Here is a 113,857-nt window from a genome sequence, read left to right as displayed (position 1 = left end):
TGGAAGAAGCTCTCGTCCCAGCGGTCCGACGGGACCGGCGCCACGATGTCCCGGCCCTCGAGAAGGACGTCCCAGAAGGTGTCGACATCGCGGACGCCGCCGGGGAAGCGGCATCCGACGCCGACGACAGCGATGTCGTCCTGACGGGGTGCGGGGATTCCCCCGGGTCCTGACTGGCGGCTCTTTCCGGCCTCGCGCCGCGCTGTCGGCTCAGACATTGAACTCCCCCCGTCCGAAAAAATAAGTCGTCACTTAGTGACTTCTGTGGGTTAACATCAGAGGTACGACGAGTGCGCTGGCAAAGGTTGCCCAGGCCGCTTGCGCGAGACTTGAGAGCGGCCCCGTCCCCGCACCCGCGACGTTTACAGGGAGGGCTCTTGAATCCACCCACGCCCCGCGAGCCCGGTGAGCCGGGCGCCGACGGGGAGAAGCTGACGCTGTACTGCCTGGCGCACGCCGGGGGCAGCGCGATGCCGTACAGCCGGTGGAACGCGATCGTTCCGCCGTCGGTGACGGTGACACCGCTGGAACTGCCGGGCCACGGCGCACGCATCCGCGAGCCGCTGATGCGCCGCGCCGATCTCCTGGCCGCCGAACTCGTGCGCACCATGCGCCCGCACCGCGGCGAGAGGTTCGCGCTCTTCGGCCACAGCTTCGGGGCCGTGCTGGCCTACGAGCTCGCACGGCGCCTGGACCAGCTCGGACTGCCGCCCGCCGCTCTGCTGGTCTCCGGCCGCAATGGACCCGGCGAGCCGCTGTCCCACCGGCCGATCCACAAGCTGCCGGACGACGCCTTCATCACGGCGCTGAACCGTTACGGCGGGATGCCGCAGGCGCTGCTCGACCAGCCGGAGCTGCTGCGCATGTACCTTCCGGCGCTGCGCGCGGACCTGGAGATCGTGGAGACCTACACCCGCCCGGCGGGACCGCCGCTCGACGTCCCCCTGGTCGCCTTCGGCGGCCGCCGGGACTCCTTGACCGACCCGGCTGGGCTCGTCGCGTGGGAACGGGAGACCTCACGCGCCTTCGAACTCGCCCTGATCCCGGGTGGCCACTTCTTCCTCGAGGAACCCGACTTCCGCGAGGCGCTGACGTCCCGGCTCTCGCGCCTGGTCGCGGCGGCCCCAGCGGCGGCGGGCTCGGGGGCGGCGGGCTCGGGGACGGCGGGTGCGGGCTCGGTGGCGGAGCCCGCGCGCGCCGCGGACCTGCGGGCACGGCGGGTGGTCGCTTCCTCGAGGGAGTGACATCCGCGAGCCGGAGCGCCGAAAGGAGCGAACGGGCGCGGCGGGCCGTCTCCGGCCCGCCGCGCCCGTTCCGTGTTCTTCCCGGCCGTTCCCCGTTCTCCCCGGCCGTTCCGCGTTCTCCCCGGCCGTTCCGCGTTCTGCCCGGCCGTTCCGCGTTCTGCCCGGCCCGTTCCCGCTTCTTCGCGAACCGTTCCCGTTTCTTCGCGGGGCCCCGCGGCCCGACCTGGGTGCAGCCTCCCGGTCAGCCGTCCTGCCGCCGGGTCAGCCGTCCTGCCGGTCCGGTCGGCCGTCCCGTCCGCCGGTCAGTCGTCCTCGGTGAGGGACTCGGGCAGCGGGCCGACCAGGTACCGCTGGAGCGTCGGCGCCACACACGCCACCACCTGCTCGGCGTCCAGGGACGCTATCGGCCCCAGCTCGACGATGTACCGGGTCAGCGCCAGGCCGATGAGCTGCGAGGCCGCCAGCGCGGCGCGCACCTCCGGGTGCGACTTGCCCGTGCTTCCGGCGATCGGGCCCAGCACCTCCACCGCCACGAAGTCCCGCAGCATCTTCTGCGCCCTGTCGTGCGAGAGCGCGGACCGCAGGATGCTCCGCATCTTGTCGCGCGTCTCAGGCGCCTCCCACAGGCCCATGAAGTAGCGGGCCAGCCGCTCCCCCAGGCCTCGTGTGGCCCGGCGTTTGCCGAGGACCTGCTCGACCATCCGCTCCGGTTCGATGGCGTCGTGGATGGACGCCGCGAAGAGTCCTTCCTTCGACAGGAAGAAGTGGTGGATCAGCGCCGTGTCCACCCCCGCCTCCTGCGCGATCGAACGGATGGAGGCGCCCTCGTAGCCGTACAGCGCGAACTTCGCCCGCGCCGCGGTCAGGATGGCCTGCCGGCTCTCGGTGTTGCCGGGCCTGCGCCCGGTGCGCTTGCGAGCCGTGCGCATCGGAGCACCACCGTCCTCCTCGGCGTCGCCCACCCACGCCCGCGCCTCCGCACGACCAGGAGCAGTCACGGCACCCACCTCCACACAGCACGTTCCTCCGATTACCGATGCCAACGATACGTCGCGACAGGCACGGAAACGGGAGACCCGCGCGTTCCCCGGGCCATGGACCGGACATCCTCCGCCGGGCCCCCGCCGCACGGACCACTGCCGTGGCCTGCGGTATCGCCTCTCCGAGAATCAACTCAGCACCTGGCGAAATAGTAGAGCCAAACTGGACCCCCGCGGGCCACCCCTGGCCTGAGCGATAGCCGAGCGTGTCTCCAGTGCGCCCTCCCAGCATCACCCCAGCAGCCGGGCAGTCCACCGGCGGAGGACGAAATCGACACCCGGGGAGGACCCGTGACGGCCACCAGCCGCGACGAGATCTACACCAAGCTCAACGCGTACATCCAGGAGCAGTTCCTCGACGACAGCGAGATCTCCGAACTGAAGCCGGACACCCCGCTGCTGGAGTGGGGCGTGCTCAACTCCATGAACACGTCCATCCTGCTGACGTACATCAGGACCGAACTCGGGGTGACCATCCCCCCGACCCACATCACCGGCCGGCACTTCTACAGCGTCGAGACCATCACGGACATGGTCTATGAGCTGTCCCTCCAGCCTGCCTGACCCACTGGGCCCCGCCACAGTCCAGCCCGAAGCACCGAACAGCACCAGCAGTCCCAACCGTCCAGAAGTGGAGAGCGTCGTGGACGCAGAGTTCGACATCGGCATCATCGGCGGAGGCCCTGCGGGCTCGACCGCTGCTTCCTACCTGGCCAAAGCGGGCCTGTCGGTCGTCCTGTTCGAGGGCGACACGTTTCCGCGGGACCACGTGGGAGAGTCCCTCGTTCCGGCGACAACTCCTGTCCTGCTCGAGATCGGAGCCATGGACAAGATCGAGGCGGCGAACTTCCCCAAGAAGTTCGGTGCCGCGTGGACCTCGGCGGAGGACCGCAATATCGACCACAACGGGTTCCGCGGCCTGACGCACGACTTCCGCGCCGCTGAGATCCTCTTCAGCGAGCGCGACCAGGAGGGCGTGGACCGCGACTACACGTTCCACGTCGACCGTTCGAAGTTCGACGCGATCCTGCTCAAGCACGCCGAGGAGCTCGGCGCCAAGATCTTCCAGGGCGTGCGCGTCTCCAACGTCGACTTCAGCGGCGAGAACCCGGTGATCCAGGCGAAGGTCGGCAGCCACCAGGTCGACTTCCCCGTGCGCATGGTCGTGGACGCGAGCGGTCGGCAGACCAAGCTCGGCAACCAGCTCAAGTTCAAGATCCCGGACCCGGTGTTCAACCAGTACGCGGTGCACACGTGGTTCGACGGCCTGGACCGCAAGGCCCTGGCGGTCAACAAGGACCAGGCGGACTACATCTTCATCCACTTCCTGCCCGTCTCCGACACCTGGGTCTGGCAGATCCCGATCACCGAGACCATCACATCGATCGGTGTGGTGAGCCAGAAGTCCCGCTTCCAGCAGTACGCGGGTGACCGTGAGAAGTACTTCTGGGACACGGTGGCGAGCCGTCCCGAGCTGATGGACGTGCTGAAGAACGCCGACCAGGTCAAGGGCTTCAAGACCGAGGGCGACTACAGCTACGGCATGTCCCAGGTGGCGGGCGACAAGTTCGTCCTCATCGGCGACGCCGCCCGCTTCGTGGACCCGATCTTCTCCAGCGGTGTCAGCGTCGCGCTCAACAGCGCCCGGATCGCCTCCGCGGACATCATCGCGGCGGCGGAGGCGGGCGACTTCAAGAAGGAGCGCTTCGCGACCTACGAGAAGAAGCTGCGCCGGGGTGTGAGCAACTGGTACGAGTTCATCTCGATCTACTACCGGCTCAACATCCTGTTCACCGCGTTCGTCCAGGACGACCGCTACCGCCTCGACGTCCTGAAGATGCTCCAGGGCGACGTGTACGACGACGAGGAGCCCAAGGCCCTCGCCGCCATGCGGGACATCGTCAAGGCGGTCGAGGAGGACCCGACGCACCTGTGGCACCCGTACCTGGGCGACCTGAAGGCCCCGTCGGCCAAGCCCAGCTTCTAGCAGCCGACGCTGCCGGCTGAGCCCCGGACAGATTTGTGCCCCGGCCCAAAGGCCGGGGCACAACACTGTCCGGGGAATGACGGGTTGGGAGCGGGCCGCCTCCGGCGTTCACGGACGCCGTCGCTCGCGGGCAGGTCCGCGCCCAAAGGCGTGGCAAAGGGGCAGACAGCCATGGCGAAGGGGACCGCCAGGCGTGGCGAAGGGGCCGCCAGGCGCGGCAATGGGACAGACAGGCATGGCGACGGGGGGTCGGCAGGCACGGCGAAGGGCGGGAGGTTCTCTCGCCCCTCCCGCCCTCTCGGGGCTCCGCCCCGCCGGTCTCAGGCGGCGGCTTCGCCCGACTGGCAGGCTTCAGCCACCATTTCGTTCACCGCGTGGACCAGACCCGCGTCGAGCATCGTGGCGGCCGCGGTGTCGTCGGGAGCGCCGAAGCCCGCGTCGAAGACGGCGACGCTGGCACAGTGGCGCATGCCCGGGTGGAACGTGGCGAACGTCCACTCGTCACCGGTTCCCGGCGTTCCGTCCGGGCGCTGGACCCGCACCGGCGCGCCGTCCTCGCCGAAGCCGAACTCCGTGAACTTGAACCGCAGCCCCTGCCCGATCGCCTTGCTGTACGCCTCCTTGAGCGTCCACAGCCGCACGGCACTGCGGTTCCTACGGGCTGCCGGCACCCGCTCCAGCATCTTGATCTCGTACGGGGTGCAGATGTGCTGCTCCGTACCGCCCCTCAGCAGCTGGCGGTCGATCGCCTCCGCGTCCACGCCGATCAGTCCCCGCGTGGTGAGTCCCACCAGCAGGAAGTCACCGGTGTGGCTGAGGCTGATGTCCACCTGGTCGAAGCCGCGCAGATAGGGCCGGCCGAACGCGCTGTAGCCCAGCTCCACACTGTGCGGGGGCGCGTCGATCGCCACCCCCGCGGCGTGCTTGAGCAGGGAGCGCGTCGCCGCGAACCTCGCCTTGATCTTCGGGTGCCGCATCTTCTCGTAGCGGGCCCAGTCACGGCCCAGGACGCGCCGCACCGAGGGGCTGTCGGGGTTCTCCGGCAGCCACTCCCCTATGCGGGCGTGCACCACGGCCCATCCGAGGGTGTCCAGATCCGCCCGGACCTGGTCCCACGGGCCCGCGGGGCCGCGCACATGGATCGGCTCCGCCACCTGCGGCCCCGTCGGGGAGTGCCACTGCGTGCCGGGGAAGAGCGGCTGCGGGCCGCCCCGCCGGGCGCGGGCCCGCTCGTCGGCGAGCCACATGTCGGTCATGCCGCCACCCGGCCGGCAACGTGGCGCAGGTACCCGGCGAGCGCCTCGACGCTCTCCAGGCTGGGCATCATCTCCTGCAGGACGAGCGAGCCGACCTGCGGGATTCTGCGTTCCAGCTCGCCCACGAGGTCCATGTACATCACCGAGTCGAATCCCAGGTCGTCGTAAAGGCGTGCGTCGGTCGTCACTTCACCGGGCAGGCAGTCGCAGACACGGGCCACCGCGTCCACCACGGCCGCCACGAAGCTGTCCCCGGTGGCGGTGCCGCGTGGTACCGCCTCGTCCGGCAGGGCGCCCGCGGTGCCGTCGGCTCCCGTGCCGGGCCCGAACTGCCGCTCGGCGGAGAAGCGGTAGGGCCGCAGCCGCGCGAACGCCCGGTGCTCCAGCGGGTACAGGGCCTCCCAGGAGAGGTTGTGCCCATCGCGGTAGAGGGCCGCGGCCAGTTCGGCGAGACCGCCGTCGGCGGCCTCGGAGTCCGAGCACACCGGCCGCACCCCGACCCCTCGCGCGGAGGGGATCTCCCTTATGTGCTGGGCAAGTCGGGAGCCCGGCCCGAGTTCCAGCACATGGGTGGGCCGCTCCGCCAGCAGGGCCTCGGCCGCCTCGGCGAAGCGGACCGGCGCGATGGCGTGCTGCAGCCAGTAGTCGGTGTCCATGCGGTCGCGTCCCAGCAGCCGCCCGCGAACCGTCGAGACGACGGGTATCAGGGCGGGCGCGAACGCGGCGCCTTCCAGAGCACGCCTCCACTCGCGCATGATGGGCGCCATCAGCGGGGAGTGGTAGGCGTGTTCGACCGCCCGGGCCCTGGTGTGGACGCCTTGCAGCCGCATCCGCTCGCCGACGCGCGCCAGCACCTCGGGGGCCGCGGACAGCACCACTCGGCAGGGCCCCTCGACGGCTGCGAGGTAGACCTCGGGCTCGTCGCGGATCAGCCCCGCCGTCTCCTCCAGCGTGGTGAAGACCTCCAGGAGGCCGCCCGGCGGCAGCTCCTCGACGAGCCTGCCGCGCACACTGACCAGCCGCGCCGCCGTCTCCACGTCCAGCACTCCGGCCAGGCACGCGGCGGCGAACTCACCGCATCCGTAACCGACCAGCATGCCCGGCTCGACACCGAGTTCGGACAGCGCGCGACCGAGCGCGTACTCCACCGCGAACAGGGCGGGCTGCGCGAACGACGGCCGGTGCACGCGGGTGTCGTGCCGCAGCAGCAGATCGCGCACCCGGTGCTCGAAGTAGGGGCGCAGGGCCTCGTCCGCCTCGTCCAGCGCCCTGCGGTACAGCGGCGCGCCCCGGTACAGGCGGGCGGTCATTCCGGGGTACTCGCTGCCCTCGCCCGGCAGGACGTAGGCGACGGCGGGGCTCTGCTCGGGCACACCGGACAGCGAGGCCTCCACCGCGGGGTCGAGCGCCGCCCGCCGCAGGCCGTCCGCGAGCTCGGCGAGGTCCCCGGCGGCCAGGGCGAAGCGGTACGGCAGATCGGTCTTGACCTCGTTGCTGGTCCAGCACAGCCGGGCCGTGCGCGCCCGCGAGCCGGTGACGCCCGCCTGTCCCGCCGCCTCGCCGATGGCCTCGCCGATGGCCTCGGCGTGCTCGGCGAGATTGCGGCTCAGTGCCTGCGCGGTGTCCGCGGAGAAGGTGAACACCCCCATCCCGGCGTCGGTCGTCGGCGGGGGCAGCGGCGAGGGCGGCTCCTGGAGGTCCAGCGGGGCGAGGGACCCCGCGGGCAGCCGCCAGGGTCCGCCGCCGTACAGGGCCAGCGCCGAGTCCGCCACGTCGACCACTCCCCCGCACGGCTCGTCCGAAGGGTCGTCGGTGCTGTCGCGCAGCACGGCGTAGACGGGCCTGCGGTCGGCGAGCGCGTCGTCGAGGCGGCACAGGGCGAGCACCGCGGCGCCGGGCGCCTGCCGGGACCGGCCGCCGTCGGCGGTGCGCAGCTCGGAGAGCCGGGCGCCCGCCACCAGGGCCAGATCGCACTCACGCCCCGCGAGCACGTCGCAGGCGAGGAGCAGGGCGACCGGGGCGGCCTCGCCGTCGGTCCGCACGTCCAGGGACGGCCCGTTCAGGCCCAGTTGGTAGGAGATCCACTGGGCCACCGCGCCGAGTCCGGCCTCCGCGGCCGCCCAGTCACCGGCCGCCGCAAGCCCTTCCGTCGCCTCCACGAACACCCCCGTCCCGGCGATCGAACGCCGCCGGGGTGCGATCGCCGCGTCCTCCAGCGCCCGCCAGGCGCATTGCAGCAGGACCCGCTGGCGGGGGTCCAGTTGCCCCGCGTCGCGGGGCGAGAGGGAGAAGAAGTCGCAGTCGAAAGCCTCGGCGCCGCCCGCCCCGAAGGGCCGCGGCGCCGGGTCCTGGTCGCTGCTCCCCCATGGGAAGCGGTCGACCCCGACCACCGCTATGCCTCCCGCCGCCCCGGCGGAGACCCCGGACAGGCCTGATCTGGGGAAGGTACCGGCCTGCTGCACATCCGCTGCCGGGGCCAGGCGGAGGCCGGCCCGGTTGGCAGAGCCGACAGTGCGCATGGGTGACTCCTTCTCTCGTCCTCCCGTACCGGTCTTGACCGAACGGGGATCGAACCGTCCGTGCACCGGCCGCTTCGCCTGCTCAGCGGGGCGGTCAGCCGGACAGCGGGCTGTTGTAGAGGTCGTAGCTGCGGGGCTCGCCGAACCTCGAGAGGACTTCGGAGACCATGAGGTCCTCGAAGTGGGCGGGCGGTTCGGGGAGCTCCGTGAGTCCGGGGAGCCCGCCGAGCCGTCCTGCTGTACGCGAAAGCGCGGTCACCGCCCAGGCGGGGTCGGCGAGGAAGCCGCCGGGCCGTACCCGGCGCTCCTGCCGCCACACGCCCACGACACTGGCGGCGGCGAGGACGTGCACATACCGGTCGGCCAGCGCCGACGTCTCCGGGCCCGCCAGCCACGCGGGGTCGGTGGTGCGCAGCTCCAGGCAGAGGTCGCGCAGGCTCCGCAGCTCGGCGAGGAACCCCTGGGCGAGCCGGTGGATGACGTCCTCACCGTCGTCGCCGCGCTCGGGGTCGTCCTCGACGGCGGCCACCAGGGAGGCGGCGACGGGGTCGTGGCCGGCGTGGGGCCGCAGCTGTTCCAGATTGAGCGGGGGCAGCCGGCCGTCGGCCTCGAACAGCTCGCCGGGCGCGGGCGCGCCCTGGAACCACGCCGCCCGTGCCAGCAGCGGCATCTGAGGGATGATCGTGGCCTGGCAGGCGGCGGTGCCGGCGTGGCCGAGGGTGATGACCGGCAGGTCGCGCACGTGCTTCTGGAAGATCCCGTACGGGCCGTCCTTGTCGTACAGGGCCGAGCCCAGGATGATCGACAGGTCGTAGACGGTCTCGGTGAGGATCTTCGGCAGCAGGTACTTCACGGCCGCCGCGTAGACACCGCTGCTCTGCCTGGGCAGGAGGCTGGCGGAGCGGGTCGCGGCGAGGGCGAGGCTGTCGCAGAGCAGGATGTCGGCGAAGGCGGCGGCAAGGACCGAGCGGGAGCTGCGGGTGTCCATGCCGGTGCCCGTGTCGCGGCTCTGCCGGCCGGCGAAGCCGACGGCGGTGCGCAGGCAGGTGTCGACGAGCGCGAGGACCATGGACGGCAGCGCGCTGCGGGTGACCTTGAACGAGCGCAGGCTCAGCTCGACTCCCTGTCCGACGCCTCCCACCACGGCCGAGGCGGGCACCGGCAGCCCCGCGTACTGGACACCGCCGAACTGCAGCCCCCGGCAGCCGTTGGTGATGCGCCGGGGCAGGTAGACGGTGTGCCCGGCGGGGGCGAGCTCCTTGTCGACCAGCAGAACCGAATGGCTGCGGCTGCCCTTCGCCTTGTCGGTTCGCGCGTACAGCATGAGGGCTTCGGCGCGCTCGACATTGTTGATGACGTGCTTGTCGCCGTCGAGGAGGAAGCCCGAGCCGCCGCGACGCGCGTGGAACTCATTGCGCACGAAGTCATTGCCGTGCGCGATCTCCTGGTAGGCGACCGTCATGCGGCCGCCGCCGAGCAACAGGTCGGCGGTGAAGCGCCGCTGTTCCTGCGTGCCCGCGAACCAGGCGTTGACCGCGGCCATGAACGACGAGACGCCGTACCCGATGCCGAGGGACGCGTCCCGGCGGAAGACCGGGCGCAGGGCCTGGACCAGCCCCTCGATGCTGTCGAGGCGGCCGCCGAGGGACCGGGGCACGAACTCGGCGTTCAACCCGAACCGCTCGAGCAGCCGCTCTCCCTCGGCGGGCAGTTCGGCCCGTGCGTCGGCCCGCAGGAATGCCTCGTGGCCCAGCGGGTTGTCGGGGTCGGCGGGGTCCCCGAACCGCGATTCCAGAGCGGCCGCCCGCTCGCGGGCGGTGCCTCGGGCGGACAGCCCCGTGACCGAGGTCAGCACCCCGGCGGTTCCTGTCCCCATCGCGGCCATGTCAGCTCCCCCTGTTACCCGCTACGGCTCGGCACCGGGCGGAATGCTCTGCCCTTCGGTGCTGGTACAGGATCGTGAGGGCCTCTAGAGGAGGGGTGGAGCGGTATCGGAGCGCTCGCGGACGCGTTGCCGCAGGTCCCTGGAGGCCCGGCTTCGGGACGATGTACCTGGCCGGTGCGCGGCCCGGGCAGGCGGGCCGCGCACCGGAGTCGGCGGTCTTGACGTCCGTCAGGCGCAGGTCAGCCGGGGGTCGGCCCAGTCGGCGTGGTCGGAATTGTTGCCGTTGCCGCCGTCGGTGACGACGAGTCTGAGCGTGGTGCCTCCCGAGAGGTTCGCGGTGAGCCGTTTGGCGGCGTTGTCGACGGTGAGGAGCCCGCTGTCCGCGACTTTGGTGGAGTCCCGGAATATCTGGAAGACCACGGAGCCCGTGGTGGTCTTCTCGTCGTCGACACCGACATCGACGGTCAGGGTGGAGCAGGCACCGCCGAGGTAGTAGCCGATGTCGCTGGCCGCGTGCACGCCCAGCCCCTTGCTGTACTTGACGCCCTGGATGGTGATGGCCCTGCCGTCGCCGGCGGGCTTCTCACCGTTGCTGGTGTCGGTTTCGAAAGGGCCCCAGCCGCTGGTGGCGCTCGTGGGCGACAGGTCGCTCACCGCCGAGGTACCGCTCGGGGGCGGGGTGTTGCCACCGGTCTTGGAGACCCGGTACATCACCACGCCGTGGGCGGGGACGGAGGCGCTGATGGTGCCCGTGGTGGTGCGGGTGCTCTTGGTCCACAGGTCGCGCAGTGTGTAGCTGGAGCCGCCGGGCAGTCCCACCGCGCTCGCGGTGGTGCTGATCGTGGCCGCGCTGGTGCTCTCGTTGAACAGCACGACCGCGCGGTCGCCGCCGGCGAGCGGCTTGGAGTAGACCGCCTTGCCGCCGCTGCTGGATATCACGGTGCCCTGCTTGCCCAGCGGGTCCTGGTCGACCGCGATGACGTCGGTGTTCCTGAGGATGTCGAACGTCGCCGTGGAGGCCTTGCGCAGATCGGAGCCGATCAGCAGCGGGGCGGCCATGACGGACCAGAGGCTGAAGTGGCTGCGGTACTCGGTGTCGGTCATTCCGCCGTTGCCGACCTCGAGCATGTCGGGGTCGTTCCAGGCGCCGGGTCCCGCGAACTGGGCGAGGACCTGGTTCTTGTGGACCTTGTCCACCATGCTGGACCAGTTGTCGCTGATGTCACCGGTGGTGCGCCACAGATTGCCGGTGTCCTGGGCCCACTCCCAGGGCTTGTTCTGGCCCCATTCGCAGATGCTGTAGACGATCGGGCGTCCGGTGTTCTTCAGCGCGTCGCGCATCTTCCGGTAGCGGGTCTTGGCGTCGACACCCTGGTTGTTGCAGTTGTCGTACTTGAGGTAGTCGACGCCCCAGGAGGCGAAGGTGTCGGCGTCCTGCTGTTCGTGGCCCAGTCCCCCGGGGAATCCGGCGGTGTTGCACGTCTTGGTGCCGGCGCTGGTGTAGATGCCGAACTTCAGGCCCTTGGAGTGCACATAGTCCGCGACGGCCTTGATGCCGTTGGGGAAGCGGACCGGGTCGGGGACGAGATTCCCGGAGGAGTCGCGTGAGGTCTTGGCCCAGCAGTCGTCGAGGTTCACATAGGTGTAGCCCGCGGCCTTGAGGCCCTTGGAGACGAACAGATCGGCGATGCCCTTGACCATCGACTCGTTGAACTCCGCCCGGCAGGCGGTGGAGTTCCAGTTGTTGAAGCCCATGGGCGGGGTGAGCGCGAGGCCGTTGTCGAGGGCCGCGGCGGGCGGCGCGGCCGCGACCTGGACGGCTGCCGCGGTGACCACGGCGGCGCCCGCTCCCGCGACAAGGGACAGTGCGGCGCAGACCCCCGCGAGGCGGGTTCTCAGTTTGGTTCCTTCCTGCTGCACGAGCGACTCCTGCGAGTAGGGCCACGCACGGTCCCGCGACGCGCGACGTGGCAGACCAGAGTCCACGGGTGGTCGGCTGAATCGACTTCAGATTCGATCAGAACCAGACGAAATCCAACGGACCGCACCACATAACACTGCCGAAGCGAGGGCCTGTCAAGGTCCAGACCAATATCCGGCGTTGACTCATGTTCGTTACTGGGGGTTCCGGAATCAGGGTGACCGGGGCGGTGGCTCCGCTGCCGCACGGGCCCTCATCAGCGCGGTGGCCAGCGCCCCCGCGACCCAGGCCACCTCGTCCGGCCCCTGGGCGGTGAGCACCGACTCCAGCACCTCCGGCCTCAGGGGCCAACCCGGACCGCCACCGCGCAATGAGGGCGCCAACCGGGCCAGCAGGGCGGCCTCCTCGGCCGACACGGGGACCTGGTCGCCCACCCGCCCCACATCGCCGAGCAGGCAGGCCCAGACGGCGGCGCGCTCCCAGGGCCCGGGGGCGTCCCGCAGCAACTGCTCGGCCCTGCGGGCCCGCCAGCCCCTCGCCCGGGCGTCCCCCTCCGGCACCCCGCCCGTCGGCGGCGGCGGACCGGCCGCGAACTCACGGAGCTCCGCCGCGAGATACCGCCACACCACCGCGCGGTACCGATTGACGTACCACCGCACGGGACGGAACCGTCCGGCCCGCGCCAGCCGCCCGAAGCGGTGGGCACTCACCCCGAGGATCTCGGCGCCCGCGACCGCCCCGACGTCCGCGATCCGCTCGCGCAGGGCCTCGGGAAAGCCCGGCACGCTCCTGACCCTGAGCACCTCGGCCGGATCCACGCTCCCGTCCGCGCCGCAGCGCACCTCGCCGAGCTCGAGAGCGAGACGCAACTGCCCCTCATCGAGCCCCAACCGCTCCCGCACCTCGGCCCGGCCAACGAACTCCGCCGCACCGCTCTTGACTGCCGCCATGACGGCCTCCCCCGCAAACCATCGCTCCTGTCACTGACAGTCACGACGTTAGCGGGTGGGTCTGACAATGGGTCACAGAGCGTGAGGAGGGGGCATCAAGGGCACCGAGCCGCGCCCCGGCGACGGGCCACGCCACGCTGCCGACTAGCGCCCCCGCGACGACTTTCCGGCAGGTGCCGCAACTCGACCCCGCGCCCGACTCGCCTCAGCGCCCCACTCGACACCTCTCACCCGACTCGACACCTCTCACCCGACTCGGCAGCGCCCCACTCACCCCAGCGCCCCACTCGGCCGGCGCCCGACTCGACCCAGCCCCTGACTCGCCCCCGCACCTGACTGGGCCCAGCGCCCCCACTCACCCCAGCGCCCCACTCGCCCCCGCGCCCCACTCAGCCCCGCGCCCGACTCAACCCCGCGCCAGTGCGTCGAACAGGGTTCTCAGCTCGGCGACCGTCTCCGCCAGCGCCGCGGGCTGGTCCTTGGCCCTCGCGATGGCCAAGGCGCTTTCCCCCAGGGCCCCGTAGAGCAGGAAGGTGAGCGGGTCGACCGGCCGTGCCGGGATGGCGCCGGACTCGACCGCCCTGGCCACTCCCAGCCTGGTCAGCTCCAGGCAGTTGCCGGACAGCTCGCGCATCCCCTCCCAGCCGAGCGCGCCGGGCGCGTCCAGCTGCGTGATGCGCTGGACCTGCGGATCGAGCGACGCCTCCAGGAAGGCCCGGCATCCTTCGAAGACGGCCTCCCACGGCCGTTCGGCCTCCTTGGCGGCCGCCCCCCGCACCACCTCCGACAGATGCTCCTGCTCGCGCTCGTAGACGACACGGAAGACGTCCCGCTTGCTGGAGAAGTGGTGGTACAGCGCGCCCTTGCTCACTCCGGCCCGGTCGCATATGGCCTCGAGCGAGGTCGCGGCGTAGCCGTCCTCGGCGAACAGCGCGCGTGCCGCGCGCACCAGGTCGTCGACCGTGGCGTCCGACCGCTCACGCTGCGTCTGGCGGCTCCTGACTCTGGACACCCGCGCTCCCTCCTGGGTCCCGCACCCCTGTGCGTCCCCCACCCTAGCGATCCTCCAGCGTCCCACTTGACATTAACATACCGCAGGTATGTACTTTACATACTGTCAGTATGTTTTTCCTGCCGGACGGTCCCTCCGTGGCCGCCCCTCCCTCGGCGCCCTCCCGCGCCCTTATCGAGGACCTGACATGACCCAGACCACCCCGTTCTCCACGGCCACCCCGCCACCGCGGCGGGCCGCGTCACCCGCCACCGTCATGCTCATCACCGCGGGCGCCACCTTCATGGCGTTCCTCGACACCACCGTTGTGAACATCGCCTTTCCCGACCTGCGGCGCAGCTTCCCCGACGTGGCCGTCTCCGACCTGTCCTGGGTCGTCAGCAGCTACGCGGTCCTGTTCGCCGCCCTGCTGACGACTGCCGGGCGGCTCGCCGACACCCTCGGCCGCCGCCGGATCTTCCTGATCTCCATATCCGCGTTCACCGTCGCCTCCGCCCTGTGCGCGGCGGCGCCCACCATCGAATTCCTCGTCGCCTCAAGGGCCTTGCAGGGAGCGGCGGCCGCGGGCATGATCCCCGCCGCCCTCGGGCTCCTCCTCGCCGAGGTCCCGGCCGAGCGGCTGGCCTCTGCGGTGGGCGCGTGGGGTGCCTCCGGGTCCCTGGCGACGGCCGCGGGCCCGAGCCTCGGCGGAATACTCGTGGAGGCTTTCGACTGGCGCTCGGTCTTCCTCATCAACATCCCCCTGGGCCTCGTCCTCCTGTGGGGCACGCTCAAGGCGGTGCCCGAGCGGCACACGGGCGGGGGCCGTCTGCCCGACCTGACCGGCACGGGCGCGGTGACCGCCGGCGTCGGCCTCCTGGTGCTGGGCCTGACCAAGGGCAGCGACTGGGGCTGGAGTTCAGCGGGCACGTACGCCTGCGTCCTCACCGGCGCGGCCCTGCTGGCGCTGGCGCTGCTGCGCTCGCGCACCCATGGGGCCCCGGCGGTCGAAACGGCGCTGTGGGGCAACCGCACCTTCGCCGTCGCGAATGTCGCCTCGCTGATGTCCGGCGCCGCGCTGTTCGCCTGGATGCTGGCGGGCCCGCTCTTCCTCACCTCGGTGTGGGGGTACTCCGTCCTGAGCGCGGGCTTCGCGGTCACCCCGGGAGCCTTGGCCTCGGCCGTCGCCGCACTCGCCGTGGGCAGGCGGGCCAAGCCCCACCACCTGCCCTACGTGGTCGCGTTCGGCATGGCCTCGTTCGCGGGCGTCGCGCTCTGGATGTGGGCGGGGCTGGGCGCCGAGCCGAGCTTCGTCACCCGGTGGCTGCCCATGGGCCTGGTCGGCGGAACGGCGTTCGGCGCGACGATGACCGCGTTGTCGACGGCCGCCGCGGCCTCCGTTCCGCCGCGGAAGTTCGCCTCCGGCATCGGCCTGACCACCACCGCCCGGCAGCTCGGCGGAGCACTCGGCGTCGCGGCCATGGCCGCCATCGTCGCCGCCCGCGGGCTCGGCGGCCCGCAGGCCTTCCTGGATGTCTTCCTCTTCTGCGCCCTCGCCTCCGGGGCCGCCGCCGTGGCCGGTCTGGGACTGCGCTGGGCCTCGCGCGGCGGTGGGCATTGACGGCGGGTGACCTGGAATCCTATGTTCGAGCATAGGAATCGCCAAGGAATGTGAACCACGGCACCGGGAGCCCGCGAAATGAGCAGCCACAGCACAGCCGGAGAAGAGTCCGAGCAGGCCCTCAAGACGGCCGCGGGCCTGTCCTACTCCCCCGGCTTCGGCAATGAGCACGTGAGCGAGGCCGTCCCCGGTGCCCTGCCGGTCGGGCGCAACTCACCGCAGCGGGCCCCGCTCGGGCTGTACGCCGAGCAGCTCAGCGGGTCGGCGTTCACCGAGCCGAGGCACGCCAACCGGCGCACCTGGCTGTACCGGGCGCGCCCCTCGGCCGACCACCCGCCGTTCCACCGGATCGGCAACGGGCTGCTGCGAAGCGCCCCGTTCACCGAGGTCGAGCCCGACCCCAACCGCCTGCGCTGGAGCGCCCTGCCGCTGCCCGAGGAGCCGACGGACTTCGTGGACGGCCTCTACACCGTCGGCGGCAACGGCAATGTGCTCGAGCGCAGCGGTATGGGCGTCCATCTGTACCGCGCCGACCGCTCGATGAAGGACCGGTTCTTCTGCGACTCCGACGGTGAACTCCTCGTCGTCCCGGAGCTGGGAGGGCTGCTGCTGCGCACGGAGCTGGGGCCGCTGCGGGTGGAGCCCGGCCACATCGCCCTGATCCCGCGTGGGCTGCGCTTCCTCGTCGAGCTGCTCGACGGGCCCGCCCGCGGGTATGTGTGCGAGAACTACGGGCAGCCCTTCCAGCTCCCGGAGCTGGGGCCGATCGGCGCCAACGGCCTGGCGAACCCACGGGACTTCCTCGCCCCCGTCGCCGCGTACGAAGACCGTGAGGTGCGCGAGCGGCAGGTGGAGGTGGTCAACAAGTTCGGCGGCAACCTGTGGGCGGCCGCCCATGACCACTCCCCGCTCGACGTGGTGGCCTGGCACGGCAACCACGTCCCCTACGTCTACGACCTCACCAGGTTCAACGTCATGGGGTCGATCAGCTTCGACCACCCGGACCCGTCGATCTTCACCGTGCTGACCTCGCCCACCGACACTCCCGGGCTGGCCAATGTGGACTTCGTGGTCTTCGCTCCGCGCTGGCTCGTCGGCGAGGACACCTTCCGGCCCCCGTACTTCCACCGCAATGTGATGAGCGAGTTCATGGGCCTGATCAAGGGGGCCTACGACGCCAAGGCGGAGGGGTTCGTGCCGGGCGGGGCCAGCCTGCACAACATGATGAGCGCGCACGGCCCCGACCGGGAGACGTTCGACCGGGCCAGCGCCGCCGAGCTCGGGCCGCAGAAGGTCGACGACGGCCTCGCCTTCATGTTCGAGACCCGATGGCCCGTCGTCACCACCCGGCACGCGATGGACGCCGGCCACCGCCAGGGCGGTTACGACGAGGTGTGGCAGGGTCTGGAGACCCACTTCCGCCAGTGACCGGCATGAGTTGAGCACGGAGCACGATGACCGGACAGACGTACCAGCCGGATTCGCTGACCCTGAACCGCAGGCTTCCCCTGTGGTACCAGGTGTCGCAGAGCCTGCGCGCCTCCATCCTCGGGCGGCGGCCTGACGACCCGCTGCGGCTGCCGACCGAGGACGAGCTCGCACGGCACTACGGCGTCAGCGTGCTCACCATGCGCCAGGCCCTCAAGCCCCTCGAGGAGGAGGGGCTGATCACCCGGCGCCGCAGACGCGGCACCTTCATCGAGCCGTCGGCCCGTCCCACCGCACCGATACGCCTGCTCGGCTCGATCGACGCCATCGTCGCCCAGCAGTCCAGCGAGGAGGTCACGGTCCTCGAACGGGGGACCGTGGCGGTACCGGCCGAGATCGCCGAGCACTTCCCGGGGCTGGAGCGGGCGGAATCGTTCCGGCGGCTGCGCCGGGACGGAGGCGAGCCGTCGAGCTGGGCGCTGAACCACGTCGTGCCCGAATTGGGCGAGCGCGTGGAGACCGGCGACCTGGAACGCTGGCCGATGACCAAGGTCCTGCGTGACCGGCTCGGTGTGCGGATCAGCCGGATAACCGACACCGTGCAGGCACGTCTGGCCGATCCGGAGACGGCGAGCCTGCTGGGCGTTCCGCTGCTGAGCCCGATCCTGCACTACACGGGTGTCACCTACGACCACCGCGACCGCGTGGTGGACGTGGCCCGGATCCACTACCGGGGGGACCGCTTCTCCTTCTCCGTCACCCTGGAGGCCGGATCCTGATGGGTGAACCCTACAAGGATCTGTACAAGCACATGACTCACGGGTAACTTCGGGCCGCCCACTCGCCGCACCGCGTCCGCCCGCGCACCGCGTCCACTCGCCGTACCGCGTCCACCCGTGCGAGGCATCCACCCGTGCGAGGCGTCCGTGCGAGGCGTCCACCGTCCACGAAAGGCACGAGCGAAGTGCACAAGCCCATCGTCGGCCAAGCCCCGGGACCGGGACTGTGATGGCCGGCCCCCTCGACGGCGTACGCGTGCTGGAGCTCGGCGGCATCGGCCCGGCGCCGTTCTGCGGCATGGTGCTGTCCGATTTCGGCGCCGATGTCATCCGCGTCGACCGGCCCGGCGACCGCAATCCGCTGGCGCACCCGGTCCTGCACCGCGGCCGCCGCTCCGTCGCCATCGATCTGAAGACCCCCGCGGGCGCGGCGGCGGCCCGGCGGATCGCGGAGAGCTGCGACGCGGTGCTCGAGGGGTTCCGGCCCGGTGTGGCCGAGCGCCTGGGGCTGGGACCCGACGAGCTGCGCGCCGCCGCTCCCCGCCTCGTCTATGCCCGGATGACGGGCTGGGGCCAGGACGGCCCACTGGCCCAGACGCCCGGCCACGACATCAACTACCTGGCGCTGTCGGGCGCGCTGGGCACGTTCGGGCCCGCCGGAGGCGATCCGGTCTTCCCGCTCAACCTCGTCGCCGACTTCGGCGGCGGCGGCATGCTGCTCGCCCTCGGCGTCGTCTCCGCGATCCTGCGGGCGCGCACCGGCGGCGAGGGCCAGGTGGTGGACGCCGCCATGGTCGACGGGACGGCACTGCTGCTCTCCATGGCGTTCGGCTTCCTGTCCAACGGGATGTGGACCGACGAGCGCGGCACCAACTTCCTCGACGGCGCCGCCCCCTACTACCGCGTCTACCGCTGCTCCGACGGCCGCCATGTCGCCGTCGGCTGCATCGAGGCCAGGTTCTGGGCCGACCTGCTGCGGGTGCTGGAGCTGGAGGGCGACCCGGACTTCGCCGAGCAGAACGACCGGCAGCGGTGGCCGGTGATGCACCGGCGGCTGGAGAAGGTGTTCGCGGCGCGCCCGCGCGACGAGTGGGCCGGCGTCTTCGAGGGCAGCCAGGCCTGTGTGACGCCCGTGCTGTCGCTGAACGAGGCCGCCGCCCACCCGCACAACACCGCCCGCGGCACCTACCGGCCGGGGCCCACGGGTATCGTCCAGCCCATGCCCGCCCCCCGCTTCGCCGGGACCCCGGCCCCGCCGCCCAGGGCCGCCCCCGCCCCCGGTGAGCACACCGCCGAGGTCCTGGCCGAGGCCGGACTGACCCCCGAGGAGATCGCCGCACTGTGAGCCCCGGCCTGCCGCTTCCCCTGGAGGGCATCACCGTCGTCGCCGTCGAGCAGGCGATCTCGGCCCCCTTCGCCACGCGCCAGCTCGCCGACCTCGGCGCCCGCGTGATCAAGGTGGAGCGGACCGACGGCGGCGACTTCGCCCGCCGCTACGACACCTCCGTGGCCGGGCTCGCCTCGCACTTCGTCTGGGCCAACCGCGGCAAGGAGTCGGTGGCGCTCGACATCAAGGACGAACGCGGCCGGGCGGTCCTCGAGCGGCTGGTCGAGTCCGCCGATGTCTTCGTCCAGAATCTGGTGCCGGGCGCCGCCGCACGCCTCCGCCTAGACGCGTCCTGCCTGTGCGCCCGCCACCCGCGCCTGATCGCCGTGGACATCAGCGGCTACGGCCCCCAGGGCCCCTACCGCGACAAGCGCGCCTACGACATGCTGGTGCAGTGCGAGGCGGGCCTGGTCTCGGTGACGGGCACCCCCGAGCAGCCGGTTAAGGCGGGCATCCCCGCCGCCGACATCTCCGCGGCGATGTACGCCTTCTCCGGGGTCCTGGCGGCCCTGCTGCGCCGTGCGAGCACCGGGCTCGGCGGCCCGGTCGAGGTGTCCATGTTCGACTCGCTGGCCGAGTGGATGGGGCACCCGCTCCACCTCGGCATGGGGACGGGCACCGCGCCGGAGCGCACCGGGGTCGCGCACGCCGTGATCGCCCCCTACAACGCGTACGGCACGGCCGACGGCGGACAGGTGCTGCTGTCGGTGCAGAACGACCGTGAGTGGCGGCGCCTGGCCGAGCAGGTCCTCGGCCGTCCCGACGCGGCCGATGCCCCGTCGTTCGCCACGAATGTCGCCCGCACCCGCAACCGCGACAAGGTCGACGCCCTCGTCGCCGAGGGCCTTGCCCCGCTCACGGCCGAGGAGGCCGTCGCCCGCCTCGACGCCGCGGGGATCGCCAACGCCCGTGTCAATGACGTCACCGAACTCGCGGCCCATCCCCAGCTGAGCGCACGGGAGCGCTGGCGGGAGGTCGGCTCCGAGAACGGCCCGCTGCGCGCGCTCCTGCCGCCGATCTCCCTGCCCGGCAGCGAGCCGGTCATGGGCGCCGTGCCCGCGCTCGGGGAGCACACGGCGGCCGTGCTGCGCGGTCTCGGGCTCGAGGCCGGCGAGATCGAGGCACTGCGGGAGTCGGGCGTCGCCCGCTGAGCGATGTGCCGGCGGAGCGGGCTCGGGGCTTCACAAGCGCACAGGCCCTCGGCCGACGGTTCACGGGTTCGCAAGTCCCGCGCGCTCGCGAGGTCGGGGCTTCACGGGTTCACGGCTTCAGGAGTTCACGAGTTCACGAGTTCACGAGCAGTCGTACCGGTGCTCGTAGCTGCTGGGGCACTGCGGGCACACGAACACGTACACCCCGCCCATGTCCCCCAGGCTCATCCCCGTCCCGGGACCGATGCTCGACTCCACCTCCGGCGAGACCGGACGCCGCCACATCGGCCCCTCTCCGAGCCGGTCCTCCTCCGGCAGCCAGGGGTTGCCGAACGACGGCTCCCGGCTGTGGATCGTCAGCAGGTGCTCCATCTGCCGCCCGCAGCAGCACACCGGCCAGTCGGGCTCCTGGGTCCACCCCGGATAGCCGCCCACCTTGGTCTGCGTGGCGACCGCGGCGTCCCAGTAGGACAGGCCGACAACGTCCTCCAGCTGCTTGCTGCGCTGTTCCACCGAGTCCCGCAGATCCAGGGGAAGGTCCCGGCCGGGGTACTCGGTCGCCCGGGTGGGGTGGACGAAGCACGGACGGGGGACGCACTCCTCGTCGTACTCCCACGGCATGGGCGGCTCCTCCAGCAGGGGACCCATGACGATGTCCCCGGTGCGCTGCCAGCGCAGCACGGGAAGCGGGGCGTGCTGGGGAGGGTGGAGGAGGGGGCACCACAGGACCTGGAGGAGATCGGTGCCCGCGGGCATCGGCAGGTCGGGCACATCGCGGGCGTAGAGCTGGAGTACGGGGGTCAGCGCGACGCCGAACGGGCCCACGGTCTCCACGGGCTGGCGCAGCGGCCTGTAGTGGTCCGCCGCCTCGCAGAACAGCCAGGGCTCGTCGGCGGGCCACAGCAGCGGACCGCCCATGGAGCTGTCGTGCACGCTCGGCGCACCGGCGCGCGGGTAGAGCAGGGTGGTCGGCCTGGCGAGGTCGGCGACCTCGGGGAAGTGCTCGGTCACATGGAACGGCAGGAGCGGAACGGTCCGTGGAGCTGTGCGGTTCACATCGCCCTCCGAAACGGTGCACGGGCAACGAAGACCCACTGCCGGGACGGGTGGGGACGCCGGCGGAGGGGCGGCACAGGGGTCGGTGGGGGCGGCCTTGACCCCGCCTGCCCATCCGTCCTCCGCCCGGCACCGGGCAGTGGAGTCACGTGGGCAAGGAGGGCGGGACGCCCCCGTCGTCATGTGAACATACGGGGCTCCAGGTCAGCGGCGTCCGCCGAACAGGGACCTGCGCAGGCGGCGGAGCGGAGCGAAGAGCGAGACACCCGCGGTACGGCGGGGCGCTGCCCGCTCGGGGTTGCGGGAGGTCAGGTCGAGCATCAGCCCGGCCGCGTCCTCGGTCTCCCCCGCCGACAGGGCGGGCCCGCCGAGGACCGCGAGATGGCGGTCGAGGCGTGCGCCCGAGACGCTGCCACCACAAGTCACCGCCGGAATGCGCGGCCTGGTGCGCGTTTCTATCTGCTTCATCTAACTCCCCACCCGTACGAGGCGCCCACGCGGGCAGGGTAAGCCTATCCACTGACGCGCCTCGAAGTGCAGCCGCATGCGGCGTATTCCCCGTCACGCAACTGTTGTTGACGGTTCGCCCCTGTTCTGTAACAGCACAGGACGGCAGGGGACGTTCCGCTGAACCGGGTCCATACTCGCAGCAGGTCACGCCTCCAGGGAAGCGCGATCGCAAGCGCGGCCGCGGGGGGTGGTCCACCGGGGCGAAGGGGGACTCGCCGATGAACAGCAATCCGAACAGAAGAACCGACCCCGACCGGGGCGACCTGGTCTCCGGCCGCTATCGGCTGGTCGACGAGCTGGGGCGCGGCGGCATGGGTGTCGTGTGGCGCGCCACCGACGAGATCCTGGGCCGGGAAGTGGCGGTCAAGGAGGTCAAGGCACCCGCCGGCCTCGCGACCGACGAGGTGGAGAAGCTGTACGCCAGGCTGGAGCAGGAGGGCCGGGCGGCGGCGCGGGTCGACCATCCCAACGTCATCACGGTCTACGACGTGGCCAACGAGGACGGCCGCCCGTGGATCGTCATGGAGCTGGTGCGCGGGCTCTCCCTCGCGGATGTGATCGAGGCCGAGGGCCCGATGGCTCCGCGGCGGGCCGCCGAGGTGTGCGGGAAGGTGCTGGCGGCGCTGAGGGCCGGGCACGCGGCCGGGGTGCTGCACCGCGATGTGAAACCCGCCAATGTGCTGATCGCCAACGACGGCCGGGTGGTGCTCACCGACTTCGGGATCGCGGTGATCGAGGGCTCCTCCGCCATCACCCGTACGGGCGAGTTGGTGGGTTCGCCGGAATTCCTGGCGCCGGAGCGCGCGCTCGGGCGCAAGCCGGGTCCCGAATCGGATCTGTGGTCGCTCGGCGTCACCTTGTTCTCCGCCGTGGAGGGGCGCTCGCCCTTCCGGCGCACGACCGCGTTGAACACACTTCAGGCCGTGGTGGACGAGGAGCTGCCCGAGCCGGAGCGGGCCGGGCCGCTGGCTCCCGTCCTCGAAGGGCTGCTGCGCAAGGAGCCGCAGGCGCGCACCAGCGCCGAGCGGGTCCAGGCCATGCTGGAGGAGGTGGCCGCGGGCGGGACCCCGAGTGCGGCCGGCTCTCCGGTGGGGGCGGTCGGCTACGCGCAGACGGTCAAGGGCGATCTGCCGCAGTCGACGCAGGCGTCCACGCACCTGTCGGCCGCGGCGGCCGCGCACACGCCCACTGCGGGCTCCACGCAGGCGTCGACCCACAACCCGGCTCCCGTGGTGGCGGCGTTCCAGACGCCGGGTCACCTGCCCACCGTGACCGGCCCCCGTACGGACACGGACGGACCGGGGGGCGGATCCGGCGGTGGCTTCGGTGCCGGTGGGGCCGACGGGCCCGGTGGTCCGGGTGGTTCCGGCGGGCGGCGGGGACGGACCGGGGCGCGGGCAGCGGTGATCGCCGCCGTCGTCGTCCTGGCGCTGGCGGGTGGCGGCATCGGCTGGGCGACCCTGCACAACGGCGGCTCGGGCAATGACACCTCGGCGTCCGGCTCCGTGACCAAGAGCCCCGCGCCGAAGACCAGTAAGGGCGGTGGGAACGGCACGGCCTCGGCCGGCGCGGGCACCGAGGGATCCGGCAAGGGGACACAGACCGGCACCGGCGGCACCCAGCAGCAGGAAACCCACAACGGGACGACCACCACGGGTACGCACGGCGGTCACAGCTCGCCGCCCACGACGCCCGTCGACGTCACGGTGTACGTGAGCGCCGTGCGCGACTCGTACTCGGGGTACTGCCCGCCCCCGGCGGATCAGGCCCCGCACTTCCGGGCGACGTTCACGGTGAGCCGGACTCCGGCGACGGTGAAGTACCGCTGGCGCACGAGCAACGGCGGCAGTTCCGACCCCGGCTGGAAGACCCTGGAATTCGCCGCGTCCGACCCCAAGGAGAAGACCGTGGAGCACACGGAGACCTCCTACCTGCCCGGGGAACTGCACCACGACTGGATCGCGGTCGATGTGCAAAGCCCCAAGGCGGTGCAGTCCAACCATGTCCCGTACTCGGTCGACTGCACGGATTCGACCACCACGGCCGGCAGCACCGAGGGCTCGGGGACCGACAGCGGTTCAGGTTCGGCCAGCGGCACGGAGACCGCCAGTACCGAGGGACCCGGTACCACCGCGGGGGCGGCCGGCACCCCCGGCGGGTCCGAGGCGGCGGCCGACGAGTCGTGAGGACGGCTCCCGGCGGTCCACAAGGGCGCCGGGCGTGCCGGCGCCCGGACACGCGAACGCCCCAGGAGGTGCGAGTGCTCCCGGGGGCGTTCGCCGTGCTGCGGGTCGGTCAGCCCGCGGCCGCGGAGAAGACCGGCAGGTAGCCGCCGGACTGGCCCGAGGCCATGGGGTGGTAGGACTCGGTGATGTTGAACCATTCCACGCTGTGCAGCCACTCGGAGTTCGAGCAGATCTCGTGGCCGGTGAAGGTGCCGCGTACGTCGCCGAAGCTGAACCCGGCGGCGGAGGCGCGCTGGCTGACGACGGAGTCCAGCAGGTCGGCCGCGTTGTTGATGGCCGTCCTCTTGGTCTCGCTCAGCCCCACGATGCAGGAGCCGTTGAGCTTGTAGAGGCGCGGGTAGCCCAGGACGACCACGCGGGCCGAAGGAGCCTTGGACCTGATCGCCGCGTAGGTCTGGTCGAGCTTGGCCGGGAGCTGGGTGTTGACGAAGTTCCGCGCCTCGTTGATACGGGACAGACACGTGCTCTCGGAGCTGATCACACACGTCGTCATGACGTCCGTGAATCCTGCGTCGTTACCGCCGATGCTGACGCTGACCAGCGTCGTCGCCGAATTGAGCGGGCCGAGCTGGTTGTTGAGCACATCGCTCGTCCTCGCCCCGGAGCAGGCGGTGAACGCGAACGATGACGGGCCGTGGGAGTTGGCCCAGAGCTGCGGGTACGCCTTGGTGCTGCGCAGGCAGTCCCCGCTCTCACCGGTGTAGCTGCCCGCACCGACTCCCGCGGAGTAGGAGTCGCCCAGGGCGACGTAGTTGGCGCCGGCCGCACCGGCCGGGTTGGCACCTGTCGCAGTAAGAACCGCGCCCGTGACGAGCGCGGCAGCGGCGGACACGAAACGGGACAACCTCATGGGTTCCTCCAACTTGGTCGTGTACCACCTCTGTTGGTAGCAGCGACCAGGCGTTGGCGGAAGTGTTCATGCCAAGATTTACGCGCGTAACCGACCCAACTTGCCTGATTTTGTTGGGAATTTTTATTGCGACACCATGTCTCGCATATGACATGCACCTACGCCAGGCGTCGACCAGGCGTCGACCACGTCCGCCCCCGCCGCCGGGCCGGCTCCGCGCACCCTCGGCTTCACGCCACACAGCCGCCGCGCACCGGCCATCACCGGCGCGCGGCGGCACCACGTTGTTGACGGCTCCTGGCCCCTGCGTCACATTGAAGTCTGGCTTGAGGCGAATCGGGGGGCCATGTCGCCATGCAGACCTTCATCAGACTCACCTTTCGCGCGGGAACGGAACCGGCTGTAGCACTCACCGGAGCGGCCGCGGGGACCGCGGGGGCGGGGGCACTGCTCGTGCTCCTGGACCTCGCCGAGCCCTTGAGGCCACCGCTGATCCTGTTCTTCCTCCTCACCGCGCCGGGGGCAGCGGCCGCCGCGGCGCTGCGCCGCTTCGACCCGCTCAGCCGGGTGGTCCTGGCCACCGCCGCGGGAATCCTGGTCAATGTGTCGGTGGCTCAGGTGCTCCTGGTGACCCAACTGTGGTCGGTGCGCGCCGCGGTGGTCGCCGTGGCCGCGGTCAGCGCGGCGCTGTACCTGCTGCCCGCGGTCCGTGCGCTGCCGCGTGAGCGGAGCGCGTCCGGGGACAGGAGCGCGGCCGTGGAGAGGAGCGTTTGCGGGAAGGGCCCGGAGCCGGCGTCAATCGTCCATGCGGGGAAAAGGAATGCGGGCTGAGGCGGTTGTGCCCGATCATGGGGCGCATGTCCGCTGTGCAGCCTGAGCCGCGAGGGCTCCATGTGTCCGCGCCCGAGGAATCCGTTCCGCTGCGCGTCTACCTCGACGACGGCGATTCGCCGTACGACGTCGTGGACGCCCTGCTGCTCGGCCGCTTCGCGTCGGGCGACCAGCCGTTCTCGCACTCCGCCTCGCTGGAGAAGGTGAAGAAGGAGGCGACGCTCCTGCCGCCGGACGCCACCGTGCTGCGTTCGGCCCGTGACAAGGACCGCTCGGCGGTCCTCGCCGAGGGTCCGGGCTGGACTCTGGAGGCCTCGCGGTGGCGGGTCGGCGGGGAGGTGACCGTCACCGCCGTCACCGACGAGCTCGCCAAGGAGGTCCTCGAGCAGGCGCTCGAAGGGGCCGCCGACGAGCCGGAGCCCGAGCCGGAGAGCGTCACCATGGGCTTTTGGTACCTCTCCGCCCGCCGTGGCCCCTACCGCACGACACGGACGATCGCCGCCGCCACCTGGCCGGAGATCCGCGGCAACTACTCGGCCAAGGTGGCCGACAGCATGGACAAGCTGATGAAGGTGACCCCGGACGACATCACCGGGCGGCTGATCCTGCTGCACGGCCCGCCCGGCACGGGCAAGACCTCGGCGCTGCGCACCCTCGCCCGGTCCTGGAAGGACTGGTGCCAGGTGGACTGCGTCCTCGACCCCGAGCGCCTGTTCAACGACCCCGGCTACCTCATGGACATCGCCATCGGCGAGGAGGACAGCCATGGCGAGCAGCGCTGGCGGCTCCTTCTGCTGGAGGACTGCGACGAGTTGATCCGGGGCGAGGCCAAGCACGCCACCGGCCAGGCACTCTCCCGCCTGCTCAACCTGACCGACGGGCTGCTCGGCCAGGGCCGCAATGTCCTGGTCGGCATCACCACCAACGAGGAGTTGGAGCGCCTGCATCCGGCCGTCGTCCGCCCCGGCCGCTGCCTGTCGCGGATCGAGGTCAGCCCGCTCACCCGCGCCGAGGCGGTGTCCTGGCTCGGCCACGGCGAGGGCGTGGGCGCGGAGGGAAGCACCCTCGCGGAGCTGTACGCGCTGCGCCGGGGCGGCTCACCGCTTCTGCCGTCGCAGGCGTCCGCCGCCGACGGGCTCTACCTGTAGCCCCGTCCGCCGAAGGGAACGGCGCTACCTGAGCTCGCGGTAGCGACGCCGCCGGGCGGCCAGGCGCTCGCGCGGGTCCTGCTCGCGCAGCGACGCGAGTTCGGTCTCGAGCACACGGCCGAGCCGGGCGAGGAATTCGTCCGGCCGGTCGGCGGCGTCGGGCCGCTCCTCGACGATGCGGTCCACGATGCGGTGGGCCAGCAGGTCCGCCGAGCGCACCCCTTGGCGCTGGGCGACCTCGGCCGCGCGCCCGGTCGTCCGGTAGAGGATGGCCGAGGCGCCCTCGGGCGGCAGCGGGGAGAGCCAGGCATGGCGGGCGGCGATCACGCGGTCGGCCGGTACGAGGGCCAGCGCCCCACCGCCCGCGCCCTGTCCGAGGAGCAGGCACACGGTCGGCGCGGTCAGGGTGACCAGGTCCGCGAGGCAGCGGGCGATCTCACCCGCGAGCCCGCCCTCCTCGGCCTCCTTGGACAGCGCGGCGCCACCGGTGTCGATGACGGAGACCAGGGGGAGGTTCAGCTCGGCCGCGATCCGCATTCCCCGGCGGGCCACCCGCAGTCCCGCCGGGCCCAGTTGCCCGCTGTCGTGGCCGAGCACGACGCAGGGCACGGTACCGAAACGGGCGAGGGCCAGCATGAGCGCGGGGTCGTGCTCCCCCGCGCCCGTACCGCTGAGCGGGATGACACCGCCGGCCGCCGCCTTGAGAAGCGCGCGCAGCCGGGGGCGGTCCTCGCGCCGGGACCGCCGGATGGACTCCTCGGCGGTCGGTGGCTCGGCGCCCGCGTCCGCGCCCGCGCCGCCATCGGCACCAGCACCGCCCTCATCCGTGTCCGCATCAGCACCGGGCCGCGGTCGCGGTCGCGCCGAAACGGCCGTCGGCGCCGACTCGCCGTCGGAAGGCACCGGCAGCGGCTTCCCGTTCAACTCCCCGCACAGCACATCGAGGGCGTCGGCGGCGACCGCGTGCAACTGGTCCTGGGGCAGGACGGCGTCCACGAGCCCGTGCTCGAGCAGGTTCTCCGCGAGCTGGACGCCCGGCGGGAACTCCTCCCCGTACAGCGCCTGGTGCACCCGGGGCCCCAGGAAGCCGATGAGCGCGCCCGGTTCGGCGGCGGTCACATGCCCGAGCGATCCCCACGACGCCAGCACCCCGCCCGTCGTCGGGTGGCGCAGGTAGACCAGGTACGGCAGGCCCTCGGCCTTGTGGTCGGTGATGGCGGCGGCCACCTTGACCATCTGCAGGAAGGCGATCGCGCCCTCCTGCATCCGGGTGCCTCCGGAGGCGGGCGAGGCCAGCAGCGGCAGCCGCTCGCTCGTGGCCCGCTCCACCGCGCGCACCAGGCGCTCCCCCGCGGCGACACCGATCGACCCGGCGAGGAACGCGAACTCGCAGGCGATGACGGCCACTCGGCGTCCCCTGATCGTTCCCTCCCCGGTGACCACCGACTCGTCCAGCCCGGTGGCCTCGCGGGCGCGCAGGATCTCGGCGCGGTAGTCGGGGTCCTCGGGCAGTTCGCCGACCGGTTCGTCCCAGCTCCGCCAGGAGCCCGGGTCGATGGCGGCCTCGATGAGTTCACGTGATCGCGGCACGCTCGCGATGGTAGCCACCGGCCTGGGCCTTAACCGGTCCCGATGCCTTCCTTAACCGCGCCATAAGGATCGGCCCACCGTCGTTGAGCAGGCGATTCGACCTTACCGGCGGGGCTAGCGTGGCGCTCGCCACTCGCAGCCAGCCGCAGGACGACGTGTCAAGGAGATCCCACATGACCGCACGCCGCAAGATCGCCGCTGCCGCCGTCGTCGTCGGCACCCCGCTGATGCTCACCGTTCTCGCCGCCTCGCCCGCGTACGCGCACGGCTCGATGCAGAACCCGGTGAGCCGGATCGCGGGGTGCTTCGCCGAGGGCCCCGAGCATCCCCGGTCGGCGGCCTGCCGCGCGCTGGTCGCCGCGGGCGGGACCCAGCCGCTGTACGACTGGAACGAGGTCAACATCGCCAACGCGGCCGCGCAGCACAAGAAGCTCATCCCGGACGGCAAGCTCTGCTCGGCCAACCGCGACAAGTACAAGGGGCTCGACCTCCCGCGCGCCGACTGGCCCGCCACCAAGGTCAAGGCGGGCTCGTTCACCTTCAGCTACAAGGCGACCGCGCCGCACAAGGGGACGTTCGACCTCTACATCACCAAGGACGGCTACAACCCGTCGAAGCCGCTGAAGTGGTCGGATCTGACGGCGAAGCCGTTCGCCTCCGTCACCAACCCTCAACTGAAGAACGGCGCCTACGTCTTCGGCGGCACCATGCCGAAGAAGAGCGGCCGCCACCTGATCTACGCGATCTGGCAGCGCTCCGACAGCCCCGAGGCGTTCTACTCGTGCTCCGACGTCGTGTTCGGCAAGAGCTCCGGCGCTCCCGCGCCCCAGGCGTCCGCGCCGACGACGACGCAGATGGAGCAGGGCGCGAGCCGGTCCACGGTCGACCACGCCGGCCATGGCGGAGACGGCGCCGGCAGCCACGGCACCGGCGGCCACAACACCGGGGGGCACGGCACCGGTGGTGACGGCAAGGACGCGCGCACCGCGCAGGCGAAGAAGGCCCCGGCCGGGGCCGAGGCGGACAAGAACGCGGCCAACGCCCCGGTGCCCAACGGCGAGTCGGCCACCCCGGTCAGCGACGGGAACCTCGCCCAAACCGGCGGCGGCAGCAGCAGCTCCCTGCCGCTGGCCGTCGCCGGTGCGACGTTCGTCGTGCTGGGCTCCACCGCCCTCGTCCTGTCCCGCCGCCGTGGAGCCGCCGGCGGCAGGTGACGGACGACCGGGGCCCGTCCGCGGTTCGCCGGGCGCGCGTGTCGCGTTCCGCGGACGGGCCCGTCCATGCCCGCGCCCACGCCCACGCCCACGCCGACGGCCGGGGCCGCGGCCGTCGGCGGCTAGGCGGCGTTCTTCGGCGGCCGCCGCAGCAGTGCGGCGGGCGTGACCGCTCCCGCGGCGAAACGGGCGGCGGCCCGGTCGGCGGCCGCCTCGAGACGGCGGATCCGCTCGTCCTCGGGGTCCAACGACAGCTGCCTCGGGGTCGATTCGGCCGCGGTGAGCCCCTCGGCCCGCATGACGAGCCCGCGCAGCCTGGCCCTTTGCAGCCCCAGCGACTCATGGATGCCGTAGACGCACGTCGTGAGCGCCGCGGTGCTGTTGGTCGGATCGCGCGGGGTACGGGAGCGGGTCGTGGTGGAGCGGTCGGCGTAGCGGACGGTGAGCACGACCGTGTGTGCCACCTGGGAGGTGGCGCGCAGCCGGGCTCCGAGCTCGACGGACATGGCGAGCAGTTCCCTGCGCACGGTGTCCCCGTCGATGGTGTCGAGGGGGAAGTCCCGCTCGGCCGTCATGGACTTGGCCGGGGCGTTGGGGGTGACCGGCCTGGGGTCGATGCCCCGGGCGTGGTCGTGCAGCCTGCGTCCCCCGGCTCCGCCGAAGAGGCGCTGGAGCGTGGTGAGCGGGGTGTCGGCGACGTCCCCGATGGTGTGCAGGCCGTGGCGGACCAGTGCCTTCACCGTTGCCGGGCCGACCCCCGGCAGCGCCCCGGGGGACTTCGGCCGCAGGAACGCGGTGACGGCCTCGGGGGTGTCGTCGACGGCCCGGACCGCGTCGGAGGGCCCGCTCTGCGCGGCCATGGTGGCGAGCAGGCGGTTGGAGGCCACGCCGATGGTGCAGGTGACACCGTGCAGGGCGAGGGCGCGGACCCGGATGAGGTCGGCCAGCTCCCTCGGGCCGCGGCCGAAGTAGCGGACGGCGCCGCGCACGTCGAGGAGGGCTGCGTCGGGAGGCAGTGCCTCGACGACCGGGGTGATGCCGCCGAGCAGGTCCAGGAGCTTGGGGTACTCCTCGGGGGTGGTGTGCAGATGGACATGGAGGATGGTCATACCGCTCACCCCGCGCTTCCTGGACTCGAGTGCCAGAGCTTGCGTCCGCCTGCCGCGCCCTCGCCCGCGGGCCGCAGGTCGGCCCAGGGGTGCATCTCAAAGCCGGTGGGCATCGAGATGGTGCGTTCGGGGACGGGGGCGGTGTCCTCGACCGGCCTGGCAAGCAGTTCGCGCACCGCGGGCAGGCCGCCCTCGCGGTGGGCCGCGGCCAGCTCGTTGAGGTTCCAGCACATGGCGCCGACCACGCTGAGGCTGCGCGGGCCGCGCCGTTGCACGGTGCCGCGGATCAGCAGGAGCCAGGAGTGGAAGACGGTGTGCGCGCAGGCGGCGTGGCTGTCGTCGAAGAACGCGCAGTCCACCAGGCCCGTTCCGTCGTCGAGCGTGGTGAAGATGACCCGCTTGCCGGAGCGGATGGGCGGAGTCTGGGTGGCGGCCTTGGCCCCGGCCACCAGCACCTGTTCGCCGTGGGGCACCTCGCGCAGACGGCGGGCCGAGACCGCGCCCAGCTCCTTGAGCAGGGCGTAGTGGTCCCCCATGAGGTGGCGGGAGGCGTCCATGCCGAGGACGGACAGCTCGGCGCTGAGCCGTTCGGCGTCGGTCATCTCGGGCAGTCCGCTGGGCTCGGGAGGTTCGGGCCGCTCGGCGTCGATGGGCAGTTGACCGGAGTTCGCGGCGGCGGCCTGGCGGTGGTGGAGTTCGGCGATCTGCAGGAGCAGGTCGCGGCGGGTCAGGCGCCCGGAGAGGGGGTCGAGGGCGCCGACCTCCACCAGGCGTTCGGCGGGCGGGCGGTGGGGGCGGGCGCGTTGCCAGAAGTCCTGGAGGGAGGAGTACGGCTGCCCGGCGACGATGCGGGCGACCTCGTTCTCGCTGATCCCCTGCACCTCGGACAGGGCCAGGCGAAGGCCGAGCCCTCCGCCGTCGAGGCGTTCGACGCGGTAGTCGGCGTGGGAGCGGTTGATGTCCAGCGGGAGGATGAGGACGCCGTGGCGGCGGGCGTCGGCGAGGAGCACCCGCTTCGGGTACATCCCGGGGTCATGGGTGAGCACCCCGGCGTAGAAGGCGGCCGGGTGGTGGGTCTTGAGCCAGGCGGACTGGTAGGTGGGGACGGCGAACGCGACGGCGTGGGCCTTGCAGAAGCCGTAGGAGCCGAAGGCCTCGAGGATCTCCCAGGCGTGGTCGACGACGTCCTTGCCGTAGCCGCGGGAGGCATTGCGCCGGAACCACTCCTGGGCCTGGCCCTGCAGGGTGGGGCTGGACAGGGCACGGCGGACGTGGTCGGCGACGTCCCGGCCGCAGCCGGTGAGCTCGTGGATGATGTGGATGATCTGCTCGTGGAAGACCACGACGCCGTAGGTCTCCTCGAGGTACTTCTTCAGGTCGGCGTGGGGGTAGCGGACGGGGCGGCGGCCGTGGCGGGACTCGATGAAGGGGCGGACCATGTCGGCCGCCACCGGGCCCGGGCGGAAGAGCGAGATGTCAACGACGAGGTCGTGGAAGGTGCTCGGCTGAAGCCGCCCGATGAGGTCGCGCTGGCCCGGTGACTCGATCTGGAAGCACCCGAGCGTCTCGGAGGTGCGGATCAGCCGGTAGGTGTCGGGGTCGGTCGGGGCCAGTGCGTCGAGTTCGACGCGCTCGCCCGTCTCCCGTTCGACCTCGGCGGTGGCGTGGGCCATCGCGGACTGCATACGGACCCCGAGCACGTCGAGTTTGAGCAGGCCCAGGTCCTCCACGTCGTCCTTGTCGAACTGGGACATGGGGAAGCCCTCACCGCTGGGGACGACGGGGGTGCGGCGCAGGAGGGAGGCGTCGGAGAGCAGGACGCCGCACGGGTGCATGGCGATGCCCCGCGGCAGCGCGTCGAGGCGTTCGACCAGCTCCCACAGCCGCCCGTAGCGGTCCTTGCGGGCGGCCACGTCCCTCAGCTCCGGCAGCTCGGCCAGGGCCGCCCCGGCGTCCCGGGCACGGATGTGAGGAAACGATTTTGCGAGTCGTCCGACCTCCTCGGGATCCAGGCTCAGCGCCGCCCCCACGTCGCGGATGGCGTGCCGCACCCGGTAGGTCTCGGGCATGGCGACGGTCGCCACGCGCTCCTCCCCGAACCGTTCGAAGATCTTCCGGTACACCTCGAGCCGCCGGGCGGACTCCACATCGATGTCGATGTCCGGCAGCGCCTTGCGCTTGCGGGAGAGGAACCGCTCCATGAGAAGGCCGTGCTCGACCGGATTGGCGTTGGCGATGCCGAGCAGGTGGTTGACCAGCGAGCCCGCGCCGGAGCCCCGGGCGGCGACCCGGATACCCATGGCACGCACGTCGTCCACCACCCGGGCGACGGTGAGGAAGTACGTGGCGTAGCCGAGGTCCCCGATGACCCCGAGCTCGTCGTCCAGGCGGTTCCAGATCTCGCGGTCCCCGTCCAGGCGGCGCCGGAGCACCTCGGCGGTGCAGCGCGAGCGAAGCACCCTGACCGCCGTACGGCGGTCGGCCCCGACGAGTTCGGGCTCCGGGAAGTAGGGCTTGCCCAGGCGCAGCTGCGCCGCGCACTCCTCGGCGGTGCGCTCGGTCGCGTCGAGCAGCCGGGCCGCTCCCCCGTGGTCCTGGCCCGCGCCCTCGGCGACGCGTTCGGCGATCCACGCCATCTCGGACGGGCCCTTCAGCCAGCGCTCACCGGTGTCGAGCCGTCGGCGGTCGATGGGAACGAGCCTGCGGGCGGCGTCGAGCACATCGGCGACGGGTCCCTGGTCGGAGTCGGCGTAGCGGACAGCGTTGGCCAGCACGGCGGGCAGGCCGTGCTGAGCCGCGAACCCGGTGGTGCGGGCGGCCAGGCGCAGCGAACCGGGATCCGTGCCCGTGCGGCCGTGGTGGACGGCCTCGAGGCGCAGGGCGTCCTCGAACACCTCGCGCCAGGGAGCGAGCAGCTCCTCGGCGAGGGTCTGGCGGCCGGCCGCCAGCGCACGGACGGGTTCGGAGTCCGGGCCCAGCAGTACGGTCAGGCCGCCGGTCGCGTGGCGCCGCAGGTCCTCCCAGCTCAGCACGGGACGCGGGGCGCCACCGGAGTGGGCGGCCCCGACAAGGCGGCACAGCGCTGCCCAGCCGTCGTCGTCCCGGGCGAGCAGTACGACGCGCGGCCGGCTCTCGTCGATGAAGGCTCCGCCCTTGACGGGGGTACGCCGACGAGGAGCGGTGGCGGCGGCCGCCTTGAACGGGGCGACGGCGAGCTCCACCCCGAGCAGCGGCCGCACCCCGGCCTCCCGGCACGCCTTGGTGAACCGGACGGCCCCGGCGACCCCGTCCCGATCGGTCAGCGCGAGGGCCCCCAGCCCCCGTTCGACGGCACGCTCCACCAGCTGCTCCGGGTGGGAGGCCCCGTACCGGAGTGAGAAACCGGAGGCGACATGAAGATGCGTAAAGCCCGACATGCACCACGCCTCCCGTCCCGACACCCCCCAGCCATTTCGCCCGATTACCTTCCCTACCAGCATAAACACTTCTCGAACATCCGTACGAACACGTTAGCACTGGGCCGGGGGGAGGACCGCGCGAGGCAGCCCGAAAAGGGGGCTGCGCGCCCGGCGGAGCGGCGCGGGGAAAGGGCGGCTGCGCCTGGGCGGAAGGACTGCACCGGGCGACGAGGGAGGGCTACACCCGGGCAGGGAGAAGGCGGCTGCGCCCAGCGGGGAGAAGCCTGCACCCCAGCGGGAAGAGGGGCGGAGAGGAGGACTCGGCCGGCGGAGAGGGCTCGGAGCTGGCCGGCGGACGGGTTGGGTTGGGTCGGCGTCAGGGGCGGGCCGCGGCCGAGCCGCTCGCCTTCCCGCCCCCGGCGAGGAAGGGCGGGAGATTGCCGTCGGCGAAGTCCAGCGTGCGGACGCCGACGGTCCGGTCGGTGAGCGCGCGGGACCGGACCGACGGGTGCGGGGTGCTGTGCGCCAGTGGCCCCGCGCGGGCGTTGAGCAAGGGCGGCTCGGTCCTCGGGAGGCCTACGCCGCCCGCGTTGGCGGCAAGGGAGCGCTGCGCCTGGGCGGGGAGAAGGCGGCTGCGCCCGGCGGGAAAGGGGCCGAACAGGACGGCTCGGCCGACGGAGACGGCGCGGGGAAAGAGCGGCTGCGACCGGGCGGAAAGACCGCACCGGGCGACGAGGGAGGGCTACGCCCGGGCAGGGAGAAGGCGGCTGCGCCCAGCGGGGAGAAGCCTGCACCCCAGCGGGAAGGGGGGCGGAGAGGGCGCTCGGTCGGCGGGGAGGGCGCGGCATTGGCGCGCGGGACGGTGCGGGGAGGGCCGCGACGACGGTGCGGCCGGGGTCGAGCAGGTCGGCCGCGCCGATTCCCTGCGGTCAGTACAAGGGCAAGGGGCTCATCGGGGGCCGGAAGGGGGTCACCGTTCCGTTGGACCAGGGCACGTCGGCCGACCTGGGGGATGTCCGCGGCGCGTTCGGCGAGGGTGGGGTCGCCGAGCGCCGCGATGGCGCCCGCGTAGGCGTCCACGGAAAGCCGCGCCGCCGCGCCCCTTCGACGGCCCGGGCCTTCAGATTCCGACCGTAGGCGATGCAGACATTGACGCCCATGATGTCGGCCGGTTCGTCCTCGCCCCGCTCACGCGGGGACTGGCCGGTTCGCGGCTCACCGGGCGTTCACCGTCTCGGCGAGCGTGCGGAAGATCAGCGCGGTGGACGTGGCACCGGGGTCCTGGTGGCCGACGCTGCGCGCGCCGAGATAGGAGGCGCGGCCCTTGCGGGCCTGCATCGGCGTGGTCTCCCGCATCCCGGTCTCCGCGGCGTCGGCGGCCGCCTCGGCGGCGGCACCGAAGTCGGAGGCCGCCCCGACGCTTCGCTGGAAGGCGGCGAGTGCGGGGGTGTAGGCGTCGATCATCGTCTTGTCGCCGGGTGTCGCGGCGCCGAGCCTCTTGACGCTCTCCAGCCCGGCCGCGAGAGCGGCGACGAACTGTTCCGGGTCCGCGGTGGGGGCGTCCAGCGCCTTTCCCATGGAGCGGAAGACGCTGCCGTACAAGGGGCCGGAGGCGCCGCCGACGCTGGAGACGAGGGTGGTGCCGGTCTTGGTGAGCACATCCCCGACGGAGGCCGGCTCCAGCGCGGCGACGGCGGCGACGGCGGCCGTGAACCCTCGGTGCATATTGCTGCCGTGGTCGGCGTCACCGATGGCCGAGTCCAGTTGGGTGAGGTAGTCCTTCTGCTCGTCGACGGCAACGGCGATGGCCTGCACCCAGGCGCGGGCAAGGGCGATGTCCACGGGGTCTCCTTCATGGGATGGCGCTGGTCGGAAACGGGGGGAGGCGGGCGGATGGGTGGATGGGGGGTCGGCGGAGGCGGCCGGGGCAGTGACGGCCGGGGTGTCTGCGGCCGGGGTGGTGACGGCCGAGCCGGTGGCGGGCGAGGCGGTGGCGGGCGAGGCGAGGCGTCGGCTGCCTCCACCGGTTCTCACATGCCCCAGCGCAGGGCCGGGGTGTTCACGGGGGCGTCCCACAGGGCCAGCATGGCGGCATCGGTCTTGCACACAGTGATGGAAACACCGGCCATGTCGAGGCTGGTGATGTAGTTGCCGACCAGGCTGCGGGCGATGCGCACTCCCTTGCCCGCGAGCGCGGCGGCGACCGCGCCGACACACTCGGCGGCGAGGTGGACGGGCAGCTTGCCCCAGTGGGCGGTCCCGCCGAACAGCTCGGCGACGGGCATGGGGCCGACGCTGCGTACCGGGTTGATGGACGCTCCGGTGGCGGCCGCCACGGGGATGATGACGGCGAACACGGCGGCGAGCAGATTTTGGGGATATGTGCTCTCTTCCATGACCGCGCCCAGCACCCAGGTTGGCGGTTGGGCGTCTCACCTCCTCCGCGCTACGGCGGTTGTGAAGGGGGAGTCGGCCGCCGGGTTCGGTCAGGGAGGCTGCCCGACGGCCGACTCGGGTGCCGGATATACCGGGTACGATGTTCATCATTAATGAACATTGGTCGGAAGCTATGCCCGCGTTTCGGCCCTGTCAAGAGGTTCCGCACGGACAGCAGGCACTCACCTCGCGCAAATCCCGTACGCGGATCCGGGCATGACCGGTGGACCCACCCGCCCGAGGGGGGTCAGACACCCGCTCCCCGGGCGCCGCCCCGAGGAGCTCCCAGATCGCGGGAGAGATTGCGGGCCGTCTCACGGACCGCCACCGCGATGTCCTGGCGGGCGGACTCGGCGAGAAGGCGCTCCACCGGCCCGACGACGCCGATGGCGCCCACGACCTCACCGGAGCGGCCGAAGACGGGGGCGGCGATACCCGCGTCGCCCAGGGCCGACTCCTGGTCCTCCAGCGCGTAGCCGGTCCCGCGGACCTGTTCGAGCTGGCTGTTCAGGACGGCGGCGTCGGTGATGCTCGCACCGGTCAATACCGCGAGGTCGCCGGCGAGCAGCCGCCGGCGCTCGGCCTCCGGGGCGAACGCGGCCACGGCCTTGCCGAGGGCGCAGGTGCTCCACGGGATACTGGCGCCGACCTCGAGGATCTGCACCGCGCCCTCCGGACGGAAGGCGTGGTGCACCACGAGGACGTGGTCGCCGGTGAGCACGCCGACCCACACCGCCTCGCCGGCCCGCGTGGCCAGCAGGTCCGCCCAGGTCAGCGAGCGGGTGCGCAGCTCCTGGGTGTCGAGGTAGGCGTTGCCCAGCCCGACGAGGGCCGGTCCGAGCTGGTACTTGGCACTCTCGCGGTCCTGGACGACCAGCCCCTCCCCCTCGAGGGTGCGCAGCAAAGCGTGCACGGTGGGCTTGGCCACACCGAGGCGGTCGGCCAGCTCGGTCACACCGAGGCGGGGGCCCGAGGTCGAGAGCTCCCGGAGGATCTGGACCGCGCGCTGCACCGACTGAACCATAAATACTCCTGCATTCGGTATTGATGAACGGCGTTCCTAGATCTAATATCCTTGTTCATGACCAGACCTGTCGGCATCGTACTCGTGTCACACAGCGCCGATCTCGCTGCCGGTCTCTGCCAGTTGGTGGGGCAGATCGGCTCGGACAGCGTTCCGGTGACCGTCGCCGGAGGCACCGACGACGGCCGCATCGGCACCAGCTACAACCTCGTGCTGCAAGCCATCTCCAAGGCCGACCGGGGCGGCGGCGTGATCGTCCTGCCCGACCTCGGCAGCGCCGTACTCACCACCCGTACCGTCCTTGAGGACCATCCCCGCTCCGATGTGCTGATCATCGACGCGCCCTTCGTCGAAGGCGCGGTCGCGGCCGTCGTCACCGCGTCGACCGGAGCGGACCTCAAGACGGTCGCCGACGCCGCCAAGGAGGCCCGGCATGCCCTCAAGCTCTGACACCGCCACCAGCACCGACATCGCCGGCCCCGGCACAGCTGTCGCCGGCCCTGCCCCTGCCCCTGCCCCTGCCCCTGTGGGCTCCGCCACCACCGCGGACTCCCGCACGATCGCCGTGGTCCTGCCCGCCCATCTGCACGCGCGCCCGGCCGGCCGTCTGGCGCAAGCCGCGGCCCGCTTCAGCAGCTCCGTCGAGCTCGAGCACGCCGGCCGCACGGTCAACCCGGCCGGGATCCTGGCCGTGATGGGCCTCGGCGCCGTGGCCGGGACAACCGTGACGATCCGGGCCAGCGGCGAGGACGCCGACGATGCGGCCGCCGCCCTGGCCGAGATCCTCGCCACCGCCGAATAGGCCGCCACCGCCGAATGGCCCGCCACCGCCGCGCGGGCAGGACAACGCGTCGCGGGCCGGACAACGCGGAACACCAGCACGCAACAGGACGGGCCCGGGCACCATGGGGGTGCGTCCGGGCCCGTCGGCCCTGTGGGGAGTGCCTGTGAAGCGACCCGGGCTGTGGCCGGCGAAGTGCGCTCAGCCGATCTGGGCACCCTCGGCGCTCAGCGCCTCGGTCACCGGCTGGAAGAAGGTCTCCCCACCGCCCGACGCAGTCGCCGCTGCCACCGGAGTAGTTTCACGGTCACGTTCAGACCCGTCACGGTGCCGTCCTGCACCTGCGTGGTGCCGCCGCCGCGCTTGACCGCCCGGCCGACCGTGGCGTCACCGGCCGAGGCGATCGGCTGCGTACCCGCGCCGCAGAGGCTTACCTCGCTCAGGTGGTCTGTTGAGGAACATGCACAAGGAGTCACACACCCCATTGACCCCGCTCAATCGGACAGTTCGCCGTCTTTCGACTGAGGCGACGGCTCCGGCGACGTGATCCCGGGCGGGACAGGCGGGGGCTCGACGGGGGCCTTCGGAACGGAGGGCGGCACCTCATGGGGCCCAGCCGCGGACGAAGGCGCAGCCGCGGAGGGCGACGAGGACGGCGACGAGGACGAGGAAGAAGCGGAGGAGGACGAGGGCACGGACGACGGGTCGTTCTGCGCCGCTCGCTCGAGGAAGCGCAGCAGCTCGACGGGGAACGGCAGCACCAGCGTGGAGTTCTTCTCCGCCGCGACCGCCACCACCGTCTGGAGCAGCCGCAACTGGAGCGCGGCCGGGGTCTCGGCCATGACCGCCGCGGCCTCCGACAGCTTGTGGGACGCCTGGAGCTCCGCGTCCGCGTTGATGATCCGGGCCCGGCGCTCCCGCTCCGCCTCGGACTGGCGGGCCATCGAGCGCTTCATCGTCTCCGGCAGCGAGACGTCCTTGATCTCCACTCGGTCGACCTGCACTCCCCAGCCCACCGCGGGGCTTTCGATCATCAGCTCGAGACCCTGGTTGAGCTTCTCCCGGTTGGAGAGCAGATCGTCCAGGTCGCTCTTGCCGATGATCGAACGCAGCGAGGTCTGCGCCATCTGCGACACCGCGAAGCGGTAGTCCTCCACCCTGATCACCGCGTCCGCCGGGTCCACGACCTTGAAGTAGACGACCGCGTCCACCCGGACGGTGACATTGTCGCGGGTGATGCCCTCCTGGGCGGGGATCGGCATCGTCACGATCTGCATATTGACCTTGCGGATGCGGTCGACGAACGGGATGACCGTCGTAAAGCCGGGGCCTCTCACCCGGCCCCTCAGCCGCCCCAGGCGTAGCACCACGCCTCTTTCGTACTGCTGTACCACCCGGGCGCTCGCCGCGAATGCCACCAGGCCGCCCGCCAGCACCCCTGCCAAGATCTCGATGAGCATCGGGGCACCCCCTGCTCTCCATACCAGGCTCTACCGCACCAGCCGCCCCAGCAGGGGGATCCACCGGGGCTCGTTTTCCACGGTACCTCTCGCCGAACAGGCGCGAAGGTGCCCCGGACGCCGCTGCTTGGCGTCCGGGGCACCTCCTTTCCCCGCGGAATGTGGATCACGTGGGGGGATCGGTTGTGGATCGGTGGCGGTCCCTCGGCCGGAGCCCGGCCGACACCGAACGAGGGACCGCGGGCGCGGTCAGTACACGCTCACGCCATAGGCTCAGTACACGCTCACGCCATAGGCGGAGAGCGCTTCGGTGACCGGCTGGAAGAAGGTCGTTCCCCCGGAGCTGCAATTGCCGGAGCCACCGGAGGTCAGACCGATGGCGGTGCTGCCGGAGTACAGCGACCCACCGCTGTCGCCGGGCTCGGCGCACACGGTGGTGCGGATCAGGCCCGAGACGATGTCGCCGCCTCCGTAGTTCACGGTCTGGTTCAAGGCGGTCACGGTGCCGCTGTGGATGCCCGTGGTGCTGCCGCGGCGCGTCACCGACTGGCCGACGAAGGCGTTGCCCGCACCGGTGATGTCCACACTGCCGACGGTGCCGGGGTGCGAGATCGCGGTGTTGGCGTACCGGACGATGCCGTAGTCGTTGCCCGGGAAGCTGGAGCCCGCCGTCGGACCGATGTACGTGGTCAGCGACGAGTTGGTGTACCAGTTCGGGAAGCCCTCGGTGCAGTGGCCCGCGGTCAGGAAGTAGTACGTGCTGCCGCTGCGGACGTTGAAGCCGACGGAGCAGCGCCAGCCGGCGTCGGCGTAGATCGGGTCGCCGCCGGACAGGAGCTTGCTGAACCTGCCGGACACGCGGTCAACGGTGACCGCGCCGCCGAATCGTGCGGCGACCTTGTGCAGCTTGGCCATCTGCGCACGGGTGACCCTGGAGTCCGCCGAGACGCGCAGGGTGTTGGTCTTGACGTCCACACCCCAGGCGGTGCCCGCGATGTTCGCGGACTTCTGGATCGCCGAGCCGGCCTTGGCCAGGTCGGCGGAGCTGTGCTTGACGGTTCTCGGGATCGCGCCGGCCGCGCGAACCTGGGAGGCGGCGGAGCCACTGGTGACGTTGACGACCATCTTCTTGGCCGCCGAGTCGAAGTAGCTGCCGGCCGTGCTGTCCGCGCCGAGCCTGGACGCGACAGTGGCGGCCTGATCGGGGGACGCGGCCTTGGCGTCGGTCGCGGCGCTCGCCGTGGGAACCACGAAGGCGCTCACCGCGATCAGGCCCGAGGCCGCGGCGATCAGCCGGGCGTGTCGAGGAATGGCGCGGGTGGCAATGGAGCGTCTGATCTTCACTCAAACCTCCGGTGAGGAAAGGCCGACCGATGGGTGGGCCGACCTGGCAGCCCGATGCCCGGACACCGCCAGTTTCGACGTGCCCCTGACAAAGAGTCGAGGGAAGTATTCAGACAGCACGGGGCGCTGCACAAGGGGGCATTCAGGCCGCGCGCGCAACCCGCGTAGCTAGCCTCCCAGCAGGACACCTTCTGACCTGCTGGGACGCTGCCCGCCGCAGGAACCACCTCTTCCGCGAATGTTCCCCTCCCCGCTCCACCGGCCCCGGGAGGCCCATGGCCGGGCTCTGGGAGGGGGCGTGGGGGCGCATGACGTGCGCCGCGAACGCGGGGGCGGATCGGCGGTCAGGCCCACGTGGCCTCCTTCCGGTCGTCCGGGGCGGCGGCGGTGGGGGCGCACGCGGGCTCGACCAAGCGCTCGGACACGGACTCGGACCCGGACTCGGACACGGGGCGGGCCAAGCCCTCGGACGCGGACTCGGACATACGGCCCGACAGGGACCCGGACATGGACCCGGGCCGAGACTCGGACAGGGACCCCGACTGAGGCTCGGACAGGGTCCCGGACAGGGACTCGGACGCCTGCTCGGCGATCTCGCCGAGCAGGCGCAGCAGCGCGCGGGCCGTGGAGTCGTTCTGGCGGAAGGCCGGGGCATTGGTGCCCGGCCGGGCGAAGGCGGCGAACGAGCGGGCGTTGGTGTGCGCCCCGAGCGCGAAGCGGCGCGGGTGCGCTCTGCCCTGTCCGTCGAGGACCCGGGCGTCCTCGGCCGAGACCGTCAGCAGCCCTGTGCGAATGTTCCGTTCGCCGTCGCGCAGCACCTCCTCCCCGCCCGCGCCGTCCTCGTGGAGTCGGCGCAGCAGCCTGTCGCGGGTCCGGCTGACGGTGGCCGCGGGCAGCCGCGACTCTATGAGCGCGGTCGCCTCGACCTCGCCGGGCAGGCCGGCGCTCCCCGCCCGGAAGACGCCCCGTTCGTGGTCGGTGGTGATCCGCATGTCGGCGCCGACGAAGTTGACGATGCCCGCGCGCGAGAGCGCCAGCATCTGTTCGAGGCGTGGCCCGGGCGGACCGGAGGCCAGGTAGCTGAAGAACCCGTGCCACCACCCGTCGATGTCGCGCAGCCGGGAGCGGGGGGCTATCGCGCCGGACGCGATCAGCCGCGGCAGATTGCCGTACGCCGACAGCAGGGCGAGGAAGGCGCCGAGGTCGGCGCTGTGGCGGGGGTCCGCTCGACGGGCGATGTCCAGCCCGATGTAGGAGCGCACATAGTCCTGGAGCGCTTCCGGCCCGCCGAAGCGCAGCCCTTCCAGCGGCCGGTCCAGGGCCTCCAGGTCGAGCCGGTCGGCGCGGTCCGGAATGCTCGCGGCAACGAGGGCCTGCAGTTCGGCGCTGCCGTGGTCGACGGCCGCGTACTTCTCCTCGAACTGCGGCCAGTTGACCGTTGTCCGCTCCGGGTGGGCGGTGAACAGCCGGTGGTAGTAGCCGTATCCGATCTCCTTCGCGATCAGGGGCCAGATGTCGCGCTGGAAGTCGAGGCGTCCTGGCCGGGCCAGCAGCGCGTCGACGGCGTCGGGGCCGAAGAATCGCGGCAGGGGCGGGCGTTCGCCGGTGAGCGGATATCCGATCTTGGAGTGGTAGGGGACTCCGCGCCGGGAGCCGACGTACAGCACGGGCTCCTGACCGCAGGGGTGGTACCGCAGAGTTCCGCGCGGACCCTCCGTGTAGGTCCCGCCGCGGCCCTCGGTCAGCAGGACCATCAGGTCGACGAAGGCCAGGCCGAAGCCGCGCATGAGGACGGCCTCGCCGGGCCTGATGCCGGACAGGTCGCTGTCGGCGGAGAACTCCGGCGGCAGATAGGTCAGTCCGTGGTCGCGGGCGAAGGCGGCGAGCACCCGCTCCTGTCGGTCCGGCAGGGCGTCGAGGTGGCCGAGGGCGAGGACGGCCACGTCCGCGGTCAGCGGCACCGGCTCGCCGTCGAGCCAGACGGACTGCGTGCCGCGGCGCGGCCCGGTGATCCGCACGGCGTGCTTGCGGTGGACCTCGACGGTGATGTTGGGCGGCAGGGAGTCGGCGGTGTGCTGGAAGACCCAGGTCAGATAGGCGCTCTGCAACCGGCGGGTGGGGAACGTCGAGCCGCTCAGCCCGGCCAACTCGTCCTCGAGGTCGGGCTCGAGGGGGACGCGCAGTTCGCCGGAGCGAACGCGCTCGGCCCACTGCGCCAGCGAGGGCCCGTGCCGGATGGGGCCGTCGCACACCACGGACTCGTCGGTGAACATCGTGACGTCCTCCGCCATCGAGTTCATCCGCAGCAGCGGCGACTGCTCGAGCCGCCAGACCCGGCCGGCTCCCGGCGGGTACGGGTCGACGAGGTGGATGTGCAGACGACGTCCGCCGGACAGCTCGGGGGCGTTGGCCGCGATCCGCTCCAGCAGGCCGGTGGCCCGGGGGCCCGCGCCGACGACGACGAGCGTCGCGGACGCGTTCGGGGATGGGGCGGCCGGGGAAGGCCCGGCCGGGGAAGACACGGTCGGGGAAGACACGGTCGGGGAAGACACGGTCGGGGAAAAGGAAGGGCGCGGGTGCGCGGTCATGGAGAGGGCTCCGTCGTGGGGCGCGACGCATGGCGGATGACGGGAAGAGTCGGGAATTCGAGCAATTCGCCCTCACGCGCTGCCGCGCCCCTCAACGCGACCGGGTGGCAACCGCCTCGGCGCCACCCTGTTCGAAGCTAAAGCGTCAACGACGTCCGTTGTCAAGCCCGTCCAGAATGCGGGCGGTGGAACACCTCGCGGTTGACGCGACCGCGGTTCGCTGTTCAACTGTTCGTATGCGTCCGCAACGGCTGGTCACCCGCGACCACATCGACTTCGGTCGTGTGTGGTCGTGCTCGTGTTGCCGCTGACCCGGTAGCCGCCGTGCGACGACGTCCCCGCCCCTCCTGACGGCATTCCGTCCACGGGGGCGTATTCCACGGGCATTCGAGCTGCCTTCTCCTTGATTCGCCCCGCCTTCACGCGTTTGCCCTTGCCGCACGGCGTTCTCTTCCAGGACGCGTGTTTCGGCCCCATGCGTCCGACCGGGTTCCGGACCGGTGTTTCCGTGTTCCGGCCTTGTTTCCAGTGTTTCGAGAAAGGCACACAGCCATGCCTGTCGAGTTCCTCGGTATTGCCGCGACGAATGACGGCTCCGAGACGGGCCCCCGCTCCGGGGCGTCGTTCGACAAGGAGTACACCTTGCGGCTCGCCCGCGCCCACGAGGACTACGGGTGGGACCGGGTGCTGTTCGCCTACGGCTCCGGGTCGCCCGACCCCGCCCCGGCCGCCGCCTACATCGCCTCGCATCTGGACCGGCTCCAGATCCTGCTGGCGCACCGGCCCAATGTCTCCTACCCGACCTTCGCCGCCAAGACGTTCGCCACGCTGGACCGGATCAGCGACGGGCGGCTGACCGTGCACTTCATCACCGGCGGGAACGACCACGAACAAGCGCGCGAGGGCGACTTCCTCACCAAGGACGAGCGGTACTCACGCACCCGTGAGTACATCTCGGTCGTGAAGAAGATCTGGACCACGCACGAGCCGTTCGACCACGAGGGCGAGCACTACCGGTTCGAGGACTTCGTCAGCGATACCTTCCCGGTGCAGCAGCCGCGCCCGCGGGTGTCGTTCGGCGGCTCGTCCCCCGCCGCCTACGCGGCCGGTGGGGCCGAGGCCGACATCTACTGCCTGTGGGGCGAGCCCCTGGCGCAGACCGCCGAGCAGATCGAGTCGGTGAAGGCGGCGGCGAAGGCGGCCGGGCGCACCGATGTCCCCAGGATCCAGGTGGCGTTCCGGCCGATCATCGCGCCGACGGAGGAGCTGGCGTGGGAGAAGGCGCACCGCACCCTGGCGAGGATCCGCGCCCGCAAGGCCGATGGCACTGCGCTGATCCGCCATCACACGGGCAACCCGGAGAACGCCGGTTCGCAGCGCCTGCTGGCCGTGGCCGCCGAGGGTGAGCGGCACGACCGCGCGCTGTGGACGCCGACGGCCGCCGAGACCGGTGGCGCGGGCAACTCCACCGCCCTGGTCGGCACCCCGGAGACGGTGGCGCGGGCGCTGCTCGACTACTACGACCTCGGCGTGGACATCCTGTCCGCCCGCGGCTACGACCTGCTCGACGACGCCATCGACTTCGGACGCCATGTCATCCCGCTGGTGCGCGAGGAGGTCGCCAAGCGCGACGCCGAGCGGCAGCGCACGGACGGGTGAGCGGGGGATGGGCTTCGAGGTGGTGACGCCGGCGGGTATCGAGGTGTACCGCACCTCCATCGCCGATCCCGCGGCCCGCCCGCTGGTCGAGGAGCTGCACCGCGAGTACAACGAGCGGTACGGCCCCAACGAGGAGGTGTACCGCTACCCGCCCGAGGAGTTCGCCCCGCCCGCGGGGGCGTTCCTGCTCCTGCTGGAGAACGGCGGGCCGGTGGCGGGTGGCGCGTTCCGCCGCTACGACGAGGAGACCGCCGAGGTCAAGCGGATGTGGACGTCCTCCGCGCACCGCCGCAGGGGGCTGGCCCGCCGGGCGCTGCGGGCGTTGGAGGACGAGGCGAGGGCGTACGGCTACCGGCGGATGTATCTGACGACGGGCCCGCGCCAGCCCGAGGCCAGGGGGCTGTACCTGGCGGAGGGCTACTCGCCCCTGTTCGACCTGACGGCGGATCCGGAGACGATCGGCCCGCTGCCGTTCGAGAAGGCCCTGGTCGGGAGGGACGGGCGGAACGGCACTCCCTGACCGGGGCCGACCCGCCGTTCAGCAGCCGCAGTCGCATCCGCAGTCGCAGCAGTCGCATCCATCGCAGCACCCATCGCAGCAGTCGCACCCATCGCAACAGCCGTCGCAGTCGCAGTCGCACTTGTGGCACAGGCCCTCGCGCTTCTCACCGGTCCAGGGATCGTGGAACTCCCCCGAACAGCACACCTGGCAGGTCAGGCAGAGCCCGGCCCACACCGCGCAGCCGGCCACGAGCCCGCGCCTGCGGCCTCCGCGGTGGGGCGGCTCGGGCGGCGGCGCGCCCGGTCCATAGGGATTGCCCGGCGGGTGGGGCGCGCCCGGCGGATGCGGTGCCTGCGGCGGCCCGAAGGCAGCCTTGACGCCCCCGGCTCCCGTGGCACCCCGGGTCGCCGTGCACGCGTGCCCCGTCGTCCCGAACGCCCGGTCCACCGAGCGGCGCAACTCGTGCACGAGCAGGACGTGCGCAAGCTTGCCGTCGGTGAACTCCACGTCCCGAAGGGCGAGTTCGATGCCGTGCAGCGCGTCGTCGCACAGCCTTCTGGCCTCGGCGAGGCCGGTGCCGGTCCCGGCCAGCGGATTCCAGGCGCCCGTCCTGGCGTCCTCCTCCAGGTCCTCCACCGCGTCCAGCAGGTGGGCGAGCCGCCCGAAGAGCCGTCCCGCCTCCTCCAGCGCGGTGACATTGCCGGGGCGGCCGGCGAGCACGGCGGTGTGCCCGAACGCCGCCGACGTCGCCGTCTCGGTCGGCTCGGTCACCTCCAGCAGGGTGCCGCCCGCGGCCTCGATCTCGGGCTGCCGCCGCACCGCCTCGACCAGCACCGCGGTGTCGAAGCCGACATCGGCCCCGGTGGCCGCTCCCTTGCGATCCCAGCGCGCGGCCACCCGGCGGGCCGCCGCGGCGACGGGCCTGCGGGCGAGCAGCCCGTCCCGGTCGGCCACATGGTCACGCACCTTGGCCGAGGCCAGGACCAGCGAGACCGCCGCGGCGAGGCGGGCGCCCTCGCCGCGCGCCACCTCGTGGGAGCGCATCCCGCGCAGCGGGCAGGGCCCCGCCGCACGGCGGCTGTCCGTCGAAGGCGGGGCCTGTGCCTCCGCCAGCACCGAGATGATCAGACCGTCGTAGTTGGTGACGACACGTGCCATCTGGCCGTGGTCGTCACGAAGCGCCAGGCAGAGGCCGCACAAGTGGGCCATCCACGCGGTGGCGAGCTTCTCCGGCAGACGGTGGCGGCACGGCCGAATGATCCCGAACAACACTCCCCCTGTGTCTCGCGCGTTCCACGCTCTTCCGCGATCAGCCCGCCATGGTAACCACTGGCCAAAACTTCACAGCACCCACCCCCTGTGCAGATCGGACAACAACCGCCACCATTGGCCCACTCTGCTCTGCAACTCCCACGGAGGTGGCGTTTGTCGACCCAGGACGAGCAGCGGCTCCACGAGCTCGGGTACGCGCAGGAGCTGCGCAGACGTATGTCGGCCTTCTCCAACTTCGCGGTCTCGTTCACCATCATCTCGGTCCTGTCCGGGTGCCTGACCCTGTACGGCACCGGGATGAACGCCGGCGGCCCCGCCATGATCAGCTGGGGCTGGCCGATCGTCGGTCTGATGACCCTCTTCGTGGGCCTGGCGATGGCGGAGGTCTGCTCGAGCTTCCCCACCGCCGGGGGCCTGTACTACTGGTCGGCCAAGCTGGCGCCGCGCAACGGGCCGGCGTGGAGCTGGTTCACCGGGTGGTTCAACTTCCTCGGCCAGGTCGCCGTCACCGCGGGCATCGACTTCGGCGCGGCCACGTTCATCAATGCCTTCCTCGACCTCCAGTGGGGCTTCTCGGCCACCCCCGGCCACACGGTTCTCGTCTTCGGCTGCGTCCTGCTGCTGCACGCTCTGCTGAACCAGTTCGGTGTGCGGCTGGTCGCCCTGCTGGGCGACATCAGCGTCTGGTGGCACGTCGTCGGCGTGCTCGTCATCGTGGGCGTGCTCGCGGTCAAACCCGCGCACCACCGCTCGGCGGACTTCGTCTTCACCCACTTCGTCAACAACACCGGCTGGGGCTCCACCTTCTATGTCGCCCTGCTGGGCCTGCTCCTCGCCCAGTACACCTTCACCGGTTACGACGCCTCCGCCCATATGACGGAGGAGACGCACGACGCCGCCCGCTCCGGTCCCAAAGGGATCGTGGCGTCCATCGTCGTCTCCCTGGCCGCCGGCTGGATCCTGCTGATCGGCCTGACCTTCGCGATCCAGGACTACGACAAGGAACTCGCCTCGACGACCGGGGTGCCGCCGGTGCAGATCTTCATCGACTCCGCGGGCGTGACCACCGGCAAGCTGCTCCTCCTGATAGCCATCGGCGCGCAGCTGTTCTGCGGGATGTCGTCCGTGACGGCGAACTCGCGCATGATCTACGCGTTCTCCCGTGACGGGGCGCTGCCGCTCTCCTCCTTCTGGCACCGCGTCAATCCGCGTACCCGCACGCCCACCAACGCGATCTGGCTGGCCGCGGGCGGAGCGTTCCTGCTGGGCCTGCCCTACCTGTGGAACGTGACGGCCTACACCGCCGTGACCTCCATCGCCGTCATCGGCCTCTACATCGCCTATGTGCTCCCCACCTTCCTGCGGCTGCGCCAGGGCGACCGCTTCGAGCGCGGCCCCTGGCACCTGGGCCGGTGGAGCCGCCCCATCGGCATCGTGGCGGTGGCCTGGGTCTGCTTCATCAGCGTGCTGTTCATGCTGCCGACGGCGAGCCCGGTGAAGGCGGCGAACTTCAACTACACCCCGTTGGCCGTGCTCGTCGTCCTCGGTTTCGCCGGGGTGTGGTGGGCGGTGTCGGCCAGGAAGTGGTTCACCGGCCCCAAGGTGCAGGGATCGGCCGAGGAACTGGCCGCCCTGGAGCGGGAGCTGGAGTTGCAGGAGTGAACCCTTGGGCCACGTGGCCGTACCCGCAGATGCCTCACGGCACCTGGCGAGGGCTCCGAGGACACCTCGCTACGTCCGGATGCCGTCACATTCACCCCTGGGCGTCCAACGTGACGGACATCTCCTCATCGGCCGAGATCCGCCGCCCGGCACACCCCCTTCCGGCACACGGGAGGGGGGTCGGGGCGACCCGCCGAGCGGTCGTGCGAGACCCGCGAGAAGGTCAACTCGCTTTTCTCGGGGAGGAATTGCGGTGAGGACTTCGTGCGATCACACGTAAAACGTACTTCCTGCCCGTCACCTTCGGTGTGTCATCGAAAGACTGATTGCACGCCAGTATCCAGGGCACCGAGTGCACCAGTACTGTCACGAAACCCCGCCGCTACTACTATCCGCTTGGCGCGATCTCCACATCATGGACGACGATAGGGGTAGCGGACAGCTCGACCGCGCGTGAGAGGAGGCGTCCATGGGTTCGGTGCGTAGGGCGAGTGCCTGGCTGGGACTCGTTGAAGACGGCGATGACGAGCGGTACTACGACGACGAGTACGCCGAGGGTCCGGAGCCCGGTGACTCCTGGGTGACCGACCCCCGGATCCGGGTGGCCTCGGACAGCGCCCAGGAGAACGGGCGGCGGATCGCCACCGTGACCCCGGACGGCTTCCGGGACGCGCGCGGCATCGGCGAGCACTTCCGCGACGGCATCCCGGTGATCATGAACCTGACGGCGCTGGACCCCGCGGACGCCAAGCGCGTCGTGGACTTCGCCGCGGGTCTGGCCTTCGGGCTGCGCGGCTCCATCGAGCGTGTGGCCAGCCGGGTCTTCCTGCTGACCCCGGCGGCGTACCGCGTGATGGACAGCAGCGCCGCCGCGAGGACCAGCGACCGGGGGTTCTTCAACCAGAGCTGATCCGGCCCGGACGGCCGGTCACGCCTCCGATCGATCCCCCGGCCGCGCCGCTCGGCCGACCGGCGCGGCCGCCACCGCGCCTAGCGGAACGCGTCGAGCCCGGTGAGCGCCTTGCCGAGAACGAGTTGGTGCATCTCCGCGGTGCCCTCGTACGTGAGCACCGACTCCAGATTCGTGGCATGGCGCATCACCGGGTACTCCAGCGAGATGCCATTGGCCCCCAGGATCGTCCTGGCGGTCCGGCAGATCTCGATGGCCTCACGGACGTTGTTGAGCTTGCCGAAGCTGATCTGCTCGGGGCGCAGCCTTCCCGCGTCCATACGGCTGCCGAGGTGGTGGGCGAGCAGGATGCCCTTGTGCAGCTCGACGGCCATGTCGGCGAGCTTGGCCTGCGTCAGCTGGAAGCCGCCGATGGGCCTGCCGAACTGCTCCCGGGTGGTGGAGTACTCCAGCGCCGCCTCGAAGCACGACCTGGCGGCGCCCATCGAGCCCCACACGATGCCGTAGCGGGCATGGCTGAGGCAGCTGAGCGGGCCGCGAAGCCCGACGACGCCGGGGAGCACCGCGTCCTCGGGCAGCCGGACGTCGTCCAGCACGAGTTCGCTGGTGACCGACGCGCGCAGGCTCCACTTGTGCTTGATCTCGGGCGCGGAGAAGCCCGGGGAGCCGGTCGGGACGACGAAGCCCCGGATGCCCTCCTCGGTGCGGGCCCAGACGACGGCCACACCGGCCACGGAGCCATTGGTGATCCACATCTTGCGGCCGGTGAGGATCCAGTCGGAGCCGTCCCGCTTGGCGCGGGTGCGCATTCCGGCCGGGTCGGAGCCGTGGTCGGGCTCGGTGAGGCCGAAGCATCCGATGGTCTCGCCCGAGGCCATCGACGGCAGCCACTGCTGCTTCTGCTCCTCCGAGCCGAAGCGGTGGACGGCGTACATCGCGAGCGAGCCCTGCACCGAGACCAGGGAGCGGATACCCGAGTCGGCGGCCTCGAGCTCCAGGCAGGCCAGCCCGTACTGGACAGCACTGGCGCCCGCGCATCCGTAGCCCTCGAGCTGCATGCCCAGGGCGCCGATGGAGCCGAGCTCGCGGGCGAGTTCACGGACCTCGGGGAGCTCGCCGCTCTCGTACCACTGGGCGATGTTCGGGGCCACCCGCGTCTGCGCCCAGCGGCGCACGGTCTCCCGAACGGCGCGGTCCTCGTCGCCGAGCAGGTCGTCGAGGCCCAGCGGGTCACGAGGGTCGAACGGCGGCGGTGGGCTCGTGGTCATGGCTGCTCTCCGCTGTCGGGCAGGGCGGACGTACCGGAGATTGATCACCCGGGTCCCGAGCAGACGGTACGGCCAACACACCCTCGGGTCCAGCCCGCAGGCGCGAGTGAGAGGTTCGTCGCGTCAGCTGCCCGAGCGGGCGGTGGCCAGAACTCGCTCCCCCTCGGCGAGCACGCGCTCCTGGCCGTCCTCGCGCTGCTCGCAGCCGTCGAAGGTGCGCGGCAGGCGAAGGGCGGCGAGCGCGCCGAGCAGGAGCACGCCCGCGCTGACCACCAGGGTGACATGCAGGCCGTGGACGAACGCGGCCCTGGCGGCCTGGCGCAGCGTGGCGCCGGTCGGCCCGCCGAGACCGGAGGCGACCTCGTAGGCCTCGCCGAGGGAGTGCTGAGCGGAGTCTCGGGAGGGCTGCGGGATGCCGGGGGCTCGGCTGACCGCCGGGGCGTAGGCGGCGTTCATGACGCTGCCGAGTATCGCGACACCGAGCCCGGCGCCGAGCTGGTAGGACGTCTCGCCGATGGCCGCGGCTCCGCCCGCCTGTCCGGCGGGGGCATCGCTGAGCATGCCCTCGTACGAAGCGAACAGTGTGGTCTGGATGCCGAAGCCCAGGACGAGGAAACAGCAGGTCAGCAGCGCCGGGCGGTCGTGCTGGCCCATGAGGGTGAGCACAAGGACACCGGCCGCGGTGGAGGCGAAGCCGAGTATGACCATGGTGCGAGGGCCGAGGCGGCGCAGCAGCTTGGAGCCGACCAGGCCGGCGACTATCGCGGAGAACGTCAGCGGCAGCAGCCGCAGGCCCGCCTCCAGGGGGCTCAGCCCGAGCACGAGCTGGAGGTACTGCACGGCGATCAGGGCGAGGCCGACGAGGGCCAGCATCGCGATGACAATGCAGCCGACCGCGGTGCTGAACGCGGGCCGGGAGAACAGCCGCATGTCCACCAGCGGATGCCTGCGGCGGCGCTGGCGGCGGACGAACAGCGAGATCAGGCCGACGCCCGCGAGGAACGGTACGACGGCCTCGGGCGCGGCCACGCCCGTGTCACCTCCGGCCCGCTTGACGCCCAGGACCAGGCAGAGGATGCCCAGGGCGGCGACGAGCGCGCCGAGCACGTCCCACGGCCCCTCGCCGTCGCCCGTCGATTCGGGGAGCAGGTAGCGGCCGACGGGCAGGGAGATCGCCATCAGCGGGATATTGACCAGGAAGACCGAGCCCCACCAGAAGTGCTGGACCAGGAATCCGCCGAGCAGCGGCCCCACGGCCGCGCCGATCGCGGCGACGGCGCTCCAGGCGCCGATGGCGATGGCGCGCTCACGCCGGTCGGGGAAGACATGCCGCAGGATCGACAGGGTCGCGGGCATGATCATGGCGCCGCCGACGCCGAGCAGGGCTCGGGCGCAGATCAGCACTTCGGGTGTCGGGGCGAAGGCGGCCACGGCGGAGGCGAGGGCGAAGAGGGCGTAGCCGAGCAGCAGGATGCGGCGGCGTCCGACGCGGTCGCCGAGGGTGCCGAAGAGGATGAGCAGGGAGGCCGCGACCAGCGGATAGGCGTCGACGATCCACAGCAGTTCCACGGCTCCGGGACGGAGGTCCTCGGAGACGGCGGGTACCGCCACATGGAGGACCGTGGAGTCGAGGGCGACGAGCATGAGGCTGGCGCAGAGCACGACGAGCACGGCCCATCGATTGGTTTCGCGATGCCCGGGGCCGAGCGCCGTCCGTCCGAGGCCGGACGTGGTCGTCCCTGTCATGCACGCACCTCCCGCGCCGTTCCTGTGGGGCCGCTCGTTCTCGTCGTGTCCGGGGCGCGCCTGCCGCGCGGTCCGGCTTCCCGGCGAGATTGGCGATTGACGGGTTAGCGTACGCGAGGTTGCCCGCTGATCGCGTGGCTCACGTCACGTCCGTCAGCGCGTGAGGGTCCCGGTGCCGCTGTACTGGGCCCCGGAGGACGTCTCCGCTTGGTTCGACCGGGCCTCGGACCTGCGCCGCCCCAGCTCGTCGTAGCGGCGGCGGAAGTCGGGCAGGTAGCGGCGGAACGACACCGGGCTCATGGGGCCGTCACCGCGTCCGGAGATGCCGTGCCGCTCCAGGAGGCGCTGAGCCAGCTGCTCGGCCGTGGGGTACTCGCCGTGCTGGTCGCTGAACTCGCAGAACGCCATGAAGTAGACGTCGGCGGCGACCGTCCCGGGGCGGGTGGCGCCCACGCGGTCGTCGGCCGACGCGGGCGGCTGGGACTGCTGGGACTGAGGCGGCTGCGGGGACTGCTGTTGCGGGGACTGCGGCTGCGGGGTGGGCTGGGCGGCCCGCTCCGGCTGGGGCTGCTGCGTGGCTTGGGGCTGCTGCGTTCCTTGGGGCTGCTGCGTGGCTTGGGGCTGCTGCGTTCCTTGGGGCTGCTGCGTTCCTTGGGGCTGCTGGGGCAGGAACTGCTGAGGCTGCGGGTACGGACTCCGATCCTGAAGGTGCTGCTGGGATGTCCGGGGTGCCTGGGCTGCCTGGGGTACCTGCGAGCTCTGAGGGGCGGACTCGGGAAGAGGCTGCTGAGTGGGCACCGCCGCCTCGACGGCGGTCTGCTCCGCCGCCGTCTGCCCCTCTGCCAGCAGCCGCCGGCGCCCTGGCCCGGCGGGGACGGTGACCGGTGCCCGGTGCGGCCGAGCGTCCTCGGTCCGCGGCGCGGGGACGACCGCCTCCCGCGCCTCGATGTCCGCGGCGGCGATCCCGCTGTCCGCGGTCTCGGCCAGCGGCACTCCGTACCGGGCGAGCTTGAGCGGCATCAGCGCCTCGGTCGGCGCCTTGCGCCGCCATGCCTTCCCGTACCTGGCCCGCAGGCGCGCCCGGTAGACCAGCCGGTCTCGCTCGAACTCGATCGCCTCCTCGTAGGAGCGCAGCTCCCACAGCTTCATCCGCCGCCACAGCCGGAACGTGGAGGGGAAGGCGAGCAGCCAGCGGGCCAGCCGCACCGACTCCATGTGCCGGTCGGCGGTGATGTCGGCGATCCGGCCCACCGCGTGCCGCGCGGCCTCGACCGCGGCGATGAACAGCAGCGGGATCACCGCGTGCATGCCCACGCCCAGCGGGTCCGGCCAGGCCGCCGCTCCGTTGAAGGCGACGGTGGCCATGGTGAGCAGCCACGCGGCTTGCCGCAGCAGCGGGAAGGGGATGCGGATCCAGGTCAGCAGCAGGTCGAGCGAGAGCAGGACCACGATGCCCGCGTCTATGCCTATGGGGAAGACGGCGGCGAACCAGCCGAAGCCCTTGCGCTCGGCCAGCTCGCGCACGGCGGAGTAGGAGCCGGCGAAGCCGATGCCCGCGATCAGGACCGCCCCTGCCACCACGATGGCGATCAGCAGGCGATGGGTCCTGGTCAACCGTATCGAGGCCACTGCGGGCGTTCTCCTTGGTCCTGGGCTGCGTGTGGGTCTGCGTCTGGGGCTGGGTCTGCGTCTGCGTCTGGGTCTGCGTCTGGGCGTGGGTCTGACTCTGGGTCTGGGTCCACGTGCGGATCCGACTCCGGCTCCGGGGTGGAGTCCGTGGCGGGTCCGGGCTTGCGTCTTGGGCTTCGGGTCCGGGCGGGGCACTGCGGGGGGCAGCCTTCCATACGACGGTGACAGCCCTGCAACGGCCGGGTCTCTCGTCGTGCACCGCGGGGTGCAACCCGTGGCGTACCGCCGGTGTGCTCGTGGTGCACCGGTGTGTGCGCTCCCGGGCGCTGGGTACCCGAGTGGCGTTCGGACCCGGAGCCTCTTGATCACCGGACCGTGCGTCCCGCACCCGGCGGGTGGACGAAAAACACGGGATTGACGGGAGGAGTCGGGAATGGAAACACCACGGAAAACGCCGATCGGATAAATTTCGGCGACTTCGGAACCGGCTCGTCGCGCATTGCCCGGGCCACCCGTGGTTCATTCACTTCGGCACCCACGGAAAGACCTGGAATGACTCCCTCCACATCACATCAGGATTACAAAGCGCCCCGTTCGGCCGAACCGACCCATCACACGCTGTAACGTCGATTCAGTGCGTACCGAACCGAGGGTCGCCCTCCTGGAGGAGCGATCGACCAAGCGCGGCCACCCGCCGCTGAGCCGAACGCGCAAGTTGCTCATCGGCTCCACCGCGGCGGTCTATGCGGCCGTAGTGGTCGGCGTGCTCACGACCTCATGGCTCGTGAAGCTGGACTGGCAGGTCATGCTGTTCCGGCCCTACAAGCAGTGGCCCCAGTTCCACGCACTGCTCGACGTCGTGGTCGTGCTCGGCCAGCGCGGCCCCACGGCGGTGATCGTCCTCGCCTGGCTGAGCTGGCGCAGCTGGAAGCACCGCGATCTGCGGCCGCTGCTGGTGCTGGGACTCGCCCTGCTCCTGCTCAACATCACGGTCGGCGCGGTGAAGTACGGCCTGGGGCGGCTCGGTCCGCACTACGCCACCACCAGCGGCTCCGCGGAGCTGTTCGCGGGCGGTGACATATTCCCCTCGGGCCATACCGCCAACGCGGTGGTGACCTGGGGGGTTCTCGCGTATCTGGCGACCAAGCACCGCCGTACCGGCGCCGTCATCACGGCCGTCTTCGCCTTCACCGTGGGTATGACGACCATCTACCTCGGCACGCACTGGGTGACCGATGTGATCGCCGGGTGGACGGCAGGGATCCTGATCATGCTCATCCTGCCGCTGCTCGAGCCCTGTGTCGCCTGGGCGGACCTGCGCCTGCGACTGCTCTGGGCCCGTATGCGCAGCCTGCGCGGCACCGCACCGCTGCCCTCGCCGATCGCTGCCCGCGGCCCCGGCCTGGTGGCCCAGCGAGGCGCTCCGGACGACGACTCCGACTACGCCCGGCCCACCGTCGGCGCGGTCACCGCGGTCCGTCCGAGCGCGAGCGGCGCCACGGCCGTCGTCGACACCCGGTTGCACCACCCGGCCCGCGCCCACGCTCCGCGCCACGACCGCTCACCGGCGACACCGCCTCCCGGGACTCGCCGCCCCCGCCCCGACCAGCGGAACTCGCGCACGGCCCCCCTGGGCCCGCGCTGACAAGCGCCCATCAGGGCTGATCAGCCTGCCCAGGCCCGGGTCACCCGGCCGTCCTGGACCAGGAAGTTGATGCGTCCCACCAGGTACTCCATGGTGATGATCGCGTCCGGCGGCAGCGTGCGCACATGCGCCCACCCCTTGGCCGACGCCCTGCGCTGCGCCGCGTCCTCCGCCATGCCGACGTAGGCGTCGAGCGGGTCCTCGGGAAGGTCCGTGGGTGGTGGTATGTGCGCCATGGAAGCCACCGTAGATCCACGGCACCCGGATCGGAAGGCCGGCTGTCCACGGCGGGGCCGTCCGAAGATCGTCACGTTTCTGTCACAGCCTGCGAAGGTGTGTTCATCGTCACCCCGTCACTCGAACGGGCAATTCTTGACGCCCCCGGGACGACGTGAAGACGGCGTGAATAAGCCAGGCTTTACCCCTGGACGTATATAACGAAGTCCCCTCGATCGACCGCCGCTGCATTTCTCTTCACCTTTGGAAAGAGTGACCAATGGGATGGTTCCGGCACTCATCGGCCGGGGTCGCGGGACCCTGGCGATAGCGCCGTAATTCCACCCGGAATCCACGATTCCTCCACACCTTCTCCCCTCCGCTGCTCTCCCCTCCGCTGCTCTCCCCTCCGCTGCTCTCCCCTCCGCTGCTCTCCCCTCCGCTGCTCTCCCCTCCGCTGCCCTCTCCCCCGGTGGGCCGTCTCACCTGTGGACGCCAGTCGGCCGGTCTCCGCCCCCATCCGGTGGCCTGCGGCTCTACTCCTCGCCGAGGGTGGCCAGCTCCTCGTCGGTGAGCAGGCGGGAGCGGATGAGGAAGCGGCTGCCGGTCGGCGCTTCCAGGGAGAAGCCGCTCCCACGGCCGGGAACCGTGTCGATGGTCAGATGCGTATGGCTCCAGTACGCGAACTGATCCTTGGCCATCCACACCGGCACCGGCTCCATGCCGGGCACATCCAGGTCCCCCAGGTGCACATCGGCGTCGCCGGTGAGGAACTCCCCGGCCGGGTAGCACATGGGCGAGCTGCCGTCGCAGCATCCTCCGGACTGATGGAACATCAGCGGCCCGTGGTCGGCCCGCAGCCGCAGCAGCAGTTCGGCCGCCTGATCGGTCAGACCCACTCGGGTGGCTCGACGCGCCTGAGTCATGAGCAACTCCTCGTTGGTGTGGTCATCGGCACCCCCCAGGTCCGCGCGGGGACGTCCGGTATGCGGCGCACGCTACTGCGAGTGGAGCGGTTCGGCCATGGCGCCTGTGTTTGGCACAAATCGAACAGGGCAGCCGCATGGCAGCCCCGAGGGACGATGCCGACACAGGCTCGCGGGTGATCGCGGGAGACAAGCCCATGGCGGATGCAAACGGCGTGATGCGCGAGGCGCTCGGCCAGTTCGAAGAGTTGACGGGACATCGCCCCGAAGCCGTTTCTGCGATGCGGAAGGAAGAGGACGGGTGGTTGTTCCGGGTCGAGGTGATGGAACTTCGCCGCATACCGGACTCGATGAGCCTCCTGGCCACCTACGAGGTCAGGGTCGACAGCGATGGCGGGCTCACGGGCTGGGAGCGCGTGGGGCGTTACGAACGCGGCCGGGCCGACCGGCGCTGAACCGCACTTACCACCGGAGAAGGTGATCGAAGTCATGTCCATAGTCCCCGAGCAGAGCTACGCGGCGGACACACGCAGTGGCGGGGGTGGCAGCAGCTCCCTGTACGACGTGCTGGAACTCGTCCTCGACCGAGGGCTGGTGATCGACGTGTTCGTCCGGGTCTCGCTCGTCGGTATCGAGATCCTCAAGATCGACGCCCGGATCGTGGTGGCCAGCGTGGACACCTATCTGCGCTTCGCCGAGGCGTGCAACCGCCTCGACCTGGAGAGCGGCCCCAACAAGAGCACCGGCCTGCCCGAGCTCGTCGGCGACATGACCGAGAGCGGCGCCCGGGGCAAGACCAAGGGCGCGCTCAGCGGCGCCGCGCAGACCGTCGCGGACTCCTTCCGCGAGGCACGTGAGGGGTCGTCGGACGACAAGGACAAGGAGACGTCCAGGCCGCGGGCCCGTCGCACCAGCACGCGCCGCAAGGAGGAGAGCGAGTGAGCACGTACGTCTACGCCATCGTGCGGGCCGATCACCCCTTCGGGAGTGAGGAGCTGCTCGGCGTCGGCGAACCCGGCGCCCCCGTCCGGCTGCTGACGAAGGGAGCGCTGGCCGCGGCCGTGAGCGACGCGCCGGAAGGACTGCGCGCCAAGCGGCGGGACCTGCTGGCCCACCAGAAGGTCATTGGCACGCTGAGCGATTGCGGTCCCGTCCTGCCGATGCGGTTCGGCAGCCTCTCCCCGCACGACGACGCGGTGCGCATGGTGCTCGCCGAGCGCGGCGGGCAGTACGCGGAGCGGCTGCGCGAGCTCGAGGGCCGGGTGGAGTTCAACGTCAAGGCCACCCACCGCGAGGACATCGTCCTGCGTCGGATCGTCTCCGGCGACCAGCGCATCCGTGAGCTCAACGCCCGTACCCGCGCGGGAGGGGCAAACGCCCAGCAGGAGCGGCTGCGCCTCGGCGAGCTCGTCGCGGCCGGCGTCCGGGAGCAGGAGACCAGGGACAGCGCGCTGATCCGGGAGAGCCTGCGGCCGCTCGCGGAGGCGGACAGCCCGGGCCCCGAGATGGGCGACTGCCTGTGCAACTTCTCGTTCCTCGTGGACTCCTCGGCCGCCGAGGACTTCCGGGCGGCCGTGTCACGGCTGGAGAAGGAGCACGAGCACCTCGAGCTCAGCCTGCACGGGCCGCTGCCGCCCTACAGCTTCGTCGAGTCGGCACAGCAGCGGAGCGCTTAGCCGCCATGGGCCTGATCGGAGAGGTGCTCATGCTTCCCGCCGCCCCCTTCCGGGGGATCGGCTGGGTGCTGCGGCAGGTCGCCGACGCCGCGGAGCAGGAGTACTACGACCCGGCGGTGATCCATCGCGAGCTCAAGCGGCTGGAGCGGGAACTGACCAGCGGCCTCATCGACGAGGCCGAGTTCGACCGGCGCGAGGACGAGCTTCTGGACCGGCTCGAGGCCGCAGGGCGGTGGCAGGCGCGGCACCACCGCCCCCAATGACATCGATCAAGGAGAGAAACGATGAACAACCGGCTGGCACTGGCGCTGGCCGTCGGTGGAGGCTACGTACTCGGTCGCACGAAGAAGGCCAAACTGGCCTTCGGACTGGGCACCATGGTCCTCGGCAAACGGCTCAAGCTGAACCCGCAACAGCTCGCGGGCGTACTGAGCGAGCAGCTCAAGTCCAATCCGGCACTCGCTGAGATCGGCGAACAACTGCGCACCGACCTCAAGGGTGTGGGCAAGGCTGCCACGGGTGCGCTGTTGACCCGGCAGATGAACAACCTCGCCGACTCCCTGCACGGGCGCACGCTCGACGTGCGTGACCGCCTCGGCGTGGGCCGCGGCACGTCGCGGAACGCGGACGAGGAACGCGAGGACGACCGCAAGCCCCACGACGACGCCTACGAGGCACGGGGCGACGAGGAGCCGGACGACGGTGGGTCCAGCGCCCGGTCGTCCCGGGAGCGGCCGAAGCGGCCGGTCGGCAGACGCGCCGAGAAGAAGACGCCCGACAAGCCGGCGCGGAAGGCTCCCGCCAAGAAGGCCGTGGCCAAGAAGACGGCGGCGAAGAAGACAGCGGCGAAGAGGGCCGCGCCCAGCAAGGCCGCCAACCGGCGCCGTCCTTCCGACTCGGGCGGTGGCAGCCGTGGCTGACATCACCAAGAACCCCGCGGTGGACCGGCTGAAGCAGGAGGCGGCGTCGTTCGCCGCCGCGCAGGCCGAGCGGCTTCTGGTGGCGACCGGCCGCAAACTCGGCGAGACGACGGCGAAGCTCAACGACGTGGCCGAGGGCAACAGCCCCGGTCTGGCCAAGATGGCGCTCGAAGGCGGCCGCAAGCTCGCCGACGGCAAGGGCCCGGTCCGCTCCGCCGTCGAGGTGGGCGCCGGGAACCTCAAGGACAAGGTCACGCAGGCGTTCAAGAGCCTCGGCGGCAAGCGCAAGGGCGGTGGCGGAGGAAGCAAGTTCGTCACCATCGTCGAGGACATCCGGGTCGGCGTTCCCGTGCGCGAGGCGTACAACCAGTGGACGCAGTTCCAGGAGTTCAGCACCTTCGCCAAGGGCGTGCAGGGCGTGGAGACCTCGGACGACACCTCGTCCAACTGGCGGATGAAGATCTTCTGGTCCAACCGGAGCTGGAAGGCGAACACCACCGAGCAGATACCCGACGAGCGCATCGCGTGGACGTCGGAGGGCGCCAAGGGCACGTCGAAGGGCGTTGTCACCTTCCACCCGCTCGGCGACAACCTCACCGAGGTGCTGCTGGTCATCCAGTACTACCCGAAGGGCCTGTTCGAGAAGACCGGGAACATCTGGCGTGCCCAGGGCCGCCGCGCCCGGCTCGATCTGAAGCACTTCCGGCGGTTCGTGATGATGCGCGGCGAGGCGACCGGCGGCTGGCGCGGGGAGATCCGCGACGGCGAGGTCGTGCGCGACCACGACGAGGTCGTGGCCGAGGAGGAGGCCCGCGAGCAGGAGCACGAGGACCGCGAGGAGTACGGCGGCGAGGAGCCCGAGGACTACGGCGAGGACGACGCGTACGCGGACGACGAGGCGGCGGAGGACGAGGCGGCGGACGACGGCGACGTCGAGGACGAGCACGGTCCCGAGGACGCCGAGGACGCCGAAGACGACGGGTACGACGACGAGGCCGAGTACGACGAGGCGCCCGAGGACGAGGCCGCTGCGGACGAGGCGGAGGCCGCCGAGGAGGAGATCCCCGAGGACGAGGTGGAGGACGAGTACGACGAGTACGAGGAAGAGCCGGAGCACGAGCGTGAACGCGAGCACGCCTCCCGGTAGGAGGGAAGCAGGACCGTGACGAATCCGACGCCGAGGCCGTTCGGCTCCGTGTCAGAGCGCCTGCCGGACCCGTACGGCAGCGGCGGTGGCGCGAACCTCGCCGACATCCTGGAGAGGGTGCTCGACAAGGGCATCGTCATCGCGGGCGACATCAAGATCAACCTTCTCGACATCGAACTGCTCACCATCAAGCTGCGGCTGCTCGTGGCCTCGGTCGACAAGGCCAGGGAGATGGGCATCGACTGGTGGGAGCACGACCCGGCCCTGTCGTCCGGAGCCGATCGGCACGGCCTCGCCGAGGAGAACCGGGAACTGCGCGCCCGTCTGGCCGCCCTCGAATCGGGACAGCGGGCGCAGGGACAGCAGGCACCGGACCAGTCGGCACACACGCAGTCGGTGCAGCGGGAGGAGACATGAGCTGCTACCTGTACGCCGTGGTCCCCGGACCGGGCAGGCCCTCGGTGGAGGGTCTGCGCGGTGTCGGGGGTGCGACCGTGTCCACCGTCCTCGAAGGCGACCTGGTGGGCGTTGTCAGCGAGGTGCCCGACCACGAGTTCGACGAACGGGCGCTGCGTGCGCAGTTGGAGGACCTGACCCGCCTCGAGGCGATGGCCAGGGCCCACCACGGGGTCGTGGACACGCTCGCCGACCACGCCACCGTGCTCCCGCTGCGCCTGGCCACCGTCTACCGCGACCACCAGCGGGTGCGGGAGGTGCTGCGGGAGCGGCGGGAGGAGTTCGCCGCGGTTCTGGCTTCGGTCGACGGCCGCATGGAGTGGGGGGTCAAGGTCTACGCCGTGCCGTCCGCCCCGGCCACGAGCACCCCGGCCACCAGCACCCCGGCCTCGGCTTCCACCGCCTCCACCTCCTGCGCATCGTCCGCCGGTGAGTCGTCGTCCTCCCGCCCCGTCAGCGGCCGGGCCTATCTGGAACAACGCCTGCGCCTGCGGCGGGAACGGGACAGCGGCCGCCGACGCGCGGAGGAGATGAGCCGCCGGGTGGACGCCGAGCTGCGCGGACTCGCCGAGGACGCGCGCCACCACCGCCCCCAGGACCCGAGGCTGTCCGGTGCGCGGGGCGAGAACGTGCTCAACGCCGCCTACCTCGTGCCTCGCTCCCGTGGTGACGAGTTCTCCGCCAGGGTGCGGGAGTTCGGCGTGGGCGAGAGCGCCGTGCGGGTGGAGCTGACGGGACCCTGGGCGCCGTACTCGTTCGCCGCCGTCGAGAGCGTCGAGGAGAGAGAGCCCAGCCGATGACCGAGCCCGCCCTCGCGAGCCGCGAGATCGCCCTGGTCGACCTCCTCGACCGGCTCCTCGCCGGAGGCGTGGTCATCACGGGCGATCTCACCCTGAGCATCGCGGACGTGGACCTGGTCCGTGTCTCGCTCAATGCCCTGATCACGTCCGTCAAGGCCGACATGGCCACGCCCTGGGACCGGTGACACCCATGAACGAGACCTACCGCCTCCCCCGGCGTCTGGACACCGACCGCGACACCGTCGAGCGGGATCTGATGAAGCTCGTGCTGACCGTCGTGGAGCTGCTGCGGCAGCTGATGGAACGCCAGGCGCTGCGCCGCGTGGACGAGGGGGATCTGAACGAGGACCAGGAGGAGCGGATCGGACTCACGCTGATGCTGCTGGACGAGCGGATGACGGAGCTGCGCGAGCGCTACGGTTTCGAGCCCGAGGACCTCAACCTCGACCTGGGACCGCTCGGCCCCCTGCTCCCCCGGGACTGACACCGCGCGCGACCGGCAGCACGTGCCGGCCTTGCACCACGTGCTGGACGTACACCGCGTGCTGGACGTACACCGCGTGCCGGCCTTGTACCGCGTGCCGGCCTTGTACCGCGTGCAGGCCTTGTACCGCGTGCCGGCCTTGTACCGCGTGCCGCGGGATCGCCCCGCAGCGGTCATGCGTCGGCGAGGAGCCCGGTGCGCAGGTTCTCGCAGGTGCGGCTGATCAGCCGCGACACATGCATCTGGGAGATACCGCAGATGTTCGCGATCTGCGTCTGGGTGAGGTCCTTGAAGAAGCGCAGGTAGAGGATGTGCAGCTCCCGCTCGGGAAGCTCGGCGAGCAGCGGTTTGAGGGCCTCGCGGTTGACGACGAGGTCCATCGTGGGGTCGGAGTCGCCGAGGGTGTCGCCGAGCGAGAAGTCGTCCAGACCGGGCATCGGGGCATCGAGCGAGACCGTGCTGTAGGCGTCGTGCGCCTCCATCCCTGTCTTGACGTCGTCCTCGGACAGCCCGGTGTGCCCGGCGAGCTCGCTGACGGTCGGGCCTCGGCCCTCCAGTTCCTGGAGGAGCTCCACCCGTGCCGACCTGGTCCTGTTGCGCAGCTCCTGCACCCGCCTCGGCACGTGCACACTCCACAGATGGTCACGGAAGTGGCGCTTCAGCTCGCCGACGACGGTGGGGATGGCGAACGACTCGAAGGCGCTGCCGTGGTCGGGGTCGTAGCGGGCGACGGCCTTGACCATGCCCAGGCAGGCCACCTGGACCAGGTCCTCCTGGCTCTCTCCCCGATTGCGAAAGCGCCTGGCCAGCCGCTCGGCGACCGGCATCCAGGCACAGGTGATGGTTCTGCGGAGCTCGTCGCGCTCCGGACCGTCGGGCATCTCGGCGAGCCTTCGGAAGTCGCCCGCCGTGTCGGGCGTGTCGTCGTGGCGGCGCCGCCTCTTCTCGGTGGTAGGCATAGGTCTCCCGGGCCTTTCTGGATTCGGCGGAGCGGGAGTCGCCTGATCACGCACCTCGAGACACAGCAGGCACACGTCCCCGGGCTGCGAGCAGACCACTCCGGCGGACGTGCCTCCTGTCCGAAGCACAGGAGTGCGCCTGCCCCGGACCGTCGAGGCCAAACGGCTCATTCCCGACTCACCCGCACGAATTGCCGCCCGCGCCGCCAGCGGTCGGGATGTCCCGCCCACATCCCCGCTGTGACCTGCGGCGACGACCCCCGGGCCGAGAAAAATCGGATGAGATTCACCCGTGTGCCTCCTACCATGACCGCCGTGCCCGCCGACAGCAGTGACGACCCCGCCCTCGCCTGGATACGGCGCGTTCTGGCCGACTACGGCCTGGAGCCGGACGGCGGCATCGAGCCGGTCCGTGTGCGGCCCTGGTCCACCGTCGGCCGGGTGAGTACCGCGCGGGGCTCGCTGTGGTTCAAGGAGAACGGTCCCGGCTCCCGCTACGAGCCGGCCGTCATGCGCGCCCTCGGCGACTGGGTTCCCGGCCGGGTTCTGACGCCTCTCGCCGTCGACACGACCCGCGGCTGGTCGCTCTGCCCCGACGGCGGCCCCACCTTGCGCGACGAGCCGGGCTCCGGGGCTCCGTTGAAACGGTGGGAGGAAATGCTCGGCCACCATGCCGAGCTGCAGCGCGACCTCGCCGACCGGTCGGCGGAGATGATCGCGCTGGGCCTGCCCGACCAGCCCCCGGAGCTGATGCCGGCCGCCCTGGCCGCACTGCTGGACGACCCGCTGGTGTGGGCGGGCATCCAGCCCGACCGCTATCAGGCGTTGCGCCGCCTCGAGCCCGCGTTCGAACTGTGGTGCACACAGCTCTGCGAGAGCGGTGTTCCGGTGTCGATCCAGCACGACGACCTGCACGACGACAATGTCTTCGCCGACGGGAACCGCTTCTTCGACTGGGGCGACGCGAGCGTGTCGCACCCCTTCGGCACTCTTCTCGTCACCCTGCGCTCCGCCGCGCACATCTTCGGGCTCCCCGCGGGAGATCCGGCGCTGACCCGGCTCAGGGACGCCTATCTGGAGCCGTGGGCGGCCGACCGGGACCGCGCCGGGCTCGTCGAGACGGCGACGATCGCCGTCCGCGTCGCCAAGGTGGGCCGCTCACTGGCATGGCAGCGCGCCCTCCTCGGCGCCGGGCCGGCCGCCCGCGGGGAGTACGGCAACGCCGTGCCGGGCTGGATCGAGGAGCTGCTCGAGCCGGACCCGGTCTGACTCCGCTGCCCCCGCCCCCGGCTGCCCACCCCAGGTGCCCACTCAGCTGCCCCACCCTTCCACTGCCCCACCTCACTGCCCGGCCCCGCCGCCGGAGACCGCTGCCGACACCCGAAGCCGGACCGTTGCCGCATTTGTCGCGCATGTCTATTCCGGACACCCGCTCACGGCGGCCCTACCCTGAGGAGCGCACCGACCGCGAAGGGTGAACGCTCATGGCCACCGGCACGTCGCGCCCGCCCTCCGCCGCGGAGCCCGTGCCCCGCCACCGCCGGGGGACGATCCTGGTCAGCTGGCTGACGACCACGGATCACAAGCGGATCGGCCATCTGTACCTGGTGACCTCGTTCGGCTTCTTCCTCGTCGGCGGAGTGCTCGCCCTTCTGGTGCGGGCGGAACTGGCCCGGCCGGGATTGCAGGTGATGAGCAACGACCAGTACAACCAGGCATTCACCCTGCACGGCACGATCATGCTCCTGCTCTTCGCGACGCCGCTGTTCGCCGGGTTCGCCAACGAGATCATGCCGCTGCAGATCGGCTCGCCCGATGTGGCCTTCCCGCGGCTGAACATGCTCTCGTACTGGCTGTTCCTGCTGGGCGGCCTCATCGTCCTCGCCGGCTACATCACCCCGACCGGCGCCGCGAGCTTCGGCTGGTTCGCCTACGCCCCGCTCAACAGCCGGGTCTTCTCCCCCGGCATCGGCGCCGATCTGTGGATCATGGGACTCGCGTTGACGGGCTTCGGCACGATCCTCGGCGCGGTCAACTTCATCACCACGATCCTGTGCCTGCGGGCGCCGGGAATGACGATGTTCCGGATGCCCATCTTCACCTGGAACGTGCTCTTCACCTCCGTTCTCGTGCTGATGGCCTTCCCCGTGCTGGCCGCCGCGCTGCTCTGCCTGGAGGCGGACCGCAGATACGGCGCTCGTGTCTTCGACGCGGCCAATGGGGGCGCGGTGCTGTGGCAGCACATGTTCTGGTTCTTCGGCCATCCCGAGGTCTACATCATCGCCCTGCCGTTCTTCGGCATCATCACCGAGATCATCCCGGTCTTCAGCCGCAAGCCCGTCTTCGGCTACGCGGGCATGGTGGGGGCCACGATCGCCATCACCGGCCTGTCGGTGGTGGTGTGGGCGCATCACATGTTCGTCACCGGGGCGGTGCTGCTGCCGTTCTTCTCCTTCCTGTCGTTCCTGATCGCCGTGCCGACCGGCATCAAGTTCTTCAACTGGATCGGAACGATGTGGAAGGGCTCGGTGAGCCTGGAGAGCCCGATGCTGTGGGCGGTGGGCTTCCTGGTCACCTTCCTCTTCGGCGGGCTGACCGGGGTGATCCTCGCGTCGCCGCCACTGGACTTCCATGTCTCCGACAGCTACTTCGTGGTCGCCCACTTCCACTACGTGGTGTTCGGCACAGTGGTGTTCGCGATGTTCGGCGGCTTCCACTTCTGGTGGCCGAAGTTCACCGGCCGGATGCTGGACGAGCGGGTGGCCCGAGTGCACTTCTGGACGCTGTTCGTGGGCTTCCACACCACGTTCCTGGTCCAGCACTGGCTCGGCGCCGAGGGCATGCCCCGCCGGTACGCGGACTATCTGGCGTCCGACGGCTTCACCACGCTCAACACCGTCTCCAGCATCGGGGCGTTCCTGCTGGGGCTGTCCACGCTGCCGTTCCTCTACAACGTCTGGAAGACCGCCAGGTACGGGGAGAAGGTCGAGTCGGACGACCCCTGGGGCTTCGGCCGCTCCCTCGAATGGGCGACATCCTGCCCACCGCCGCGGCACAACTTCCTGACACTGCCGCGGATCCGCTCCGACTCCCCCGCGTTCGACCTGCACCACCCCGAGGTGGCCGTGCTCGAGGAGCCCGAGCGGAACGAGCCCCCGGGGGCCGGGGTGCTGGGCGCCCCGCCGGACCTCGGCTCGAAGGAGGAGAGGACCGGAGGGGCGGAACGCACGGACGGACCGGACACGACACCGGACGCACCGGCATGACCGGCCCCACCCGCGCTCCCACGAGTCGCTCACGTCGGTCGCTCGGGCCGGGCCGCTCGGGCCGGGCCGCTCAGGTGGGCCGCTCAGGTGGGCCGCTCAGGTGGAGGGGAGGAACCTGCGGATGCCGCGGGACCTCGCCCGGCGCGCCTTGAAGGCCCTCGCGCCCTTCGAGGCGCCCCACACCCCTCCGGCCGCGACGGCGGCGGAGCCCGCGCCGACCAGCAGCCTGCGAACGCCGATGGCCATGACCAGCCTTCGGGCCCGTGCCTTCACATCGACCTTGGCGGCGAGTCCTTCGACGGTCTCTCCGAGGCCTTCCCGGGTGCGCTCGATGTCCTCGCGCAGTTCGTCGGCGTTCATCGCGTCCCGGGCCTTCTTGGCGCCGGCTCCGTCGACGCTGCCGATCCCGGCCGTGCTCGTGTCTGTACGCCTCACTTGTGCAGCCCTCCCTTGACGGTGTCGATGTCCTGGCGCACGCCCGCGGCGGCTTCGCGCGGCAGGGGCGGCGCGGCCCTGCGGAACCTGCCCCGGCCCATCCGCGCCAGCGCCCCGGCCGCGGCGAGCAGCACCGCGCCCACGATGAGCGCGGCCGCCCAGGCGGGAACGGCGAGCGCGAGGGCGAGGACGAGTCCCGCGACGACGGCGCCCACTCCGTAGAGCGCGGCGGTACCGGCTCCTCCGTAGAGACCGGCGCCGCTCTTGGCGTTGCCCAGGGAATCCAGCATCTCCAGGCGGGCGAGCCGGATCTCGTCGCGGATGAGCGTCGAGGTCTGTTCCGACAGCTGTCTGACCAGGTCGCCGGTGGGCCTTTCCGTTGTCTCCTTGTCGCCATTCATGTGCGGCGCGTACCCGGCCCCCGTCATGTCTAACGTGCTGCCCGCCCGGCCGTTTCCTCCGGTCCCGCACCCCCGGGACGCCCGCGGACGGGCGCAGACTGGAGGGGAAGGCAGCAGGAGGAGCCATGAACCATGCACCGAGCTGGTGGCGGCGGGCCGGTACCGAGCCGTCGAACGCGCGCAGCGCGCTCGGACTGCGGATGCTGCTGTCGGCGATCTTCGCACCCTTGTTCGCCGCCGCCACCGCGGGTTTCATCGTGGCCGCCACGGCGACCGGCGCCACCCATCGGACGCTCGACAGCGTGCTGGCCGGGATCTGCGCGTTCCTGACCCTCGTGGCCATGCTCGACCTGGCGACGGTCAGCGTCCGCCGCCACCGGGAGCACTGACCGCCTCACGGGCTGGAGCGCCTCATGGGCTGGAACGGCACCCGCTGGAGCGTCACCCGCTGGAGCATCGGCTCAAAGGCTCGAGCGTCAGCTCACGGGCTTGGGCGTCTGGCCGGCGCGGGCCCGGGATCCGTCGCGGGTGCGGGAGGAGACCACCTGACGCTCGGGATGCCGGCGCAGATACTCCGCCTCCAGGGCGAGCATGCGCCGGCTGTGCGCCTTGAGGGCGTTGTCGGTTCCGTAGAGCAGGGTCTCGTGCCGGGTCCGGTGGATCTGCTCCAGCTCGCGGATCAGCACCTCGTCGTCGAGGCGTTCCGGGTCGATCCCCTCGGCGGGCGTCCCTTCGGGCACGGCTGCCTCCCTTCCCTCCCGGGCCCTGGACCGACCAGGACACTCGCTCGCCGAGTACCCCGGGAAGGCCCCGGCATTCCTTGCGCCGCGGAGGCATTTGTCCACCGCCAATGGGTACGCGATCCGGACCGCCGGGCCACCGGCGATCCGGTGACGTCTCCCGACGCCGCCGACGCACCGCGAACGAACGCACTACGGGCCACCGGCCGAGGATCCGCCCGGGATCCCCGCCGAGGCCTCCCGTGAAGAGGCGGGGGGCCTCGGGCCCCCGGACCCCGGACCTCGGACCGGTGGACAAACAGAGAGGCAGGACCGGAAATGGAGCGAGGCAGCAGCCGTCTCAGCGTCCACGCCGACGAGGAGATCAAGCACGAGCTTCAGGGCATGCTGCGGTCGGGTCACCCCACCCGCAGCCAGGAGTGGCACGATCCAGAGCCGATCGAGGACGACGACCTCCCTCTGCCCAATCTGGCTCTCGGAACGGCCGGCGCCCGCTCGGAGATCGCCAAGCAGCTGCGGCGGACCGACTTTCCCGCCGACCGGCGCGCCCTGGTGCGCATCCTCACCGAGCGGCATGCCCCGGACCGCTGGATCGAGGCGGTCGAGCGGCTGCCCGAAGGGCGGGTCTTCCAACGCGTCCAGGAGGTCGTCGACGCCCTCGCCAAGGCCTGATCACGCCAGACCCGGTCAGCGACAGCGGGGTGCCGCACACGATCGTGTGCGGCACCCCGCTGTTCCGCGCCGTTCCTCGTGCTCCGGGTTCTCCGGCAGCCGGTCTTCGTACTCCGGCGGCCCGGCGCTACCCGCGGTGGATCACAGGTAACTTCCGCCGTCGGGCATCGACAGTCCTCTCGCGGGCTGGGTGACTTCCGTCTTACTGAGCGTCAAGGACGTCCTGATCCCAGCCCAGAGCCCTTCCAGCCAGCCCACGAGCTGCGCCTGGGCCAGCAGAAGCTCGGAATGGCTCGGCGCCTCGGGATCGGCGAACGGCTCGGCGAGCCTGCCCAGTTCCTCTATCAGCTCGGGGGCGAGAGCCTGCTCGAGCTCGCCGACCGCCCGGCGCAGACTCGCCGTCAGCCACATACGGCCCGCTTCGTCCAGCGGTCTGGCCCGGGCCTCCCCCAGCAGCTCCTTGACCATCTCCTCTATCCGCACCACTCGGTCGGGCTCGGCAACTTGGTCGGTCATGGCCCCGGAGTACCCGGCGACCGACCCGGAAAACTCCCGCTCCGGGCCGCTGGGGCCGGGTCTGTGCCCGCCGGGGTGGGGTGCGCATATCCGAGCCGGTCGCGGGTACTGCGGAGGAAGCCTCGAAGGAGGGCACGACAATGCCACACGCGGTACGCGAAGTGATGACGATGGGCGTGACGGCGGTGCAGCCCCAAGCGTCCTTGGTGGAGGTCGCCCGCCTGATGCGCGACCATGACATCGGCGACGTCGTGGTGGCCCGCGGGGACGACGTCCTGGGGATGGTCACCGACCGGGACATCACGGTGCGGGTGGTGGCGGAGGGGACCGACCCCCAGTCCGTCTCGGCCGGAGCGGTCTTCTCCTCCCCCGCCGTGACGATCTCACCGGAGGACAGCACCTACGACGCGGCGCGGCTGATGCGCAAGCACGCGGTGCGCAGGCTGCCGGTCGTGGCCGACGGCCGCCCGGTGGGCATCGTGACCATCGGTGATCTCGCCCAGACCGAGGAACCGGACTCCCCGCTCGCGGACATCAGCGCCGCGGCCCCCACCCGGTGAGAGCCCCCCACCCGGTGAGAGCCCCGAGCCGCTGAGAACCCCGAGCCGCTGAGAGGCCCCAGTCGTTGAGAGCCGGGCCCGACGCCCCGGACACGGCTCACGGGGCCCGCCCGCGAGCGGGCCCCGTGACGGGGTGGTGGTCTCCGGGGAGCGAGTCGCCTCACTCACCACCGGTACCAGCGTGCTCGACCACCCCCGGTGGTGCTGCGCATCACAAAGCCCAGCAGCCAGACCACGAGTACCGCGATCGCGACCCACCACAGCGCCTTGAGGGCGAAGCCCGCGCCGAAGAGGATGAGCGCCAGCAGCAGAACCAACAGGACAGGAACCATGAGTGTGTACCTCCTTGGTCCCTCGCCTGACCGGGATTCACCCTTCTAAACGACCCTGACGTCCACCGACAGGTCGTTGTCCAGCGTGAAGTAGGGGCGCGCTTCCAGCGCGTCCACGCGGACACCGGGGTAGACGAAGATCTTCTTCTTGTCCGGCACGTCGTCCAGCAGCCGTCCGATCCTGACCACCGAGCCTCCGTGGGACAGGCGGACGCACAGGTCCCAGACCGCCGGGGCGCGGGCGAGTTCACGCAGGTCGAGGGTGAACGAGAAGGCACCGCCGCCACCGCCCCCGCCACCCTCCGCGGTCACTGGCGTCTCGACACGCTCGCGCCCCTTGCTCCCCCTCAGCCGGGCGACGGCGGCGGCCTCGGGCCCCGGATCGGCGCCGAACACGGTGGCGTGCACGGTCAACGAGCTGTCGCCGACCCGGATCTCCCCCGCCTCCGCGTGCACGGGCCGCAGCCATGCCCGGACCGCGAGGTGGCCGGTCTTCGTCGCATAGGGGATGCGCACGGCGATCGGCGAGGCGGACCGGTCGCGCTCGCGCTCCACCAGCGCCCGTACATCGTTGATGCCCGCCCGAACCTGTGCCGGCTCCCCCTCGCCGTCGACCACGAACAGGTCCCAGCGGCCCTCCTCCAGCGCGCCCTCCTCCAGCGTGCCCTCCCCCAGGGCAAGGCTGCGCCGGTCCACGACGGCGAGCCACCGCAGGCCGTCCCCGGCCGGTGCCATCTCCACCTCGTGGCACGGCCGGCGCTCCGGGTCCTTGCCCTTGGGCGGGCGCAGCCGCAGCAGCAGGCGCGGCTCGTGCGCTCCGGGGAGGGTGAGCTCCAGGGCCAGCCCCCCGGCCGTGTCCACGACGCAGTCGGCGCGCGGGCCCTGCCCCGCGGCAGCGGTCGTCCCCGTGGTCGCGGTGACCCCTGTGGTCGTCATGCGCCTGCCTCCTTGCCCCGGACGGTGCCCCGTCGCCGTACCGCCCGGCCGGCGTGCGCCGCGACCCCGGCCGCCGCGTCGATCGCGGTGTAGGCGCCGGTCAGCAGCGTCCCTCGCATCGGCCGCCGCGGACCGTGGCCCGCCTTCCTCGCGGCGACGAGTTCGGTGAACAGCCGCTCGCAGCGCTCGGCGACGGGGGCGGGGTCGAACCGCTGGGAGTTCACCTGCGCGGCGCTGCCCATCCTGCGGCGCAGGCCGTCGTCGCCGATGAGTTCGAGCAGGGCCGAGGCGACGGCATCGGGGTCGCCGGGCGGCACCAGCCTGCCGTCGACCCCGTCCTTGATGATCTCGGGCGGCCCCAGCGGGCAGGCGGTGCTGACCACGGGCAGACCGCAGCGCATGGCCTCCACGATGGTCATGCCGAAGCCCTCGAAGCTGGAGGTCACGGCCGCGATCGAGCCCTTGGTCCACTCCGGCTCGATGGGGGAGGCCCGGCCCATCAGGAAGACATTGTTGTAGAGCCCGAGTTCGTCGACGAGCCGTCGCAGGCGCGGCTCCTCCTCTCCGCCGCCGTAGATCCGCAGACCCCAGTCGGGACGTTCGGCGGCGACCTTCCCGAAGGCCCGGATGAGCAGGTCGTAGCGCTTGACCTTGGCCAGCCGCCCGGCGGCGACGACGAGCCTGCCATGGCCGTCGGCGGGCGCGACGGCGGGCTCGGGCACGCTGTTGGGCAGCGCCTCGATCCGCACCCCCGGCAGGCGCATCCCGCGCCGGTAGCACTCGGCGTCGGCCTCGGTCACGGTGGTCAGCGCGTCGAGCCGGGGGTAGACCCGGCGCAGGCCGCGCCGCAGTGCCTTGGGGTGGGTGTCGAGGGTGAGATGCTCCTGGCCGACGCGCACGGCGCGGTAGGTCCCCTGGAGCGCGAGGTGGACATTGAGGCCCGGGCGGGTGCCGACGATCACGTCGGCGTCGGCGGTCCTCAGATACCCGGCTACACGCTCGTCGGTGAGTTCGCTGTACTGGCGGTACCGGGACTCGGCGGCGGGGAAGACCTTGGCGGGCAGCTGGTGGCGCGGGTCGTCGCTCTCGGTCCGAAGGTCCACCAGATGGCGCAGCCGCACCCGCGGATCGAGGTCGAACGTGGGCAGCTCGCGGTGCCGCAGCACGGAGACGATCTCGATGTCGTGCCGCTCGGCGAGGGCCTGGGCGAGGTTGAACGTGGTGCGGATCGTCCCACCGATCCCGTAGCCGTTGTGCATGAGGAAAGCGATGCGCATCCTGCCCCGTTCCACGTGTCGGCCGCCGTGTGCCGCCGTAGGCGTTGGTAAGACGGCCGGAACGTCGAAGTGGTTGTTCGTTGTCGGGAATTGATCGTGGGTCATCCTCGGTGAGGGCAGTCGCACGCCGGTGCGCGGCGGCCGGACGTCGTTCAGGGCCGGTACGGCAGCTGCGGCACCTGGAAGCAGTTGCGGTCCATGTCCGCCGCCTGGGTGACCCAGCCCTTGGCATCCTCCCAGCGGGCCACGTCCAGGCATGTCCGGCGGGACGTCGGCGGGGTGGGAGAAACGACGAAGTCGGTGGGCACGAGCAGCCCATGAGCGTCGTACGGGTGGTCACGCCCGAGATACCGCTCTACACACGAACGAGTGAGGTGCGCACCGCACGAAGCCATGGCGTCGGTGAGTTGGAGAGCGGCGGCCCACCCCTCGAGCTGCCACTGGGACAGCGGTCCCGAGACCTGGCCCCCGGCCTTGGCGTAGGCGTCCATGCCGGCGCGGAAGGCACGTACTTCGGGGTGGCCGGTGTCCTCGTAGTTGCGGCTGGAGGAGGTGGCCCACAGGGAGTTGCGGCAGGTGGGTGAGCCCCGGTAGTCGTCCGGGACCGAGGCCGACCAGTTCTGCACATTGGTGACCTTGGCGGCCACCCGTACGCCCGCCGCGTCCATCGCCCGGCACAGCTGGGAGTTGCCGTGGATGTCCATGGCGTCGAAGACCACGTCGACCCCCTTGGCCCGCAGATCGGCCGCCACCGCCTGGAAGTTGGGCAGCGCGAAGTCGACCTGCTCGTCCACCACCCGGTAGCCCTCCCGTTTCAGCCCCCGGCGGACCTGGTCGGCGTAGCGGGCGGAGTCCGCCTGGTTGTACGAGACGACGGCGGCTGTGCGGGCGTGCAGGCGCTCCTTGAAGTACCGGTAGACCTCGGTGCCGGCGTAGAGCGTGCCACCCCAGCCCGGGGTGCCGTCGCGGGGGGCGTCACTGCCGTAGATGCCGTACAGGTGCGGATAGGTGTCGTAGGCGGTGCCGATGGGCTGGCCGCCGACGTCGGGGACGCCCTTGGCGCTGGTGTAGGCGGCGCCCGCGTAGTCCAGGACGCTGCCCGCGGTGAAGGCGAAGACCTTGTCCCGGTCGATGAGGCCGTGCACGCATTGGTTGTTGCCGACGCCGCTGCCTCCGTCGTCGCACGTGACCACGTCGACCTTGCGGCCGTGGACGCCTCCCGCGCGGTTGAGCGCGGCGAAGAAGGCACGGGCGCCGTCGCGCGGTCCGGTGAAGGCGCCGCCGCCGACCGGGCTGGTGGCACTGGTGACGATGCCGATCTTGACCCGGTCCGGGGTGACCCCGGTGTCGGAGGCGGTGTTGCCGTCCACGGCGCCCGGGGTCCCCGACGGTCGGGCGGTGAAGTCGCTCTCGGGCAGCCTGCTGCCGCACCCGGTGGCCACCGCGCACACCAGCGCGAGCACGGCCGCCGCGGCGGCGGCCGCTCTGCCCGGTCCGGCCGAACGCACAGCGGTCACCCCGGTGCGCACGCGGCGGTCAGCAGCCCGGAACGGCGGTGCCGCCGGTGTCCATGCTGACCAGGGCGCAGATGGTCTTGACGGAGACCTTCCACGTGCCGTTGTCGAGCACCGAGACGCCGGTCGCGTTGGGGACGGCGGTCTGCCCCTTCAGCGTCAGCGAGTAGGTGACGTCGGCCTGCGTCGGCGAGGTGAAGGTGACATCGGAGACCTGCGCTCCGACCTCACGGGTCCTCGGGTCGTGCGCGAACCCCTGGAGCAGCAGCTGGAGCTGGTTGCCGTGCTCGAGGAGCTTGGTCTTCTCGTTCAGCGGGGTGTCGGGCGAGAAGAACTTCTCCCAATTGGCCTTCACCTCGGCCCGGGCGGCCTTCTCGTCGGCCGGCCCCGTGCTCTGCCCGGACTGCGAGGCGGCCGGGCTGGACGGCTCGCTCGCCGTGGACGAGGGGCTCGGCTTGGCCCCTCCGCCGCCGTTGTCGCTGCATCCGGAGACCGCCAGAACCAGTGCGGTGGCCACCGCCGCGACGGCTCCGAAGGCACTTCGGGTGCCTGGGCGTCCGGTACGGACTGTGCGGACCATGTGCCTCACCGTCCCCTCAAAGGCATTATTGCTGCTAATGGCCTGACATGCCCAGATCGGCGAGAGTCGCGAGGTGAACGGATGGCCGGAACGCAGGACGGCGCGGGCACCCGCGACCGGCTCAGGCGTGCCGCCGCCGACTACGGGGGCTGGATCGCCGTGGCCGTGGGCGCCGTCCTGTGTGTGCTGGGCTGGTACGGGGTGTCGGGCGAGCGGTTCGCCGAGCGGCAGATCCCCTTCCTGGCCTCCGCGACGATCCCGGGAGCCGCGCTGATCGTGGCGGGCGCGGTGCTGCTGGCGGGGCGGCCGGACCCGGGCACGGCCGCCCGGGTGGAGCAGTTGCACCGGCTGCTGGTCAAGGCCTCCCCCGGCACCGGCGAAGCACCGGGGGAGGCCGAAGCACCGGGGGAGGCCGAAGCACCGAAGACCACCGAGGCGTCGACGTCCGGCCGACCGGTCCCGGAGGCCGAGCGGGATGGCGGGACCGGGGGCGTCAGACTGGCCGTGCCCGGCGGCACGGTCCACCACCGCCCCGGCTGCCCGCTGGTGGAGGGCAGGCCCGAGGCCCGCGAGGTGGACGAGGACGAGATCCGCGACCGCGCCCTGGCGCCCTGCCCGATGTGCGGCTGACATGGCCTCGCTCACCGTCGATCTGGCGCTCGCGGGCATCGCCGTGGGCAGCGCCGCCGCCCTGACCGGCATCGGGCTGATCGTCACCTACCGGGCCACCGGCGTTCTCAACCTCGCGCACGGCGCCATCGCCATGGTCACCGCCTACCTGCTGCGCCAGCTCGTCGTCGTCTGGCACTGGCCGACGGGGGCCGCCGCCGCGCTGTGCCTGCTGGTCGTGGCGCCGGGAATCGGTGTCGTGCTGGACCTGCTGGTCTTCCGGCCGCTGGCCGCGCGGGGAGCGGGCACGGCCGAGACCCTGGTGGCGACGCTGGGCGTGTTCGTCCTGCTGGTCGGCGCCGCCTTCCTGGCCTGGGGCGGGGACGCCAGGGCCGACGTGCCCTCCCTGGTGTCCGCGCGACCGGTGACGCTGCCCGGCGGACTGTCGGTGCGCCTGGACACGCTGGTGCAGTTCGGGGCGGTCGCGGTGGTGGCGCTCGCGGTGGCCGCGGTGACCCGGTGGACGAGGATCGGCGACGAGCTGCGGGCCGTTGTCGACAACCGACGCCTGGCCGTGCTCAGGGGTATCGACGCGGACCGGGTGGCCGCGGTGGGCTGGGCGTTCGGCTCGTTCACCGCCGGGCTCGCCGGGGTGCTGCTTGCCCCCTACCTTCGGCTCGACCCGTACGGGCTGTCCCTGCTCGTGCTGGAGACGATGGCGGTGGCGGTCGGCGCGGGGATGCGCAGCCTGCCCGCCGCGGTCTTCACCGCGCTCGTCGTGGGGGTCGCCCAGAGCGAGCTCACCGCCCTGCATCCGACGGCGGCCGCGCAGCCGCTGGTGCAGGCGGTCGGGGCCAATCTGTTCGTCGTGGCGCTGCTGGTGTCGGTGTTCGTGCTGCCGAGGATCGGCGGCGTGGGCGCCGAACGGGCGGCGGCCGCGCTGACCCGGGGGCGGCGCACGACCTCCCCCGTCGGCTGGGCGGCGTGCGCGGTGGTACTCCTGCTCCCGCTCGGCCTGCGGGCCATGGATCTGTACGCGGCGCTCCAGGTGCCCGCGCTGGCGATCGTGCTGCTGTCGATCGTCGTCGTCACCGGCTACGGCGGCCAGATCTCGCTCGGCCAGGCGGGTTACGCGGGGCTCGGCGCCCTGTTCGCGGCCATGCTGTCGTCGGGCACCTTCTTCGGTCTGCCCCCGCTGGACGAGTTCGCCGCCCTGCCGCTCGCCGTCCTCCTCGTGGCGCCGCTGGGCCTGCTGACCGGCTGGCCGGCGATCCGCCGCCGGGGTCTGGCGCTGGCCCTGACCACGTTCGCGCTGGGTGTGGCGGTCAGCAGGTTCGTCTTCGCACAGCCGTTCTTCACTTCTGGACTGGTGCTGAACCGGCCCCGAGGGCTGAGCGGTGACCGCGCGTTCTACGTCTTCGAGCTGGCCCTGCTGACGGCGGCCCTGCTGGTGGTGCGCAATCTGCACCGGGGGCGGCTCGGGCGCGCCCTGGCGGCGATGCGCGACCACGAGCAGGGGGCCGCGGCGGCCGGGGTGCCGGTGCCCCGGCTGAAGCTGTTCGCGTTCGCCGTCGGGGCGGCGTCGGCGGCGCTCGGCGGAGCGCTGCTGGGCATGGCCGGGCGGGCCTTCGACCCGGCGGACTTCGACCCGGTGCGCGGACTGCTGTGGTTCGCCGCCGTGGTGGTCATGGGCGCCGACAGCGCCCTCGGGGCGGTGCTCGCGGCCGGACTTCTCGTGGGGCTGGACACGGGCACCCATGAGGGCGTCTCGGCCTTGGTGGTCGGTGTGCTCGCGGTGCTGCTGGGGCGCTTCCCCGGCGGCCTGGTCAACACCGTGCTGACGCGTCGGGAGGAGCGCGGCGCTCCACGTGCCGGCCCCCTCGTAGCGCCGGACGCCGTCCTCACGGCCGAGGGCCGGCGGGTGCGCGACCGGGTCCGTTCCGCCTCGGGGCGCGGGCCGTGACCGCGCCACTGGCCGCCCGGGGCATCACCCACCGGTACGGCGGCTTCACCGCCGTGGACGGGGTGGATCTCAGCGTGCCCGCAGGACGGGTGACCGCCCTCGTCGGGCACAACGGAGCGGGCAAGTCCACGCTGTTCGACTGCCTGTGCGGCACGGTCCGGCCGACCTCCGGGCGGGTCTTCCTCGCCGGACGCGACGTCACCCGCCTTCCCGACCACGCCCGTGCCCGGCTGGGCCTGGCCCGTACCTTCCAGCAGCTCGCCGTCTTCCCCGGACTGACGGTGGAGGAGAACGTCCGCGTCGGCGCCGAGCAGCGCCGCGGGCTCACGGCCCCCGGACTCGCCGCAGGCCTGATCGGCCTGCCGCAGCCGGGACGCTCGTCCGCCCGCGCCGCCACGCGAGCGGCCCTGCGCCTGCTCGACCTGGGCGCGAGCCACCGGCTTCGGGCCGCCGATCTGCCCACCGGCACCCTGCGCAGGGTGGAGCTGGCCCGGGTCCTGGCCTCCTCGCCCACAGTGCTCCTGCTGGACGAGCCCGCCGCGGGCCTGGACCAGGACGAGGCCGAGGCACTGGGGAGGGTGCTGCGCGCCCTGGCCGCCGACGGGATGGCGCTCCTGCTCGTGGAGCACGATCTGGACCTCGTCCAGCGGGTGGCCGACACCGTCCACGAGATGGCGGGCGGGCGCCTGCTCGGGCCGGGCGGGGCCGAGGAGCGGGAGGGTGGGGGTGAGGTGCGATGAGTGTGGAGATCGAGCTGCGTGGAGCCCGGGTGCGGTACGGCCCGCTGGAGGCGCTGCACGGGGTGGACCTCGCCATGCCCTCGGGGCGGCTGACGGTCCTTCTGGGGCGCAACGGCTCCGGGCGCAGCACCGCTCTGCACGCCCTGGCGGGGATCGTTCCCCTCTCCGGGGGACGGGTGCTGTGGCGGGGCGAGGACGTCACGGGGCTCGACGCGTTCCGCCGGGCACGGCGCGGGCTCGCGCTCGTACCGGAACAGCGGGCGGTCTTCGGCTCTCTGACGGTGGAGGAGCACTTCGCGCTCGTCACCGGGGACGTCGGCGGCCGCACGCCCGCGTTCGAGGCCTTTCCGGCCCTGCGGGGGCTGCTGAAGCGGCGGGTGGGGACGCTGTCGGGCGGTGAGCAGCGGATGGTGGCGGTGTCGCTGGCGCTGCTGAGCGGTGCCGGTGTGCTGCTGCTCGACGAGCCGGGGCAGGGCCTGGCTCCGGCCGCGGCGGCGCGGATGCACCAGGTGCTCGCCGAACAGGCCGCCGACGGAGGCCGGACGGTGGTTGTCGCTGAGCAGCAACTGCGGGGGGCTCTGCGGGGCGCGGCCGTCGTCCATGTGCTGCGCCGCGGCAGTGTGGCGTTCACCGGGGAGCCGGCGGAGCCGGGGTTCACCCGTCGAACCCGTTGGTGAGCCGCTGGGGACGCTCTAGAAGAGCCGCAACTGGGTCCCGGGGTGGATCAGGTCGGGGTTGTCGCCGACGACGTCCTTGTTGAGCACGTAAAGGTGCTGCCAGCCGCCCTTGACGTGGTGCCGTTCGGCGATCCTGCTCAGGGACTCGCCGGGCTCGACCATGTGCATGTGCGCGGCCTCGGCCGCACCCATGGCGGTGGCGGAGGGGCGGGCGCCGATGTGGGCGCGCAGGCCGGGGTTCGCGGTGGACCGCCGCTGCTCGGCCCGGGGGGCGGCCGCCTGCTCACCGCGCGGCTCGGGGGTCTCCGCGGTCTTGGCCCTCGACGAGCAGACCGGCCACGCGCGCCAGCCCTGAGTGCGCTGCACCTTCTTGGCCACTTCGATCTGCTGCTCCCTCGTGGCGAGGTCCGCGCGCGGGGCGTATCTGAGCCCGCCGTAGGCCCGCCAGGTCGGCTGCCCGAACTGCAGCCCCCCGTAGTAGTTGTTCCCGCTGTTGGTCGTCCAGTTCCCGCTGCTCTCGCACTCGGCGATGCGGTCCCAGACCTTCCTGCCGGTGCTCTCGGCCTCCCCCGAGTCGGCCTGAGCCGGCTGCTGGCTCATTAGCAGAGCGGCGGAGACAGCGGCGCCAAGGATCGGCACGGTAGTCCGTTTGTTACAAAAAATGTGTTTTGCCATGACGTGACGCTATGCATGTCATTCCATGGCGATCACTGGATGGCGGGGCGGCACGCCGTGAACTCCCCTCGAACGGCGGACCCCGCCGTCCGGACACCTGGCCGTGTCTGAAGCGCGGGAAGGGCCGTTGTTCATTCGGAGCCGGGAGACGCCCGGCGCCGGAAGATACCCAGGAGCCTTCCCGTGCCGCTCATGCTCGAGGTCAGCGACGAGGTACGCGCCGAGATCGGAGACGAGGAGGCGGACCGCCTCCTCGCGGGGGAGAACGCCCCGGAGTCCTACGACTGCACGTCCTGCCGTACCCCTGGCGACATCGCCCAGGAGCGGACGAGCACCGTGCTCTTCGTCGGTGAGGAGACCGCGGTGCTCGCCTTCGCCCACGCCACCTGCATCCCCTCCCAGGTGGTGTCGGTCACCGAGGAGCAGCTGCTCGGCGCGGTGCAGAGCATCACCCGGGGCGAGGTCTCGGACGGGGTCCACTCCGCCCCCGCGCACGACGACGAGCCCGCCCAGCCCGCCGTCCTCGGCATCACCTGCGGCCTGGTGCTCTGCCAGGGCAGCGGCCATCCCGCCCTGGTGGTGGAGCCGACCGGGCCGATCACCCGTCCCGGCAGCCAGGGGACCCGCGACGAGTTCCTGACGCTGCTGATCGAACAGGGCTTCCTGCCGGTCAACGACGTCGAGCGGCCGCCGTCCCCGCTGCCCGGCTGGTCGGTGCTGCTGGCGATGGGCAAGCTGCACGCGGTGCTGCAGCCCGACGCGTTCGGCGGCCAGACATCGTGGTGGCAGGCCCACCAGCCGCTCCAGGTGACGGAGGCGTGGCGGAACATCGCCAGTCGGCACAACGAGGTGTTCGTCTACGCCGCCCCGTCCGGAATGATCGGCCGCCAGCCGCGCGAGGACCTGCTGCGCGAGGCGCTGGACCGGGCCTCGGCGCAGGGCCTGCTACTGGGCGCGTCACTGAGGCTCGCCGGGACCTGAGCCGGGACCCGACCGCCCGGAAACGGCCTGCCCCTGGGGCCGTTCCGGGCCTCGGCGTGCCCGCGGCCCGCCCCCTGCTTGCCCCTCGCCCGCCCTGGCCTACCCTGATCTGACCTGCCCTGACCTGCCCGCGCCCGCCATCGCCCGCCCTCGCTGGCGGACGCGCGACACGGGCCGCGGTGCCGGGCCCATGGGCGGTCTCCTGCGGCACCGGACATCTCACCCGATATTGCAGGCGTCGGCCCCGTATCTCCGGGCCAGTCCGGATCGTTGGCGCATACGTGCACACCTTCGACCTTTCCTCCCCGGCGCCCTACCACCAGATCCCGGCGATGCGTCCGGCGCGTGAGGCGCCCGACGGGTCCGGCACCACACCGATCTACGACGCGCTCTACTCCGAGTACCGCAGGCTCTTCCGGGCCCTCCCCGGCGACCGCAGCGGTGAGGAGGACCTGAAGTTCACCGGCTTCCAGAACCCCCCGCAGTGGGTCCCCGAGGCCTCCCTGCCCCGGCAGCAGTACGGGCGGCACCGCGGGATCCGTCCCGCGCTGCCGCCCGCTCCGCACGACAACCGCCGCCGGGGGATGTGAACCCCGGCGGTCGCGTCACTTCTTGCGGCCGCGCTTCTCCCTGACCCGGACCGAGATCTGGATCGGGGTGCCCTCGAAGCCGAACTCCTCACGCAGACGGCGCTCGACGAAGCGCCGGTACCCCGCCTCGAGGAAGCCCGAGGCGAACAGGACGAACCGCGGCGGGCGCGTTCCGGCCTGCGTCCCGAACAGGATGCGGGGCTGCTTGCCGCCGCGGATCGGGTGCGGATTCGCGGCGACGAGCTCGCCGAGGAACGCGTTGAGGCGGCCCGTCGGCACCCGGGTCTCCCACCCGGCCAGCGCGTTCTCGATGGCCGGGACGAGCTTGTCCATGTGCCGGCCCGTGCGCGCCGAGACATTGACCCGGGGCGCCCACTTCACCTGGACGAGGTCCTTCTCGATCTCCCGCTCCAGGTAGTAGCGGCGCTCCTCGTCCAGCAGGTCCCACTTGTTGTAGGCGATCACCACGGCCCGCCCGGCCTCGACCGCCATCGAGATGATGCGGGTGTCCTGCTCGGCGAGGCTTTCGCTGGCGTCGATGAGGACGACGGCGACCTCGGCCTTCTCCAGCGCCGCCGCGGTCCGCAGTGAGGCGTAGAAGTCCGCGCCCTCGGTGAGGTGGACCCGGCGGCGGATGCCCGCGGTGTCCACGAACTTCCAGGTCTTGCCGCCGAGTTCGATCATCTCGTCCACAGGGTCGCGGGTGGTGCCCGCCGTGGCGTCCACGACGACGCGCTCCTCGCCCGCGACCTGGTTGAGCAGGCTGGACTTGCCGACGTTGGGGCGGCCGACGAGGGCGACGCGGCGCGGGCCGCCGACCGTGGCGCCGAAGGTCTGCGCGGGCGCCTCGGGCAGCGCCTCGAGGACGGCGTCGAGCATGTCTCCGGTGCCGCGGCCGTGCAGCGCCGAGACCGGGTGCGGCTCGCCGAGGCCCAGGGACCACAGGGCGGTGGCGTCGGCCTCGGAGGAGGGGCCGTCCACCTTGTTGGCGCACAGCACCACCGGCTTGCCCGCGCGGCGCAGCAGCTTGACGACGGCCTCGTCGGTGTCGGTGGCGCCGACGGTGGCGTCCACGACGAACACCACCGCGTCGGCGGCCTCGATGGCGAACTCGGCCTGGGCGGCGACGGAGGCGTCGATGCCCAGCACGTCCTGCTCCCAGCCGCCGGTGTCGACGAGCTTGAAGCGGCGCCCGCTCCAGTGGGCCTCGTAGCTCACCCGGTCCCGGGTGACGCCGGGCCGGTCCTCGACGACGGCCTCGCGGCGGCCGATGATCCGGTTGACCAGCGTCGACTTGCCCACGTTGGGGCGGCCGACGACGGCGAGCACGGGAAGCGGGCCGTGGCCCGCCTCGTCGAGGCCCTCGTTGACCTCGTCGAGGTCGAAGCCCTCCTCGGCGGCGATCTCCATGAACTGCGCGTACTCGTCCTGGCCCAGCTCGCCGTGCTCGCCGGAGCCGGAAGTGTTCTCGTTGTCCATGAAGTCGTCTTCCTCGTCCGAAAAAAACTGCGTGGTTCGGGGTTCAGGCGCGCCCGGTGGCGCGCCTCGCGTTCCCCAGGTGGGCGGTCAGCCGCTCCTGGATGCGCAGCGTGGCCGCGTCCAGCGCCCTGCGGGTGCGGGCGCCGGTGCCGTCCCCCGCCTCGAACGGGTCCCCGAAGACCACGTCGATACGGCTGCGCAGCGGTGGGAGGGTCCTTATGGCCCTTCCGTGCTCGGTGGTGCCGAAGCAGGCCACCGGCACCACGGGCGCGCCGGAGCGCACCGCGAAATAGGCCAGCCCGCCCCGGATGGAGGCGAAGTCGCCCCCGCCCCGGGTGCCCTCGGGGAAGATCCCGAGGACACCGCCGCGTGCCAGCACGCCGAGGGCCGAGGTGACCGCGGTGCGGTCGGTGCCCTGGCGGTCGACGGGCAGCTGCCCGATGCCGCGCAGGAACGGGTCGAGCGGCCCGACGAACGCCTCCTGCTTGACCAGGAAGTGCACCGGGCGCGGCGAGGTGCCGATGAGCATGGGCCCGTCGACGCCGTGGCTGTGGTTGGCGGCCAGGATCACGGGGCCGTGGGAGGGCACCCGCCATGCCCCGAGCACACGCGGCCGCCACAGTCCGTGCATGATGCCGATGCCGATGCGCCGCCCGACCGCGGCTCCTCTGGGCCCCGGGGCGGTCTGCTCGTGGGTCACCCGGTGGTCCGCTCCTTCAGCTTCTCGTCCACCAGGGTCACGATGGCCTCTATGACCTGCTCCAGGCTGAGCTCGGTGGTGTCCACCTCGATGGCGTCGTCGGCCTTGGCCAGCGGGGAGGTCTTGCGCCCGGAGTCGGCGGCGTCACGGCGGACCAGCGCCTCGCGGGTGGCCTCGACGCTCATCTGCCCCGCGCCCGGGACGCCCTTGAGCTCACCGCTGCGGCGGGCGGCGCGCGCCTGGGCGGAGGCGGTCAGGTAGACCTTGAGAGTGGCGTCCGGCAGGACGGTGGTGCCGATGTCGCGGCCCTCGACCACGATGCCGCCGGCGGCGGCGGACTCGGCGCAGGCGGTGCGCTGGAGCTCGACCAGGCGGGCACGCACCTCGGGAACGGCGCTCACCGCGCTGACCGCGGCGGTGACCTCCTGGGTGCGGATCGGCCCCGAGGCGTCCACGCCGTCCACGGTGATCGTCGGGTTCAGCGGGTCGGTACCGGAGACCAGCACCGGCTTGTCGGAGGCGAGGGCGACCGCGGCGGCGTCGTCGACGTCGACCTCGTTGGTCAGCATCCACCAGGTCATCGCCCGGTACTGGGCTCCCGTGTCCAGGAAGCGCAGGCCCAGCTTGGTCGCGACGGCGCGCGAGGTGCTGGACTTGCCCGTGCCCGAGGGACCGTCGATGGCGACGACTACCGCGTCCTGCGGCCGACCGGCGGTTTCCACAGTGAATGACCTCTCTCGTTCGGTCTCATTTGGCCGTCGCCCGCGAGGGTGGGCGCACTGATTCCAAGGTTCAAGGTTACTGGCAATGGGGAGCCCGCTCTCCCGCCCGGCCGGGACGGGCCGGGCGCGGCGGTCCGCGGCCCGCCGGGCGGCCGGCCCGTCGGCGGCTCACCCGGGTGGGCGACGGCCGGTCAGCCGCGCAGGCTCCAGCCGCGTTCGCGCAGCGCCGCCGTGAGCGCGGGGGCCGCGGAGGGGGCGACCATGAGCTGGGCCACACCGGCCTGCTGGCCCGTCGAGTGCTCGATGCGCACGTCCTCGATGTTGATCCCGGCGCGGCCCGCGTCCGCGAAGAGCCGGGCCAGCTCCCCGGGCTGGTCGCCGATGAGGACCGCCACGGTCTCGTAGGCGGTGGGCGCGGAGCCGTGCTTGCCGGGGATTCTCGCCCGGCCCGCGTTGCCCCGGCGCAGCACGTCCTCGATCCCCGCCGACCCGTTGGTCCGCTTGCTCTCGTCGGCCGACTGGAGCGCCCGCAGCGCCTGGACGGTCTCGTCGAGGTCTCCGGCGACCGCGGCGAGCACGTCGGCGACCGGACCGGGGTTGGCGGAGAGGATGTCGATCCACATCGCCGGCTCGGAGGCGGCGATGCGGGTGACGTCGCGGATGCCCTGCCCGGACAGGCGCACGGCGGTGTCGTCCGCGTGCTGGAGCCGGGCGGCGACCATGCTGGCGAGCAGCTGCGGGGTGTGGGAGACGAGCGCGACGGCCCGGTCGTGCTCGTCGGCGTCCATCACCACGGGCACGGCCCGGCACAGGGCGACGAGCTCCAGCGCGAGGTTGAGGGTCGCGGTGTCCGTCTCGGGGGTCGGTGTGAGCACCCACGGCCGTCCCTCGAACAGGTCGGCCGTCGCCGCCAGCGGGCCCGAGCGCTCCTTGCCCGCCATGGGGTGGGTGCCGATGTAGCGGGACAAGTCGCAGCCGAGCCCTTCCAGGTCCCTGCGGGGGCCGCCCTTGACGCTGGCCACGTCCAGGTAGCTGCGGGCCACCCCCTGGGCCTGCGCCTCGGCGACGGTGTGCCCGATGTGCGCGGGCGGGACGGCGACGACGGCCAGCTCCGCCTGCTCCGCCGGCGGCTCGTCCGTACCCGCGCCGAGGGCGGCGGCGGTGCGTGCCGCCGACGGGTCCTGGTCGCGCAGGTGGACGGTGACCCCGCGGGAGGTCAGGGCGAGGGCGGCGGAGGTCCCGATGAGACCTGTGCCGATGACGACGGCGGTACGCATCTCGAGTGCCGTTCCGTGGCTCGTTCGTTGACTGCTGGGGCTGTGCGGGCTGCCGATGGGCCGTTGGCGCGCCGGCGGGGGCTACTGGGCGATGTCCCGGCGCAGCGCGGCGGCGGCGCCGAGGTACACATGGTTGATGTCGCTCTTGCCGCGCGAGGTCTCGACATGGGCGAGGATCCGCACCACCCTGGGCAAGGCCCCGGGAACGTCCAGCTCCTGCGCGCAGATCAGCGGGACGTCGGTGATGCCGAGCTTGCGGGCGCCCACGGCGGGGAAGTCGCTGTGCAGGTCGGGGGTGGCTGTGAACATCACGCTGATCAGGTCGTCCACCGACAGTTCATTGCGTTCGATCATGGCGGTGAGCAGCTCCGAGACCTGCTCGTGCATGTGCTCCGCTTCGTCGCGTTCCAGCTGGACGGCTCCGCGGACCGCTCGTACCGCCACTTCGCCACTCTCCTCGTTCACCGGATGCTCCTGCCCGGGCCAGCCTAGCCAGACCGGCTCATCCGCAAGGCGCGACGCCCACCAGACGAGACAGCCGGCCGACGCGATAGAACTACTCCCATGATCTTCCATCTGGTCCCGCTCGACGACTGGCTGAAGGCACCGGACCGGCCCTACGCTCCCGCCTCGCTCGCCGACGACGGTTTCGTGCACTGCTCTCCGGACGAGGAGACGACGCTGGCGGTCGCCAACGCCTTCTACCGGGATGTGCGGGGCCCGCTGATGGTCCTGCTCATCGACGAGGACGCGCTCGACGCCCGGGTGCGGTGGGAGGCCGCGGACCCGGCGCCGCCGCCCGGGTGCCGAGAGGACACCGAGTTCCCGCATGTGTACGGGCGGATCAACCGGACGGCGGTCGCCGGAATGCTCGAGGTCGAACGGGACGAGGACGGCAACGCGGTGGCGCTCGCCCTGTGGAGCTGACGGCCTGATGGGGGGCCGGGACGCCGTCCGGCCGCCGCCGAGGGCCGCACGAGAGCGGCCTCGACGGGAGCGGTGGCGACGGGCGGACCGAACGAGCGGACCAAGCGGACTAGAGGCCGACCTCGTTCATCAGCATGCCGACCTCGGTGTTGGTCAGGCGGCGCAGCCATCCCGACTTCTGGTCGCCGAGGGCGATGGGGCCGAACCGGGTGCGCACCAGCCGCTCGACCGGGAAGCCGGCCTCGGCGAGCATGCGGCGGACGATGTGCTTGCGGCCCTCGTGCAGGCTCACCTCGACGAGGTAGTTCTTGCCGGTGTTCTGCACGACGCGGAAGCTGTCGGCGCGGGCGAAGCCGTCCTCGAGCTCGATGCCCTCCTTGAGCCGCTTGCCCAGGTCGCGCGGGATCGGGCCGATGACGGCGGCCAGATATGTCTTGATGACGCCGTACCGGGGATGGGTCAGGCGGTGGGCCAGCTCGCCGTGGTTGGTGAGCAGGATGATGCCCTCGGTCTCGGTGTCGAGGCGGCCCACGTGGAACAGCCGGGTCTCCCGGTTGGTCACGTAGTCGCCCAGGCACTGGCGGCCGTCGGGGTCCTCCATCGTGGAGACCACGCCCTCGGGCTTGTTGAGCGCGAAGAACAGGTGGCCCTGCGTCTCGATGGTGAGCCCGTCCACCTTGATCTCGTCACGGTCGGGGTCGACGCGCACGCCCTGCTCGCGCACCCGCTTGCCGTTGACCTCGACGCGGCCGCGCTCGATCAGTTCCTCGCAGGCGCGGCGACTGCCGAGACCCGCCTGGGCGAGGACCTTCTGCAGGCGGACGCCCTCGTCCCCGTCGAAGGTCTTGGGCAGCTTGGGAGCGGCCTTGCCGGGGGCCTGGCGGGCGCGGGCGGTCTCCTCCAGCTGCGCCTCGTAGTCGCGCGGGCGGGCGGGACGCGGCCGTGCGGGCCGTCGGCCGCCGCGGCCCCCGGGACCGCCCGCGCCTCCCGGCGCTCCCTGACCGCGGCCCCCCTGGCCGCCCTGGCTGCCCTGGCTGCCCTGACCTCCCTGACCGGCCGAGCCGCCCTTGGCTCCCGTGCCGCCGCGCCCGCTCTGGCCGCCGCCGGGGGCGCCGTAGCGGCGCTCCTCCGGGCGAGGGGGCCCCGAGCGCTTCTGCTTGTTGCCGTCACGGCCACCCTGGCCGCCCCGGGGGTTCCGGTTGCCGCCACTGTTCCTGCCGCTGCCGCTGCTTCGCATCAATTGTCCGTCGTCGAGTGCCGGTGTTCGCTGTCGTCGGACGCCGCCGCCTCCCGTTCCCGCTCGCCGCCGTCACCGTCGAGGTCGGCCAGCTCGGCGATCGCCGCGGTGAGCGCGGAGCCCTCCTGGGACTCGGCTTCCACGGCATCCGCCTCGGGCAGGAACGGCGCGAGCTCTGGCAGCTCGTCGAGGCCGCGAAGGCCCATCCGTTCCAGGAAGTAGTTCGTCGTCCTGTACAGGATCGCACCTGTCTCGGGTTCGGACCCACTCTCCTCCACCAGACCGCGCTGGAGGAGGGTGCGCATGACGCCGTCGCAGTTGACTCCGCGGACCGCCGAGACCCGTGAACGGCTCACCGGCTGCCGGTACGCGACCACCGCCAAGGTCTCCAGGGCGGCCTGGGTCAGCCGCGCCTGCTGGCCGTCCAGGACGAACTTCTCCACCGCCTCGGCGAAGGCGGGCCGGGTGTAGAACCGCCAGCCTCCCGCGATCAGCCGCAGGTCGAAACCCCGGCCCTGGGTGGTGTATTCGTCCGCGAGCTCGCGCAGGGCGTCGGCGACGAGGCGGCGGGGACGCTCCAGTATCTTCGCCAGGTGCTCCTCCGTCGCGGGCTCGTCCACGACCATGAGCACGGCTTCGAGGGCCGGTTTGAGGTCGAGGGCGGCCATGCCGAGCGGGGCGTCGGTGCCCGGGGCATCCGTGCCCGGGGCGTCCTTGTCCGAGGGGTCCGCGTCCGGGACATCCGCGTCCGGGACATCCTTGTCCGAGGGGTCCGCGTCCGGGACATCCGCGTCCGGGACATCCGTGTCCGGGACGTCCGTTTCGGCGGTGGGGGACTGTTCGGGGTGCCGTGTCATTTCCTGTCCTCGTCGTCCACATCGGGAGCCCGGTCGAACTCGTCGGTCACCACGGGCTGGTGGTCGTCGTCCCCGGTCCATCGCACCAGGAGCTCCCCCAGCGCCTCGTCCTGGTCCAGCGCGACGGCCTTCTCCCGGTACAGCTCGAGCAGGGCCAGGAAGCGGGCCACCACCGTGAGGGTGTCGGGGGCGTCCTCGGTGAGCGCGCCGAAGCTCACCTGCCCGAGGTCGCGCAGCCGCGCCATCACGAGCTCCGCCTGCTCGCGGACGCTCACGAGCGGGGCATGGATGTGCTCGACGTACACCGTGGGCCTGGGCTTGGGGATCATCGCCTTGGCGGCGAGCTTGGCGAACCCCTCGGGACCGATGGAGATGACGACCTCGGGCAGCAGCTCGGCATGGTGCGGTTCGAGGCCGACGGTGCGGGGATGGCGGCTGAGCTCCTCGGCCCAGCGGTCCGCGAAGATCGCGGCGATCTGCTTGTAGGCGCGGTACTGGAGGAGCCTGGCGAACAGGAGGTCACGGGCTTCGAGGAGGGCGAGGTCCTCCTCGTCCTCCACCTCGGCGGAGGGCAGCAGACGGGCGGCCTTGAGATCGAGGAGGGTGGCCGCGACCACGAGGAACTCGGTCGCCTGGTCGAGATCCCAGTCGGGCCCCATGGCCCGGATGAAGGCGATGAACTCGTCGGTGACCTTGGACAGCGCGACCTCGGTGACGTCGAGCTTGTGCTTGGCGATCAGCTGAAGCAGCAGATCGAACGGCCCCTCGAAGTTGTGCAGCCGCACCTTGAACCGGCCGCGGTCGGCGGGAGTGTCCCCGTCCGCCGGGGCATCCCCGGGCGTTTCCGCGCCCACGGCCTGGGAGGGCTCCGGCAGGTCCCCGGGAGGCTCGCCCCCCGGCTGAGAAGGCAGCGGCAGACCGCCGCTCTCGTCCTGGGGCCGAGCGGGCGCCGGAATGGCGGTGATGCCCGGTCTGATGAGGACATCCGCGGACGCCTGCGGTCCTGCGGGCGCCGGCACTGTCGCGGGGCCCGCACTCGCGCCTTCGGCGGACACCTGGCTGCGAACGGACGCCGGAACCGCCGTAGAGACCGGGCCCGCAGCTTCAGCAGACCCGCCAGCCCGAGCGGACGGAGGGACAACCGTGGGCGGCGGGCCCGCAGCCTCAACGGACCCACCCGCCCCAGCGGACGGCGCAACCCCCGCCGAGACCGAACCCGCAGCCTCAACGGACCCACCCGCCCCAGCGGACGGGGGGACAACCGTGAGCGGCGGGCCCGCAGCCTCAACGGACCCACCCGCCCCAGCGGACGGCGCAACCCCCGCCGAGACCGGGCCCGCGGCTTCAGCGGACGGGGGGACGGGCGTGGGCGGCGGGCTCGCGGCTTCGGTGGGGGCCCGGGGTCCTGCGGGCGGGGGAACGGTGCCCCGTGGCTCAGACGCCTCCTCAGGGGGCTGCAATGGCCCCTGTCGGCCCACCCGACCGGCGCCGGTCTCCTCGCCGACCGCGACCGCGCCGCTCCCGGGCTCCGTCCCGGACTCCCCACCCGGCCCTGTTCCGAACTCGTCACCGGGCTCCGTCCCGGCCTGTGTCCCCGCCCGTGTCCCGGCCTGTGTCCCCGCCTGTGCCGGCTCGGGCCGGGGTGCGGCGTCCTGCCGCGGCTGCGCCGCTTCGGCCGGCTCGGGAGCGGGCGCAGGGCGCACGGCGCCGGGGCCGCGGCCCAAGGGGCGGCGGGGTGAGGTGGGAGGGTCGGTCGGCATCGGGGTCCATGGCTCGCCTGGCGGGGTGGCCGACAGCCCGGGAAGGCGGGCCGCCGCCGTCCGCGCAGACTACCTGGCCAGGGCTTCAGCGCCCGCGCAAGCGGCGGACCAGGATGCTCGCGTCGCCGCGCGACTCCAGATCCGCGAGGACCACCGCGACCGCCTCGCGCACGATCCGCCCCCGGTCGACGGCGAGCCCGTGCTCGCCGCGCAGCACCAGCCGGGCGTGCTCGAGGTCCATCAGCTCCTCGGCCGAGACGTACACGGTGATCTTCTCGTCGTGCCGTTCCCGTCCGCTGGGCCTGCGGTTCGCCGCGCGCGGCTTGCGCCTCGCGGGCGCCGCGGACTGACCCGACGCTCCCGGCTGCGCCGAAGCGGAGCCGGAAGCGGACGCCCCCTCGTTCCCGCGGTGCGCCTCAGCGCCCTCGTCCGCCTCCGCGCGCCCGGAGTGCTCCGAAGCCGTGTCGCGGTCCTGGTGCTGCTCCGCCGACGTGTCCGCCCCGGCCTCCTGCGCCGCCGTGGAGTCGGACTCCCCCGCCGGAGCGGGCACCGGGCGCAGCCGGTCACCGGCCGTCTGGCCGTCGCCGTTGTGCTGGCGCGGCGTTGCCTGCAGCGCCATGCCCCCGGTGGTCCGGAACAGCTCGTCCGCCCCCGGGAGACTCACTCGGCGTGGCACCGGGCGAGCACCTCCCTGGCGAGCTGGCGGTAGGCGGCCGCGCCCACGGAGTTGGAGGCGTAGGTCGTGATGGGCTCGCCCGCGACGGTGGTCTCGGGGAAGCGCACGGTCCGGCCGATGACGGTGTGGAAGACATGGTCGTCGAACGCCTCGACGACACGGGCGAGCACCTCGCGGCTGTGCACGGTGCGCGAGTCGTACATCGTGGCGAGGATGCCGTCGAGTTGGAGCTCGGGGTTGAGCCGCTCGCGGACCTTCTCGATCGTCTCGGTGAGCAGCGCGACGCCGCGCAGGGCGAAGAACTCGCACTCCAGCGGAACGATCACGGTGTGGGCCGCGGTCAGCGCGTTGACGGTCAGCAGGCCGAGCGACGGCTGGCAGTCGATGACGATGTAGTCGTAGTCCTGCATCAGCGGCTTGAGAGCGCGCTGGAGCGTCGACTCGCGGGCCACCTCGCTGACGAGTTGGACCTCGGCCGCCGACAAGTCGATATTGCTGGGGAGCAGGTCCATCCCCGGCACCGCCGTCTTCAGCAGTACCTCGTCGGCCGCCAACCCGCGCTCCATCAGCAGGTTGTAGACGGTGATGTCCAATTCCATGGGATTGACGCCCAGTCCGACGGACAGCGCGCCCTGCGGGTCGAAGTCGACGAGCAGCACACGGCGGCCGTATTCGGCGAGCGCGGCACCGAGGTTGATGGTCGAGGTGGTCTTGCCGACCCCGCCCTTCTGGTTGCACATCGCGATGATCTTCGCCGGGCCGTGGTCGGTGACCGGCCCGGGGATCGGGAAGTAGGGCAGGGGGCGACCGGTGGGTCCGACGCGCTCGCGGCGCTGCCGGGCGGCGTCGGGCGCGAGTGTGGCCGCGTACTCGGGGTCGGGCTCGTACTCGGCGTCGGGGTCGTACAGCTGGCCCTCTTGCAGGTCGGTCTCGAATCCGATGAAACGGTCGGATTCCTGCTGGTCGTTGCGGCCCGCGGGCCCGTGGTGCGTACCCTCGTCGCCGGACCCCTGCTGCGCCGCGAACGTGCGGACCGCGACCGAACCGACTGCCTGCAGTCCTGGTTGACCACCCCCGGGAGCAAATGTCGACTCATTCACAAGTCGTCTTACCTCCTTGGTGACCAGGAAATTTCTAGATTGGTCAGCGAGACACCATGCCGACGGTGGCCGACTCTATGGCGTGTCGGGCATCCGCAGCAACACAATCCACCGGACACGGCACCATGTGTCGGCAACCGAACACCCCGCTGTCAAGGGCACAAGAACCCCATCCCCGATGATTCACCGGAGTGCGAATCGGTGAAAGCGTAACGTTTTTCGCGAGTTGACCACACGTCAGACACGGCTCGGCGCCCCATCTCCACGGAAGGGGCGCCGAGCCGGGCGATGTTGTCGACCAGTCGATGTCGCGGTGACGATCAGTCGATCAGGCGAGCAGGTCGGCCAGTTCGGTGAGCTCGAGGCCGTGCGCTTCGGCGACGGGACCGTAGACGATGGCGCCCTCGTGCGTGTGCAGGCCCCTGGCGAGCGCCGGGTCGCGGCGCAGCGCCTCGCGCCAGCCGAGGTTGGCCAGTTCCACGATGTAGGGGAGCGTGGCGTTGGTCAGCGCGTAGGTGGAGGTGTTCGGCACCGCCCCGGGCATGTTGGCCACGCAGTAGAAGACGGTGTCGTGCACCTCGAACGTCGGCTCGGCGTGCGTGGTGGGACGCGAGTCCTCGAAGCAACCGCCCTGGTCGATGGCGATGTCGACGAGCACGGCGCCCGGCTTCATCCGGGAGACCAGCTCGTTGGTGACGAGCTTGGGGGCCTTGGCGCCGGGGATGAGCACCGCGCCGACGACCAGGTCGGCGTCGAGGACGGCCTTCTCCAGCTCGAAGGCGTTGGAGACGATCGTCTTGATCTTCGTACCGAAGATCTTGTCGGCCTCGCGCAGCTTGTTGATGTCCTTGTCGAGCAGGGTCACGTGGAAGCCCATGCCGATGGCGATCTGCGCGGCGTTCCAGCCCGAGACACCGCCGCCGATGACGACGGCCTTGCCGGGGGCGACACCGGGCACACCGCCGGGCAGCACTCCGCGGCCGCCGGCCGAGCGCATCAGGTGGTAGGCGCCGACCTGCGGGGCGAGGCGCCCGGCGACCTCGGACATCGGGGCGAGCAGCGGGAGCGCCCGGTTGGGGAGCTCGACCGTCTCGTACGCGATGGAGGTGGTGCCGGACTCCAGGAGGGCGTCGGTGCACTCGCGGGAGGCGGCCAGGTGCAGGTAGGTGAAGAGGGTCTGGTCCTTGCGGAGGCGGTGGTACTCCTCCGCGATGGGCTCCTTGACCTTCAGCACCAGGTCCGCGGTCTGCCAGACGTCGTCCGCGGTGGGCAGGATCGTCGCGCCCGCGGCGACGAACTCCCCGTTAGGGATGGAGGAGCCGACCCCGGCGTTGTCCTCGATGAAGACCTCGTGGCCGTTGCGAACGAGTTCGTTGACACCCGCGGGGGTGATGGCCACACGGAACTCGTTGTTCTTGACCTCGCGGGGGATGCCGACCTTCACAACGATCACGGTCCTTGCATGAGGGTTTTGGGACGGCAGGGGGCACGCACGAGTACGCCGCTGCCGGACGCGATGTCCGCGACACAAACGAGTGTAATGAAGGCCGAGTGAGAGTCCAGCCTTACAAACTAAATATTTCCTGGGAGACGATTGGCTGATTCGTAGGTTGCTATCGCAGGGGCGGGTGGCGGAGGTCAGCCAGAGAGCAGGCGCTCGGCCTCCGCCCGCTGGACCCGCGCCCCGGCGGGATCGCCGAGCCGGTCCAGGGTGTCCGCCATGCGCAGGAGCACGGCCGCCTCGAGCCGTACGTCCTGGCAGTGGCGGGCCCACCTCAGTGCCTCGCGGCACATCCGCAAGGACTCCTCCGGGTACCCCGCGTATTCCAATACGCGCGCGAGCTCGGTGAACGCTCGAGCCTGGGACGGGATGTCGTTCACCCTGCGGTGCAGGGCGGCCGCTGTGCGCCACTCCCGGGCCGCGTCCGGCCACTGGCGCAGACGGACGCAGGCGCTGCCGAGGCAGCCGTGCAGCCTGGCCTGGTCGGCGAGGTCGCCGCGGCTCTCCCGGACCGCCAGGGCCCTGCCGTACCAGTCGGCGGCGCGCTGCGGGTCGCCCAGGTCGCGGTGGACGTCGCCGATGGACTCCAGCGCCCGGCCCGCCGCGGCCTGGTCGTCGTCGAGGCGGGCGGCGGCCAGCGCGTCCCGGTAGCGGTCCAGGGCCTCGTGGCGGCGTCCGGCCGCCGCGTCGAGGTCGGCCAGGTTGATCAGCGCGGCGGCGCGCTCGCGGTGGCGGCCGTTGCGGGTGGCGATGTCGAGGACGAGTCCGTGCAGGTGGTACTGCTCGGCCGCGCCCGCGCGCCCGGTCGGCGCACCCTCGGTCGGGGTGTCCCGCGGCAGGGCGCCCCCCGGCAGGGACAGGACGCGCACCAGGGCGGCGATCAGTCTGCGGGCCAGGGTGTCCAGCCCGCCGTCGTCCACGGCGGTGCGGGCGGCGGCCATCAGCGAGGGCAGACGCCGCTCCAGCCACAGCGCGGCCGCCTGCGGTGACGCGAACCTCAGCTCCTTGGGCGGCTCCTCCCCACGCCCGTGCTCCCCGCGCCCGTCGCCGCCACGCCCGTCGCCGCCGCCCCCGTCCGCACCGCGCCGCCCGTCCCCGGCGCCGCTCGTCCGCTCACGCTCCCCGCCGCCCCGCTCCCCGCCGCCTCGCTCACCATTGCCCCGCTCCCCGTTGCCCCGCTGCGGCTCCAGAGCCGTCAGGCACGCCCCGAGGAGCCGGACCGTGCGCTCCAGCATGCGGGCGAGGGCGAGCTGGATCTCCCCCGGTTGGTCGTTGGCCTCCATCGCCCGGCGCAGCAGGGGATCGAGGCATCCCGGCACCCGGTACTCCCCCTCGGTGCCCTCCTGGCGGGCCAGCAGCCCCCGCTCGGCGAGGTCCGCCAGCACCGACCCGGCGGCGGCCGGCGAGCAGCCCGCGAGGGAGGAGGCCACATGCGCGTCCACGACGGCGGCCGGGGCCAGCACGAGCAGCCGCAGGAGGCGGGCCACGGCGGGCGGCAGATCGCCGTTGACGAGCTGGAAGGCACGGGCGAGCGGCACGCGGGGGCCGGGGTCCTCCACCGCCGACGAGCGCAGCCGGGCCGCCGCGTCGGCGACGGAGGTCTTGGGGCGGGCGGCGAGCCAGCCGCCGACGAGGCGGAGCGCCGTCGGGTGGCTGCCGCACTCCTCCCCCAGCTCCTCGGCGGCGCGCGGATCGCACACGATCCGGGTGGAGCCGATGGCGTGGGTGAGCATCGCGGTCGCCGAGGCCGGGTCCAGCCCGCCCAGCACGCAGGGGCGGGCGTCGGCCACGCCGGTCAGCGGCCCCTGCGAGGTGGCCACGACCAGAGCGCCGGGCCCGTCGGGGAGCAGTGCGAGCAACTGGTCGGACTCGGCGACGTCGTCGAGGACGAGCAGGACCCGGCGCCCGGACAGCGCCGCACGGGCCGCCGCGGCCAGGTGGGCGGGGTCGGCGTCGCGGTCCGCCCGCTCCCCGAAGGCGGCCAGCAGATCGAGGGCGACCCGGGCCGGGTGCGCGGCCTCGGCCTCGGGACCGGTGAGCCGGGCGAAGAAGGAGCCGTCGGGGTAGCGGTCGGCCAGCTGGTGGGCGAGGTGCAGGGCCAGCGCGGTCCGGCCCGAGCCGGGGCGCCCGGCGATCAGGAGCACCCGGCTGCCGCGGGCGGGGGCGCCGCCCCTGGCGAGGCCCGGGCGGTCGATCTCGGCGTGCAGCACCTTCAACTCGTCGCGCCGCCCGACGAACGGCGTCGGCGCGGACGGCAGCCCCCCGACCGGAACGGCAGGGGCCGAAGCGGCGGGGGGACGGCCGGACGGCTTCCGGTGATCGGAGCGCGCCGGGGCGGGCTCCACCGGCTCGTTCACAGCAAGCGCCTGATCAGCCACGGGCACACTCCCGAAACACCAACACCACGCAGGCGGGGCCCGCTTCCGTCGTGAGCGGGGTGATCCGAGCCTAGTTCACCCCGCTCGACCTGGAGGGGAGGCGCAGGCGTACCCGTGTTCTCCGCCGGACCTCGCGGAACCGGCGCCCGGGAACCCGGGGTCAGCCCTCGTACCGGGAACCCGGGCTGAGTCCTCGTACCGGGAAACCGGAGTCAGCCCTCGTAGGGGCGCGCGGGCCACGGCGCGTCGGCGGGTCGCAGCGCGTCGATGCCGTCACCGGTCAGCGCGGCATGCGTGGCCAGGACCCCGACGACCAGGCAGGCGTTGTGCAGGTCGCCCGCCAGCACCCCCCGCACGAGGTCCTCCAGCGGCACCCGGGTGATCTCCATGTCCGCCTCCTCGTGGGAGACCTCGAAGCGCTCGCCCTCCACCTCGGAGATCCCCTGGGCGAGGAAGACCCGCACGGCCTCGTCGGTGCCGCCGGGCGAGGTGAAGATGTCGGCGAGGACCCGCCAGTCCCGGGCCTCGCAGTGCGCCTCCTCGTACAGCTCCCGCTTCGCGGCGTTCAGCGGGTGCTCGCCGGGGACGTCGAGGAGCCCGGCGGGGATCTCCCACAGCCGGTGCCGCACGGGGTGGCGGTACTGCGAGATCACGACGACCCGCCCCTCCTCGTCCAGCGCGACGACGGCGACGGAGCCGGGGTGCGTCTGGTAGTCGCGGCGGGCGGTCGAACCGTCGGGCATGGTCACCACGTCCGTGCGGACGCCGGTGACATTGCCGGTGAAGGGGACGGCCGTCTCGGTGACCGGCCACTGCTCGGGGGTGTCGTGCGGGATGGTGCTGCCCATGTGCTTGTCGGTCCTCCGCGTAGCGTGCACGAACGAAACAGCCGGGACGGGACAGCCGGGGCGGACCCTGGAGCCCGCCCCGGAGGAACCTGTCCGCCGGTGGTGGCTCAGGCCTCGGCGCTCGGCCGCTCCACGCCCTGCCTGCGGCGCACGGCCGCGGCGGCGAGTCCGGCGAACAGCGGGTGCGGGCGTGTGGGGCGCGACCGCAGCTCCGGGTGGGCCTGGGTGGCGACGAAGTACGGGTGGACGTCGCGGGGGTACTCCACGAACTCCACGAGCTTGCCGTCGGGCGAGGTGCCCGAGAAGACGATGCCGGCCTTCTTCTCCAGCTCGCCGCGGTAGGCGTTGTTGACCTCGTAGCGGTGGCGGTGCCGCTCGTCGATGTAGGCCTCGCCGCCGTACATCTCGCGCACGATCGAGCCCTCGGCCAGCTTGGCCGGGTACAGGCCCAGGCGCATGGTGCCGCCGAGGTCCCCCTCACCGGCGACGATGTCGAGCTGCTCGGCCATCGTGGAGATGACCGGGTGTGCGGTGGCGGGGTCGAACTCGGTGGAGTTGGCGTCCTCGATACCCGCCAGCACCCGGGCCGCCTCGATGACGATGCACTGCAGGCCAAGGCACAGGCCCAGCAGCGGCACCTTGTTCTCGCGGGCGTGGGTGATGGCCCTGACCTTGCCCTCGATGCCCCGCTCGCCGAAGCCGCCGGGGATGCAGATCGCGTCGACGTCGCCGAGCTGCTCCGCCGCCCCCTCGGGGGTGCGGCAGTCGTCGGAGGTGACCCACTTGATGTCGACCTTGGCGTTGTTGGCGAAACCGCCGGCGCGCAGGGCCTCGGTCACCGACAGGTAGGCGTCGGGCAGGTCGATGTACTTGCCGACGAGCGCGACCTTCACTTCGTGCTCGGGCTGGTGGACGCGCTTGAGCAGGTCGTCCCACTGGGTCCAGTCGACGTCGCGGAACGGCAGGTCCAGGCGGCGCACCACATAGGCGTCCAGGCCCTCGCCGTGCAGGACCTTGGGGATGTCGTAGATGGACTTGGCGTCGATCGCGGCGACGACGGCGTCCTCGTCCACGTCGCACATCAGCGAGATCTTGCGCTTGATGGACGCCGGGACCTCGCGGTCGGCGCGCAGCACGATCGCGTCCGGCTGGATGCCGATGTTGCGCAGCGCGGCCACGGAGTGCTGGGTGGGCTTGGTCTTCAGCTCGCCCGAGGGGCCGATGTAGGGCAGCAGCGAGACATGGACGAAGAAGACATTGTCCCGGCCGACCTCGTGGCGGACCTGCCGCACGGCCTCGAGGAAGGGCAGTGACTCGATGTCGCCGACGGTGCCGCCGACCTCGGTGATCACCACGTCCACGTCGTCGGTGGCCATACGGCGGATCCGGGACTTGATCTCATTGGTGATGTGAGGGATGACCTGCACGGTGTCGCCGAGGTACTCGCCGCGCCGCTCCTTGGCGATTACCGTGGAGTACACCTGGCCGGTGGTCACGTTGGCGGAGCCGTCGAGGTCGACGTCCAGGAAGCGCTCGTAGTGGCCGACATCCAGGTCGGTCTCGGCGCCGTCGTTGGTGACGAACACCTCACCGTGCTGGAACGGGTTCATGGTGCCTGGGTCGACGTTGAGGTACGGGTCGAGCTTCTGCATGGTCACCCGCAGGCCCCGTGCCTTGAGCAGCGCGCCCAGGCTGGAGGCGGTGAGCCCCTTGCCGAGCGAGGAGGCGACACCCCCGGTGACGAAGAGGTGCTTGGTCGTCATGGATTTCGGCGGCAGTGCCAAGAGGGGGCTCCCGTGGTCGCGATTGAGGCGGGACGGTCCATGCCCTCCGGGGAGGGGCGCGCCGTCGTTGCGGGCAGTGGTGCATCCCACCGGTCCACGGGCTACCAGGGTATCAGCGACAGGGGGCCGACGCGGCCGATGACGCCCTGCGAGGGGTGCGGGACAGGGTGTGCAGCGGACCCCGGCGTGCTCCACGCAAAGAGAGCACTCGCACACGTGCTGTGACCTCGCGGTGTGTTCCACGCCGCACCGCGACAGCAGTCGAGCAGATCACTAGCGGGCGTCGTATTCTGCTCGGACACATCGCTGCGAGCCGGCCGGCAAGGCACCACTCAGCCCGCTCCCGCAGCCCCGGCACCGCTCGACCGCGCACGACCCGCGGCGGGTACGGTCCGAGGGATTCGGGGCACCGGAGCAGTGGCTCGTCGAGCACGACAACGCTCGGGGTCCCGGCCGCCAGCCCGGCACTTCCGAGTGTCGCCGGGAATACGCAACCACGGGCCCACCGCTGGGCCACCGTTCGACTGGAGATGCAGTGGCCGGGCGCATCGAGGATTACGCACTCATCGGGGACATGCAGACAGCAGCGCTGGTCTGCCGCGACGGCACGGTCGACTGGCTGTGCCTGCCTCGATTCGACTCCCACGCGGTCTTCGCGGGACTGCTCGGCACCGAGCAGCACGGCTTCTGGCGCCTCGGGCCCGCCTTTTTGGGCAGCGAGCAGCCGCCGGCCGCCACCCGCCGCCGCTACCGCGGCGACTCACTCGTGCTCGAGTCCGAGTGGGACACCCCTCGGGGCACGGTACGGGTGATCGACTTCATGCCGCCGCGCGACGGCGCCCCCCAGCTGATCCGCATCGTGGAGGGAGTCAGCGGGCGGGTTCCGATGCGCTCCGCCCTGCGGATGCGCTTCTCGTACGGCTGGGTCGTGCCGTGGGTGCGCAAGACCGACGAGGGCCGCACGGTTGCCGTCGCCGGTCCGGACTCGGTCTGGCTGGACACCGAGGCCGAGACCTACGGCAAGGACCTGACGACGTACTCGGACTTCACCGTCAGCCCCGGTGAGCGGGTGTCGTTCACCATCAGCTGGGAGCACTCGCACCGCGCCGAGCCGCCGCTGCCCGAGCCCGAGGAGTCGCTGGAGTCCACCGAGCGGTTCTGGGAGGAGTGGGCCGCGCAGTGCACGTACCACGGCCCCTACCGCGACGCCGTCGTACGGTCGTTGATCACCCTCAAGGGACTGACGTACGGGCCCACGGGGGGCATCGTCGCCGCGCCCACCACCTCCCTGCCCGAGGACATCGGCGGGGTGCGCAACTGGGACTACCGGTTCACCTGGCTGCGGGACGCGGCCATCACCCTGTCCTCCCTGCTGCGCACCGGCTACCGCGACGAGGCGGGCGCGTGGCGGGAGTGGCTGCTGCGGGCGGTCGCGGGCGACCCGGAGAATCTGCAGATCATGTACGGGATCGCGGGTGAACGCGAGCTGGGCGAGACCGAGTTGACCTGGCTGCCCGGCTACGAGAACTCCTCTCCCGTGCGCGTCGGCAACGGGGCCGCCCACCAGCTCCAGCTCGACGTCTACGGCGAGGTCACCGAGGCGCTGCACCTGGGCAATATGACCGGCCTGGCCCGAAACGACTACGCGAGCCTGCTCCAGATGAAGCTGATCAGCTACCTGGAGAACCACTGGTACGAGCCGGACGAGGGCATCTGGGAGGTGCGCGGCCCGCGCCGCCACTTCGTCCACTCCAAGGTCATGGCGTGGGTCGCGGTGGACCGTACGGTCAAGATGCTCGAGCAGACCCCGCTGGACGGTCCGGTCGACCGCTGGCGCGACCTGCGCGACGAGATCCACCGGGATGTGTGCGAGAAGGGCTACGACCCCGAGCGCAACACCTTCACTCAGTTCTACGGCTCCAAGGAACTCGACGCCTCGCTGCTCCTCATCCCCCAGGTCGGGTTCCTGCCCCCGGACGACAAGCGGGTCATCGGCACCATCGAGGCGATCCAGCGCGAGCTCAGCACCGTGGACGGATTCGTGCTGCGCTATCCGACGCAGGGCGAGGACGCGGGTGTGGACGGGCTGCCGGGCGACGAGGGCGCCTTCCTGGCCTGCTCGTTCTGGCTCGCCGACGACCTGGCGATGATCGGGCGCGTGGACGAGGCCCGCAGGCTCTTCGAGAAGCTGCTGGCACTGCGCAACGACGTGGGGCTGCTCGCCGAGGAGTGGGACCCTCGTCTCCAGCGCCAGGTGGGCAACTTCCCGCAGGCGTTCAGCCATGTCCCGCTGATCGACACCGCGCTGCGCCTGACCGCCTCCGGGGCGTACGGGGGCTAGGCGCTCGGGCGGCGGCCTAGCGGGCGGGGACGTGCGGCAGCGCGAGCTCGTCGTAGATGCTGAGGACCTGGGCGACGGTGTCGTCCTCGTCCGGCCATGTGGCGGCCTGGGCGATCCCCTGCTCCGCCAGGGCGGCCCGGCGGGCGGGGTCGGCGAGCAGCCCGGCGACTGCCTGCCCGAGGGCCTCCGCGTCGCCGTAGGGCACGAGCACGGCGGCGTCGCCGACCAGCTCGGGGATCCCGCCCACCGCGGTGGCCACCAGCGGCACTCCGGTACGCAGCGCCTCCTGGGCGAGCAGCGAGCGCCCCTCCCACTGGCTGGCCAGCACCACCACGTCGGCGGCGGCCAGCAGCTCGGGGACGTCCTCGCGGCGGCCGAGCAGCCGCACGGGAAGGTGCTCCGCGTCGATCCGGTCCTGCAGCGCCGCCTGCTCGGGGCCCTCCCCGCTCACCACGAGCAACGGCTGCGGATCGGCGCCCCGCCAGGTCCGGGCGGCGTCCAGGAGCACGCCGTGGCCCTTCTCGGGCGTGAGGCGGCCCACCGACAGCAGCAGCGGGCGGTCCCCGCTGCCGAACTCGGCCCTGATCTCCTGCCGCACCCGCTCGACCTCGAGGGCGGGCTCCGCCTTGGGCGCGGCCACGGGCGCGAGCCTGGCGTCCTTCGCCCCGAGGGAGCGGGCGTGCGCGACCAGGTCCGAGGACGCGCCGAGGACGATGTCGGCGGCGCGCACCACCCGGCGCTCCAGCAGGAACGGCAGCCGGGCGCTCCGGGACGCCGCGGAGTGCAGGGTGACCACCAGCGGGGTCCTGCGGTGGCGCCGCCCGGGCAGGGTGCGCAGCGCGAAGGCGGCCAGTATCCCCGCGTGGGTGCCATGGGCGTGCACGACATCGGCGGAGGAGCACACATGGCGCAGCACCGCCATGGCGGCGGCCTCGTCCCGCGCCGACGCGGGGCAGCCCAGCTCGACGGTGCGAAAACGCGCTCCGGCCCTGCTGAACCCCTGCTCGGACTCGGTGCGCACCGGACCGCACACCGTGACCTCGACACCTCGCGCGACGAGCCCGTGCGCGAGCGAGCACACATGCGCTCCCACACCGGGGCAGACGCTGTCGTCCAGCACCGAGACGGTGCGCAACTGCCCGTGCGTCGCACTCGTGGTGGCGTTCACGCGAAAACCCGGCTCCCGACTCGTCATTCCTGTTGATGTTCTCGTTGATGTTCTTGTTGGTGTTCGTGGTCGTTCCGGCTGGATCCGGCAAGGCGATCCAGCCGGTGGTGATCCAGCCGTGGGACCGCCGGTGCGACGCACCGATGGTGGCCCGGCGACGCGTCCGGCGATCTGGCCGTGACCCGGACCATGCCCCCCGGCGCCCGCCGCCTTCAGGCCGCCCCACTCCAGGATGGCAGCTCCGTACGACAACTCCGCACGGGCCCGACCGCGTTCACGGCCGGTCCCCCTCCGGCAGGCGGCCCAGACCGTCGGCCCACCTCAGCACCGGCTTCTCCCACACCGCGCCGCCGCTGACCCGGTCCCCCACCGCGGTCAGCGCGACCAGCGCCCCCGCGTGCGGCGCCAGTCCGGTCCGGCCGCGGGCGGCGGCGATCGACACTCCGAGCGCCGCGCCGAGGGCGTGGGCGCCGCAGTCGCCGAGCATCGTGTGTTCGGCCAGATCCTCGCCGAGCAGCGCCGCCGCGGCTCCCACCGGGGCGGCGGCCAGGACCGCGGCCGCTCCCGCGCCGAGCAGGCCGGGCACGCCGACGACCGGTACACCCTTGGCGGCGCGGCCGGGGCGGACATCGAGCAGGTTCACCAGATGGGCTGAACCGGCGATCACCACCCCGGCCAGCACCCGGTCCGCCGCTCGGTCCTTCAGCAACGCGCCGGCCGCCGGCCCCGCCGCTCCGATCCCGAGAAGCTTCACCGCCCCCGAGGTGACCTCACCCTCCCGCACCGCCCGCCAGTGCGCGGTGAAGCCCCGCCGTCCGTCGCCCGCGCCCGCGATGTCGTCGTAGAGGCCGCAGCCCGCCCCAGCCGGCACGGCGAGCACGGCGGCCGCCCGGGTACGCCTCGTCAGGGTCGGCGCGGTCCCGACGGCCGGCGCCGTCGCGGCCGCCGCGGCCGCCGCGGCCGGACCCGAGCACAGGTCGACCAGCCGGCCCCTGGCGTTCCGGCGCTCCCGCAGCGCCCTCCCTGAGGGGCGGTCGCACGGGGAGCGCTGATACGGCGCGGCATGCTGCGGGGGGAGGTGGTGCCCGGGGGTCCGACGCTGAGCGCGGACCATGCCCGCGTAGGCGGCGCGAGCCGCGCCCGCGGCCGCGAGCAGGGCGGTGATCCGTCCGGGCGCGGCACCGCGACGAGCTTTCACCGACTGCACCGACTGCCTCCCCTGCGGACGTCGGCACCGGCCGTCACCGGTGCCCCGGACACCGTAGTCCACGTCGTGGAGAAAGCCCGTCAAAGCCCCTTCACCGCGGCGCGCGTGCCGCCTCCAGCAGTTCCTCGGCGTGCGCCCGGCCCAGCTCGGAGTCCTCGAGCCCGGCGAGCATGCGCGACAGCTCCCGCACCCGGTCCTCCCCCTCCATGGCCTGCACACCGCTTCGGGTGACCGTGCCGTCGTCGGTCTTCACCACCACCAGGTGCCGGTCCGCGAAGGCCGCGACCTGCGGCAGATGGGTGACCACGATGACCTGGGCGGACTTGGCGAGCCTGGCGAGGCGGCGCCCCACCTCGACCGCCGCCTTGCCGCCCACGCCGGCGTCCACCTCGTCGAACAGGTAGGTGGGCACCGGGTCCGAGCCCGCGAACACCACCTCCACGGCCAGCATGACCCGCGACAGCTCACCGCCCGAGGCGCCCTTGGCGATCGGCCGCGCGGGAGCCCCCGGGTGCGGGGCCAGCTGCAATTCCACCTCGTCCACACCCGAGGCGCCGAACGCCACGGTGCGGCCGCCGACCTCGAGCCCTTCCGCGTCCTCGGTCTGCCGCACCGCCACCGCCACCCGGGCGTGCGGCATCGCCAGCTCACCCAGCTCCGCGGTGACCGCGGCGGCGAAACGCTCCGCCGCCGCCGTCCGCGCGTCGGTCAACGCCTGGGCCAGCTCGCCGAGTTCGGCACGGAGTCCGTCCCGCTCGGCGGCCAGCTCCCCGATCCGGTCGTCGTCGCCCTCGAGCTCGTTCAGACGGACCGCGCCCTGCTCGGCCCACGCCAGCACCTCGTCGATCGACTCCCCGTACTTGCGGGTGAGCTGGGACAGCACCGCCCGCCGTTCCTCCACCGCGGCCAGCCGCAGCGGATCGGCGTCCAGGTCGTCGGCGTACCCGGCCAGATCCCCGGCCACGTCGGAGAGCAGATACCCCACCTCGCCCAGCCGGTCGGCGAGCGAGGCCAGCGCCGGATCGTGCAGGCGGACCGCGTCCAGTGCCCGACGGGCCCCCGCCACCAGGGCGTTGGCGTCCACACCCTCCGGATCCTCCGGGTTGCCCAGCAGCGCGGTGTGGGCGGTGGTCGCCGCGGAGGCCAGAGCCTCCGCGTGGCCCAGGCGCTCGGCCTCGGCCGCGAGCTCCGCGTCCTCTCCGGAACGGGGCTCCGCCGCGGCGATCTCCTCGAGGCCGAAGCGCAGCAGACCGGCCTCCTGGGCACGGTCGCGCGCCCGGGTGGTGAGCTGCTCCAGCTCCGCCACGACGTCGCGCAGCCTGCGGTGGGCGGCCGCGTACTTCGCCAGTGGTTTGGCCACCGCGTCACCCGCGTACCGGTCCAGGGCCTCGCGCTGCCGTGCGGGGCGCAGCAGCCCCTGCTGGTCGGTCTGGCCGTGCACGGCCACCAGTTCCTCGCCGAGCTCGGACAGCAGCCCGACCGGCACCGCCCGCCCGCCCATGTGCGCGCGGGACCGGCCCTCGGCCGAGACGGTGCGGCTGATCAGGAGCGCGCCCTCGTCCAGCTCGCCGCCGGCCTCCTCGACCCGAGCGGCCAGCGGGGAGTCCCCGTCGACCGCGATCCGGCCCTCGACGACCGCCGCCTTGGCGCCGATCCGGACCAGCCCCGCGTCCGCGCGGCCGCCGAGCAGGAGACCGAGGCTGGTGACCACCATGGTCTTGCCGGCGCCGGTCTCCCCGGTGACGGCCGTGAATCCGGGCGAAAGCTCGACCACGGCGTCGTCGATCACGCCAAGCCGCTGTATCCGCATCTCTTCGAGCACGGACACGACCTTACGAGGTTCCGGGGGCTGCGTGCGACCGGCCTGCGCCCCCGCCACTCCTCAGTGGGGCGCCTTCGGTGCGGCAGCGACCGCGGCCGACGCCTCCCAGGGACGGTCAGCGCGGCGCTCCGCGCCAGCCCGCCACCGGCAGGGCGAACTTCGCCACCAGCCGGTCGGAGAACGGATGCCTGTGCAACCGGGCCAGGCGCACGGGAATGGCCCCGCGCCGCACCTCGATCCGCGCACCCACCGGAAGGTCGATCGTGCGCCGCCCGTCGCACCACAGGACTCCCTGGTGGCCGCTGGGCTGCACCTCCACGGCCAGCAGGGAGTTCGGCGATGTCACCATGGGCTTGGCGAACAGGGCGTGGGCGCTGTTGGGCACCATCAGGAGCGCCTCGACCTCCGGCCAGACCACCGGGCCGCCGGCCGAGAACGCGTAGGCCGTGGACCCGGTCGGGGTCGCGCACACCACGCCGTCGCAGCCGAAACCCGACACCGGACGGCCGTCGACCTCGATGACGACCTCGAGCATCCGCTCCCGGGCCGCCTTCTCCACCGATGCCTCGTTCAGCGCCCAGTCGCGGTGGCGGATGTCGCCGTTGGTGCGGACCAGCACGTCGATGGTCATCCGCTCCTCGACCTCGTAGGTGCGCGTGACCACGCGCTCCACCACCTTGTCGAGGTCGTCCCGCTCCGCCTCGGCGAGGAAGCCGACCCGCCCCAGGTTCACCCCGAGCATCGGCACTCCGGAGGAGTGGGCGAACTCCGCGCCGCGCAGCAGCGTTCCGTCTCCGCCGAGTACGACGATCAGCTCGCAGCCGTCCGCCGCATCCTGGGCGGAATCGTCCACGACCTCCACCTGCGGCGGCAGGGTCAGATCCGGCGCCTCGGACGCGGGCAGCCGCACGCCCATTCCCGCCCGAAGAAACCCGTGCACCACCCGTTCGGCGCTGCGCACGGCTGCCGGACGGCCGGTGTGGGTAAGGAGAAAGACGGTCCGCTCGCTGCTCACTGAGGCCCCTCCGCAACAGCACGGTCGACATCCGCCGGATCCAGCGCCGGTGCTCCGGCGCACAGCCACAGAAAGTACTCGACATTGCCGGACGGGCCGGGCAGCGGGCTCGCAGTCACGCCACGTACGCCGAGACCGTGTCCGGCCGCCTGCTCGGCGACCTTGCGCACGGCCTCCGCGCGCAGCTGCTTGCTGCGTACGACACCGCCGCTTCCCAGACGCTCCCTGCCGACCTCGAACTGCGGCTTCACCATGAGCACCAGATCGGCGTCGGGAGCCGCGCAGCGCACCAGCGCGGGCAGCACCAGCCCCAGGGGGATGAACGACAGATCTCCGACGATCAGGTCCACCGCCTCCCCGTCGATCTGGTCCAGATCGAGTTCACGGACGTTGGTACGGTCCTTGACCGTCACGCGTTCATCGCTCTGAAGCGTCCAGGCGAGTTGTCCGTATCCGACGTCGACGGCGACGACATGGCTCGCGCCCGAGCGCAGCAGGACGTCGGTGAAGCCGCCCGTCGACGCGCCCGCGTCCAGGCAGCGCCGGCCCTCGACGGCGAGTCCCCGGGGGACGAACGCGGTCAGGGCTCCCGCGAGCTTGTGGCCGCCGCGGGAGACGTACTCCGGGTCGGAGTCGTCCTTGGTCACGACCACCGCGGCGCTGGTCTCCACCTGGGTGGCGGCCTTCGAGGCGGGGTTGCCGCCCACGGTGACCCGCCCCGCGGCGATCAGCTGGCTCGCGTGCTCGCGGGAGCGGGCGAGGCCGCGTCGCACCAGCTCGGAGTCGAGTCGGCGTCGTGCCACGTGCTGTTCAGCTCCTGTTCTGGAAGGGCGCCTGGGGCGGCCTCGGTCCTACCGGCGTATCGAGCGCGGCGAGTACGCCGCGCAGTCCGGTGTGCACATCCTCGTACACCTCCACATGCCCGTCGGTGGGCAGTTCGTCGGCGTCGGCCAGGCGCCGCAGGACGGCGTCCACTTCGGCGTTTCCGGTTTCGGCGACGTCCACGCCCAGGGGCTCGGGGCCCGGCTCGGCGTCGGCGGCCGGGGTGCCCTCCGGGCTGTCGTCCGTGGTGGCGCCTGGCGTGCCGTCCTTCGAGGTGCCGTTTGGTGTGCGGTCGTTGGGCTCCTCGGTGGCCTCGGGCCCGACGGCCTGTGACGGCTCGGTGGGCGGCGCAAACGCTTCGGCGGGCCCGGACGGCTGGAAGGGCTCCGCCGGTGCCTCACTCATCGTCGGCCTTGGCGGGGGGCGGTGCGGCCTTCTTGGCCGCGGGCGCCTTCGGCGGCGCCTTTTTGGCCGAAACCTTCTTGGCGGTGGCCTTCCGAGTAGCGGCCTTCTGAGCGGTGGCCTTCTGAGCGGTCTTCTTGGCGACCGTCTTCTCGGCCGCCGCCGTCTTCTCGGCCGCCGCCGTCTTCTCGGCCGCCGCCGTCTTCTCGGCCGCCGTCTTCTTCCCTGCCGCCGCCTTCTTCCCCTCCGCTGCCTTCTTCGCCGGGGCGGTCTTCTTCGCGGCAGCGGTCTTCTTCGCGGGTGCGCTCTTCCTGGCGGCCGGCCGCTGGGCGGCGCTCGGATCCGGAGCGGCGGCGGCCCTCTTTGCGGCGGCCGACTGCCGCTGCTGCGGACTCAGCGGGGCCGACTTCTCGGCCGCGGCCTTCTTCGCCGGGGCGGAGACCTTCCTCGCGGCGCTCTTCTTGGCCGCGGCCTTCGCCGGTGCCTTGGGCGCAGCCGCCTTCGCGGGCGTCGACTTCTCCGCGGCGCTCCTCTTGGCCGCCGCCTTCTTCACCGTGGCCTTCGGGGGCGCCGTACCGGCGACCGCCGTCTTCCTCGCGGGCGCCCGCTTCGCGGCGGGCGCGGCCGGCGCGTGCCTGGGCGGGGTGTTCTTGCGGGCCGCGGGGGCCTCGGCCGCCACGAGGTCGGCGGCCGCCACATCCGCCGCGCTCTCGTGCCCCTCCGCCCCCGAAACCGCGGTCCGCGGCCCCTCGGCGGTCCTCTTGGCCGGAGCGGGCTTGCGGCCCGACATCCTGCGCGGCGGCGCACCGTTGCCGGCCTCGCCGTTCTCGACGGCGACGTGCTCCACCGTCGGCCTGCCGCCCTTGGGGCGCTCGGCCGTGGGGCGCTCGGCTGTGGGGCGCTCGGCCGTGGGCCGCTCGGTCTCGGCCGGTTCGGCCCCCTTGCCCTCGAGGTTGCGCACTCGGCGCTCCAGCGTGTCGACGACCGCCCCGACCCGCCCCAGTTCGTCGGTGACCCGGCCGATGCGGTCCGTGGCCTTGTCGACCTCCTCACGGATGAGCCCCACGAGCAGATCGCGATTGGCCCGTCCGGCCGTCACGAGCTCGTCCGCCAGGGTCTGCACCTCAGGAGGGATCTTCTCGGAGACCTTCCGCTGCATCTCCCCCAGGTCCACCCCCGCCTGATCCATGAGTTCCCGGGCAGCCGCAAGGGCCCGCTGGCGCGTTGCCTCCGTCAGTCCCCCGGCGATCTGCAGGCAGGTCCGCAGCGCGTCACGCAATGTGCTCACTTCCTCCGCCGTCGACGCTGATGGTCATGACGCTACCGCTTGTGGGGCCGAGACCGCCGATAGCCCGACCGAGCACTGAGGTACCGTCGGTCGAATCGCCGCGCGGACGAGCGCGGGAAACCGGATCCACGGGAGACACCGCACCAATGGCCACCGTCGAGGAGTGTCGGGCCGCGCTGACCCAGCTCGCCGAGAACCTCGCCCGCGCGAACGGTGACGTGCGCAGCGCTACCGCGCTCGACCGCTCGCTGAGCTGCCGTATCACCGACCTCGACACCACATTCGTCGGGCGGTTGGCCGATGGAAGGATCAAGGACGTGATCGTGGTCGAGGAACCGGCCGAGAAGGCCCAGATCCGGCTCACGATGACCGGTGACGACCTCGTGGCCCTCGTCGCCGGCCACTTGAACTTCGCCAAGGCCTGGGGCAGCGGTCGCGTCAGACTCGAGGCGGGCTTCCGCGACCTGCTGCGCCTGCGCTCACTGCTGTGAGCACACAGCGTCACAGCCCCAGCTCGCCCAGCACCTTGTCGCAGTCCAGTTCCCGCTGCGGCGACTTCGCCCGCGACGACCACGCCACCGCGCACAGCGCCCGCAACGCGTCGTAGGGATCGCCCCCACCGTCCAGAACCAGGGCGCCGTCACGCGCCGAAGCCGTCCAGCCACGGCAGCGGAACGCCCCCGAGCCCGCGTCCTCCACCTCGGGATGCGGCTCCAGCAGCCCTCGCAGGTCCGCCGCCAGATAGGTCGGCCGGTGCTCCGGCGGCGCCGCCAGCACCTGGGCCGGGGTGCTCACCCCGGTGAAGACCAGCAGGCTGTCCACCTCGCCGACGTCGGCGCCCTCGATGTCGGTGTCCAGCCGGTCCCCCACGACGAGCGGCCGCTCGGCCCCCGTCCGCAGAATCGTCTCCCTGTGCATCGGCGGACGGGGTTTGCCCGCCACCTGCGGCCGCACTCCAGTCGACATCCGCACGACCTCCACCAGGGCGCCATTGCCCGGCGCGATGCCACGGGCCGTGGGCACGGTCAGGTCGGTGTTCGAAGCGAAGAAGGGAACACCCGCGTTCACCGCGTAGGTCGCCTCCGCGAGCTGCGCCCACCCCACCTCGGGCGAGAAGCCCATCACGACCGCCGCGGGATCGTCGTCCGCCGACTTCACCGGCCGCAGGCCGCGCTCACCGAGGGCCTGCACAAGCCCCTCACCCCCGATCGCCAGCACCGGCGCACCCTCGTCCACCAGCTCGGCGATGAGGCGCGCCACCGCCTGGGCGGACGTGATCACATCCTCCGGCTTCGCCGGCGTTCCCAACCGGGTCAGATGCTCGGCCACGGCCTGCGGCGTCCGGGAGGCGTTGTTGGTCACGTACGCCAAGTGCATCCCCGCCTCACGCGCCCGCGCCAGCGAGTCCACGGCGTGCTCGACGGCCGACGGGCCCTTGTAGACGACACCGTCGAGATCCAGCAGTGCGGTGTCGTACTCCGCGCACAGCGGACGCGCAGCACTCCCGGGCCTGGTCCTCATACGATCCAGCTCCTCACCTGCGACGTCGTCGCGCAGCCATTCGTTTGCCCGCCAATTCTCGCCCTGACACCGGCACGTAACATCGCAGGGTGACGACCACTCCCACCACCCGTGACACCGTCGGCCTCTCGCTCGTGCCCTTCCAGGGCCTGCGCTACGCCCCCGACCGGGTCAGCAGCATCGCCGCCGTCACTTCCCCGCCCTACGACGTGGTCGTCCGCCCCGAAGAACTCATCGAACTGGAGACAGCCGACCCCCACAACGTCGTCCGTCTCATCCTTCCGCAGAGCGCCGATCCCGCCGAGCGCCACCAGCTCGCCGCCCGGACCCTGCGCCAGTGGCGGGAGGACGGTGTCCTCGCCCCCGACGGCGCACCCGCGCTCTACATCTACGAGCAACGCGATGGAGAATCACTGCAGCGCGGCATCATCGGCACCCTGACCCTGGACAGCAGCGTCCTGCCCCACGAGGACGTGATGCCGGGACCGGTCGCCGACCGGGCGGCCCTCATGCGGGCCACCGCCGCCAATCTCGAACCGCTCCTGCTCGCCTACCGGGGCGACCCGGACGGGGCGGCCTCCGCGGCCGTGGAGCGCACCGCCGAGCGCACCCCGCTGCTCACCACGACGACCGAGGACGGCGTCCGGCACCGCCTGTGGTCCATCACCGACCCGGCCGAGATCGCCGCCGTCGCAGCCGAGCTGGCCCACCACGAGGCGCTCATCGCCGACGGTCACCACCGCTGGGCCACGTACCTGCTCCTCCAGCGCGAGCAGCGGGAGCCCTCGCCGTGGGACCGCGGCCTCGTCCTCCTGGTCGACACCACCCGCTACCCGCTGCGGGTCCGGGCCATCCACCGCGTCCTGCACCGGCTCCCGGTGGCCGACGCCCTCGCCTCCTTGGGGTACGCCTTCCGGGCCCGCACGATCACCGGCACACTCGGCGACGCCCTGGCCGAGCTCGCCGGGGCCGCGCGCGAGGGCAATGCGTTCGTGCTGGCGGGCGGCGACGGCTACCACCTGCTGACGGACCCGGACCCCGCCCTGCTCGACTCGGCGGTCCCGCAGGACCGTCCCCAGGCATGGCGCCGCCTGGATGCCACGGTGCTGCACAGCGTCCTTCTCGACCGCGTGTGGCGGATCCCGGACGCCCCCGACCACATCGCGTACCTCCATGACGCGGCCGCCGCCGAGCAACAGGCCAGGCGCCGGGGCGGCAGCGCGATCCTGATGCACCCGGTGGACGAGGGCCTGGTGCGCTCTCTCGCCCAGCAGGGCGTCACCATGCCCCGCAAGTCGACCTCGTTCGGACCGAAGCCGGCGACCGGGCTGGTGCTGCGCAGCCTGGATCTGGACTGACCGACCTGGAGCCGGACCTACCGGGTGAGCCGAGCGGCTCGTGAGACGCCGAAGGGGCGGCCCCGGATGGGACCGCCCCTTCGGCGTTCTCCGTGATCGCGCCTGCCGACCGCGCCCGAACTACTGGCGCTTGTCGTGGTCCCGGTCGTCCTCGTCCTCGAGGTCGTCCAGATCGTCGGCGTCGTCGGCCTTGTCCGGCTCGAGGAACGGGCTGGCGAGGAAGGCGGTGGGGTCGACCCCTGCCTTCTTCTCCTCGGGCTCCTCTTCGGCGTCCTCGGCGTCCTTGTCCTCGACGTCCTTGTCCTCGACGGCCTCGGCCACGTCGGTTGCAACGGTCACACCGGCCTCGACCGGCTCGGCGGTCTCGCCGGTCTCCTCCGTCTCGGCAACGGCGGCGATCTCCACCTCGTCGTCCGAGTCCAGGTCGTCGGCCTCGGGATCGAGCGCGTCCACGAACTCCAGCCCGTCCAGCTCGGCCAGCCGGTCGGACGCGTCGGTCGTCCCACTGGTGTCGGCCTCCAGCGCCTTCGCGAACCACTCACGGGCATCGGCCTCACGGCCCACGTCCAAGAGCGCGTCGGCGTACGCGTAGCGCAGCCTGGCGGTCCACGGGTGTATCGCGGGCGACGAGAGCTCGGAGCTCTGCAACGTCACCACGGCGGCGTCCGACTGCCCCATGTCACGGCGGGCACCGGCTGCCACGAGCCGCATCTCGACCTGTCCCGCGCGATCCAGCTGCTGCACCTCCGGCGCACCGGCCATCGCCAGCGCACGCTCGGGGCGGCCGAGGCCGCGCTCGCAGTCGGCCATGACCGGCCACAGCTCGGCGGAACCGTTCATCCGCCGGGACGCACGGAACTCCGTCAGCGCCTCGGAGTACTTCTCCGTCACATAGGACGCGAAGCCGGCCGCCTCACGGACAGCGGCGACCCTGGACGCGAGCCGGAGCGCGACGCGCGAGTACGCGTACGCCTGCTCGGGCTCGGTGTCGAGCAGCCTCGCCACCATCACCAGGTTCTTGGCGACGTCTTCGGCGAGCCCCTTCGGCAGGCTCTTCAGCTCCTGCTGGACGCTCGCGTCGACCTCGCGGCCGGTGACGTCCTCGGGGATCGGCAGGCGACGCACCGGCTCCGGGCGGTCCTCCCGCTCGCCGCCGCCGAACCGCCCACGGCCCTCGACGAACGGCCGCCGCGGCCCACGCCGGTCGTCGTCACGCCGCGGTCCACGGTCACGGTCGTCGCGGCGGGGCCCGCCGTAGCCTCCGCGGCCACGGTCGTCCTCACGACGGGGGCCGCTGGGACGGTCCCGGTCACGGTCATCGCGGCGGAAGCCGCCGGGGCGGTCGTCCCGACGCGGACCGGAGAAGCCTCCACGCCCACGATCGCGATCGTCCTCGCGGCGGGGAGCGCCGGCACGGTCGTCGCGGCGGGGCCCGCCGTAACCCCCACGTCCACGATCGTCCTCGCGGCGGGGACCGCCGGGACGGTCGTCACGGCGGGGGCCTGCGTAGCCACCGCGTCCACGGTCACGATCGTCCTCACGACGCGGGCCGCCGTAGCCTCCACGGCTGCGATCACGGTCGTCCTCGCGACGCGGGCCGCCGTAACCGCCGCGCCCGCGGTCGTCCTCACGCCGGGGACCGCCATAGCCACCACGGCCGGGGGCTCGGTCGTCCTCACGACGCGGGCCGCGGAAACCACCACGGTCCCGGTCGTCGCCGCGCGGAGCGCCGTAGCCTCCGCGCCCGCGGTCCCGATCGTCCTCACGCCGGGGACCACCGGGACGGTCATCGCGACGCGGGCCGCCATAGCCACCGCGCCCACGGTCGTCCTCACGCCGGGGACCGCCGTAACCGCCGCGCCCGCGGTCGTCCTCACGACGCGGGCCGCCGCCATTGCCGCCACGGCCACGGTCGTCCTCACGACGAGGCCCACGGTCCCGGCTGTCCCGATCGTCCCGACGCGGAGCGCCGTAGCCTCCGCGCCCGCGGTCCCGATCGTCCTCACGCCGGGGACCACCGGGACGGTCATCGCGACGCGGGCCGCCATAGCCACCGCGCCCACGGTCGTCCTCACGCCGGGAGCCGCCATAGCCGCCGCGGCCGCGGTCGTCGCCGCGCGGAGCGCCGTAGCCTCCGCGCCCACGGTCCCGATCGTCCTCACGACGGGGACCACGGTCCCTGTCACGGTCGCGGTCGTCACGACGAGGTCCACCAGGCCCTCCGCGGTCACGGTCATCGCGGCGGGGGCCGCCATAGCCACCGCGGCCACGGTCGTCGCCACCCCGCGATCCGTAGGGGCGGCCACCGGTGCCTTGGCGCCGCTCGGGACGCTCTGAGCGTCCACCTCGGTCATCGGATGGGTTGGGCATCGACGTGACTCCTGTCTTGGGGTACCGCAGTCATTCTCTCGCACCCCGGCACGGTGTGCGCTCACGCAAAAAACACAAAGGGACCCTTGGTTCCAGCGAAGAAGCCGGAGCCAAGGGTCCTTTTCAAGATTTGTTCGGCGGCGTCCTACTCTCCCACAGGGTCCCCCCTGCAGTACCATCGGCGCTGTAAGGCTTAGCTTCCGGGTTCGGAA

The 113,857-nt window shown here is 72.0% G+C and carries 106 protein-coding genes, 1 rRNA gene and 1 pseudogene (1 of these 108 cut by a window edge); 44 read left to right on the top strand and 64 right to left on the bottom strand.

All coding sequences use genetic code 11. The annotated features are described in order from the left end of the window. A protein-coding gene (locus tag IEY86_RS26065) for a type I polyketide synthase (protein WP_189134286.1) crosses the window boundary here: on the bottom strand, positions 1-218 show its beginning. It extends 6,259 nt beyond the left edge of the window; the window shows 218 of its 6,477 coding nt (coding positions 1-218); its start codon is at positions 216-218; the stop codon falls past the left edge of the window. A 159-nt stretch (positions 219-377) separates the two neighbouring features. On the opposite strand from IEY86_RS26065, the gene IEY86_RS26060 reads away from it, so the two are divergent. After that, entirely contained in the window at positions 378-1,244 is an 867-nt protein-coding gene (locus IEY86_RS26060; protein ID WP_229698763.1) for a thioesterase II family protein, read from the top strand. A 302-nt stretch (positions 1,245-1,546) separates the two neighbouring features. On the opposite strand, the gene IEY86_RS26055 is transcribed toward IEY86_RS26060, so the two are convergent. Next, entirely contained in the window at positions 1,547-2,242 is a 696-nt protein-coding gene (locus IEY86_RS26055) for a TetR/AcrR family transcriptional regulator (protein ID WP_189134285.1), read from the bottom strand. Positions 2,243-2,575: 333 nt separating this feature from the next. Here IEY86_RS26055 and IEY86_RS26050 point away from each other — a divergent pair, with 333 nt between their 5' ends. Together IEY86_RS26050 and IEY86_RS26045 are read left to right on the top strand one after the other, a co-directional pair. Continuing rightward, complete coding sequence (locus IEY86_RS26050) at positions 2,576-2,848, top strand: acyl carrier protein (protein WP_189134284.1); 273 nt, start codon at positions 2,576-2,578, stop codon at positions 2,846-2,848. Positions 2,849-2,927: 79 nt separating this feature from the next. Further along, positions 2,928-4,271: an NAD(P)/FAD-dependent oxidoreductase gene (locus IEY86_RS26045; protein ID WP_229698762.1), complete on the top strand. Its 1,344-nt coding sequence runs from the start codon at positions 2,928-2,930 to the stop codon at positions 4,269-4,271. 320 nt (positions 4,272-4,591) lie between these two features. Here IEY86_RS26045 and IEY86_RS26040 read toward each other — a convergent pair whose 3' ends face one another. From IEY86_RS26040 to IEY86_RS26015, 6 genes are all read right to left on the bottom strand, one after another. Then, positions 4,592-5,527 (bottom strand): 4'-phosphopantetheinyl transferase family protein, encoded by a 936-nt coding sequence (locus IEY86_RS26040; protein ID WP_229698761.1) that lies wholly within the window; start codon positions 5,525-5,527, stop codon positions 4,592-4,594. Next, on the bottom strand, positions 5,524-8,046 hold the full coding sequence (locus IEY86_RS26035; RefSeq protein ID WP_189134282.1) for an acyltransferase domain-containing protein: 2,523 nt from the start codon (positions 8,044-8,046) through the stop codon (positions 5,524-5,526). The genes IEY86_RS26040 and IEY86_RS26035 overlap by 4 nt, the downstream gene beginning before the upstream one ends. A gap of 94 nt (positions 8,047-8,140) precedes the next feature. After that, complete coding sequence (locus IEY86_RS26030; RefSeq protein WP_189134281.1) at positions 8,141-9,922, bottom strand: acyl-CoA dehydrogenase family protein; 1,782 nt, start codon at positions 9,920-9,922, stop codon at positions 8,141-8,143. Between the two features lie 237 nt (positions 9,923-10,159). Continuing rightward, the gene (locus tag IEY86_RS26025) at positions 10,160-11,686 is read right to left on the bottom strand and encodes an NPCBM/NEW2 domain-containing protein (protein ID WP_189134308.1); all 1,527 of its coding nucleotides are present in this window, start codon (positions 11,684-11,686) and stop codon (positions 10,160-10,162) included. 378 nt (positions 11,687-12,064) lie between these two features. Beyond that, the gene (locus tag IEY86_RS26020; protein ID WP_189134280.1) at positions 12,065-12,802 is read right to left on the bottom strand and encodes a DUF6397 family protein; all 738 of its coding nucleotides are present in this window, start codon (positions 12,800-12,802) and stop codon (positions 12,065-12,067) included. 406 nt (positions 12,803-13,208) lie between these two features. After that, positions 13,209-13,814 (bottom strand): TetR/AcrR family transcriptional regulator, encoded by a 606-nt coding sequence (locus IEY86_RS26015; RefSeq protein WP_189134279.1) that lies wholly within the window; start codon positions 13,812-13,814, stop codon positions 13,209-13,211. Positions 13,815-14,001: 187 nt separating this feature from the next. On the opposite strand from IEY86_RS26015, the gene IEY86_RS26010 reads away from it, so the two are divergent. From IEY86_RS26010 to IEY86_RS25990, 5 genes are all read left to right on the top strand, one after another. After that, the gene (locus IEY86_RS26010) at positions 14,002-15,414 is read left to right on the top strand and encodes an MFS transporter (protein WP_189134278.1); all 1,413 of its coding nucleotides are present in this window, start codon (positions 14,002-14,004) and stop codon (positions 15,412-15,414) included. Between the two features lie 78 nt (positions 15,415-15,492). Then, the gene (gene hmgA, locus IEY86_RS26005) at positions 15,493-16,842 is read left to right on the top strand and encodes a homogentisate 1,2-dioxygenase (RefSeq protein WP_189134277.1); all 1,350 of its coding nucleotides are present in this window, start codon (positions 15,493-15,495) and stop codon (positions 16,840-16,842) included. Positions 16,843-16,868: 26 nt separating this feature from the next. Next, the gene (locus IEY86_RS26000; RefSeq protein WP_189134276.1) at positions 16,869-17,621 is read left to right on the top strand and encodes a GntR family transcriptional regulator; all 753 of its coding nucleotides are present in this window, start codon (positions 16,869-16,871) and stop codon (positions 17,619-17,621) included. 229 nt (positions 17,622-17,850) lie between these two features. After that, entirely contained in the window at positions 17,851-18,966 is a 1,116-nt protein-coding gene (locus IEY86_RS25995) for a CaiB/BaiF CoA transferase family protein (protein WP_189134275.1), read from the top strand. Then, positions 18,963-20,159: a CaiB/BaiF CoA transferase family protein gene (locus tag IEY86_RS25990; RefSeq protein WP_189134274.1), complete on the top strand. Its 1,197-nt coding sequence runs from the start codon at positions 18,963-18,965 to the stop codon at positions 20,157-20,159. The genes IEY86_RS25995 and IEY86_RS25990 overlap by 4 nt, the downstream gene beginning before the upstream one ends. A gap of 141 nt (positions 20,160-20,300) precedes the next feature. Here the strand turns inward: IEY86_RS25990 and IEY86_RS25985 are convergent, their stop codons facing one another. Continuing rightward, positions 20,301-21,215, bottom strand: a complete 915-nt coding sequence (locus tag IEY86_RS25985) for a hypothetical protein (protein WP_229698760.1) — start codon at positions 21,213-21,215, stop codon at positions 20,301-20,303. Positions 21,216-21,419: 204 nt separating this feature from the next. Continuing rightward, on the bottom strand, positions 21,420-21,683 hold the full coding sequence (locus tag IEY86_RS25980) for a hypothetical protein (RefSeq protein ID WP_189134273.1): 264 nt from the start codon (positions 21,681-21,683) through the stop codon (positions 21,420-21,422). A gap of 260 nt (positions 21,684-21,943) precedes the next feature. On the opposite strand from IEY86_RS25980, the gene IEY86_RS25975 reads away from it, so the two are divergent. After that, positions 21,944-23,911: a serine/threonine-protein kinase gene (locus IEY86_RS25975; protein ID WP_189134272.1), complete on the top strand. Its 1,968-nt coding sequence runs from the start codon at positions 21,944-21,946 to the stop codon at positions 23,909-23,911. A gap of 109 nt (positions 23,912-24,020) precedes the next feature. Here the strand turns inward: IEY86_RS25975 and IEY86_RS25970 are convergent, their stop codons facing one another. Beyond that, the gene (locus IEY86_RS25970; protein ID WP_189134271.1) at positions 24,021-24,821 is read right to left on the bottom strand and encodes an SGNH/GDSL hydrolase family protein; all 801 of its coding nucleotides are present in this window, start codon (positions 24,819-24,821) and stop codon (positions 24,021-24,023) included. A gap of 354 nt (positions 24,822-25,175) precedes the next feature. Between IEY86_RS25970 and IEY86_RS25965 the strand changes: the two genes are divergently transcribed. Together IEY86_RS25965 and IEY86_RS25960 are read left to right on the top strand one after the other, a co-directional pair. Next, positions 25,176-25,652, top strand: coding sequence for a hypothetical protein (locus IEY86_RS25965; RefSeq protein WP_189134270.1), 477 nt, complete (start codon positions 25,176-25,178; stop codon positions 25,650-25,652). A gap of 26 nt (positions 25,653-25,678) precedes the next feature. After that, positions 25,679-26,800, top strand: coding sequence for a DUF5925 domain-containing protein (locus IEY86_RS25960; protein ID WP_189134269.1), 1,122 nt, complete (start codon positions 25,679-25,681; stop codon positions 26,798-26,800). 24 nt (positions 26,801-26,824) lie between these two features. Here the strand turns inward: IEY86_RS25960 and IEY86_RS25955 are convergent, their stop codons facing one another. Then, positions 26,825-28,390, bottom strand: coding sequence for a carboxyl transferase domain-containing protein (locus IEY86_RS25955; protein WP_189134268.1), 1,566 nt, complete (start codon positions 28,388-28,390; stop codon positions 26,825-26,827). A gap of 173 nt (positions 28,391-28,563) precedes the next feature. Here IEY86_RS25955 and IEY86_RS25950 point away from each other — a divergent pair, with 173 nt between their 5' ends. Then, on the top strand, positions 28,564-29,604 hold the full coding sequence (locus IEY86_RS25950; protein ID WP_189134267.1) for a lytic polysaccharide monooxygenase auxiliary activity family 9 protein: 1,041 nt from the start codon (positions 28,564-28,566) through the stop codon (positions 29,602-29,604). A gap of 122 nt (positions 29,605-29,726) precedes the next feature. On the opposite strand, the gene IEY86_RS25945 is transcribed toward IEY86_RS25950, so the two are convergent. From IEY86_RS25945 to IEY86_RS25920, 6 genes are all read right to left on the bottom strand, one after another. Continuing rightward, on the bottom strand, positions 29,727-30,713 hold the full coding sequence (locus tag IEY86_RS25945; RefSeq protein ID WP_189134266.1) for a DNA polymerase Y family protein: 987 nt from the start codon (positions 30,711-30,713) through the stop codon (positions 29,727-29,729). 5 nt (positions 30,714-30,718) lie between these two features. Beyond that, positions 30,719-34,129 carry a DNA polymerase III subunit alpha gene (locus IEY86_RS25940; protein ID WP_189134265.1) on the bottom strand — a complete coding sequence of 1,137 codons (3,411 nt, stop codon included), beginning with the start codon at positions 34,127-34,129 and terminating at the stop codon, positions 30,719-30,721. A 358-nt stretch (positions 34,130-34,487) separates the two neighbouring features. Then, positions 34,488-34,664, bottom strand: a complete 177-nt coding sequence (locus IEY86_RS25935; RefSeq protein WP_189134264.1) for a hypothetical protein — start codon at positions 34,662-34,664, stop codon at positions 34,488-34,490. Between the two features lie 662 nt (positions 34,665-35,326). Then, complete coding sequence (gene dhaL, locus IEY86_RS25930; protein WP_189134263.1) at positions 35,327-35,953, bottom strand: dihydroxyacetone kinase subunit DhaL; 627 nt, start codon at positions 35,951-35,953, stop codon at positions 35,327-35,329. A 188-nt stretch (positions 35,954-36,141) separates the two neighbouring features. Then, positions 36,142-36,507: a dihydroxyacetone kinase subunit DhaK gene (locus IEY86_RS37615; RefSeq protein WP_189134262.1), complete on the bottom strand. Its 366-nt coding sequence runs from the start codon at positions 36,505-36,507 to the stop codon at positions 36,142-36,144. A 287-nt stretch (positions 36,508-36,794) separates the two neighbouring features. Further along, positions 36,795-37,571, bottom strand: coding sequence for an IclR family transcriptional regulator (locus IEY86_RS25920; protein ID WP_189134261.1), 777 nt, complete (start codon positions 37,569-37,571; stop codon positions 36,795-36,797). A 57-nt stretch (positions 37,572-37,628) separates the two neighbouring features. Here IEY86_RS25920 and dhaM point away from each other — a divergent pair, with 57 nt between their 5' ends. Beyond that, positions 37,629-38,021 carry a dihydroxyacetone kinase phosphoryl donor subunit DhaM gene (gene dhaM, locus IEY86_RS25915; protein ID WP_189134260.1) on the top strand — a complete coding sequence of 131 codons (393 nt, stop codon included), beginning with the start codon at positions 37,629-37,631 and terminating at the stop codon, positions 38,019-38,021. Beyond that, positions 38,005-38,373 (top strand): HPr family phosphocarrier protein, encoded by a 369-nt coding sequence (locus IEY86_RS25910; protein WP_189134259.1) that lies wholly within the window; start codon positions 38,005-38,007, stop codon positions 38,371-38,373. Before dhaM ends, IEY86_RS25910 begins: the two co-directional genes overlap by 17 nt. A gap of 180 nt (positions 38,374-38,553) precedes the next feature. Here the strand turns inward: IEY86_RS25910 and IEY86_RS25905 are convergent. The 4 genes and pseudogenes from IEY86_RS25905 to IEY86_RS25890 form a co-directional block, all read right to left on the bottom strand. Then, positions 38,554-38,807 (bottom strand): annotated as a pseudogene (locus IEY86_RS25905) (S1 family peptidase); the annotation flags it as partial. 39 nt (positions 38,808-38,846) lie between these two features. Further along, positions 38,847-39,812 (bottom strand): slipin family protein, encoded by a 966-nt coding sequence (locus IEY86_RS25900; protein ID WP_189134258.1) that lies wholly within the window; start codon positions 39,810-39,812, stop codon positions 38,847-38,849. Between the two features lie 273 nt (positions 39,813-40,085). Beyond that, positions 40,086-41,156 (bottom strand): S1 family peptidase, encoded by a 1,071-nt coding sequence (locus IEY86_RS25895; protein WP_229698759.1) that lies wholly within the window; start codon positions 41,154-41,156, stop codon positions 40,086-40,088. Positions 41,157-41,500: 344 nt separating this feature from the next. Then, positions 41,501-43,678, bottom strand: a complete 2,178-nt coding sequence (locus IEY86_RS25890; RefSeq protein ID WP_229698758.1) for an FAD/NAD(P)-binding protein — start codon at positions 43,676-43,678, stop codon at positions 41,501-41,503. Between the two features lie 618 nt (positions 43,679-44,296). Here IEY86_RS25890 and IEY86_RS25885 point away from each other — a divergent pair. Together IEY86_RS25885 and IEY86_RS25880 are read left to right on the top strand one after the other, a co-directional pair. Next, a complete protein-coding gene (locus IEY86_RS25885) occupies positions 44,297-45,403 on the top strand; it encodes an LLM class flavin-dependent oxidoreductase (protein ID WP_189134256.1) in 1,107 nt (368 codons plus the stop codon). Between the two features lie 7 nt (positions 45,404-45,410). Beyond that, positions 45,411-45,923 carry a GNAT family N-acetyltransferase gene (locus tag IEY86_RS25880; RefSeq protein WP_189134255.1) on the top strand — a complete coding sequence of 171 codons (513 nt, stop codon included), beginning with the start codon at positions 45,411-45,413 and terminating at the stop codon, positions 45,921-45,923. Positions 45,924-45,941: 18 nt separating this feature from the next. Here the strand turns inward: IEY86_RS25880 and IEY86_RS25875 are convergent, their stop codons facing one another. Continuing rightward, positions 45,942-47,174, bottom strand: a complete 1,233-nt coding sequence (locus tag IEY86_RS25875) for a DUF5685 family protein (protein ID WP_189134254.1) — start codon at positions 47,172-47,174, stop codon at positions 45,942-45,944. 219 nt (positions 47,175-47,393) lie between these two features. Between IEY86_RS25875 and IEY86_RS25870 the strand changes: the two genes are divergently transcribed. Together IEY86_RS25870 and IEY86_RS25865 are read left to right on the top strand one after the other, a co-directional pair. Further along, on the top strand, positions 47,394-48,839 hold the full coding sequence (locus IEY86_RS25870) for an amino acid permease (RefSeq protein WP_189134305.1): 1,446 nt from the start codon (positions 47,394-47,396) through the stop codon (positions 48,837-48,839). Between the two features lie 469 nt (positions 48,840-49,308). Further along, positions 49,309-49,749, top strand: coding sequence for a cell division protein SepF (locus IEY86_RS25865; RefSeq protein WP_189134253.1), 441 nt, complete (start codon positions 49,309-49,311; stop codon positions 49,747-49,749). 80 nt (positions 49,750-49,829) lie between these two features. Here IEY86_RS25865 and IEY86_RS25860 read toward each other — a convergent pair whose 3' ends face one another. From IEY86_RS25860 to IEY86_RS25850, 3 genes are all read right to left on the bottom strand, one after another. Beyond that, positions 49,830-51,017, bottom strand: a complete 1,188-nt coding sequence (locus IEY86_RS25860; RefSeq protein ID WP_189134252.1) for an acyl-CoA dehydrogenase family protein — start codon at positions 51,015-51,017, stop codon at positions 49,830-49,832. 123 nt (positions 51,018-51,140) lie between these two features. Further along, on the bottom strand, positions 51,141-52,763 hold the full coding sequence (locus IEY86_RS25855; protein WP_189134251.1) for an MFS transporter: 1,623 nt from the start codon (positions 52,761-52,763) through the stop codon (positions 51,141-51,143). Positions 52,764-52,916: 153 nt separating this feature from the next. Beyond that, the gene (locus IEY86_RS25850; RefSeq protein ID WP_189134250.1) at positions 52,917-54,392 is read right to left on the bottom strand and encodes a DUF2637 domain-containing protein; all 1,476 of its coding nucleotides are present in this window, start codon (positions 54,390-54,392) and stop codon (positions 52,917-52,919) included. A 634-nt stretch (positions 54,393-55,026) separates the two neighbouring features. Between IEY86_RS25850 and IEY86_RS25845 the strand changes: the two genes are divergently transcribed. Then, positions 55,027-56,037 (top strand): phosphatase PAP2 family protein, encoded by a 1,011-nt coding sequence (locus IEY86_RS25845; protein ID WP_189134249.1) that lies wholly within the window; start codon positions 55,027-55,029, stop codon positions 56,035-56,037. Between the two features lie 20 nt (positions 56,038-56,057). Here IEY86_RS25845 and IEY86_RS25840 read toward each other — a convergent pair whose 3' ends face one another. Both IEY86_RS25840 and IEY86_RS25835 read right to left on the bottom strand, forming a co-directional pair. Next, positions 56,058-56,273, bottom strand: coding sequence for a proteinase inhibitor I78 (locus IEY86_RS25840; RefSeq protein WP_189134248.1), 216 nt, complete (start codon positions 56,271-56,273; stop codon positions 56,058-56,060). A gap of 516 nt (positions 56,274-56,789) precedes the next feature. Further along, positions 56,790-57,179, bottom strand: a complete 390-nt coding sequence (locus tag IEY86_RS25835) for a DUF779 domain-containing protein (protein ID WP_189134247.1) — start codon at positions 57,177-57,179, stop codon at positions 56,790-56,792. Positions 57,180-57,289: 110 nt separating this feature from the next. Here IEY86_RS25835 and IEY86_RS25830 point away from each other — a divergent pair, with 110 nt between their 5' ends. Genes IEY86_RS25830 through IEY86_RS25785 form a run of 10 tightly spaced genes read left to right on the top strand, consistent with a single transcriptional unit; the run spans position 57,290 to position 62,662 of the window. Beyond that, the gene (locus IEY86_RS25830) at positions 57,290-57,634 is read left to right on the top strand and encodes a gas vesicle protein GvpO (RefSeq protein WP_229698757.1); all 345 of its coding nucleotides are present in this window, start codon (positions 57,290-57,292) and stop codon (positions 57,632-57,634) included. A 34-nt stretch (positions 57,635-57,668) separates the two neighbouring features. Then, positions 57,669-58,121 (top strand): gas vesicle structural protein GvpA, encoded by a 453-nt coding sequence (locus IEY86_RS25825; RefSeq protein ID WP_189134246.1) that lies wholly within the window; start codon positions 57,669-57,671, stop codon positions 58,119-58,121. After that, entirely contained in the window at positions 58,118-58,855 is a 738-nt protein-coding gene (locus IEY86_RS25820) for a GvpL/GvpF family gas vesicle protein (RefSeq protein ID WP_189134245.1), read from the top strand. The genes IEY86_RS25825 and IEY86_RS25820 overlap by 4 nt, the downstream gene beginning before the upstream one ends. A gap of 5 nt (positions 58,856-58,860) precedes the next feature. After that, positions 58,861-59,118: a gas vesicle protein GvpG gene (locus IEY86_RS25815; protein WP_189134244.1), complete on the top strand. Its 258-nt coding sequence runs from the start codon at positions 58,861-58,863 to the stop codon at positions 59,116-59,118. Positions 59,119-59,139: 21 nt separating this feature from the next. Further along, positions 59,140-59,775 (top strand): DNA primase, encoded by a 636-nt coding sequence (locus tag IEY86_RS25810; protein WP_189134243.1) that lies wholly within the window; start codon positions 59,140-59,142, stop codon positions 59,773-59,775. Then, a complete protein-coding gene (locus IEY86_RS25805) occupies positions 59,768-60,922 on the top strand; it encodes an SRPBCC family protein (RefSeq protein WP_229698756.1) in 1,155 nt (384 codons plus the stop codon). The genes IEY86_RS25810 and IEY86_RS25805 overlap by 8 nt, the downstream gene beginning before the upstream one ends. A gap of 48 nt (positions 60,923-60,970) precedes the next feature. After that, complete coding sequence (locus IEY86_RS25800; RefSeq protein WP_229698755.1) at positions 60,971-61,339, top strand: gas vesicle protein; 369 nt, start codon at positions 60,971-60,973, stop codon at positions 61,337-61,339. Continuing rightward, positions 61,336-62,178, top strand: coding sequence for a GvpL/GvpF family gas vesicle protein (locus IEY86_RS25795; protein ID WP_189134240.1), 843 nt, complete (start codon positions 61,336-61,338; stop codon positions 62,176-62,178). Before IEY86_RS25800 ends, IEY86_RS25795 begins: the two co-directional genes overlap by 4 nt. Then, complete coding sequence (locus IEY86_RS25790; protein ID WP_189134239.1) at positions 62,175-62,363, top strand: gas vesicle protein; 189 nt, start codon at positions 62,175-62,177, stop codon at positions 62,361-62,363. Before IEY86_RS25795 ends, IEY86_RS25790 begins: the two co-directional genes overlap by 4 nt. A gap of 5 nt (positions 62,364-62,368) precedes the next feature. Beyond that, on the top strand, positions 62,369-62,662 hold the full coding sequence (locus tag IEY86_RS25785) for a gas vesicle protein K (RefSeq protein WP_189134238.1): 294 nt from the start codon (positions 62,369-62,371) through the stop codon (positions 62,660-62,662). A 173-nt stretch (positions 62,663-62,835) separates the two neighbouring features. Here IEY86_RS25785 and IEY86_RS25780 read toward each other — a convergent pair whose 3' ends face one another. Further along, on the bottom strand, positions 62,836-63,621 hold the full coding sequence (locus IEY86_RS25780) for a SigB/SigF/SigG family RNA polymerase sigma factor (RefSeq protein WP_189134237.1): 786 nt from the start codon (positions 63,619-63,621) through the stop codon (positions 62,836-62,838). Positions 63,622-63,936: 315 nt separating this feature from the next. Between IEY86_RS25780 and IEY86_RS25775 the strand changes: the two genes are divergently transcribed. Then, positions 63,937-64,890, top strand: coding sequence for a phosphotransferase (locus IEY86_RS25775; RefSeq protein ID WP_189134236.1), 954 nt, complete (start codon positions 63,937-63,939; stop codon positions 64,888-64,890). Positions 64,891-65,105: 215 nt separating this feature from the next. Continuing rightward, positions 65,106-66,887: an aa3-type cytochrome oxidase subunit I gene (gene ctaD / locus IEY86_RS25770; protein ID WP_189134235.1), complete on the top strand. Its 1,782-nt coding sequence runs from the start codon at positions 65,106-65,108 to the stop codon at positions 66,885-66,887. Between the two features lie 96 nt (positions 66,888-66,983). On the opposite strand, the gene IEY86_RS38195 is transcribed toward ctaD, so the two are convergent. Next, positions 66,984-67,322, bottom strand: a complete 339-nt coding sequence (locus tag IEY86_RS38195; RefSeq protein WP_373287093.1) for a DUF3618 domain-containing protein — start codon at positions 67,320-67,322, stop codon at positions 66,984-66,986. Continuing rightward, entirely contained in the window at positions 67,319-67,723 is a 405-nt protein-coding gene (locus tag IEY86_RS25760; RefSeq protein ID WP_189134234.1) for a phage holin family protein, read from the bottom strand. The genes IEY86_RS38195 and IEY86_RS25760 overlap by 4 nt, the downstream gene beginning before the upstream one ends. 125 nt (positions 67,724-67,848) lie before the next feature. Here IEY86_RS25760 and IEY86_RS25755 point away from each other — a divergent pair, with 125 nt between their 5' ends. Next, complete coding sequence (locus IEY86_RS25755; RefSeq protein WP_189134233.1) at positions 67,849-68,112, top strand: DUF6343 family protein; 264 nt, start codon at positions 67,849-67,851, stop codon at positions 68,110-68,112. 87 nt (positions 68,113-68,199) lie between these two features. Here the strand turns inward: IEY86_RS25755 and IEY86_RS25750 are convergent, their stop codons facing one another. Then, a complete protein-coding gene (locus tag IEY86_RS25750) occupies positions 68,200-68,463 on the bottom strand; it encodes a DUF6158 family protein (protein WP_189134232.1) in 264 nt (87 codons plus the stop codon). A 318-nt stretch (positions 68,464-68,781) separates the two neighbouring features. On the opposite strand from IEY86_RS25750, the gene IEY86_RS25745 reads away from it, so the two are divergent. Then, positions 68,782-69,135, top strand: coding sequence for a DUF2795 domain-containing protein (locus IEY86_RS25745; protein ID WP_189134231.1), 354 nt, complete (start codon positions 68,782-68,784; stop codon positions 69,133-69,135). A gap of 141 nt (positions 69,136-69,276) precedes the next feature. Here the strand turns inward: IEY86_RS25745 and IEY86_RS25740 are convergent, their stop codons facing one another. Next, positions 69,277-69,651, bottom strand: coding sequence for a proteasome activator (locus IEY86_RS25740; protein ID WP_189134230.1), 375 nt, complete (start codon positions 69,649-69,651; stop codon positions 69,277-69,279). A 140-nt stretch (positions 69,652-69,791) separates the two neighbouring features. Here IEY86_RS25740 and IEY86_RS25735 point away from each other — a divergent pair, with 140 nt between their 5' ends. Next, complete coding sequence (locus IEY86_RS25735) at positions 69,792-70,211, top strand: CBS domain-containing protein (RefSeq protein ID WP_189134229.1); 420 nt, start codon at positions 69,792-69,794, stop codon at positions 70,209-70,211. Between the two features lie 164 nt (positions 70,212-70,375). Here IEY86_RS25735 and IEY86_RS25730 read toward each other — a convergent pair whose 3' ends face one another. From IEY86_RS25730 to IEY86_RS25710, 5 genes are all read right to left on the bottom strand, one after another. Continuing rightward, positions 70,376-70,543 carry a hydrophobic protein gene (locus tag IEY86_RS25730; protein WP_189134228.1) on the bottom strand — a complete coding sequence of 56 codons (168 nt, stop codon included), beginning with the start codon at positions 70,541-70,543 and terminating at the stop codon, positions 70,376-70,378. Between the two features lie 45 nt (positions 70,544-70,588). After that, positions 70,589-71,479 (bottom strand): transferase, encoded by an 891-nt coding sequence (locus tag IEY86_RS25725; RefSeq protein ID WP_189134227.1) that lies wholly within the window; start codon positions 71,477-71,479, stop codon positions 70,589-70,591. Continuing rightward, a complete protein-coding gene (locus IEY86_RS25720) occupies positions 71,476-72,756 on the bottom strand; it encodes a glycosyltransferase family 4 protein (protein ID WP_189134226.1) in 1,281 nt (426 codons plus the stop codon). Before IEY86_RS25720 ends, IEY86_RS25725 begins: the two co-directional genes overlap by 4 nt. A 152-nt stretch (positions 72,757-72,908) precedes the next feature. Then, a complete protein-coding gene (locus tag IEY86_RS25715) occupies positions 72,909-74,264 on the bottom strand; it encodes an ABC transporter substrate-binding protein (RefSeq protein WP_189134225.1) in 1,356 nt (451 codons plus the stop codon). Between the two features lie 28 nt (positions 74,265-74,292). Beyond that, complete coding sequence (locus tag IEY86_RS25710) at positions 74,293-74,850, bottom strand: MTB12 C-terminal domain-containing protein (protein ID WP_189134224.1); 558 nt, start codon at positions 74,848-74,850, stop codon at positions 74,293-74,295. Positions 74,851-74,931: 81 nt separating this feature from the next. Between IEY86_RS25710 and IEY86_RS25705 the strand changes: the two genes are divergently transcribed. The 4 genes from IEY86_RS25705 to IEY86_RS25695 are packed head-to-tail and all read left to right on the top strand — an operon-like array spanning position 74,932 to position 78,839. Beyond that, positions 74,932-75,480 carry a hypothetical protein gene (locus tag IEY86_RS25705; RefSeq protein WP_229698754.1) on the top strand — a complete coding sequence of 183 codons (549 nt, stop codon included), beginning with the start codon at positions 74,932-74,934 and terminating at the stop codon, positions 75,478-75,480. A gap of 1 nt (position 75,481) precedes the next feature. Beyond that, complete coding sequence (locus tag IEY86_RS25700; RefSeq protein WP_373287092.1) at positions 75,482-77,422, top strand: branched-chain amino acid ABC transporter permease; 1,941 nt, start codon at positions 75,482-75,484, stop codon at positions 77,420-77,422. After that, the gene (locus IEY86_RS38190; protein WP_373287091.1) at positions 77,419-78,162 is read left to right on the top strand and encodes an ABC transporter ATP-binding protein; all 744 of its coding nucleotides are present in this window, start codon (positions 77,419-77,421) and stop codon (positions 78,160-78,162) included. Before IEY86_RS25700 ends, IEY86_RS38190 begins: the two co-directional genes overlap by 4 nt. Continuing rightward, on the top strand, positions 78,159-78,839 hold the full coding sequence (locus tag IEY86_RS25695; RefSeq protein ID WP_189134223.1) for an ABC transporter ATP-binding protein: 681 nt from the start codon (positions 78,159-78,161) through the stop codon (positions 78,837-78,839). Before IEY86_RS38190 ends, IEY86_RS25695 begins: the two co-directional genes overlap by 4 nt. A 15-nt stretch (positions 78,840-78,854) precedes the next feature. Here the strand turns inward: IEY86_RS25695 and IEY86_RS37885 are convergent, their stop codons facing one another. Then, on the bottom strand, positions 78,855-79,439 hold the full coding sequence (locus tag IEY86_RS37885; RefSeq protein WP_308425175.1) for a transglycosylase family protein: 585 nt from the start codon (positions 79,437-79,439) through the stop codon (positions 78,855-78,857). A 258-nt stretch (positions 79,440-79,697) separates the two neighbouring features. Between IEY86_RS37885 and IEY86_RS25685 the strand changes: the two genes are divergently transcribed. Beyond that, entirely contained in the window at positions 79,698-80,495 is a 798-nt protein-coding gene (locus IEY86_RS25685; protein WP_189134221.1) for a DUF8842 C-terminal domain-containing protein, read from the top strand. Between the two features lie 281 nt (positions 80,496-80,776). Further along, positions 80,777-81,085 (top strand): hypothetical protein, encoded by a 309-nt coding sequence (locus tag IEY86_RS25680; RefSeq protein WP_229698753.1) that lies wholly within the window; start codon positions 80,777-80,779, stop codon positions 81,083-81,085. A 15-nt stretch (positions 81,086-81,100) separates the two neighbouring features. On the opposite strand, the gene der is transcribed toward IEY86_RS25680, so the two are convergent. The 5 genes from der to aroH form a co-directional block, all read right to left on the bottom strand. Further along, positions 81,101-82,564, bottom strand: coding sequence for a ribosome biogenesis GTPase Der (gene der, locus IEY86_RS25675; RefSeq protein WP_189134220.1), 1,464 nt, complete (start codon positions 82,562-82,564; stop codon positions 81,101-81,103). Between the two features lie 43 nt (positions 82,565-82,607). Beyond that, the gene (locus IEY86_RS25670; protein ID WP_189134300.1) at positions 82,608-83,195 is read right to left on the bottom strand and encodes a lysophospholipid acyltransferase family protein; all 588 of its coding nucleotides are present in this window, start codon (positions 83,193-83,195) and stop codon (positions 82,608-82,610) included. 65 nt (positions 83,196-83,260) lie between these two features. Then, positions 83,261-83,986, bottom strand: a complete 726-nt coding sequence (gene cmk / locus IEY86_RS25665; protein ID WP_189134219.1) for a (d)CMP kinase — start codon at positions 83,984-83,986, stop codon at positions 83,261-83,263. A gap of 191 nt (positions 83,987-84,177) precedes the next feature. Further along, entirely contained in the window at positions 84,178-85,320 is a 1,143-nt protein-coding gene (locus tag IEY86_RS25660; protein ID WP_373287094.1) for a prephenate dehydrogenase, read from the bottom strand. 24 nt (positions 85,321-85,344) lie between these two features. Continuing rightward, positions 85,345-85,707, bottom strand: a complete 363-nt coding sequence (aroH, locus tag IEY86_RS25655; RefSeq protein ID WP_189134299.1) for a chorismate mutase — start codon at positions 85,705-85,707, stop codon at positions 85,345-85,347. Positions 85,708-85,827: 120 nt separating this feature from the next. Here aroH and IEY86_RS25650 point away from each other — a divergent pair, with 120 nt between their 5' ends. Then, entirely contained in the window at positions 85,828-86,190 is a 363-nt protein-coding gene (locus IEY86_RS25650) for a DUF952 domain-containing protein (protein WP_189134217.1), read from the top strand. A gap of 109 nt (positions 86,191-86,299) precedes the next feature. Here the strand turns inward: IEY86_RS25650 and IEY86_RS25645 are convergent, their stop codons facing one another. The 9 genes from IEY86_RS25645 to pyrG form a co-directional block, all read right to left on the bottom strand. Further along, entirely contained in the window at positions 86,300-87,427 is a 1,128-nt protein-coding gene (locus IEY86_RS25645; protein ID WP_189134216.1) for a pseudouridine synthase, read from the bottom strand. After that, on the bottom strand, positions 87,427-88,095 hold the full coding sequence (gene scpB / locus IEY86_RS25640) for an SMC-Scp complex subunit ScpB (protein WP_189134298.1): 669 nt from the start codon (positions 88,093-88,095) through the stop codon (positions 87,427-87,429). Before scpB ends, IEY86_RS25645 begins: the two co-directional genes overlap by 1 nt. A gap of 185 nt (positions 88,096-88,280) precedes the next feature. Further along, complete coding sequence (locus IEY86_RS25635) at positions 88,281-89,762, bottom strand: segregation and condensation protein A (protein ID WP_444545852.1); 1,482 nt, start codon at positions 89,760-89,762, stop codon at positions 88,281-88,283. Between the two features lie 367 nt (positions 89,763-90,129). After that, entirely contained in the window at positions 90,130-90,663 is a 534-nt protein-coding gene (locus IEY86_RS25630) for a hypothetical protein (RefSeq protein WP_229698752.1), read from the bottom strand. Between the two features lie 41 nt (positions 90,664-90,704). Beyond that, entirely contained in the window at positions 90,705-91,661 is a 957-nt protein-coding gene (locus IEY86_RS25625) for a ParA family protein (protein WP_444545851.1), read from the bottom strand. Positions 91,662-92,148: 487 nt separating this feature from the next. Continuing rightward, positions 92,149-93,264, bottom strand: coding sequence for an alanine dehydrogenase (gene ald, locus IEY86_RS25620; protein WP_189134297.1), 1,116 nt, complete (start codon positions 93,262-93,264; stop codon positions 92,149-92,151). Positions 93,265-93,458: 194 nt separating this feature from the next. Beyond that, a complete protein-coding gene (locus IEY86_RS25615) occupies positions 93,459-95,699 on the bottom strand; it encodes an AAA family ATPase (protein WP_189134212.1) in 2,241 nt (746 codons plus the stop codon). A gap of 212 nt (positions 95,700-95,911) precedes the next feature. Next, positions 95,912-96,547, bottom strand: a complete 636-nt coding sequence (locus IEY86_RS25610; RefSeq protein ID WP_189134211.1) for an NUDIX domain-containing protein — start codon at positions 96,545-96,547, stop codon at positions 95,912-95,914. Positions 96,548-96,654: 107 nt separating this feature from the next. Next, a complete protein-coding gene (gene pyrG / locus IEY86_RS25605) occupies positions 96,655-98,310 on the bottom strand; it encodes a CTP synthase (RefSeq protein ID WP_189134210.1) in 1,656 nt (551 codons plus the stop codon). 556 nt (positions 98,311-98,866) lie between these two features. Here pyrG and IEY86_RS25600 point away from each other — a divergent pair. Next, on the top strand, positions 98,867-100,672 hold the full coding sequence (locus tag IEY86_RS25600) for a glycoside hydrolase family 15 protein (RefSeq protein ID WP_189134209.1): 1,806 nt from the start codon (positions 98,867-98,869) through the stop codon (positions 100,670-100,672). A 16-nt stretch (positions 100,673-100,688) separates the two neighbouring features. Here the strand turns inward: IEY86_RS25600 and IEY86_RS25595 are convergent, their stop codons facing one another. From IEY86_RS25595 to IEY86_RS25565, 7 genes are all read right to left on the bottom strand, one after another. Further along, positions 100,689-101,840: a glycosyltransferase family 4 protein gene (locus IEY86_RS25595; RefSeq protein ID WP_229698751.1), complete on the bottom strand. Its 1,152-nt coding sequence runs from the start codon at positions 101,838-101,840 to the stop codon at positions 100,689-100,691. 274 nt (positions 101,841-102,114) lie between these two features. Continuing rightward, positions 102,115-103,047 (bottom strand): hypothetical protein, encoded by a 933-nt coding sequence (locus tag IEY86_RS25590; protein WP_229698750.1) that lies wholly within the window; start codon positions 103,045-103,047, stop codon positions 102,115-102,117. 91 nt (positions 103,048-103,138) lie between these two features. Then, a complete protein-coding gene (gene recN / locus IEY86_RS25585; protein ID WP_189134296.1) occupies positions 103,139-104,857 on the bottom strand; it encodes a DNA repair protein RecN in 1,719 nt (572 codons plus the stop codon). Positions 104,858-104,984: 127 nt separating this feature from the next. Then, positions 104,985-105,884, bottom strand: coding sequence for an NAD kinase (locus IEY86_RS25580; RefSeq protein WP_229698749.1), 900 nt, complete (start codon positions 105,882-105,884; stop codon positions 104,985-104,987). Next, a complete protein-coding gene (locus IEY86_RS25575) occupies positions 105,881-106,687 on the bottom strand; it encodes a TlyA family RNA methyltransferase (RefSeq protein WP_189134206.1) in 807 nt (268 codons plus the stop codon). Before IEY86_RS25575 ends, IEY86_RS25580 begins: the two co-directional genes overlap by 4 nt. 7 nt (positions 106,688-106,694) lie before the next feature. Next, a complete protein-coding gene (locus IEY86_RS36750; protein WP_229698748.1) occupies positions 106,695-107,111 on the bottom strand; it encodes a hypothetical protein in 417 nt (138 codons plus the stop codon). Beyond that, positions 107,104-108,396, bottom strand: a complete 1,293-nt coding sequence (locus IEY86_RS25565; protein WP_189134205.1) for a hypothetical protein — start codon at positions 108,394-108,396, stop codon at positions 107,104-107,106. Before IEY86_RS25565 ends, IEY86_RS36750 begins: the two co-directional genes overlap by 8 nt. 146 nt (positions 108,397-108,542) lie before the next feature. On the opposite strand from IEY86_RS25565, the gene IEY86_RS25560 reads away from it, so the two are divergent. Next, complete coding sequence (locus tag IEY86_RS25560; protein WP_189134204.1) at positions 108,543-108,887, top strand: SCP2 sterol-binding domain-containing protein; 345 nt, start codon at positions 108,543-108,545, stop codon at positions 108,885-108,887. Between the two features lie 10 nt (positions 108,888-108,897). Here IEY86_RS25560 and IEY86_RS25555 read toward each other — a convergent pair whose 3' ends face one another. Further along, a complete protein-coding gene (locus IEY86_RS25555; RefSeq protein WP_189134203.1) occupies positions 108,898-109,917 on the bottom strand; it encodes an HAD-IIA family hydrolase in 1,020 nt (339 codons plus the stop codon). Between the two features lie 89 nt (positions 109,918-110,006). Here IEY86_RS25555 and IEY86_RS25550 point away from each other — a divergent pair, with 89 nt between their 5' ends. After that, positions 110,007-111,275: a DUF1015 family protein gene (locus IEY86_RS25550; RefSeq protein WP_189134202.1), complete on the top strand. Its 1,269-nt coding sequence runs from the start codon at positions 110,007-110,009 to the stop codon at positions 111,273-111,275. 120 nt (positions 111,276-111,395) lie between these two features. Here IEY86_RS25550 and IEY86_RS25545 read toward each other — a convergent pair whose 3' ends face one another. The 3 genes from IEY86_RS25545 to rrf form a co-directional block, all read right to left on the bottom strand. Continuing rightward, a complete protein-coding gene (locus tag IEY86_RS25545) occupies positions 111,396-112,400 on the bottom strand; it encodes a tetratricopeptide repeat protein (protein ID WP_189134201.1) in 1,005 nt (334 codons plus the stop codon). Next, a complete protein-coding gene (locus IEY86_RS25540; RefSeq protein WP_189134200.1) occupies positions 112,331-113,557 on the bottom strand; it encodes a hypothetical protein in 1,227 nt (408 codons plus the stop codon). The genes IEY86_RS25545 and IEY86_RS25540 overlap by 70 nt, the downstream gene beginning before the upstream one ends. A gap of 220 nt (positions 113,558-113,777) precedes the next feature. Next, positions 113,778-113,857, bottom strand: a 5S ribosomal RNA gene (gene rrf, locus IEY86_RS25535); the annotation flags it as partial.

It is taken from the genome of Wenjunlia tyrosinilytica (genome assembly GCF_014646055.1).
GTDB lineage: Bacteria > Actinomycetota > Actinomycetes > Streptomycetales > Streptomycetaceae > Wenjunlia > Wenjunlia tyrosinilytica.
The sequence above is the reverse complement of the archived record's forward strand: the minus strand, read 5'-3'. Positions and strand labels throughout refer to the sequence as shown.

Bases quoted from the DNA above. Each gene is read 5' to 3' on its own strand.
- IEY86_RS25885 (WP_189134256.1), top strand. From the start codon at position 44,297: ATGCCTGTCGAGTTCCTCGGTATTGCCGCGACGAATGACGGCTCCGAG.
- IEY86_RS25555 (WP_189134203.1), bottom strand. From the start codon at position 109,917: ATGAGGACCAGGCCCGGGAGTGCTGCGCGTCCGCTGTGCGCGGAGTAC.
- der (WP_189134220.1), bottom strand. From the start codon at position 82,564: ATGGACAACGAGAACACTTCCGGCTCCGGCGAGCACGGCGAGCTGGGC.
- IEY86_RS26030 (WP_189134281.1), bottom strand. From the start codon at position 9,922: ATGGGGACAGGAACCGCCGGGGTGCTGACCTCGGTCACGGGGCTGTCC.
- IEY86_RS25700 (WP_373287092.1), top strand. From the start codon at position 75,482: ATGGCCTCGCTCACCGTCGATCTGGCGCTCGCGGGCATCGCCGTGGGC.
- IEY86_RS26025 (WP_189134308.1), bottom strand. From the start codon at position 11,686: ATGGGCTTCAACAACTGGAACTCCACCGCCTGCCGGGCGGAGTTCAAC.
- IEY86_RS25970 (WP_189134271.1), bottom strand. From the start codon at position 24,821: ATGAGGTTGTCCCGTTTCGTGTCCGCCGCTGCCGCGCTCGTCACGGGC.
- ctaD (WP_189134235.1), top strand. From the start codon at position 65,106: ATGGCCACCGGCACGTCGCGCCCGCCCTCCGCCGCGGAGCCCGTGCCC.
- IEY86_RS25865 (WP_189134253.1), top strand. From the start codon at position 49,309: ATGGGTTCGGTGCGTAGGGCGAGTGCCTGGCTGGGACTCGTTGAAGAC.
- IEY86_RS25610 (WP_189134211.1), bottom strand. From the start codon at position 96,547: ATGGGCAGCACCATCCCGCACGACACCCCCGAGCAGTGGCCGGTCACC.
- IEY86_RS25740 (WP_189134230.1), bottom strand. From the start codon at position 69,651: ATGACCGACCAAGTTGCCGAGCCCGACCGAGTGGTGCGGATAGAGGAG.
- IEY86_RS25860 (WP_189134252.1), bottom strand. From the start codon at position 51,017: ATGACCACGAGCCCACCGCCGCCGTTCGACCCTCGTGACCCGCTGGGC.
- pyrG (WP_189134210.1), bottom strand. From the start codon at position 98,310: ATGACGACCAAGCACCTCTTCGTCACCGGGGGTGTCGCCTCCTCGCTC.
- IEY86_RS25855 (WP_189134251.1), bottom strand. From the start codon at position 52,763: ATGACAGGGACGACCACGTCCGGCCTCGGACGGACGGCGCTCGGCCCC.
- IEY86_RS25980 (WP_189134273.1), bottom strand. From the start codon at position 21,683: ATGAAGCAGATAGAAACGCGCACCAGGCCGCGCATTCCGGCGGTGACT.
- IEY86_RS25940 (WP_189134265.1), bottom strand. From the start codon at position 34,129: ATGTCGGGCTTTACGCATCTTCATGTCGCCTCCGGTTTCTCACTCCGG.
- IEY86_RS25785 (WP_189134238.1), top strand. From the start codon at position 62,369: ATGAACGAGACCTACCGCCTCCCCCGGCGTCTGGACACCGACCGCGAC.
- IEY86_RS26035 (WP_189134282.1), bottom strand. From the start codon at position 8,046: ATGCGCACTGTCGGCTCTGCCAACCGGGCCGGCCTCCGCCTGGCCCCG.
- IEY86_RS25880 (WP_189134255.1), top strand. From the start codon at position 45,411: ATGGGCTTCGAGGTGGTGACGCCGGCGGGTATCGAGGTGTACCGCACC.
- IEY86_RS26010 (WP_189134278.1), top strand. From the start codon at position 14,002: ATGACCCAGACCACCCCGTTCTCCACGGCCACCCCGCCACCGCGGCGG.
- IEY86_RS25975 (WP_189134272.1), top strand. From the start codon at position 21,944: ATGAACAGCAATCCGAACAGAAGAACCGACCCCGACCGGGGCGACCTG.
- IEY86_RS25960 (WP_189134269.1), top strand. From the start codon at position 25,679: ATGTCCGCTGTGCAGCCTGAGCCGCGAGGGCTCCATGTGTCCGCGCCC.
- IEY86_RS25900 (WP_189134258.1), bottom strand. From the start codon at position 39,812: ATGCTCATCGAGATCTTGGCAGGGGTGCTGGCGGGCGGCCTGGTGGCA.
- IEY86_RS25835 (WP_189134247.1), bottom strand. From the start codon at position 57,179: ATGACTCAGGCGCGTCGAGCCACCCGAGTGGGTCTGACCGATCAGGCG.
- IEY86_RS25755 (WP_189134233.1), top strand. From the start codon at position 67,849: ATGAACCATGCACCGAGCTGGTGGCGGCGGGCCGGTACCGAGCCGTCG.
- IEY86_RS25705 (WP_229698754.1), top strand. From the start codon at position 74,932: ATGGCCGGAACGCAGGACGGCGCGGGCACCCGCGACCGGCTCAGGCGT.
- hmgA (WP_189134277.1), top strand. From the start codon at position 15,493: ATGAGCAGCCACAGCACAGCCGGAGAAGAGTCCGAGCAGGCCCTCAAG.
- IEY86_RS25840 (WP_189134248.1), bottom strand. From the start codon at position 56,273: ATGGCGCACATACCACCACCCACGGACCTTCCCGAGGACCCGCTCGAC.
- IEY86_RS25910 (WP_189134259.1), top strand. From the start codon at position 38,005: ATGCCCTCAAGCTCTGACACCGCCACCAGCACCGACATCGCCGGCCCC.
- IEY86_RS36750 (WP_229698748.1), bottom strand. From the start codon at position 107,111: ATGAGTGAGGCACCGGCGGAGCCCTTCCAGCCGTCCGGGCCCGCCGAA.
- IEY86_RS25810 (WP_189134243.1), top strand. From the start codon at position 59,140: ATGAACAACCGGCTGGCACTGGCGCTGGCCGTCGGTGGAGGCTACGTA.
- IEY86_RS26020 (WP_189134280.1), bottom strand. From the start codon at position 12,802: ATGGCGGCAGTCAAGAGCGGTGCGGCGGAGTTCGTTGGCCGGGCCGAG.
- IEY86_RS25720 (WP_189134226.1), bottom strand. From the start codon at position 72,756: ATGCGCATCGCTTTCCTCATGCACAACGGCTACGGGATCGGTGGGACG.
- IEY86_RS25730 (WP_189134228.1), bottom strand. From the start codon at position 70,543: ATGGTTCCTGTCCTGTTGGTTCTGCTGCTGGCGCTCATCCTCTTCGGC.
- IEY86_RS25965 (WP_189134270.1), top strand. From the start codon at position 25,176: ATGCAGACCTTCATCAGACTCACCTTTCGCGCGGGAACGGAACCGGCT.
- IEY86_RS25870 (WP_189134305.1), top strand. From the start codon at position 47,394: ATGTCGGCCTTCTCCAACTTCGCGGTCTCGTTCACCATCATCTCGGTC.
- IEY86_RS25815 (WP_189134244.1), top strand. From the start codon at position 58,861: ATGGGCCTGATCGGAGAGGTGCTCATGCTTCCCGCCGCCCCCTTCCGG.
- IEY86_RS25645 (WP_189134216.1), bottom strand. From the start codon at position 87,427: ATGCGAAGCAGCGGCAGCGGCAGGAACAGTGGCGGCAACCGGAACCCC.
- IEY86_RS25695 (WP_189134223.1), top strand. From the start codon at position 78,159: ATGAGTGTGGAGATCGAGCTGCGTGGAGCCCGGGTGCGGTACGGCCCG.
- IEY86_RS25945 (WP_189134266.1), bottom strand. From the start codon at position 30,713: ATGACCATCCTCCATGTCCATCTGCACACCACCCCCGAGGAGTACCCC.
- IEY86_RS25560 (WP_189134204.1), top strand. From the start codon at position 108,543: ATGGCCACCGTCGAGGAGTGTCGGGCCGCGCTGACCCAGCTCGCCGAG.
- IEY86_RS37885 (WP_308425175.1), bottom strand. From the start codon at position 79,439: ATGAGCCAGCAGCCGGCTCAGGCCGACTCGGGGGAGGCCGAGAGCACC.
- IEY86_RS25995 (WP_189134275.1), top strand. From the start codon at position 17,851: ATGGCCGGCCCCCTCGACGGCGTACGCGTGCTGGAGCTCGGCGGCATC.
- IEY86_RS25825 (WP_189134246.1), top strand. From the start codon at position 57,669: ATGTCCATAGTCCCCGAGCAGAGCTACGCGGCGGACACACGCAGTGGC.
- IEY86_RS25795 (WP_189134240.1), top strand. From the start codon at position 61,336: ATGAGCTGCTACCTGTACGCCGTGGTCCCCGGACCGGGCAGGCCCTCG.
- IEY86_RS25760 (WP_189134234.1), bottom strand. From the start codon at position 67,723: ATGAATGGCGACAAGGAGACAACGGAAAGGCCCACCGGCGACCTGGTC.
- IEY86_RS25710 (WP_189134224.1), bottom strand. From the start codon at position 74,850: ATGGTCCGCACAGTCCGTACCGGACGCCCAGGCACCCGAAGTGCCTTC.
- IEY86_RS25670 (WP_189134300.1), bottom strand. From the start codon at position 83,195: ATGCACGGACTGTGGCGGCCGCGTGTGCTCGGGGCATGGCGGGTGCCC.
- IEY86_RS37615 (WP_189134262.1), bottom strand. From the start codon at position 36,507: ATGGAAGAGAGCACATATCCCCAAAATCTGCTCGCCGCCGTGTTCGCC.
- IEY86_RS25920 (WP_189134261.1), bottom strand. From the start codon at position 37,571: ATGGTTCAGTCGGTGCAGCGCGCGGTCCAGATCCTCCGGGAGCTCTCG.
- dhaM (WP_189134260.1), top strand. From the start codon at position 37,629: ATGACCAGACCTGTCGGCATCGTACTCGTGTCACACAGCGCCGATCTC.
- IEY86_RS25725 (WP_189134227.1), bottom strand. From the start codon at position 71,479: ATGACGACCACAGGGGTCACCGCGACCACGGGGACGACCGCTGCCGCG.
- IEY86_RS26040 (WP_229698761.1), bottom strand. From the start codon at position 5,527: ATGACCGACATGTGGCTCGCCGACGAGCGGGCCCGCGCCCGGCGGGGC.
- IEY86_RS25780 (WP_189134237.1), bottom strand. From the start codon at position 63,621: ATGCCTACCACCGAGAAGAGGCGGCGCCGCCACGACGACACGCCCGAC.
- IEY86_RS25790 (WP_189134239.1), top strand. From the start codon at position 62,175: ATGACCGAGCCCGCCCTCGCGAGCCGCGAGATCGCCCTGGTCGACCTC.
- IEY86_RS25745 (WP_189134231.1), top strand. From the start codon at position 68,782: ATGGAGCGAGGCAGCAGCCGTCTCAGCGTCCACGCCGACGAGGAGATC.
- scpB (WP_189134298.1), bottom strand. From the start codon at position 88,095: ATGGCCGCCCTCGACCTCAAACCGGCCCTCGAAGCCGTGCTCATGGTC.
- IEY86_RS25735 (WP_189134229.1), top strand. From the start codon at position 69,792: ATGCCACACGCGGTACGCGAAGTGATGACGATGGGCGTGACGGCGGTG.
- IEY86_RS26000 (WP_189134276.1), top strand. From the start codon at position 16,869: ATGACCGGACAGACGTACCAGCCGGATTCGCTGACCCTGAACCGCAGG.
- recN (WP_189134296.1), bottom strand. From the start codon at position 104,857: ATGCGGATACAGCGGCTTGGCGTGATCGACGACGCCGTGGTCGAGCTT.
- IEY86_RS25650 (WP_189134217.1), top strand. From the start codon at position 85,828: ATGATCTTCCATCTGGTCCCGCTCGACGACTGGCTGAAGGCACCGGAC.
- IEY86_RS25950 (WP_189134267.1), top strand. From the start codon at position 28,564: ATGACCGCACGCCGCAAGATCGCCGCTGCCGCCGTCGTCGTCGGCACC.
- IEY86_RS25630 (WP_229698752.1), bottom strand. From the start codon at position 90,663: ATGGCGCTGCAGGCAACGCCGCGCCAGCACAACGGCGACGGCCAGACG.